Raw genomic sequence first — 84243 nt, forward strand, 5'->3', positions numbered from 1 at the left:
GGCGGACGACGCAGGCAAGCTGGCGGACGAACTCTGCCTGCTATGGCCGGTGTACTGGACCATGGACTTGTCCGACCAGCCGGGCCTGGGCCATATCGGCATTACCGCATTCCATAGCGGCGACACCCTGCGCGATGTGCTGGCGCGTGCCAGCGACAGCCTGACACTGGCCGAAGCCCAGCCGCTGAACAGCTGGGTGCTGGACCAACAGCACGCCCAGGCCTCCAGTCAGGTACAGCCGGACTGGAAACCCCTGCTGGAGGCGGCGTGTGAGGATGATTCGCTGCAGCTGCGCTGGTATCCGGTATGTGACCCGGAACGTCATGTGCTGTGGCACGAAGGCATGCTGTATCGTCCGGCACGCGATGCCCTGCCCGCCATGAGTGCGCTGCGCCTGGTGTCGCAGGCCGCCCGGCTGGGCCTGGTGCACCGGCTGGACATCAATACCCTGCAACTGGCCTTGCAGCATGGCCCCGCCGGCTGCCTGGCGGTGAACATGTCACCGGCTTCCTTGCAGTATCCGGACTTCCTGCCGGCCATCCTGCAGTTGTTGCAGCGCTATCCCGGGCGGCAGATCAACTTTGAATTCCATGAAACCGGTCTGGACGAGCACTGGGAACACTTTGTCGCCTTCAGCCGTGCCATCCGCCCGGCCGGGCATCAGCTGGCGGTGGAGATCCAGGGCCATAATCTGGCACTGGTGGCCCGCACCCACGAGGCCAGCATCAGCTATCTGGTGCTCGACAGCACCCTCACCCAGGGCATCCATGCCGATGAAGGCCGTGCCGCACTCCTGCGCGGCCTGCTGCGCATGGCCGCCCTGATGGGTGTGCAGCTGGAAGCCAAGGGCATCGGCAATGCCGACGATGCCACGGCACTGGTGGAAATGGGCGTGCACTGCCTGACCGGCCCGGCCATTCACTGATACGACATCCTGGCCCCGGCAATCGGCCTGACAAGCCGGATGCATAAAAAAACCGACAGTGTCTGACTGTCGGTTTTTTGTTGGCTGAGCCGTATCAGTCGGTGATCAGCTTGCCGTGGTTCAGCAGGTTCTGGATGATCTGCGTATCCGAGGTATGCCCCAGGCCGCCACCCAGATCTGCCAGCGACACGCCCTTGAGCACGATGTCCACGGTATCGCCAGCCGTGCTGTTGACAAAACCACCCGAGGCGCTGACATGCACCGTGGTATCGCTGCCGCTCTGGCTGAAATGCAGGTAGCTGGTGAGGTTGCCGATGCCGGAGGCGTGGTTTTCCCCTTGCAGCAGGTCTTTCAGGTCCAGCGCCGAGCCACCGCTGGCATGATCGGCCAGATCGAAGTTGCTGATGGTGGTGGTGGTCGCAGCACTGCTGTTGCCATTGGAAGCCAGCGTCCACTTGAAGGTGTCCACACCCACGCCATCGCTCACTGCATGGTCACCGGAACCGAACACGGTTTCCGTCGCCACGGTGGACACATTACCGGCCTTGTCAGTCAGGGTGGCGGTATAAGTGGATACCGTGTTGGCAGCTGCTTGGTGCGCCGTTTCGGTCACACCATTGCTGATGTCAGTACTGGTCAGCACATGGGTAGTGCTGGTGCTCACACCGTTTTCCACCGCTGTAATAGTCAGCGTGTCGTTGGCAACCGCACCGGTACCGGCCAGCGAAACATCCAGTTCCAGCGCATGGCCTTGGGCAGTGGCCACCATATTGTCCACCTTCAGGCCGGTTGCGCCGCCGCCGGAGTTGTCCACCACGAAGGTCAGGGTGTTGTCGCCCACCACAAACAGGCCGCCTACCCCGCTGTCGTTGCTCAGGTCGACATGCTGGATCTGCGTCCACAGCTTGCTGTAGGACAGGCCGGTATCCTGGTCATTCACCAGAATCTTCACGTTGTCATCAGCGGATAGATCGAAGCTAATCAGCACCGTTGCCAGATCGGCCGCGGATGCAATATTGAAGGTGGTCTGATAACGGTAGGTACCATGCAGGTCGGACATGTCGCCAATCCACTGCGACTTGGTGTAGTCATTGGTCACCCAGGACTTGCTCTGGGCATCGGTCTGGCTGACCACCGTGGTGCCACTCAGGTTGGCACCCGCCGGCTTGGACTCCAGCGTGTAGTGGGCATCAGCCTGCCCGGCTGTCTGTGCATTACCGCTGGCATCCAGACCGGTATTGAACAGGCCGGTGATGGCGGCGGTACTGGCGGTGGACGACAGCTGTGCCGCCAACGGAGCCTGGGTGTCCAGGGTGTCGCTGTCGATGCTGTCGCTGGCGGTATTGCCCGCCTTGTCCACCACACTGGCGGTCACGCTGATCTTGCCCTGCTCCAGGCTGGTCAGGTCCAGCGTCAGGTCGCCGGAAGTACTCCAGCTGCCGTCTTTCTGCACGTGAACAATACTGGATACCGAATTGGTGCCGTCCGTGAAGGTGACGTACACCGCCTGGCCCGGTTCCACACCACTGGTGGAGCCGGTGACATTCACCTTACCCGCTTCGTTCTGGTTGAACGTACCGTCGCCGCCACTGCCATCATCCAGAATGGTGATGGTGGCCTGAGTGTCCAGCTTGTCGCTGTGGCTGTCGGTGGCGGTATTGCCTGCCACATCGCTGACTTGCGCCTTCACCGTCACTGCGCCATCGGTCAGCTTGCTCAGGTTGGCTGGCGATACCGACCAGCTGCCATCACTGCCTACCTTGGTGGTGGTGGTGACCACATGACTGGCACTGTCGGTGAAGGTGACGGTGACGGTCTGGCCTGCTTCCACACCACTGGTGGTGCCGCTGACTGCCGCAGTTGCTGCTTCTGTCTGGTTGAATACGCCATCCTTGCCACTGCCATCATTGGCGATGGTGATGCTGGCCGTGGTATCCACCGCGAACGCGGTGCCAAAGCCGGTGGCAGTCGCGCCATTGCTGTCCACCGCCTTGACCAGTGGAATATACACACCGTCGCCCAGGCTGTCGGTGACGCTGACCGACCAGTGGCCGGTGTTGTCAGCGCTGGTGGTGTAGCTGTGGCCGTTCAGGGTCACCGTGATCTGGCTGTTGGCATCTGCCGTGCCGGTGATGACCGGGGTCTTGTCTGCCGTGATGCTGTCGGCGGTATTGCTGCCGGTATCGTTGACGGCATCATGCTGCAGATGGCCGGTGGGGATGACAGGCTGGCTGTAGCTTGCAGATGCCGACGGCGAGATGTTGCCGCTCTTGTCGGAAACTGTTGCTGCCAGGGCGATGGAGGCACCGGCAGCCGGTGCGGCCATGCTCAGCGAAATCACCCCGTTCTGGTAGCTGTAGCTGTTGTGGCTGCCGTCTACCAGCTTGCCATTTTCCAGATGCAGGGTCAGGTCGGTATTGCCACTGCCGGTAAGGTGTACCGAACCACCATTCACCAGTACCGCCTGGTCATTGGCGTTAAGGGTGACCTGTGCGGTAACCGTGCTATCCGGTTGCAGCAGGTTGACGATGTTGTTGCCATTCTGTTCCAGGCTGACTTGCAGCGTGGCCAGCCCGCCCTGATCCCAGTACACGATCTGCATGGTGTGCTGGTTGTTGGCCGTGGCATCCAGATGAACCGTGTACCAGGCCGTTGCCGGAGACTGATTGTTGACCTCTTGCGCCACAACCTTGCCGTCAATCAGCAGCAGGTAGCCATCATCCGCACGCACGGCAATGTTGTAGTTACCGGCAGCCGCAGTGAATACGCCGCCGGTTTCCACGATGGCGCGCGAGGTGGTGCCATAGTTGCCCGACAGCTGCAGGTCGGTGCCGGTGCTGCCATGGCTGTTGGTGATGAAGTCTTGCAAGGCACCGGACGTGCCCAGATTGCTCTTCACCGCCAGCGAGCTGTCCTGCCAGGCCCCGGTACTGGTACCGAAGTTGATGGACTGGGCAATGAAAGTGGCGGTGGGGTTCAGGTTGACCAGATCACCCAGCACGGTAGTCAGGGCATTCTGGCCACTGGCAGGGTTGCTGATGTGCGCATCGTCGATGCCAAAGTAGTTGCTGTAACTGTACGTACCGCTGGCGACAAAGCTGACCTTCGGCGCATCCGGTGCCGTGGTATCCACGGCCAGGGTATGGCTGGCTTCCGGTGCGGGATTACCGGCGGCATCACGCACGTCGGCAGTCACGGTGTAGTTCTTGCCATCTTCCAGCTTGGCCACATCACCCGCCGGCACGGTTGTGCTCCAGTGACCGCCAGTCACATTGGCACTGTAATGGATACCGTTGAGCACCACGTCCACTTTCTGGCCATCTTCGGCACTGGTGCTACCGCTGATGGTCAGCGATTGGGTGTGCTCCTTGGCATTGATGATGTCATCACCAGCCAGTGTGCCGATGGTGAGCGTCGGCGCAACGGTATCCAGGGTGTCGCTGTTGATGCTGTCGCTGGCGGTATTGCCCGCCTTGTCCACCACACTGGCGGTCACGCTGATCTTGCCCTGCTCCAGGTTGGTCAGGTCCAGTGTCAGGTCGCCGGAAGTACTCCAGCTGCCGTCTTTCTGCACGTGAACAATGCTGGTTACCGAGTTGGTGCCATCGGTGAAGGTAACGTACACCGCCTGGCCCGGTTCCACACCACTGGTGGTGCCGGTGACATTCACGGTGCCGGCTTCGGTCTGGTTGAAGATGTGGTCGCCGCCGCTGCCATCATCCAGAATGGTGATGGTGGCGCTGGTATCCACCGACAGCTTGTGGCTGGCTTCCTGTGCCGGATTGCCTGCCTTGTCGCTGACATCGGCGGTGATGGTGTAGCTCTTGCCATCGGCCAGCTTGGCGACGTCAGCCTGTGGCACCGTCACGCTCCAGCTGTTGCCGTTGACAATGGCCTGGTAGTGCGTGCCATTGAGCACCACATCCACAGTCTGGCCGTTCTCGACACCGGTAGTGCTGCCGCTGATGGTCAGGTCTTGCTTTTGCTCGGCGGCATTGATCACATCATCGCCAGCCAGCGTGGTGGCAATGGCGATGGTGGGGGCGTTCAGGTCAAGGCCGTAGGCATGGTCTGCCGTGGCAGTGGTGCTGTTGCCTGCGTCATTGCTGGTGGTGACACTGGCCAGGACGTGGCTGTCCGCTTTCAGGTCGGCGCTGCTGACGGCAATGCTGAAGCCCAGCTTGCCACCGCCCAGGTCGATCACCTCGCCAGTCGCCGGGTTACCGTTTACCGTCAGGGTTACCTTGTCGTGCAGCTGGACGTCACCACCAACCGTACCGGTGATGGTCACGGTGCTGCCACTGACTTCCTTGATGTTCAGCACATTGTCGGCGGTGACCGGGTCAACCGTAATGCTGGCTGCTGGCGCGCCCAGTTTTTCTACCGCACTGTCACTGGCACTGGCCGAGGTGTTGCCATACTGGTCGGCTTGCACCGCGCTGATGCTGATGCTGTTGCCATCACCCGGCAGCGGCACGTTATACAGTTGCAGGCTGCCATTGACATATTCGCCACCGATATCCGGATTGCTACTGTGGACCGCGCCGTTCTTGTCTACGGTCAGGGTGCTGGTGACGCCGTTGTCAACGATGGTCACCGTGGCACTGCCACCGGACTTGATCACCATGTCAGACAGCTGCACCACGGCATCCACCGTGGTGTGGCCTTTGGTTTCGGCCACATTGAGGATGCCGTCATCGTTCTTGTCGGACACAATCAGCACGCTCGGCGCAGCCGGGCCTTCAGTCAGCAGGGTGCCGCTATCGCTGCCCTGGCCGGACTTGTTGCCCACGGCGTCGGTCTGGGTGGCGCTGATGCTGACCGACTCGCCATCTGCCGGGGTGGTCATACTGAGCGTGACCGTGCCGTTTTTGTAGCTGGCGGCTACTGTGCTGTCGGTACCGGTGATGGTGCCATCCGCATGTACCACCAGCGTGGCGGTATGGCCGCCATCGTTGACCACAATGGTGGCGCTGCCGTTCTTGGCCAGGTCGGCAGCATCCAGCTTGACGGTGGCTTCCACCTTGCCGTTGACCAGATCCGGCGTGCTGATGACGCCATTGGGGTCGCTATGTTCGGTAATCGTAACCGTCGGCGCGGCTGGCGCAACGGTATCCAGGGTGTCGCTGTCGATGCTGTCGCTGGCAGGATTGCCTGCCTTGTCGGCCACGCTGGCGGTCACGCTGATCTTGCCCTGCTCCAGGCTGGTCAGGTCCAGTGTCAGGTCGCCGGAAGTGCTCCAGCTGCCGTCTTTCTGCACGAAAACAATGCTGGTTACCGAGTTGGTGCCATCGGTGAAGGTAACGTACACCGCCTGGCCCGGTTCCACACCACTGGTGGTGCCGGTGACATTCACCGTGCCGGCTTCGGTCTGGTTGAAGATGTGGTCGCCGCCGCTGCCATCATCCAGAATGGTGATGGTGGCGCTGGTATCCACAGAAAGCTTGTGGCTGGCTTCCTGTGCCGGATTGCCTGCCTTGTCGCTGACATCGGCGGTGATGGTGTAGCTCTTGCCATCGGCCAGCTTGGCGACGTCAGCCTGTGGCACCGTCACCTTCCAGCTGTTGCCATTGACGTTGGCCTGGTAGTGCACACCATTGAGCACCACATCCACGGTCTGGCCGTTTTCCACACCGGTGGTGCTGCCGCTGATGGTCAGGTCTTGCTTTTGCTCGGCCGCATTGATCACATCATCGCCAGCCAGCGTGGTGGCAATGGCGATGGTGGGGGCGTTCAGGTCAAGGCCGTAGGCATGGTCTGCCGTGGCAGTGGTGCTGTTGCCTGCGTCATTGCTGGTGGTGACACTGGCCAGGACGTGGCTGTCCGCTTTCAGGTCGGCGCTGCTGACGGCAATGCTGAAGCCCAGCTTGCCACCGCCCAGGTCGATCACCTCGCCAGTCGCCGGGTTACCGTTTACCGTCAGGGTTACCTTGTCGTGCAGCTGGACGTCACCACCAACCGTACCGGTGATGGTCACGGTGCTGCCACTGACTTCCTTGATGTTCAGCACATTGTCGGCGGTGACCGGGTCAACCGTAATGCTGGCTGCTGGCGCGCCCAGTTTTTCTACCGCACTGTCACTGGCACTGGCCGAGGTGTTGCCATACTGGTCGGCTTGCACCGCGCTGATGCTGATGCTGTTGCCATCACCCGGCAGCGGCACGTTATACAGTTGCAGGCTGCCATTGACATATTCGCCACCGATATCCGGATTGCTACTGTGGACCGCGCCGTTCTTGTCTACGGTCAGGGTGCTGGTGACGCCGTTGTCAACGATGGTCACCGTGGCACTGCCACCGGACTTGATCACCATGTCAGACAGCTGCACCACGGCATCCACCGTGGTGTGGGCGTTGGTTTCGGCCACAGTGAGGATGCCGTCATCGTTCTTGTCGGACACAATCAGCACGCTCGGCGCAGCCGGGCCTTCAGTCAGCAGGGTGCCGCTATCGCTGCCCTGGCCGGACTTGTTGCCCACGGCGTCGGTCTGGGTGGCGCTGATGCTGACCGACTCGCCATCTGCCGGGGTGGTCATACTGAGCGTGACCGTGCCGTTTTTGTAGCTGGCGGCTACTGTGCTGTCGGTACCGGTGATGGTGCCATCCGCATGTACCACCAGCGTGGCGGTATGGCCGCCATCGTTGACCACAATGGTGGCGCTGCCGTTCTTGGCCAGGTCGGCAGCATCCAGCTTGACGGTGGCTTCCACCTTGCCGTTGACCAGATCCGGCGTGCTGATGACGCCATTGGGGTCGCTATGTTCGGTAATCGTAACCGTCGGCGTGGCCGGCGGGGTGGTGTCGATGATGGCGGTAGCTGTTGCCGTGGCCGTGACACCAGCGGTATTGGTGCTGGTAGCAATCAGGGTATCGGTGCCATCCGGCAGCGGCGAAGTGGGGGTAATGAACCAGTTACCATCGCTGCCCACGACTGCACTGCCAATTACCGCACCGGAGGTATTGGTGACGATGACGGTGAGGCCCGGAATACCGGTGCCATGAATGGTGGGGGTAGCGTCATTGGTGGCACTGATGTTGTCGATGCTGACATTGACCGGTACTGCGGTATTGCTGCTTGCCTGGTTTTGTTCGGTCGGCAGGTTGAAGGCGGCACCACCGGCACCGTCACCCAGCGCACCGCCCAGCGCTTCGCTCACGCGCATCAGGCGGACAAAGCCGTGGCTGCCTTCGTCGGCACCACCGGCACCGTTCAGGCCGGCAGCAGCAGGATCAAGCTGGGCCAAGGGGTCCTGGCCATTTTCCAGTGCGGCCAGCACTTGCTGTGCTTCCGGTGCCAGCTTGGCTACGGCAGCTTCGGTCTTGTCGGTGGTTTGCGGCTGCATGGTTTCGGGGGTCAGCGCCATTTCACGCGGGCCGTCCACATTGAGCAGCTCACCGTCGGCACGCGCCACCGACAGGGTGGCACCGTCCAGCAGCACCACACGCTCACCCGGCTGGATGATGTCGCCGGCCTTGAGGATACGTTCATGCCCTTGGGCATCAATCGCTTTGGCAACGCCGTTGACGGCAACAACCTGACCTTGGACAGCAGTGGTGCTCATGTCTGACTCCTGAAAACGCAATATGCAGTTGGGCCAGATTAATCAGTCATGACGAGAAAATATATTGTACTGAAGGGCAAAATCCTGATTATTTTCAGAAAATTCTTAGCTCAAAAAATAACAAAGCCGCTGCATCAGTTTGATGGAGCGGCTTGGGCGGCAAGGCCGGAGCAGAACTAGTGGCCGGTCAGTTTCAGCAGCAATTGCAGGCGATCTTCCACCTCGAACTTCTGGAATACCGAAGTGAGATGGGCCTTCACCGTGCGTTCGGAGATATCCAGCTGGCGGGCAATGTCCTTGTTGGCACGACCCTCCCGCAGTGCATCCACCACATCTTGCTCGCGCGCCGACAGGCGGCTGCGCCAGTCGGTTTCGGTCCTGGCCGGCAGCTGGCGACCAAAGCGGGCGCACAGTTGCTGCATGATGCTGCGCCCGACCCAGGTACCACCGGACTGCACCGTATCAAATACCTGTTGCAGCAGGTCCGGCGTACTCATGGCGTGGGCATAGGCCGCGGCACCGTATTGCAGCCACTGCATGCCTTCTTCGTCGCTCGGCAAGGAGGACAGGGCCAGTACCCGACAGTGCCGGCAAGCCTGTTGCATGTCCTGCTCGCTGGGGGGGGTGACCGCCAGATCCAGCAATACCAGACTGTCAGCCGCCACTTGGGAGCGGTTGAGCGCGGCCAGGTCCGGCAGCCGCAGGGCGTCTTGCAGCCCCAGACTGTCGGCCCAGCCGTCGGCCAGGGCCGCACTGGCCGTAATCAGAATAACGGGAGCGTTCATCGTTCGGTAAAGGCCTCTGCCTTGGCACGCAACACCGGTTTCAACAGATAGGAAAGAATGCTCTTCTTGCCCGTCATGATGTCCACCTGCGCCACCATGCCGGGAATGATGGGCAGGTGTTTCTCGCCCAATGCGCCCTGACTGGTGCGCACCTTAACAATGTAAAAGGCATTACCCTTGTCGTCGGTCACGGTATCGGCACCGATTTCCTGCAGGCTGCCTTCCATGCCGCCGTAAACGGTGTAGTCGTAGGCGGTAAAGCGCACCATGGCGCGCTGACCGGGGCGCAGGAAGGCGATGTCACGCGGCGACACGCGGGTTTCGATCATCAGCGAATCTTCCAGCGGCACGATTTCCAGGATGTCCTTGCCCGGCTGCACCACGCCGCCAATGGTGTTGACGAACAGGCGCTTGACTTCACCCTTTACCGGCGAACGCACCTCGGAAAGCTTGACCTTGTCGGCCAGTCCGGAGCTACCGGCGGACAGGCTGTTGATCTTGCCCATGGTGTCGGACAATTCGGCGCTGGCCTGATTGCGGAAGTTCAGCTCCACTTCCTGGATCTTGTGGTTGGCTTCGCTGATGGCGGCTTGCAGTTTGGGAATCTGCGCACTGGCCATGTCGCGTTCACCCTGATAGCGCGATACATCACGCTGCAAGCGCAGCAGGTCGACATCCGATACCGCACCGGATTCTTTCAACGGTTTGGTGACCGCCAGCTCGCGCTGGGTCAGCTGGTAGCCTTGCTGCGCCTGGGCCAGCTTGGCACGCACTTCGTTCAGCTCTTGCGAGCGCTGGGTCAGCTCCTGCCGGGCGATGGATACATTGGCATCCAGCTCGCGGCGCTTGGTCTGGTAAAGGTCGGTTTCCTGCCGGGCAATGTCCGCCGCCTGCTGCTCCACTTCCTTGGGCAATTCGAACGGCACGTTATTGGCGATGGCACGCAGCCGCGCCGCCTTGGCCAGCAAGGACAGATACTGGGCCTGGTTCTCGTTCAGCGAAGAAACAAAGCGGGTGTTGTCGATATTCAGCAGCAGCTGGCCTTTTTGCACGACCTGGCCTTCCTTGACCAGAATCTTGGATACCACGCCGCCATCCAGGCTCTGGATATGCTGGTTTTGCGATACCGGCACCACCTTGCCCTCGCCACGCGCCACTTCGTCAATCTGCGCCAGTGCCGCCCACAGCAGTGCCACCAGCAGCAATGCCAGCATGCTCCAGACAAAGATCCGCGGCCGGCCCGGGCTTTGCTCCAGAATGGCCCAGTCACCGTCAGTGGCAAAATCCTGGCGGTCCTGCAAATCGCGCGCCGCCGCCCAGTCCATCAGCTTGTCCCAGTAGGGCGAAGTCCGTCCCTGTCCGCCACGAATCCAGCCTTGCAGGCGTTGTTTCCATGTTTTTTTCATCAGCCTGCCCTCCCCACCTGGCCTTGTTGCAAGGCCTGAATCACGGCGGCCTTGGGTCCGTCAGCCACAATGGCACCGTTGTCGATCACGATCAGGCGGTCGGCCAGATCCAGCAGGGCATTGTGATGGGTCACCATGATCATGGTCTTGCCCACCATTACCTTGGCAAGGGTTTGCTTGATCTGGCCTTCGGTGGTGTGGTCCATATTGCTGGTGGGTTCGTCCATCAGCAGGATGGGCGGCGCATTAAGCAGGGCGCGGGCAATGGTGACGGCCTTGCGCTGGCCCCCGGACAGCGAATCGCCGCGCTCGCCGATCACCATGTCAAAGCCCTGCGGGTGACCGTTGATGAAGTCGGACAGCCCGGCCAGTTCGGCCGCTGCCGCCACGCTGGCGTCGTAGGCATGCGGTGCACCCATGGCGATGTTCTGCCGCAGCGTGCCGTAGAACAGCACCGCATCTTGCGGCACATAGCCGATATGGCGGCGCAGCTCGGCCGGGTCCACCTGGTTGATGTCGATGCCATCCACCCGTATCGAACCTTCGGTCGGCTGGAACAGGCCCAGAATCAGCTTTTGCAGCGTGGACTTGCCGGAGCCTACCCGGCCGATGATGGCCACCCGCTCGCCAGCCTTGATCTTGAACGAGACATTGCGCAGTGCCTGCTGCGGATTATCCGGGTAGCTGAACGACACATTGCGGAACTCGATCTCGCCCTGGAAGCTGGTGCGGTGGAAGAAATTGGCATCCTGCGGCCGCTCCACCGGCATCTTCATGAAGCCATCCAGCGAAGACAGCGAAGTCTTGGCATTGTGATACTGGGTCAGCAAGCCCACCAGCTGGCCAAGCGGTGCCATGGCACGGCCGGACAGCATCACCGCGGCAATCACCCCGCCCTGCGAGGTATTGCCATCCATGATCTGGTACACACCCAGCACCAGCATCACGATGGATACCAGCTGGGTGATGAAACCGGCGAAAGTGTTGGCCGAAGTGGCCAGCAGTTTCAGCCGCGCACCCACCTGAGCCAGAAACAGCGTGCCCTGCTCCCAGCGCCCTTGTTGCTGGCCTTCGGCAGCCAGAATCTTGATGGTTTCCAGCGCGGCCAGGTTTTCCACCAGCTGGGCATTGCGCTGGGCCGAGGCACGCAAGGTGGCCTCGGTCAGCTCTTTCATCTTTTCCTGAATCAGCAGGGCAAACACGATCATCAGCAAGCCGCCTACCAGCACCGGCACGGTCAAGAGCGGGGAAATCCACAGGATCACCAGCAGGAAGATCAGCACGAAAGGCAGGTCGATCAGGGCAGTGATGGAGGCCGAGGCAATGAAATCGCGCACGGTTTCAAAAGCCCGCAGATTGGAGGAAAACGCCCCCACCGAGGCAGGCCGTGCTTCCATGCGGATGCCCAGCACCCGCTCCATGATCAGGCTGGAGAGCGTCACATCCACCCGCTTACTGGCCAGGTCGATCAGATAGGCGCGGGTCATCTTCAGCAAAAAGTCGAACACCAGGGCCAGCAAGCCGCCAATGGCCAGCACCCACAGCGTCTCGGTTGCCATATTCGGCACCACCCGGTCGTACACATTCATAGACACCAGCGGTATCACCAGCGCAAACAGGTTGATCAGCAAGGCGGCAATCATGGCGTCGCGATACAGCGGCAGGCCGCCGTAAACGGTTTGCCAGAACCAGTGACGCGAGCGGATTTCACCCAGCTCCGGCGCACGGCGTTCAAAATTGAAGCGGGGACGGACAAAGATGGCCAGCCCCAGGTATTTGCCGGCCAGTTCATCCAGCGAAATGCTCACTTCGGATTCGGTCAGCTCGGAGAAGCTCACCCGTGCCATACCGCTTTCCGGGTCGATGGCGCGCAGAATGCAGGCTTCTTCGCCATCCAGCAGCAACACGGCGGGCAGCAGCGCGTCGCGCAGCTTGTCCAGCGGTTGACGCACCACGCGGGAGGTCAGACCGATCCGCCGCGCCGACCGTGAAAACATGGACGGATTCAAACGGTTATTGGTGAGTGGAATGCCTGCCACCAGCGATTCGCGCGTGGCATTGATGCCATACGCCCGCGCCAGGGCAAAAAGACAATCCAGCAAGGGGTCCAGATGTGTAGCCTGCGGAGGAATGAAACCATGTTGTCCGGCAGAGGACGGAGAGTGCATGCGCGACCCTTCAGAAGCTTGAATGTGATGAGTCTGAAATACTCGACTCTTCATTAATGACGATATTCTAATCGAAGCTTCAAAGGCGACAAGATGTTAAGATCAGTTAAAATTTTTACTTTAAAATACAAGCAGAATTTTCGCTGTATTTTGCGTATTTGCTTGGGATTAACAAAGAAAAAACAAAACCTGCCAATGGCAGGTTTGGTGTAGCGACTTCCGGCAGGACAATTCAGGCCGGTTTGCGCTTGAAAGTGCGGGCAAAACCCAGCACGCAGCCAAAGAACACCACGCTGATTGCCACTTCCCACAAGGCCAGGGTTTGCGACAGGCCGCTGTCGCCCCAGCTGCGCATGATGCCTTCGGTAAAGAAGGCCAGAATGAACATGCTGGACCACTGGTAGGTATACAGGCGCTCCTTGAGAATGCCCATCAGCGGTGCCAGCAGGATGACAGCCTTGAGCGCAAGAAACGAGCCGCCCGGTCGTACCGGGGCCAGCCACAGCTCCCAGGCCAGGGTCAGCAAAATCAGGGCGACCAGACTGGCAGCCGCGCCGTAGTGAAACAGTTTTCGGTTCATTTTTCCTGACTTCCGACGCTCACGGCACGACCGGGGCGCGCCATGAATACCGCCATGATGATGCCTACTTCGTACAGCAACCACAGCGGTACGGCCAGCATGGTTTGCGACAACACGTCCGGCGGCGTGACCACCGCTGCCACCACGAAGGCACCGACAATCACATAGGGTCGGCCTTCGCGCAGCTTGGCAATCGAAATCACCCCCATGCGCACCAGCACTATCACGATGATGGGCACTTCAAAGGTGACACCAAAGGCGATGAACATGCCCATGACAAACGACAGGTATTTGTCGATGTCGGTCATCATGCTCACCCCGCTGGGTGTCATCATGGAGAAAAAGTGGAATGCCACCGGAAACACCAGGAAATAGGCAAACGCCATCCCCAGCAGGAACAGCAGCACGCTGGCCACCACCAGCGGCAGGATCAGTTTTTTCTCGTGGCTGTACAGCCCCGGCGCGACAAAAGCCCACACCTGGTACAGGGTGTTGGGCAGCGAAATGAGGAAGGCCACCAGCATGGTGAGCTTCATCGGCACGAAGAAAGTGGCCGTCACCTCGGTGGCGATCATGCTGCCGCCATTGGGCAGCGCGTCCAGCAAGGGTTTGGCCAGCAAATGATAGATATCACCAGACCAGTGAAACAGGCCGAGAAACACCAGCATCAGGCCCAGAATGGCGCGTACCAGCCGTGTGCGCAATTCCAGCAGATGGACAAGCAAAGGTTGTTCGTTCATGCGTGAGGATGGGATGGGGTGGAAGTCTGTCCGGACGCTGGCGGCATGTCATCAAACAAGTCCAGCTGGTTTTCGTCGCGTGGCGGGGCTTCCGGCGCGGACTTTTCCTCCACCACGGTGGATACCACGGCGGCAGGTGCCGCCGCTGCCTGCAAATCCAGCCCGCCATGAATGGTGCGGGCGGCCTCTTCCAGCGGTGCCTTGGCCTCGCTGGACAGTTGCTGCAGCTGGGCGGACTGGGCGGCCATTTCCTGCCGTACGCCCTGCACTTCCGCTTCCATCTGCGCCTTGAAACTGCTGGCCGCATCCTGGATATCGTTGCGCAGGCCATCCAGGCCGCTCAGATTGGCCTGCTGATGGATGTCGGCCTTGACGCTGGCAACAAAGCGCTGGGCACGCGCCACCAGCGCACCCAGGGTGCGGGCAACGGTGGGCAGGCGCTCCGGCCCCAGCACCACCAGTGCCACGATGCCGATCAGGAGGATTTCACCAAAGCTGATATCGAACACGATGCGGCCTGTGGTTTATTTCTTGTCGGATTCGTTGTCGATGATGCGGCCGGTTTCGGCAGGCTTGTCGGCCTTTTCGTTCTCGCCCTTCATGCCTTCCTTGAAGCCACGCACGGCGCCACCCAGGTCTTCACCCACGTTTTTCAGTTTTTTGGTGCCAAACACCAGCACCACGATCAACAGCACAATCAGCCAGTGCCAGATACTGAAAGAACCCATTGCAACTTCCTTTCAAAATGATCAGGCGCACCCTTGGCCGGGTACGCCGTTTACACCATCAGCCCTTGTGGCCGAATACATGCACATGCAGGTGGAACACTTCCTGACCACCACCGTGACCGGTATTGATGCCGGTCTTGAAGCCGGCCGCCAGGCCCTGCTCGGCAGCCAGACGCGGCACCAGGCCCATGATGCGGCCCAGCAGCGCTTCGTGTTCCGGGCCGCACTCGGCCAGCGAGGCCACGTGCAGCTTGGGAATGATCAGGAAATGAACCGGAGCCAGCGGACGGATGTCATGGAAAGCCAGCACTTCGTCGTCTTCGTATACCTTGTTGCAGGGAATCTCCCCTGCGGCAATCTTGCAGAAAATGCAGTCGCTCATTGCGTGTTCCTGTCGGGTGTTCAGGCGGGACGGGAGGCTTTTTCGTCGATGCCGGAAATGCCTTCGCGGCGATGCAGCTCCATCAGCACGTCTTCCGGACGCAGGCCATGATAAGCCAGCAGCACCATGGAGTGGAACCACAGGTCGGCTACTTCACGCACCAGATGCAGCTTGTCCTTGTCCTTGGAGGCCATGATGGTTTCTGCCGCCTCTTCTGCCACTTTTTTCAGAATGGCGTCTTCACCCTTGTGAAACAGGGAGGCCACATAGGAGGACTGGGGGCTCGCCTCGCGGCGGGCTTCCAGGGTGTCGGCTACAGTCTTGAGCACATCGAAGGTCATGATGCTTCACCTTTGCATACTGGGAATTCGGCAAGTATAGGCCGATTCACACATCGGCCGTTAGCGCCAGAAGGCGGCTTGCCATTGTAACGGCTGCGCATGGCAGCCGTTTGACACGGCGCAACTCAATGCTTGTGCTGGTAAATGGCGTCCGGGTCTTTGAGTACCGCATCCACGATGGTCCAGCCACCGTTTTCAAAACGGCGGTAGAAACAGCTTTCGCGGCCGGTGTGGCAGGCAATGCCGCCAGCCTGCTGGATTTGCATCACGATCACGTCGCCGTCGCAATCCAGGCGCAGTTCTTGCACGGTTTGCAGATGACCGGACTCCTCGCCTTTTTTCCACAGCTTCTGGCGCGAACGGCTCCAGTAGTGGGCAATGCCGGTGTCGGCCGTCAATTGCAGGCTTTCACGGTTCATCCAGGCCACCATCAGCACGCGGCCGGTGGCACTGTCCTGGGCAATGGCGGTCACCAGGCCCTGGGCATCCCACTTCACTTCGTCCAGCCAGTTGCTCATAGCCGCACCTCGATGCCTGCGTCACGCATGGCTTCCTTGGCCTCGCGCACCGTGTATTCGCTGAAGTGGAAGATGCTGGCAGCCAGCACGGCATCGGCCTTGCCCAGCTTCACCCCATCCACCAGATGCTGCAGATTGCCCACGCCACCGGAGGCAATCACCGGAATGCCGACGCCTTCGGACACGGCACGGGTGAGCGGCAGGTTGAAGCCGATCTTGGTGCCGTCGCGGTCCATGCTGGTGAGCAGGATTTCACCGGCACCGTATTCCTGCATCTTTTGCGCCCATTCCACGGCGTCGATGCCGGTACGGTTGCGCCCGCCATGGGTAAACACTTCCCAGCGGTCGTTTTCCGGGGTGACGGCCTTGGCGTCCACTGCCACCACAATGCACTGGCTGCCGAACTTGGCGGCGGCTTCGCGCACCAGTTCGGGGTTGGTCACCGCAGCGGTATTGATGCTGACCTTGTCGGCACCGGCGTTGAGCAGACGACGGATGTCTTCCACCTTGCGCACGCCACCACCCACGGTCAGCGGGATGAACACCTGTTCGGCCACCGATTCGATCACATGCAGGATCAGGTCGCGGTCGTCAGAGCTGGCGGTAATGTCCAGAAAGGTAAGCTCGTCGGCACCTTGCTCGTTGTAGCGCCGGGCGATTTCCACCGGGTCGCCGGCATCGCGCAGGCCGACAAAGTTGACGCCCTTGACGACGCGACCGGCAGTCACGTCCAGACAGGGAATAATGCGTTTGGCCAGAGTCATGTTCGCAACATAAAAAAAGCTTGGCCGAAACATTTTCGGCCAAGCTGGGGTTTAAGGCAGGATCAGGCCTCGGACAATTCGTCGGCCAGTGTCTGCGCAGCAGCAAAGTCGATGCTGCCTTCGTAGATGGCACGGCCGGTGATGGCACCTTCGATGCCCTCGTCTTCCACAGCGCACAGATTGCGTACGTCGTCGAGGTTGGTCAGGCCGCCGGAGGCAATCACCGGAATGGTCAGTGCCTGGGCCAGCTTGACGGTGGCTTCGATATTGACGCCGTTCATCATGCCGTCACGGCCGATATCGGTGTAGATCACCGAATTGACGCCGTAATCCTGGAAGCGCTTGGCCAGGTCGATCACATTGTGATTGGTGATCTTGGCCCAGCCATCAATGGCCACCATGCCATCCTTGGCATCCAGACCGACAATCACCTGACCGGGGAAGGCATCGCAGGCATCATGCAGGAAGCCGGGGGTTTTCACCGCAGCGGTACCGATGATGACGTAGGACAGGCCCATGTCGAGGTATTTTTCGATGGTGTCCAGGTCGCGGATGCCGCCACCCAGTTGAACCGGCATGTCGTCGCCCACTTCCTGCAGGATGGAGCGGATGACATTCAGGTTCTTGGGTTTGCCGGCAAAGGCACCGTTCAGGTCCACCAGATGCAGGCGTCGTGCGCCCTGGTCTCGCCAGTGAGCGGCCACCTGGACCGGGTCATCGGAAAAGACGGTGGCATCGTCCATGACGCCCTGTTTCAGGCGTACGCATTGACCATCTTTGAGGTCGATAGCGGGTATAAGCAGCATGGTGCTAGATCAACGTAAGTTAAACACTGCCGTCCCATGCCAGGAAGTTCTTCATCATCTGAAGACCGGCACGGTGGCTCTTTTCGGTATGAAACTGCGTCGCAAAGATATTGCCACGCCCGACGATACAGGAAAATCTGTCCGGGTACTCACTTTCCGCCAGCGTCAGCGCTGCATCGGCCGGGGCGAAATGGTAGCTGTGGACAAAATAGAAACGCTCGCCATCTTCTATCCCGGCAAACAGCGGATGGGATGTTGTCTGGTAAACGCGGTTCCAGCCCATGTGCGGCACCTTGAGGCGCTCGCCAGCGGCGTCAGTCAGGTTAGCCGAAAACCGGACCACATTGCCCGGAAACAGGCCAAGTCCGGGGGTATCGCCTTCTTCACTGTGCTGGAAAAGCAACTGTGCACCCACGCAAATGCCAAAAAACGGCTTGGTTTGCGTGGTTTCACGTACTGCCTCGGCCAGGCCGTAGCTGTTGAGCTCGCGCATGCAGTCCGGCATGGCACCCTGACCGGGAAACACAACCTTGTCTGCCTTGACGATGGCTTCCGGGTCGCGGCTGAGGAAAATGTCCGCACCCTGGTCGTTGACTGCCTGGATGGACTTGAGCACTGAGTGCAGATTGCCCATGCCATAGTCGATTACTGCGACTTTCATCTTGCCCCTAACTGTTCGGGTGAAGGTGGGCTGCGGCTCAGGCCGTCAGCGTGCCCTTGGTGGACGGCGTGGCACCGCCCATGCGTTCGTCCACTTCACAGGCCATGCGCAGTGCGCGGCCAAAGGCCTTGAAGATGGTTTCGGCCTGATGGTGGCTGTTTACCCCGCGCAGATTGTCGATATGCAGGGTCACCATGCTGTGGTTGACGAAGCCATGGAAAAACTCGGAGAACAGGTCTACATCGAACTGGCCGATGCTGGCGCGGGTGTATTCCACGTTGTACACCAGACCGGGACGGCCGGAGAGGTCGATCACCACGCGGCTGAGCGCTTCGTCCAGCGGCACGTAGGCATGGCCATAACGGCGAATGCCCTTCTTGTCGCCAATCGCTTTGGCAAATGCCTGACCCAGCGTGATGCCGATGTCTTCCACCGTGTGGTGGGCATCAATGTGCAAATCGCCCTTGGCCACGATGTCCAGGTCGATCAGGCCGTGGCGGGCAATCTGGTCCATCATGTGGTCGAGAAAGGGCACGCCGGTATCGAAATGGCTGCGGCCAGTACCATCCAGGTTCAGGGTGACGGTGATCTGGGTTTCCAGGGTATTGCGGGTAACGGAGGCTGTTCTCATGATTTCAGGCAAAGTAGCCGGCCAGTGCAGCAAGCACGGCCGTGTTTTCATCCGGACTGCCCACGGTCAGCCGCAGACAGTTGTCGAGCAGCGGGTGGCTGCCATGCAAGTTCTTGATCAGGATGCCATTTTTCTTCAGGAAGGCAAACAGTTCTGCGGCATCCGGCACGCGGATGGTGACAAAATTGGCCTGTGAATCAAACGCGGTCAACGCGCTGTACTGACGCAAGGCCTGCAGCAAGCGCTGGCGTTCGTCGCGCAGGGTCTGTGCCTGCTGCATGAACACAGCCAGATGGCGCAGCGCAAAGCGGGCTGCCGCCTGGGTCAGCACATTGATGTTGTAGGGCGGGCGTACCTTGTCCAGCTCGTCTATCCATTCGGCACAGCCTGCGGCATAGCCAAGGCGCAGACCGGCCAGGCCCAGCTTGGACAGGGTGCGCATCACCAGCAGATTGGGGCGGCTACCGGCCAGATCCATCAGGCTGTCGCTGGCAAAGGCCTGGTAGGCCTCATCCACCACCACCAGTCCCGGTGCGGCATCCAGTACGGCCAGAACCTGCTCGCGGCCAAACTGCGGGCCGGTGGGATTATTGGGATAAGACAGGAACACCATCGCCGGTTGATGGGTGGCAATGGCCTCCAGCAAAGCTGGCAGATCCAGGCTGAAATCGGCATTGAGCGGCACCCCGACATACTGCAGGCCGGAGAACAGCGCATTCATGCGGTACATGACGAAGGATGGTTCCAGCGCCAGCATCACCGCGCCGGGGCGCGCCAGTGCCTGGGCAATCAGGGTGATGATTTCGTCCGAACCGTTGCCCAGCAGCACACTGGCGGCTGCCGGTATGTCAAACGCAGCCTTCAGTTCGTCCTTCAGCCCGCCGCCATGCGGATCGGGATAACGGTTGATGGCGACGTCGGCCAGGCATTGCCCCAGTTCGGCGCGCAGTGCAGCTGGCAGCGCGTAGGGGTTTTCCATGGCGTCCAGCTTGATGAGGCCGCTGGCATCAGCCACGTGGTAGGCCTTGATTCCGGCAATTTCCGGACGGACCAGTTGCTTGGCAGTCAATGTCATGATGATGGAGCCGGATCAGTTGTCATCCCAACCGACCGACTGTTTCAGATGTAGCTGTTTCAGGTATGCAAGGGGCGCTGCCGGAACAACGCACAGGCTGGCTATCCTACCGTGTTCGGCTGTTTTGGGCTAGTTGCGCGCCGTGGCCAGCCCGCATGATGGCACGGGAAGCCGACATTTGACGACATTTTCACCGCACACAAAAAAACAGGGCCGGTATCGAGCCGGCCCTGTCTTCAGCTGAAGTGGTTTTCTCAGGATTCCAGCCGCAGCTCGGCAGCACGGGCGTGAGCGGTGAGGCCTTCGCCATGCGCCAGCACGCTGGCGATCTTGCCCAGCTTCTGTGCGCCGGCGGCAGACACGCGAATCAGGCTGGAGCGTTTCTGGAAGTCGTACACGCCCAGCGGGCTGGCAAAGCGTGCGGTGCGGCTGGTGGGCAGCACGTGGTTGGGGCCTGCACAGTAGTCGCCCAGGCTTTCCGAGGTGAAACGGCCCATGAAGATGGCACCGGCATGACGCAGCAGCGGCAGGCTGGCGTCCGGGTCAGCCACCGACAGCTCCAGATGTTCCGGCGCGATGTAATTGGCAATCTCGCAGGCTTCGGCCAGATCGCGCACCTGGATCAGCGCGCCACGGTTGCCCAGGCTGGCTTCGATGATGGCGCGGCGCGGCATGGTGGGCAGCAGCTTTGCAATGCTGGCTTCCACTTCGGCAATGTATTGTGCCGACGGGCACAACAGGATGGCCTGGGCGATTTCGTCGTGCTCGGCCTGGCTGAACAGGTCCATGGCAATCCAGTCGGCCGGGGTGTTGCCATCGCAGATCACCAGGATTTCGGACGGACCGGCCACCATGTCGATGCCCACCACGCCGAACACGCGGCGCTTGGCAGCGGCCACATAGGCATTGCCCGGCCCGGTAATCTTGTCCACCTGCGGGATGGTTTCCGTGCCATAGGCCAGCGCGGCCACGGCCTGGGCACCGCCACAGGTGAATACCTTGTCCACCCCTGCAATGAAGGCAGCGGCCAGCACCAGGTCGTTGCGCTCGCCTTGCGGGGTGGGCACCACCATGATGATTTCGCCCACACCGGCCACCTTGGCCGGCATCGCGTTCATCAATACCGAGCTGGGATAGGCGGCCTTGCCACCGGGCACGTAGATGCCAACGCGGTCCAGAGCGGTGACTTGCTGGCCCAGCAGGGTGCCGTCTTCGTCTTCGTAGCTCCAGGAATGGGCCAGTTGCTTTTCGTGGTAGCGACGGACCCGTTCGGCGGCGGCGCTCAGGGCCTGTTGCACTTCGGCAGGCAGACGCAGCCAGGCGGCTTCCAGTTGCTCGCGCGACAGGGTGAGTTCGGCCATGGAGGCGGCCTGCATGCGGTCGAAGCGATTGGTGTATTCCAGTACTGCAGCATCACCGCGTGCCTTGACGTCATCGCAGATGGCGGCCACGGCGCTGTCCACTGCCGGGTCCTGCGCGGTTTCAAAGGCCAGCAGTGCTTGCAGTTGCTGCTGGAAATCAGCTTGGGTCGAAGACAGTTTCAGCATGGGATTCCGTTTCTGCCTTATGCCGGCACGGCAGAGGCAAAGGCATCCAGCACCGGCTGGATGCGGTCGTATTTGAGCTTGAGCGCGGCCTGGTTCACCACCATGCGCGAGCTGATGTCGATGATGTGTTCCACCGCCACCAGATTGTTGGCGCGCAGCGTACCGCCAGTGGATACCAGATCGACGATGGCATCGGCCAGCCCTACCAGCGGCGCCAGTTCCATCGAGCCGTACAGCTTGATGATGTCCACATGCACGCCCTTGGCGGCAAAGTGTTCGCGGGCAATTTTCGGGTATTTGGTGGCCACTTTCAGGCGTGCGCCCTGGCGCACGGCATTCTGGTAGTCAAAGCCGTTTTCCACCGCCACCATCATCTTGCACTTGGCAATGTTCAGGTCCAGCGGCTGATACAGGCCGTCGCCGCCGTGTTCGATCAGCACGTCGCGACCGGCAATGCCCAGATCGGCTGCGCCGTACTGGACATAGGTGGGGACGTCCGACGCTCTTACAATCACCAGCCGCACATCAGCATGATTGGTGCCGATGATGAGCTTGCGCGAGGATTCCGGATCTTCCGCCGGAACAATGCCGGCAGCGGCCAGCAAGGGCAGGGTTTCTTCAAAGATGCGCCCCTTGGACAGGGCAATGGTCAGGGTCATGATGATAAACAGACAATGGAAATGAAAAATGGGATGACCATCAGCCAACCAGCGCGCGGCGTTCGCGTTCCAGATGGCCGACATAACGCTGCACCAGCGTTTCCGACGACGGGGTCATTTTCAGGAAAGCACAGCCGACACGCACTGCGTCGTTGCCGTTACGCAAACGGGTGGTCAGGTGGTGTCGCACTTCGATGCCAGCCCGCAGGCTGCCAATCGGCCTAAGTTCAAAACTGCAATCCAGATATTGCTGTCCCAGCTCGAAACCCGGCGTTTGCGCAGTGGGCAACCACAGGCTGCAACCACCCAGGCTGATGTCGAACAGCACCAGGTCGAGTGGGCGGTTGGGATAATCGGCAATATGGCAGCTGACCGGATTGCTCACCGGGGTCTGGATGCGGAAAAATTCGCGGCGCTGCAATTTGATGACCTGCTCCGGCAGGTCCACCTCGAAGGCCGGGCCGCTATCGAGCATCACCTTGCGGGCCGCCGTGGTGACAAATTGGGTTTTTACCCCTTCGGGCGAGCAGACAAACACATTGCGCTCGCTGGCCAGCAGCTGATCGTTGGTGACCGGGTCCGCTCCCCAGTCCAGCAGCAGTACGCCACGCTTGGCGTCTACCTCCAGAAAGCGGGTGAGGATGAAGGTTTTGCCCTTGTTGGAAAACACCGTGACCATATGACCCGACTTGGCAATGGACGCCAGATGGTGGACCACCTCAACCGGCGTGGCCAGTGTGTACCTGGACAGATCGGGTTGGGCGTGGTCGCCATGCGGCATGCCGGCGGTATTGTCTTGGCTCACGATGGATGCTTCTTTCCGCAATTTAAAGTTGAATCATTGGCTGAATTCTAGCGTAACAGCTGACGAATATCATGGGTCAGGCTGTCTGCCGGGGTTCCGTAGGCCTCATAAACACGCAATTTGCCGCTCTTGTCGAACAGATAGGAGCCGGCGCTGTGATCCACGGTATAAGAGCCATCGGCTCCGGCAACCTTTTGTGCCACCACCTTGTAAGCCGACTTGACGGCGTCGATCTGCGCCGGCGTGCCGCTCAGGCCGACAAAACGCGGATCAAAGTGCGGCACATAGCCCGCCAGCACCGCACCGGTATCGCGCTCCGGATCAACCGTGACAAACAGCACCTGCACCTTGTCGGCATCTGCGCCCAGCTTCTTCATCACCGTTGCGTATTCCAGCATGGTGGTGGGGCAGACATCGGGGCAATGGGTATAGCCAAAGAACAAGGCAACCACCTTGCCGGCATAGTCGGACAGCTTGCGCGGCTTGCCTTGATGATCGGTCAGACTGAAGTCGCCGCCCAGCTGGGTGCCACTCATGTCGGTACCCTTGAGGTCCAGCTTCACTTCCGCCTTGGGAGCGCAGGCAGCCATGGCCAGCAGCAGGCTGGCAAACATGAAAAATCGCAACAGAAAACGCATCAGGTAACCACTAGCAGACAGATGGAATTGAGCCGGCAGGGCGGCAGGCCCGGCCATGTAACAGCCTGTCAGGATACTGGCGAAGCACCGGTACAGCAAGAAACTCGCCGCAGCAATGCCACGGCTGGCGACTGCTGCATGCCAGCGCCATTCAGTGGGGATGCGGACCAATGCCCTTCCCCAGCCAGGCAGATGGCCGACGGCCTGCCTGTTGCACCATGGCAGACACGTGCCGCGCGGCGCGGGCGTGCAGGCGGCACAGCAGGGTCCACGCAGTAGCCAGCAGCAACATCGCCAACACATGGTGGGCCAGCGCAATGGGCAGCGGGCGCTGCAGCAGGACATTGGCCATGCCCAGCAATAGTTGCAAACCCACCAGCAAACCGAGCAGGCACAGCTGACGACGCAAGGACGGGTAAGACCACAAGCGCCATAGCGTCAGCAGCAGCAGGCCAGACAACAACACAGCGCCCACACGATGCAACCAGTGCACCGCCACCAGCGCAGCCAGGGGCAGCGCCGCACCGTCCGGACCCGCACCCTGCCAGCCCGGCCAGGCTGCCGACAACTGCATGGCGGGCCACCAGTCACCGTTGCAGCGTGGAAACCCCTGGCAGGCCAGCGCGGCCTGATTGGCCGCCATCCAGCCGCCGAGGGCTATCTGCCCGACCAGCACCAGCAGCAGCAAGGCCGCCAGCCGCCAGTGAGACGGTGCCACCGCCTGTGACGGCCAGTAACGCGCGCTGGCCGTGCTGCACAGCAAGGCAAACAGGCACATGCCCAGCAACAGATGGCTGGCGACAATCAGCGGGCGCAATTGCAGGGTCACGGTCAACATGCCCAGCATGGCCTGCAACAGCAGCAAGACCAACAGTCCGCTGGCCGCAAACAGCTGCTGACGGGTGCGCCAGGCCTGCCAGCAATACACCAGCAGCAACAGGCCCAGCCCACCGGCCAGATAGCGATGCGCCATTTCCTTCCACGCCTTGTCCGTGCTCACCGGGCCGTCCGCCTGCAAGCGCATGGCACGGGCAATGTCCTGCGCCGCCTGTGCCGGGGAGAGCTGGCCGAAGCAGCCGGGCCAGTCCGGGCAGCCCAGCCCCGCCTGCGACAAGCGGACATAAGCACCCAGCGGCAACAGGATGCAGGCCAGCACCAACGCCAGCCAGAGCAGCTTTCGCATTGCAGTCTCCTTATTGTCCTGCCGTCGGCAAGATGCTGCCGGGCCAGGCTCACCCCAGTCCGTTATTCACCCGCAACAGCATGGTCAGCTCGCGGATGATGGCGGGCGGGCTGAGCGTGTCGGCATAAAACAGCAGTTGCCGTCCTTGCGGGTCGATCAGGTAAAAGCCGGGGCCATACGCGTTGGCAACTTCGCCGGGCAGTGCCAGCAGGCCATCACCCTGTGCCGGACTGGCCGGCGGCTGATACAACACAACCCGGCGCAAGCGCGGTGCCGCCTCGCCCAGTGCCAGATGAATCTGCCGCATGGCGTGCAAACGCTGCTGGCAAGCCTGTTCACAAGCACCGGCACCCTGCTGCGTCACCAGTACCCACCTTCCCTGTGGCCAGGCTGCATATCGCGCGCTTGCAAAAGCTTGCAAGGGCAGCAAGCGGCCATAGCTTTTGCCTGCCTCAGGCTGCCACCAGTGATAACTGAACCATGCGGCCAGCGGGGGCAGCAGGCATAACAGCAGCATCAGCACCAAGATGCGACGCGCTGTCATGTCCCACTCCGCCGCCAGCGCCATAGCAGGCAAAGCCCCAGCAACAGCCACTGCACGGCATAGGCGAAATGGCGCTGGGCAGATAGCAGTGGCAGTAACGGCCATGGCTGCAGGCCGGACAAGGGCGGCTGGGCGATGAAGACACCAGCATGCCAGTGGCCCGGATAGCGACGTGTCAGTGCCGCCATGTCTACCGCATCGACTTCGCCTGCCGTACCCAGCCGGGCGCCCGGCAAGGTCCAGCGCCCATGCCAGGGCCACCACTGGCCGGGCAACTGCGCCGGCAAGGCCAGATCCGGCAAGGGGCTGTTAGCTGCACGCCAGCCAAGATCGGCCAGAATCAGGCTGCCATCGGCCAGCCGCAGTGGCTGCAGCACACGCTGGCCCGGCATGCCCTCCAAGAGACTGTTGGCCAACAGAATGGGCAGCCCGGCGGCACGGATGCCCTGCAACTGGTAGCGCGCCAGATCTGCCGTTCCGGTCGACGGCAGGATGCGGGCCGGCGGCGCTGCCTGCCGTGTGGCCAGTGCCTGTTCCAGCGCCAATTTGTCCATGCCGCGCTGCCATTGCCACAGCGCCAGTACAAAAGGTAACAACACGCATAACAACAGAAACCCACGACCGCGATTTTTGCCACTAGACTGAATACATGTATTCGCTGTCCGGGCAGTACCGGGGGATTCCGCCATGAAAATCATCATCGTGTTCTTGCTGGCTTGTATCGTGCTGGCTCTGTTCTGGGGGCTGTCCGGCCTGCTGAAGGCGGAATCGGGGTCGCAACGGCTCATCCGCTCGCTGACTTTACGGGTTGGCCTGTCCATCGGCCTGTTCATGCTCTTGCTGCTGGGCGCGCTGTTCGGCTGGTGGCGGCCGCAGCAGGCGGGTTGAGTCCGGCTCATAGGCAATACACCAGCACAAACAGCAACAGCCACACCACATCGACAAAATGCCAGTACCAGGCCGCCGCCTCGAAGGCGAAATGGTGCTGGCGGTCAAAGTGCCCACGACGTACCCGCCGCCACACCACCAGCAAGATCAGGCTACCCAGCAGCACATGCAGGCCATGCAGGCCGGTCAGCAGATAGAAGGTCATGCCGTAGGCCCCGGCCGACAAGGTAAGCCGCCAGGCCGTCCAGGCGTGGTGGTATTCAAAGGCCTGCAACAACAGGAACAAGCCACCCAGGCTGAAAGTACAAAGCAAACCGGCTTGTAGCTGCCGCCGCCGCCCTTGCAGCAGGCCCCAGTGCGCCCAGGTCAGCGTGGCACCCGATGTCAGCAGAATCAGCGTATTGAATGCGGGCAAGCCCCAGGCCTCCATCGCCCGGTAAGCTTGCGTGGCCTGCGGTGCGGTCTGCAAGGGCCAACTGGGGGAAAAATCCGGATACAGCCATTTGTAATCCAGGCCGCCCAGCGTGGGCAGCGCCACCAGCCGCAGCCAGAACAGCACGCCAAAACACGCGGCAAACAGCATGACTTCGGAAAAAATGAACCAGCCCATGCCCCAGCGAAACGACAGGTCCTCCTGCTGCCGGTAACAGCCTTGCTGGTTTTCGCCTATCACGTCACCAAACCAGCCGACCAGCATCCGTAACAGGCATAGCGCGCCGAGCAGTAACAGCCCGCCACTCCACGCCACGGCATTGACGGCCAGCGCAGCACCCAGCCCGAGACAAAACAATGCCAGCGCACCCAGCGCCGGCCAGCGAGACGGTGCCGGCACAAAATACGGCCCGGCCAGCGGTTGTTCCGGATGCTCCATTGCCCTCTCCTCAAGCACCTATCCAGCGTGCCAGCGCCAGCAGCAAGCCAATCAGCATCAGCACCAGCAACAGCGCGGTGATGATCAGCTGCCACGGTCGCAACTGGCTGTCCTCCTGCACCGCCTGGCGCGGGCGGATACCGCAAAAGGCCGCCAGCACGGCCCATACGCTGCGCCAGCCACTCATGGCGCACGCCCCTGCCCCGGTACATCAAAAACACTGTAGGCCAGCGTGATGCTGTCGATGCCGGCGGGCAGTTGGCGGTCGATCAGCAACACCACCGGGAAACGCCTTACCTCGCCCGGCCGGAAGGCTTGCTGGCGAAAACAGAAGCACTCCAGCTTCTTCACGTAAGCGGCCGCTTCGGCCGGCAGATAACGCGGAATGGCCTGCCCCACCACGCTTTGCCCGCTGTTATTGCGCATTTCGTACTGCAACTGGACGAGCTGGCCGGTTTGCACTTGCAGCCGGGATTGCACCGGCCGAACCTGCCAGGGCAGGCCGGGCTGCACCATGGCGTCCAGCTGCAGGGTCACCGGGCGGGCTGGCGGCTGGCTGGTGGTGACATCCGGCAAGGCATCGGCAGCCACCACACGGTTCAGGCCGCTCACCTCGCACAGCACCCGGTACAAGGGCACCAGCAACCAGGCAAAGCCGAACATCAGCAGCACCGCCAGCAGCAGCTTGCGCAGCAATGCCGCATTGGCTATCCGCACCCTGTCCATGCCCGACTCCCGCTAGCCCTGCCCACCTTCACGCATGCTCAGCACCACGCCGTTTTCAGCGGTTTCCAGCTGCGGCGGCGGGTTGAAGCTGTGGTAAGGCGCGGGCGTGGGTATTTGCCACTCCAGGGTGTTGGCCCCTTCCCATGGCTGCTGCGGCGCGGTTTTTCCATGGCGCAGCGAGTACAGGATGTTCACCAGGAAAATCAGCTGGCCCAGGCCAAACATGAAGGCGCCAATACTGGCAATGCGGTTGAAATCGGTAAATTGCAGCGCGTAATCCGGAATGCGGCGCGGCATGCCGGCCAGACCGAGAAAGTGCATGGGAAAGAAGGTGACGTTAAACCACAGCAAGGACCACCAGAAATGCAGCTGGCCCAGCCTTTCCACATACATGCGCCCGGTCATCTTGGGAAACCAGTAATACACGGCGGAAAACAGGCTGAACAAGGCACCGGCCACCAGCACGTAGTGAAAATGCGCCACCACGTAATAGCTGCCATGCAGTTGCACGTCCACCGCCGCCACGCTCAGCGTTACCCCGGATAGGCCGCCGATGGTGAACAACAGGATGAAGCCGATGGCAAACAGCATCGGCGTTTCAAAACTCATGCTGCCTTGCCACATGGTGGCAATCCAGTTGAACACCTTCACCCCGGTGGGCACGGCAATCAGCATGGTGGCGTACATGAAAAACAGCTGCGCCGTGGCGGGCATGCCGGTGACAAACATATGGTGCGCCCACACCATGAAGGACAGCACGCCGATGGAGCTGGTGGCGTACACCATGGAGCTGTAGCCGAACAAGGGCTTGCGGGCGAAGGTGGGTATCACCTGGCTGACAATACCAAAGGCCGGCAAGGCCATGATGTAGACCTCGGGATGGCCGAAAAACCAGAACACATGCTGGTACAGGACAGGGTCGCCCCCGCCGGCAGCATTAAAGAAGTGGCTGCCGAAGTGACGGTCGGTCAGCACCATGGTGACGGCACCGGCCAGCACCGGCATCACCGCGATGATGAGGTAGGCGGTAATCAGGCTGGCCCAGGCAAACATCGGCATATTCATCATGCGCATGCCCGGCGCACGCAGATTGATGATGGTGACCACGATGTTGATGGCCCCCATGATGGAACTGATGCCCAGGATGTGAATGGCAAAAATGGTGAGATCCATGCCCATGCCCAGCTGTACCGACAGCGGCGCATAGAGCGTCCAGCCCGCCGCCGCCGCGCCGCCTGGCACGATGAAGGACAGCAGTAGCAGGGTCATGGCCGGTGGCAGCAGCCAGAAGCTCCAGTTGTTCATGCGGGCAAAGGCCATGTCCGGTGCGCCTATCATCAAGGGCAGCATCCAGTTGGCCAGGCCGGTGAAGGCCGGCATGATGGCGCCGAACACCATGATCAGCCCGTGCAGGGTAGTCAGCTGGTTGAACAGCTCCGGCTGGAAGAATTGCAGACCGGGACTGAACAGCTCGGCACGGATGCACAGCGCCAGCACCCCTCCCACCAGAAACATGCAGAAGGCAAACCACAGGTACATGGAGCCGATGTCCTTGTGATTGGTGGCAAACAGCCAGCGCGCCAGCCCTTGCGGCTTGTGTGCCGGTACCATGCCATGCGCCGTATTGCCTGCCAGATCCATGACCGCCTCCTAACCGCTACTGCCGCGCAGCGCGTGGATTTCCGCAGGCTGTATCACCTGCCCGCTATGATTGCCCCAGGCATTGCGCTCGTAAGTAATGACGGCAGCGATATCGGTATCCGACAACTGCTTGCCCCAGGCCTGCATGGCCGGATTGCGCTGGCTACCAAAAAACACGATGTGCAGATGCGCGGCCTTGTCGCCATTAACCACCGGCGAGCCGTCCAGCGCCGGGAAATTACCGGGAATGCCCTTGCCGCTGGCCTGATGACAGGGCAGGCAGTTCTGGCCGTACACCGTTTCGCCCCGCTGGCGCAGCGCCGCCAGCGTCCATACCCTGGCCGGGTCATCCGCCGCAGCCGCCGCCTGTTTCAGTCTGGCATCGCGCCAGCGTGCATAGTCCTCCGGGCTGCGCGCATCCACCACGATGGGCATAAAGCCGTGGTCTTTGCCGCACAGCTCGGAACACTGCCCGCGATAAATGCCGGGCTTGTCCACCATGAACCAGGCATCGCGCAGAAAACCGGGAATTGCATCCTGCTTCACCCCCAGCTGCGGCACCCACCAGGAATGGATGACATCGTTGGCTGTCAGCAGCAGCCTGACCTTGCGCCCGGTGGGTAGCACCAATGGCTCGTCCACCTCCAGCAGATAATGTTGCGGCCGCGTGGCACCTGCCGCCGTGGCAGCGCGCGGGGTGGACAAATGGCTGACAAAACCGAAATTGTCATCCAGATAGTCGTAACGCCATTTCCACTGATAGCCGGTGATGCGGATGGTCATGTCCTCGCCATGCGTGCTTTTCTGGCTGAGCACGGCACGGGTGGCCGGCCAGGCAATGGCCAGCAGGATCAGCAATGGAATCACTGTCCAGATGATTTCCACCGTGGTGTTTTCTTGAAAGGTTCTGGCGCGGTAAGCGCGCGATTTGCGGTGTCGGACGATGGCAAACAGCATCACGCCCGACACCAGCAGGAAGATAAGCCCGGTCACCCACAGCAGCATGCTGTGCAGGTCGTATTCCAGTCTGGCCAGAGAAGTGGCGGGGGCCTGCAGATTGAAAGCCGCAGTTTCCCCTTGCACGGCGGTGCTGTGGAGGGCAAACCATATGGCGCTGATGCCGCAGAGGCGAAGGCAGGACATGCGTCCCCCTTTTCCGGCCGCAGGATGACTGGCGGCCTGTTCAAACACTGACAACAAAATTCAACAGCTGTTTGCAATGCTAGGTCAGATGAAAATAAAAACAAGAATCTTTCATGTCGCACTGCGGCAGTGATGTAAATTCAAAATGCATGAACTTGTAATTGGGTTACGATGGCAAATAATGATGATTAGTCCGCATCATTTACTGCTAAAACCTGTCAGCCCACATCGCAGACATCCATCATGCCCAATGCCAGTCGTGATCAGTTCAGCGCCAACCCGCATTTTCTTGCCTCCCTGTCCGGCTTGATGGCCCGTCAGCCGATTGTGGTGGAACACACCCTGGCGGCGCAGGACGGCAGCATCCTGCTGCGCAGCGGCATGACCTTGCAGGAAAAACATGTTCAAGCCCTGCCGCAACACCAGCTGCGCACACCACTGGAAGCCAGCCTGGCCTTGCCGCAGTTCGCTGGTCACCGCGTATTGCATGAGCGCTTTCGCCAGCTACTGGAACAACACTGGCTGTTACAGACACTGCTGGAAAAACCGGCACATCGTCATGCCTGCCTTGTCGTACTGGAAGACTTGCCGCTCAATCACGCGCTGCTGGTGCTGTTGGCCATGCTGGAAGAAAAACAGCAACTGGGGCACAGCCTGTTGTGCTGCCTGATCAGCCTGGGACTGGCAATGCGTACAGGCCAACCCAGCGCATTGCTGGAGCAGATTGCACTGGCTGCGCTGTTTCATGACATCGGGGAGCTTTATCAGACACCACGCCAGAGCAAAACCGCCGATGATAGCGAATGGCGGGTGCGCCTGACGCATCCTTTGATCGGCTATCGCCAGATGTTGCAGCTGGGCCAGCATGCGCAGCTGGAAGCCATCGCCCTGGCCATCTTGCAACATCACGAGCGGCTGGATGGCAGTGGCTACCCGCGCCGGGAGAAGGAAAAACAATTGGGTGTGGCCGGCCAGATCATTGCCGTGGCGGACATGGCCACCCAGATGCTGCTGCATCAAACCCATGCCCACCAGCGGCTGGATATCGCGCTACGCATCATTCCGGGGGAGTTTCATCGCCCGTCGGTGTCCTTGCTCAGCCGTCTGCTACGGCAACAGCAGGCCACGCCGGTGGGGAACAAAGCAGGCAATGCCACGGCCGTGCTGCATGACTTGCTCAAGCACATCGGGGAAATCACGCATTTGCTGCTGAATTTGCAGGAAGAAAAACTGGGCAGCAGCGGTGCCGCGGTACTGCAGCGCTGCCTGAGCCAGTTTGATGGCATTCAGCGCTCGCTGTTCAGCACCGGCATGCAAGGCGGCCACCCACTGGCGCAGGAAGACGACCTGCAACTGGAAATCATGCTGGTCTGCCAGGAAGTTGCCTGGCGACTTCGCAATCTGGGACGGGATGTCAGCCTGTCACAGGACAGACTGGGGCCGGATGACAGCATGCTGTTCCAGGATTTGAGCAGCACGCTGCTGGCCAGCCCGCTCAGCCATTGACCGGCGCACCTTCATAGGGAAGTTCCAGCAGCAGCGGTGCGCTGATGGCTGCCTTGAGGGTAGCCAGATTGTCGGCATAGGCCAGTTGTTGCGGCACCACCCGGTTGGCCACCCAGCCGGCCAGCGTCAGGCCGGAAGCCTCAATCGCCCTTACCGTGAGCAAGGCATGGTTGATGCAGCCCAGCCGCATGCCCACCACCAGAATCACCGGCAGTTGCAGCGCCCGTGCCATGTCTTCCATGTACACGCCATCGGCCAATGGGGCCAGCCAGCCACCGGCGGCCTCCACCAGCACGGTGTCCGCCTGACCCGCCAGTTGCCGGTAGTGGCTGACAATACGCTTCAGTGAAATTTCCACCCCGGCTTCGCGCGCGGCGATATGCGGTGATACCGGTGGCAAAAAGCGGTAGGGGTTCATCAGGTCCAGATCCTGCTGTCCGGTTGCCGCCACCAGCCGGGTGACATCGTCATTCTGCCAGCTGCCGTCGGGCAGAATCTCGCAACCGGAAGCCACCGGCTTCATCGCCACCACCCGCTGGCCCTGCGCCTGCCAATGGCGGATCAGCGCGACAGCGGAATGGGTCTTGCCGATTTCGGTATCGGTGCCGGTAATGAAAAATCCCTGAGACATGATGTGCGCGCCTTGCATGAATGAAGCAGGCGCGATGATAACGCGGGACAGCCGGGAGAGTAAGACGGGTGTCAGCCCGCCAGCGCGACAACGCCGACCTCCTGGGTCGGCTGTCTGCCGCACTGGCCTTGTGAGCCGGGGCTGAATGGGAAGCGGCCTTGTGAGCCTGTGGTTTCAATCAAAGGGTGAACTGAAACCTGTTGCCGGATGGCTGCCACCGGGCGGGTCCGGCCTGACGGGAACGGGATGGGGAAAATCCGTCAGACCAGTCCCGGGCTGTGGCAGTTAGCCCGGCTGAAAACAAAATCAAATTCTTAAACGTCGCCTTGTGCCTTCACACGCTCCTGACGGTTGCTCAGCTTGTTCAGTGCGGACAGGTAAGCCTTGGCACTGGCCACAATCACGTCGGTATCAGCACCCTGGCCGTTCACCACTCGGCCATCCTTGGCCAGACGCACGGTGACTTCGCCCTGCGATTCGGTGCCCTTGGTGATGGCGTTTACCGAGTACAGTTCCAGTTCGGCCGCGCTGTTGACCGTGCTTTCGATGGCCTTGAAGGCGGCATCCACCGGGCCGGAGCCGCTGGATTCACAGCGTTTTTCCACGCCGTGTTCGACAAACACGATGGCAGCTTGCGGGGCCTCACCGGTTTCGGTGTTGATCTTCAGCGACACGAACTTGTAGTCCTCCTGCAGGGTGGACACCATTTCGTCCGACACCAGCGCGTGCAGGTCTTCGTCGAAAATTTCGCGTTTGCGGTCGGCAAGGTCCTTGAAGCGGGCGAAAGCGGCGTTCAGTGCTTCTTCGCTGTCCAGCACGATGCCAAGATCGGTCAGCTTGGTCTTGAAGGCATTGCGACCGGACAATTTGCCCAGCGTCAGGCGGTTGGCACTCCAGCCCACGCTTTCGGCGGACATGATTTCGTAGGTTTCGCGATGCTTGAGCACGCCATCCTGATGGATGCCGGACTCATGGGCAAAGGCGTTGGCACCGACAATGGCCTTGTTCGGTTGCACCGGATAGCCGGTGACGGTGGACACCAGCTTGGACGCCGGCACGATCTGGGTGGCATCGACACGGGTTTCCACGGCAAAGATATCCTTGCGGGTACGCACTGCCATGACGATTTCTTCCAGCGCGGCATTACCGGCACGTTCGCCCAGGCCGTTGATGGTGCATTCCACCTGACGGGCACCGCCCAGAACTGCCGCCAGGCTGTTGGCCACCGCCATGCCCAGGTCGTTGTGGCAATGGGCAGACCAGATCACCTTGTCGCCACCCGGCGTCTTGCTGATCAGCTCGCGGAAGAAGGCCTCGGTGGCACGCGGCACGGCGTAGCCCACGGTATCCGGCACGTTCAGCGTGGTAGCACCGGCCTTGATCACTTCGCCAAAGATACGGGCGAGGAAGTCGATGTCCGAACGCAAGGCGTCTTCGGCGGAGAATTCGACATCGTCGGTATATTCACGGGCAATCTGCACGGCTTTCACCGCAGCGGCCACCACTTCATCCGGGCTCATGCGCAGCTTCTTTTCCATATGGATGGGGCTGGTGGCGATGAAAGTGTGGATGCGACCACGCGCAGCAGGCTTGATGGCCTCACCGGCGGCACGCACATCGCGCTCATTGGCGCGGGCCAGGCTACAGACGGTGGAATCCTTGATCACCTCGGCAATGGCGCGGATGGCTTCAGCATCACCCGGGCTGGCAGCGGCAAAGCCGGCCTCGATCACATCGACACCCAGACGTTCCAGCTGACGGGCAATGCGGATCTTTTCTTCCTTGGTCATGGAAGCGCCCGGCGATTGCTCGCCATCACGCAAGGTGGTATCAAAAATGTAAAGACGGTCGCCCATGTCGAATGCTCTCCCTTGTCCCTGTGCTGCTGTCCCGGCTGCGTTCAGGTAATCGTTGAAATCGAATCTCTTGCCCTGGCTGGCGGCTAGTTGTGCCAGTTTGTTCAACTGTGACAGCGGCAGGCTGCCACGTTCTCTCCATTTGTAGATTGCTGCACGGCTGACCGGCTCATCGGGAAACAGCTGACTCAGGCCTTCAGCCACCGCACCGGGGCCGCCCAGGTCTTCGATCAGTCGTTCAATGTCCAATTGCATGTTGTGCTCCTGCAGCAAAGTTTTAACCAATGTATCGATTGGACAATATTTCGTCAAACACGCAGTGCAACATGGGCTGGAAAATCAAAAATCCTGTGTCAAATATGCAAATATTGGACATTAAGTCCAATATTTCATAAAAACTGACTGCCACAGACACCAAAAGCCGTCAGTGTCCGGATTGATCCATCAGAACAATTCAGACAAAAATTGGACAACTCTGTCCAATGCCTTCATCACACCGGGCAATAAAAAACCCCGTTGCGCCAGGCGCCAACGGGGTGATCTGTACAGCCGACAGCAGCTTCAAAGCATCACGGGCTTCGGCTTGCACCAGCGCCAGGCCGCCATCACATAGCCGGACAGCGCATAGCAGACAAAGAAGCCGAACAGCACCAGCGGCGGCTCGGACATCAGCAGCAGCAAAGCCACCACCAGCGCCAACAGCATCACAAACGGTACGCGACGGCGCAGGTGGATTTCCTTGAAGCTCCAGAACTTCACATTGGTCACCATGGTAATGCCGGAAAAGGCGGTAAAGCCCAGCAGAACCCACTTCAAACCCGGCAAGCCGGTATAGTCATAGGCATGGCAGATCCACACCAGGCCAGCCACCAGCGCCGCTGCAGCCGGGCTGGGCAGGCCGGTAAACCAGCGTTTGTCAGTACTGCCTATCATGGTGTTGAAACGGGCCAGCCGCAGTGCTGCGCCGGCACAATGGATGAAAGCCACCATCCAGCCCAGCTTGCCCATGTCCTTGAGCAGCCATTCATAGGCCACCAGTGCCGGTGCCACACCAAAGCTCACCATGTCCGACAGGCTGTCGAACTCGGCACCAAAAGCACTCTGACTATGCGTCAGCCGGGCAACGCGGCCGTCCATCCCGTCCAGGATCATGGCGACAAAAATGGCGACGGCGGCAATCTGGAAGTTCTGGTTCATCGCCTGCACGATGGCGTAGAAACCGGCAAACAGCGCGGCCAGGGTAAAGGAGTTGGGCAGCAGGTAAATACCCTGACGGCGCAGGGATGGCTTGCCCGGAACGGGGTCATGCATCATGAAGTTATCCGTAAGCGAAACAGTCGATACGGCGCTGAACCGGCAAGAATACAAGCCGATGATCAATGCGTCGACGATCTGGATAAATCGGGCGCCGAGGCGCAGAACCGTCTAGTTTAATCCAAGCCGCTGCCAGCAGCAAAACCGGGCCAGAACTCATATCCGGCAGGGCCGTGACAATGAAAAAAGCCGGGTTGCCCCGGCTTTGCACACTGACCGACTTCGAAATCAGTTCTTGGACTGGTCGACCAGTTTGTTCTTGGAAATCCAGGGCATCATGGCGCGCAGTTCGGCACCAACCTTCTCGATCGGGTGATCGGCGGTCAGGCGACGACGGGCAGTCATGCTCGGATAGTTGGTCTTGCCTTCCAGGATGAACATCTTGGCGTATTCGCCGGACTGGATGCGATACAGGGCCTTTTTCATGGCTTCCTTGGTGGCGGAGGTCACCACTTCCGGGCCGGTCACGTACTCGCCATACTCCGCGTTATTGGAGATGGAGTAGTTCATGTTGGCGATGCCGCCTTCGTACATCAGGTCGACGATCAGCTTCAGTTCGTGCAGGCATTCGAAGTAAGCCATTTCCGGAGCGTAACCGGCTTCGGTCAGGGTTTCAAAACCGGCTTTCACCAGTTCTACCGCGCCGCCACACAGTACAGCCTGTTCGCCGAACAGGTCGGTTTCGGTTTCTTCGCGGAAGTTGGTTTCGATCACGCCACCCTTGGTGCCGCCGTTGGCAGCAGCATAGGACAGGGCCACGTCACGGGCCTTGCCGGACTTGTCCTGGTACACAGCGATCAGGGTCGGCACGCCGCCACCCTTCACGTATTCGGAACGCACGGTGTGGCCCGGGCCTTTCGGGGCTACCATGATCACGTCCAGGTCTTCACGCGGAACGATCTGGTTGTAATGCACGTTGAAGCCGTGGGCGAATGCCAGGGCAGCGCCCTTCTTGATGTTCGGGGCGATTTCGTTGCGGTATACGTCCGGCTGCGATTCGTCCGGCAGCAGAATCATCACGACATCAGCCTTCTTCACTGCTTCGGCCACTTCCTTGACCTTGTGACCAGCGGCTTCGGCCTTTTTCCAGGACGCACCGTCCTTGCGCAGACCAACAATCACATCAACGCCAGACTCTTTCAGGTTCTGGGCGTGGGCATGGCCTTGCGAGCCGTAACCGATGATGGCTACTTTTTTACCCTTGATGATGGAAAGATCAGCGTCCTTGTCGTAATACACTTTCATTTGCTTCGTCCCTTGTTATCCGGGCGGCCACCTGCTGTGGCCCGCCGCCAGATGTATAGATATATCAGATTTTCAGAACCCGTTCACCACGGCCAATGCCGGATGCGCCAGTACGGACCGTTTCCAGGATCACTGCGCGGTCAATGGCCTCGATAAAGGCCCCCAGCTTGTCGCTCGTACCAGTCAGCTCGATGGTGTATGTCTTTTCCGTAACATCGATGATGCGACCGCGGAAAATATCCGCCATGCGCTTCATTTCTTCCCGGTCCTTGCCGGTAGCGCGCACCTTGATCAGCATCATCTCGCGTTCGATGTGCTCGGATTCATTGAGGTCTATCACCTTGACCACCTCGATCAGCTTGTTGAGCTGCTTGGTGATCTGCTCGATGACTTCGTCAGAACCATGCGTGACGATCGTCATCCGTGACAGTGTCGCGTCCTCGGTTGTCGACACCGTCAGAGAGTCAATGTTGTAAGCCCGGGCCGAAAACAGGCCCACCACGCGGGACAGTGCGCCCGCTTCGTTTTCCAGCAAGATCGAAAGAATATGTCTCATACCGTCCGCCTCAGCACATATTGCCGTAGTCACGGTTGTTCTCGAAAGGAAGCTGCTGGACATCGCGCATGTGCGGCGGCAAGTCCATCTGGTCCAGGCCCTTGCCGTTCTGGATCATCGGGAACACGTTCTCGGACTGATCAGTACGGAAGTCGAGGAATACCAGGCGCTCCTTCAACGCAGGGCCAAACGCCTCGCGCAAAACCGGTTCCACATCGGACGGGTTTTCAATCTTGAAGCCAACGTGGCCATAAGCCTCGGCTACCTTCACGAAGTCCGGCAACGCGTCCATGTAGGACTCGGAGTACCGGGTTCCGTAGAAGAATTCCTGCCACTGGCGCACCATGCCCAGGTAGCGGTTGTTCAGCGCCACCACCTTGACCGGGGTATGGTATTGCTTGCAGGTGGACAGCTCCTGGATGTTCATCTGGATGGAGCCTTCGCCGGTGATACAGGCGACGGTTGCATCCGGATTGGCCAGTTGCGCGCCCATGGCTGCCGGCAAACCGAAGCCCATGGTACCCAAGCCGCCGGAATTGAGCCACTGCTTTGGATTGTCGAACTTGTAATACTGCGCTGCCCACATCTGATGCTGTCCCACATCAGAGGCGATGATGGCCTTGCCGCCGGTGATCTCGTACAGCTTTTCCACCACGTATTGCGGCTTGATCAGCTCGGTGGACGGGGTGTACAGCAGACAGTTGTGGCCACGCCATTCTTCGATCTGCTTCCACCAGCCAGCCAGATGGCCTGCATCCGGCTTCTGACCGGACTGACGCAGGATGTCCAGCATTTCACGCAGCACGTGCTTGACGTCGCCCACGATGGGTACGTCCACCTTCACGCGCTTGGAAATGGAAGACGGGTCCACATCGATGTGGATGATCTTCTTCGGCTGCGACAGGAAGTGCGAGGGCACGCTGATCACGCGGTCGTCAAAGCGCGCACCGATGGCAATCAGCACGTCACAGTACTGCATCGCCATATTGGCTTCGTAAGTACCGTGCATGCCCAGCATGCCGAGGAATTGCGGATCGGAACCCGGATAGGCACCCAGGCCCATCAGGGTGTTGGTACACGGCAGGCCCAGCGATTTGACCAGCTCGGTGACTTCGGCCGCGGCATTGCCCTGTACGGCACCGCCACCGACATAAATGTACGGACGCTTGGCTTCCAGCAGAAGGTTGATGGCCTTCTTGATCTGTCCCGGATGGCCGCGTGTGGCAGGCACATAGGAACGGATGTGCACGTTTTCCGGGTAGTGGAATTCGGCACTTTGCTGGGTGACATCCTTGGGAATATCCACTACCACGGGGCCGGGACGGCCGCTCTTGGCAATGTAAAAGGCTTTCTTGATGGTGGCTGCCAGGTCGTTGATGTCCTTGACCAGGAAGTTGTGCTTCACACACGGGCGGGTAATGCCCACCATGTCTACTTCCTGGAAGGCGTCCAGACCAATGGCCGGAGTGGCCACCTGACCGGAAATCACCACCATCGGAATGGAGTCCATATAGGCCGTGGCAATGCCGGTAACGGCATTGGTGGCACCCGGACCGGAGGTCACCAGTGCAACGCCCACCTTGTCGCTGGAACGCGAGTAAGCATCAGCCGCGTGCACGGCAGCCTGCTCATGACGTACCAGAACGTGCTTGAATTTGTCCTGCCGGAAGATGGCATCATAAATTTCCAGAACTGCGCCGCCGGGGTAGCCGAACAGAAATTCGACCCCTTCTTCCTGCAGGCAACGGACCAGGATTTCCGCGCCCGATATCTGCATCTTGTGCCTCTTTGTCTTGTCTTGCAGTCAATCTTGGCAATTGACTTGTGTTTCATCCCGTTGTGATGGAAGACCTTAGCGTATCCCTCAAATAATGGTCAAGGCTTTTGTGCAGGTGCAAAAACGCGCTAAGCCACGGTAAAAACAGGGAAATCCCCGGGGTGGTCTTGCCTGCCCGGCTCTGCTACTATCTTCGGCTGGCATCAACCTGAATCCCCTTCCCACATGGCAAGCCGCAAGGAAATGGCCGACTTTCTGCTGTCGGTGGAACGCCGCGCCTACAAGCAAGCCTTTTACGCCGTTCGCAACGACGAAAATGCGCTGGATATCGTGCAGGACGCCATGATGAAGCTGGCGGACCGCTACGCCCACGCACCGGCGGCCGAATTGCCGCTGATCTTCCAGCGTATCCTGCAAAACACCATTCGCGACCATTTCCGCCGGGCCAAGGTCAGGAATTTCTTTGGCACCTTGCTGTCGTCCCTGCTGCCGGTACGTGAGGAAGACGAAACCGCCGACCCGCTGGAAACGCTCAACATCGCCGCGGATGAGGCCAGCAGCAACCCGGAGAAATGGTATGCCCGCAAGGAAGTGGCCCAGCTGATTGACGGCGCGGTGCAACTGCTGCCCACCCGTCAACGCGAGGCCTTTCTGCTGCGTTACTGGGAAGGACTGGATGTTGCCGAGACGGCCAGGGTGATGGGCTGCTCTGAAGGCAGCGTCAAAACCCATTGTTCGCGCGCCACGCATACCCTGGCCGCCATCCTGCAGCAAAAAGGAGTGGTGTTATGAAACCTTCGAACCACCCACTTGGCGGGGAAGAAAAGCTGACCCGCTCCGTCAACCGCATCCTGAATCATCCCGCACAGGACGTGGACCCCAACATCAGACACGGCCTGCAACAAGCGCGTGAACAGGCAATGGCGCGCTTTGACCAGCGCATTGCCCAGCCACCGTCGCTAGGTGAACAACTTGGCCTGTGGGTGCTGCGCCATACCCAGGCACTGCGCCGCAGCGCACTGGCGCTCGGTTTTGCCATGGTAGCCAGCACCGGCGTATGGCTGGCTGAAGGCTTGCTGATGGAAGAAGAAGCCGTTGATGCCGCCATCCTGTCGCACGAACTGCCGCTGGAAGCGTTCATGGACCCGCACTTCACAGGCAATCTCCATGACTAAGCCACGCCATGTCCTGCCACTTGTCTTGCTGGGCAGCCTGCTGGCCATGCCAGTGAGCGCCAGTCCGCTGAACAACCCGCGCTGGGACCAGCTGGATAGCGAACAACAAACCGTGATGGCACCGCTGGCCAGCGAATGGGACCGTTACGCACCGGAAAAAAAGAAAAACCTGCTGGCCATCGTGCCGGAGTACCGCAGTCTGGATGCTGCCGGTAAACTGCGGCTGCAAAGCAAGCTGAAGATCTGGTCGGACCTGACGCTGGAACAACGCCAGCAAATCCGCAACAACTGGAAAACCCTGCAAGGCCTGTCACCGGCCGAGCGGGAAAAAGCCATCCAGCGGCTGAAACAGGCCGCATCCAGACCACAAGCTTCCGGTTAACCTCCTACTCGCTTCCATTTCATGCCTTCATTGTTTCCCGACGCCAGTATTGGCCGCCGACTGTGCAGCCAGTTTTACGAGCTGCTGCTGATTGCCGCCCTGTTGCTTACCGTTTCTGCCGTGATGACCGGCCTGCAAGCCTGGCTGGGACGCTCGCTGCTGCTGGACCTGCTGGCCCAGCTGGCCCTGGCTGGCAGTCTGTTTGGTTATTTCGGCAGCAGCTGGGTCAAGTCCGGCCAGACCGTTGCCATGAAGGCGTGGCGTCTCAAGCTGGTACGCCTGGATGACAATCAACTGGTTGACTGGCGTCAGGCCGGTTTCCGTTATGTCATCGCCCTGTTGCTGTTTGTCGGCATGCCAGCCATCTCCTACCTGGCCTGGTCGCGCAATCTGGGCCATGGCCGCGAAGCCCTGCTGATTTCACTGGCCTGGTGTGCCCTGCCCTACCTGGCAGCCTTTTACGACAAGGAACGCCTGTTCCTGCACGACAGGCTGGCCCGCACCCGCCAGATCACCTTGCCCAAGGCTCCCCACCCGGGCAAAGGCAAGCAAGCGGCCTGAGTCACCGGCCTGTGGCAAGTTTGCCCACAGGCTGCTGATAGATACCCGATCAGGCTGAACGGGCGAATGGCCCGCCTGGCCTGACATGGCAGCCGGGCAGCTGCTGCGGCAGGCTATTCAATCGCCCGTAAATATCTTCAAGAAAAGATACTTCACCGACAACTCATGATACGCTTTGCGCCCGGAACGGAAAGCCACGCCCCTCCCTTACCTGGAAAATCGCAGAATGCATCAACAGCCTGATCAGATCGACCGCATCGTCGCCCTCTGGAATGAAGTACGCCCCGAGCTGGACGCTTCGTCCACCCACGTGATTGGCCGCATCGTGCGGATGGAGTATTTCATTACCCGCCGAGTCCTGCAGGATCTGGCCCGCTACAACCTGAATGTCGGTGAATTTGACGTGCTGGCAGCCTTGCGCCGCCGTGGCGAGCCCTACCAGCTGTCGCCCAATCAGCTGCAAGGCATGGTGCTGATTTCCTCCGGCGCGCTGACCAACCGTATCAACCGCCTGGAAGAAGCCGGCCTGGTCACCCGCTCGCCCGACCCGGAAGACCGCCGCGGCGTGATTGTCACCCTGAGCGCCAAGGGCTTTGCCGTGATCGAAGAAGCCGTGGTCAACCATCTGGCCGCCGAGGCCGAACTGATGGAAAACCTGGATGATGCCGAAAAAGTACAGCTGGCCGGACTGTTGAAGAAACTGCTGCAAACGCAGGAAGACTGAACACCACACCCACTCAATAAAAAAGCCGCCTTATGGCGGCTTTTTTATTTTTGACAACCCCCTCTCGCTTTCTGAAAAGAAAGCGAGGCTCCCTTACAGGGTAAGGGCGGGGGGATAGGGAATAGATGGGAAGGCTGCAGAATCAGTCACTTCATCAAAAGGCCCGGCTTTGCCGGGTCCAGTGAAATCGCACCAAATCACTTGATCAGCAGCCTGAAAGCCGCCTTATGGCGGCTTTTTTATTGCTTACAGGCCAATGATCAGCAGCAGATTGGCGCCGCAGATCAGCATGAACAATAACCAGCCCACCGTCTGCATCAACGGAGACAAGGCAAACGCACCCATGTGCTGACGGCTGGACGTCAAACGCAGCAAGGGCCACATCGCCAGTGGCAATTGCAGGCTGAGTACCACCTGGCTCCACACCAGCATGCGTCCCACCGCACCCTCACCCAGCAGCAATACGCCTAGCAAGGCAGGTAGCAAGGCCAGACCACGGGTAATCAGCCGACGTTGATAACACGGAATGCGGATATGCAGGAAACCATCCATGATTACCTGCCCGGCCACCGTGCCGGTCAGCGTGGAGCTTTGCCCGGACGCCAGCAAGGCAAGGCCAAACAGCAAGGCTGCCGCACCGCCAGCCAGCGGGGTAATCAACTGGTAAGCCTGTTCGATATCGTCCACCACCGGCTGGCCCACCGCATGAAAAGCAGTACCAGCCAGAACCAGAATGGCACCATTCACCAGCATGGCCAGCAGCAGCGACACCACCGTGTCCACCCGACACAGCGCCAGCGTATCACGCAGGCTGTGTTTGCCGCTTTCCACCTTGCGGGTTTGCACCACAGAGGAGTGCAGGTACAGGTTGTGCGGCATGATGGTGGCACCGACAATGCCCAGGCCCAATACCACGGCCTGGTGCAGGTCACCTCCTGGATTGGAAGGCAAGAGGCCACGTGCCACTGCCGGCCAATCCGGCCCCACCATGAACACCTGGATGGCAAAACACAGTGCGATGGTGGCAATCAGCCCCAGCACCACGGCCTCGATCTGCCGGAAACCCTTGCCCTTCATGCCCAGCACGATGACGGTATCAAATGCCGTCAGCACCACCCCCCAGGCCAGCGGGATGCCAAACAACAATTTGAATGCCAGGGCGCAGCCCAGTACCTCGGCCACATCGCAGGCAATAATCGACACTTCTGCGCTCAGCCACTGCACCACCCTGCCGGTGGGCCCGTAATAGGCGCTGCTGGCCTGGGCCAGATCCTGCCCCGTGACCAGGCCAAGCCGGGCAGCCATCAGTTGCAATACCATGGCCACCAGGCTGGACAGCACCACAATCCACAACAGGCCATAGCCAAAGCGAGAACCGGCCTCGATATCGGTCGCCCAGTTGCCCGGGTCCATATACCCCACCGCCACCAGCAAACCGGGGCCGGCAAAACGGCGCAGCCGCTGCCACCAGGGCGCGCGGGCATCAATACGGATGCTGCCTTGTACTTCAGCGGGACAAAACGGAGCGGTTGCCGTGCGGGGGAGGGAAAACATGCAACATCCTCAAGCGAAGAGGAAAGAAAAATGCACGCTATTTGCGTGCAAAGTCTACTGACCTAAAGGCAGGTTACTACCAGCCACTTTGACTGGTATAGGCGCAGTCCATGACCATTGTTTTTTCCAGGCGCCAATCACCAGATTGGGATATTCCGGCCGACCCAGGCTGCCGTTGTAGCGGCCCAGTGCGCGATAGAGATTGCCACGCTCCATGTCCAGATAATGGCGCAGGATGGTGCAGCCATAGCGCAGGTTGAGCGTGAGTTCGAACAGATTGTGCTGCGGGTTGCCAATTTGCCTTACCCAGAAGGGCATCACCTGCATCAGGCCACGGGCACCGGCAGGGGAAATGGCGTATTTGTTGAAACCGCTTTCCACCTGGATCAGGCCCAGCACCATTTGCGGGTCCAGCCCGGCGCGGGTGGCCTCGTATTGAATGGCAGTGAGCAGGTGTTCGCGCATCCAGCTGTCCGGAATACGCTTTTGCAGGCGGCGCGACATCTCGGCCAGCCAGGCCTGGCCTTCCTGCGGGGTGTCAAACACCAGCCGCGGCGCGTTGACATCGGCAATGGTACGGCTCATTGCCGATGCCACATTTGCAGCCAGTGCCTCCTCGCGCTGCGCACCCGCCCATACTGGCGAACAGGCCAGCATGGTGGACAGGGCAAGCAGCGGCAGGAGGATTTTCATCAGGACAGTTTGGCGAGCAGATGTTCCAGAATAGCATCTGCAGCGACGGGCGTTGCCGCAGCATCACGACGCTGCTGGTACTCGACCTTGCCTTCCTTCAGGCCACGATCGCCGATGGTGACACGATGCGGCGCGCCAATCAGCTCCCAGTCGGCAAACATGGCACCCGGGCGTTCGCCACGGTCATCCAGAATCACGTCCACACCCTTGGCCAGCAGACCGGCGTACAGGCTGTCGGCAGCGGCCTTCACTTCGGCGGAGCGATCGTAACCGACCGGGCAGATGGCCACGGCAAACGGGGCGATATTATCCGGCCAGATCATGCCCTTGTCGTCGTGGTTCTGTTCGATGGCGGCACCCAGGATACGGGTAACACCGATGCCGTAGCAGCCCATCTCGAACGGTTTCGGTTTGCCGTCTTCGTCCAGGAAGGTGGCGTTCATGGCGGCGGAGTACTTGGTGCCCAGGTAGAACACATGGCCTACTTCGATGCCGCGCTGGATGGCCAGCACGCCCTTGCCATCCGGGCTGGGGTCGCCTGCCACCACATTGCGGATGTCGGCCACTTCCGGCTCGGCACAGTCACGACCGAAGTTGGCACCGGTGTAGTGCTGGTCATCTTCGTTGGCACCGATGACAAAGTCGGCCATCTTGGCCACGGTGCGGTCGGCAATGATGCGACCCTTGAAGCCGACCGGGCCCAGCGAACCCGGATTGGCACCGAAAGCCTCACGGATGATGGCCGGTGATGCCATGGTCAGCGGCTTCTTGATGCCGGCCACTTTTTCGGCCTTCACTTCGTTCAGTTCGTGGTCGCCGCGCACCAGCATCAGCACGGCTTCGCCTTCGCTGCCTTCCACCACCAGCGCCTTGACGGTGCTCTTGATGTCGATGGACAGGAAATCCACCAGCTCGGCAATGGTTTTTACCTTGGGGGTATGCACCTTGGTCAGCGCAGCGCTGGCGGCCGGGCGCTCACCGGCCGGGGCCACGGCTTCGGCCAGCTCGATATTGGCAGCGTAGTCGGAATCCGGGCAGTAGATGATGGCATCTTCGCCGGTATCGGCAATCACCTGGAATTCGTGCGAGCGGTCACCGCCGATGGCGCCGGTGTCGGCAGCCACGGCACGGTAGGTCAGGCCCATACGGTCAAAAATGCGGCAATAGGCGGCATACATATTGTCGTAGCTCACACCGGCAGCTTCGGCGCTGCGGTCGAAGGAGTAGGCATCCTTCATGGTGAACTCGCGGCCACGCATCACACCAAAGCGCGGACGACGCTCGTCGCGGAACTTGGTCTGGATCTGGTAGAAGTTTTTCGGCAAGGCGCGATAGCTGCGCAGTTCGCTGCGGGCAATGTCGGTGATGACTTCCTCGGCCGTCGGCTGCAGGGCGAAGTCACGCTCGTGGCGGTCCTTGAAGCGCAGCATTTCCTCGCCCATGGTGTCCCAGCGACCAGATTCCTGCCACAGGCCGGCCGGTTGTACCACCGGCAGCGAGACTTCGATGGCACCGGCACGGTTCATTTCTTCGCGCACGATGTTTTCCACCTTGCGCACCACGCGCAGGCCCATCGGCATCCAGGAGTAGATACCGGCAGCAACCTTGCGGATGAAACCGGCACGAATCATCAGCTTCTGGCTGGTGATGTCGGCGTCGGCGGGGGCTTCTTTCAGGGTGGAAATGAAAAACTGCGATGCGCGCATGATGCGTCCTTGGTATTCGGCTAAATAGGGTTGATTGTAGCGTTTTGCACGGCTGGCGGGAAAGCATCCTGACAGCGCAAGCCACCAGCCGCCCCATGCAGACCAATCATGACGACATTGTGGCTTTCCGCCGACAAGCCTGCAGGGAAAGCAACCGGCAATGCAGCATTAGCTTGGCGCTGTCCTGACTCAGTAGTAACCTTCGCGCTCACAGGCCATACTGAATTCCGCAGTGCAACAAGACGGGATGGATGGCGATTGCATGCTTAACCCACAATAGAAGTCACACATAAATCATGCAGGCTCACAATAAACAAGCCATGGCCGGATTGACGCTGGCTGCGCTGGGCGTGGTGTACGGGGATATCGGTACCAGCCCGCTCTATACCCTGCAGCAATGCTTTACCGCCCATAACATGGCGACCAGCCCGGAAAACATTCTTGGCATCTTGTCCTTGATCTTCTGGTCGCTGATCTTCGTGGTATCGATCAAGTACGTCGCCTTCGTGCTGCGGGCCGACAACCATGGCGAAGGCGGCATCATGGCGCTGATGGCGCTGGCCCGGCACTATGTCACCCATGCAGCCCGCTGGAAAATTGTGCTGCTCGGTCTGTTCGGAGCCTCGCTGTTCTACGGTGACGCCATCATCACTCCAGCCATTTCGGTACTGTCCGCTGCTGAAGGTCTGAAAGTACTCAGTCCCAGCATGGGGCCCTACATCTTGCCGCTGGCCGTGGTGGTATTGGTGTTTCTCTTTATTCTGCAACGCTTCGGCACCGCCAGTGTCGGCATGTTGTTCGGCCCGGTGATGACATTCTGGTTCTTCACCATCGGTGTGCTCGGCCTGCTGCAGATTGTGCAAGCCCCTGCGGTACTGGCCGCGATCAACCCCTTGCATGCAATCCGGTTTCTGCTTCAGCACGGTGTTGGTGCCTACCTGACATTGGGTTCTGTGGTACTGGCCTTGACCGGTGCGGAAGCGCTATACGCCGACATGGGGCACTTCGGCAAGAAACCTATCCGCTTGGCTTGGTACGGTCTGGTGCTCCCCGCACTGGTACTCAATTACTTTGGCCAAGGCGCGTTGCTGATGATCAATCCCAAGGCCATTGAAAACCCCTTTTTCATGCTGGCACCGCAATGGGCCCTGCTGCCCTTGATCATCCTGGCCACCCTGGCCACGGTGATTGCCTCGCAGGCGGTGATTTCCGGTGCCTATTCGCTCACCCGCCAGGCCATCCAGCTGGGTTATAGCCCGCGTATGGAGATTTCCCATACCTCCGAGAAAGAAATCGGCCAGATCTACCTGCCCTTCGTCAACTGGGCCTTGCTGGTTGCCGTGCTGGTCGTTGTTCTGACCTTCCAGACTTCCGACAGCCTGGCCTCGGCCTACGGCATTGCCGTCACCGGTACCATGCTGATCACCACCTTGCTCTTCTTCGTGGTGGCACGCGTCAACTGGCGCTGGCCACTGCCGTTGGCCCTGTTCGTCACGGTACTGTTCGGCATCATCGACTTTGCCTTCTTTAGTGCCAACCTGCTCAAGCTGTTCTCCGGCGGCTGGCTGCCACTGGTATTGGGCATGATCATCTTCATGCTGATGACCACCTGGAAGCAGGGTCGCAAGCTGCTGTTCGACCGTCTGCGCGAACAGGCACTGCCGCTGGACAGCTTCATCGAAAACCTGGAAGCCTTCCCGCCCACCCGCGTACAGGGCACGGCGGTGTTCCTCACCAGCACCCTGCATGGTGTGCCGCATGCCCTGCTGCATAACCTCAAGCACAACAAGGTGCTGCACGAGCGCATCGTGCTGATGACGATCCGCACCGAGGACGTGCCTTACATCAATGAGGATTCGCGTCTGGAAGTGGTGCAGCTGTCGCCATCGTTCTGGCGTGTGGTGGCACGTTACGGCTTCAAGGAAGACCCGAGCGTGCTGAACGTACTGTCGCTGTGCGAGCGCGATGGCCTGGCCTTCGAACTGATGGATACGTCCTTCTTCCTGTCGCGCGAAACCATCATTTCCACCGAGCGGCCGGGTATGGCACGCTGGCGCGAACGCCTGTTCGTGTGGATGAGCAAGAACGCACTGCGTGCAACCGACTTCTTCCAGATTCCCACCAACCGTGTGGTGGAACTGGGTGCCCAGGTCGAACTGTAGTCAAGTCACTACATCAAAAGGCAGGCTTTTTAGCCTGCCTTTTTTATTTGCCCAAGCAAAATCACCTGATGTAATCGTTTACAAGCCCAATCCAGCATTCAACTTTTTCTTTATTTATCAGTTATTTATATAAAAAATCAGGTTGCAATCAGGTTTTGATGCAGCCACTTGCAACAAAAATGGCCGCTCCGAAGCAAGCGGCCAAATGATGCAAAACGGATGAAATTTTACTATGTAGTGGCAACACTACGCCGGCAGGTCAATCCGGGCACGGACACGGGCCCAGTCAAAGAAGGGGCCGGGATCGGTCTTGCGCCCCGGAGCAATGTCTTCATGCCCGGTCATTGCCCGTAACGGCAGGTGCTGACGCAAGGTCTCGATCAGCGCCAGCAACATCTGGTACTGGGCATCGGCAAAGGGTTCGAAATCGCAGCCTTCCATCTCAACACCGATGGAAAAATCATTACAGCGCTCGCGGCCCTGCCAGCTGGAGACCCCGGCGTGCCAGGCCCGGGACTGCACCGGGACAAACTGCACCAGCTGGCCACTGCGCCGGATAAAGAAATGGGCCGATACCCGCAGCTGGTGAATGCTGGCGAAAAACGGATCTTCGTCCGGATTCAGGCTGTTGGTGAACAACTGCTCCACGGCCTGACTGCCATAACGGTATGGCGGCAGGCTGATGTTATGAATGACCAGCAGCTCGGGCTGGCCATGTTCGCGAGCATCACAATTGGGCGAGGGAATCTGCCTGGCTTCACGCACCCAGCCGCTGGGTTCAAGATGCAGCACCGGTTGCAAGCGGTTGGCGCAGTACAACATGCGCCACAGCACCAGGCCATCCGGCACTGTCCAGCGTTGTTGCAGAACGAAACCGGCCTTGTGGTACAGGGCAATGGCAGCCTGATTGACCTCTGCAGTATCCACACTGACTTCGTCAGCACCGGCCAGCAGATGATTGAGCAGGCGATAACCCCAGCCTGAGGCAAAGCAGGCCGGGTCCACCACGGTTCGCTCGATATGCCAGCCGCCTTGCTGACGCCTGCTTGCCACCAGCACGCCGCGCAAGGTTTCGCCTTCGAATGCACCGATGACCCGGTCGGAGCAAGCCATCACCTGGGTGATGTCCCGCCACAGCAATGGCAATGCCGGATAATCCAGCCACTTCGCCTCTACCTGATGCGCCTGCAGCTGGATGCGCAATACCTCCGCGGCCAAGGCCGGGTCACTCAGCGTTACATCCTTGACGACAAAGGGAATATCCATTTCCACCTTTCGAATTGCCAATGGCGGCGTGGCCTGCATGAATGTTTCCGTCAGCGGCAGGCCGGGCGCACAATAAGGCATTGTGCCAGCCTGAACGCCGGTAGCCCATTCTGTGTGATGCATTTGAGCAGAATCATGGTTTTTTGCATTGCAGCACGGCACACTCGAACCATTCTCCCAGCTTGAGGCCACCCACCATGCTTACCCTGAATGATATTGGCAACACCAGCAGCGCCAGTTTCGAACAACCACTGGACATGCTACTGGCCTGTCATGACAAGATCCGCCGCTTTTGCGATCAGCTGGACCAGCTACCGGGCTATATCACCGAACATGGCGTCAATGAGGCGGTGAAGAACACCATCGACGGTGTGATCCGTTACTTTGACGTCGCCGGCCCGGCCCACCACATCGACGAGGAGGAGGAGCTGTTCCCCATCCTGCTGGAACGCGTCCCCACGGCCGCCCCGCGCATCGAGCAGCTGGAAGCCGAGCACGGCTATCTGCACTCGTGCTGGAATGCCATCCGCGACGACTTGCGCGCCCTGCGCAATGGCGAACTGGACAGCATCAGCGAAAACGCGGTGGCCGAATTCGTTCGGCAATACCGGGAACATGCAGCTTCCGAAGAGGCCTGGCTGATTCCCACTGCCGCCGCCACGCTGAACGCAGATGAACTGCGCAATGCAGGCTTGCGCATGGCCCAGCGCCGCCAGCAAGCCTGCTGAACAACAGCCGGTGTCGTAAAACAGAAAAGGATGCCATAGGGCATCCTTTTTTGATTTCAACACATCAGCTTCAGGCAGTCAGCTTCAACAAGGCAGCAAAAGCATCTTCGAACAGCTTGAGCCCGTCCTGTTGCAGCTTGTCACCCACGGCCACCAGGTCGATATCGGCCTCGGCCACATCCAGCAGGGTGATCTGTGCCTGCTGCGCATCCTGCGGCAGGGTCAGCGCAGCAACGCCGTGGTCGCGGAAGGCGGCCAGGGTAGCATCCGGCACGGTGTTGACCGTTTCGTCGCCAATCAGGCTTTCCACGTACAACACATCGGAATAAGCCGCATTCTTGGTACCGGTGGAAGCCCACAGCAGGAATTGCGGCCAGGCACCCGCGGCCTTCAGCGCGGCAAACTCGCTGCCATGGAAACGCTGCTGATAGCGGGCATAAGCCACCTTGGACAGCGCAATGGCCGCCTTGCCTTGCAGGGCGGCAGGCAGTTGCGGGTCCAGCAGGCTGTCCACCCGCGACAGGAAGAAGCTGGCCACCGCCTTGATGCCGGTCACCGGCTTGCCGGCAGCCAGTCGTGCGCTCAGACCGTCGATATAGGCATCCCACACGGCTTCCACTTGCGGCAGGCTGAACAGCAGGGTGATGTTGACGTTGATACCCTCGGCGGTCAGTGTCTGGAAAGCGCGAATGCCCGCTGCGGTGGCCGGAATCTTGATCATGGCATTGGGCCGGTCGATGGCGGCCCACAGGCGGCGTGCCGCGTCCAGCGTGCCCGCTTCGTCATGCGACAGGGCCGGGGACACTTCCAGGCTGACATAGCCGTCGTTGCCGGCGCTGCTGCGGTATTGTTCCTGCAGCAAGTCGCATGCGGCCTGGATGTCAGGCACCACCAGTGCTTCGTAGCGTTGTTCGGCATCAAGTCCCGGCTCGGCCTTCAAGCGGCTCAGGTCGGCCTGGTAGCTGGCATCGGTACTGATGGCCTTGTAGAAGATGGCCGGATTGGAAGTCACACCGGCAATGCCGTCTTCTTGCAGCAGACGGGCCAGTTCTCCCGAAGCCAGCAGCTCGCGGGACAGATTGTCCAGCCAGATGCGCTGGCCGAACGGGCGGATGGATTGCAGACGATTCATGTTGTGGTCCGGGGTCGGGAAAGTTGGCGCATAAAGAAGAACATCCTAGCGCGACTGTGCAGGCAGGCCAAGCCCATATTGCAGCGATTTGCTGTCAATTTGCCGGGAAATCAGAAACTAAAACGTCATCAACAAACGGTTTAAGCATGGAAACGAAAGCCTGGTGGGCCGGATGGACCAGGTAGGCATCACGGGCGGCGGCGTCGACAAACTGCACCAGCCAGCCATGGGTAAAGCCGTGTTGCAAACCTTCCGGGCTGACATCCGGGCCACCTCCCAGTGTCAGGATGCCGGGAATCTGCCGGGCCAGACCGGCAAACTGCTGACTGATATTGGCAATATCTGCCACCGTGGTGGCAGGCAGAAAGCGGATCAACACGACATGATGCAGCATGGTCACTCCCGGACTCCATTCAGCCGCTGATTATGCAGCCTTCACCAGGCACTGACCATGCGTGCAAGTACGCAGCCTGCCGGTCAGGCCTGGTTTTCCGGCTGTGCCTCCGGCTCGGCCGAGCGCTCGCGCTGGAAAATCACGCTGAAGGTACTGCCCTTGTCCGGTTCGCTGCGGATATCCAACCGGGCGTTATGTCGTGCCACCACATGCTTGACGATGGCCAGCCCCAGCCCGGTGCCGCCATTGCCGCGCGAGCGGCCACGGTCGACCCGGTAAAAGCGTTCGGTCAGGCGCGGAATGTGCTCACGCGGGATGCCGATACCGCTGTCCTTGACCGAAAAACACAGCCGCTCGCCTTCCGCCTTCCACGACAGCACGATATCGCCGCCTTCCGGCGTGTAACGCACGGCATTGGATACCAGATTGCCAAAGGCGGAATGCAGCTCCTGCGCGCTACCCCACAGCCATTGATTGCAGCCCTTTTCCAGCCGGACATGATGGCGTCCCTGCGACAGGCCTTCGGCCTCCACCATCAGGGTATCCAGCATGTCCTGCATGTTCACTTTCTCCGCCATCACCGCCTTGGGGCTGTTTTCCAGCCGGGACAGGGTCAGCAGGTCCTCCACCAGGCTCTGCATGCGTCGTGACTGCTCCATCATCATGGGCAGGAAGTGGCTGAGGGTGGCCTGGTCCACTTCTTCCATATCGGACAGGGTTTCCAGAAAACCACCGACCACAGTCAGCGGCGTGCGCAATTCGTGCGACACATTGGCGACAAAATCGCGATGCACGGTCTGTACCCGCTCCAACGAGGTGATGTCGCGGCTGAGCAGCAGCTTGCGAGTGGAGTCAAACGGCACCAGTTGCACTGAAATCACCAGTTCACGCGGCTGGGTCAGCTGCAGGACCAGAGGCTGGCTGAAACTGGCATTTTTCATGTAGGCATGAAAACTGGGCTGGCGGATGAGGTTGAGAATCTGGTTGCCCACATCGTGCTTGCGATCCAGATTCAGGTGCTCCATCGCCATCGGGTTGATCCACTCGATGCGATCATTCTCGTCCAGCACCACCACGCCATCCGGCATGGCTTCACCGGCATTGATGAAGCGTTCCAGCACATTGGTGAGCTTGCGCTTGCTTTGCATCTGGCTGCGCATGGTGCGATACAGCGTCATGAACACGGTATGCCAGGCACCAAAGCCATCGGGCACCCGCTCGGCGGTGGGTTGCTCCAGCCAGCGCAGCAACAAGGCGATGTGGTACAGGTGAAAACCCAGCCAAGCCAGCAGGGCGACACCGGCAGCGATCAGACCTTCGATCGGGCCAGAAAATGCCCAGAAGGCAAGGCCGATGAAGAGGATGACAATCAGCCAGACCAGGGTACGCTGCAAGAATTCGCGCAAGTCAGCCTCACTGCTGGGTGGAGAAACGGTAGCCGGTACCACGCACGGTCTGGATCAGGGCATCATGGCCCGTGCTTTCCAGCGAACTGCGCAGGCGGCGGATGTGCACGTCTACCGTGCGTTCTTCAACAAATACATGATCGCCCCACACCTGGTCCAGCAGTTGCGAACGGGAATGCACGCGTTCCGGATGGGTCATGAAAAAGTGCAGCAGGCGGAATTCGGTTGGGCCCAGGTCGATGGTGTCACCATTACCGCTGACGCGATGGGTGATCGGGTCCAGGCGCAGGCCTTGCACCTCGACCGCATCGTCGGTCATCTGCGGAGCGCGGCGGCGCAGCACGGCCTTGATGCGGGCCAGCAATTCACGCGGCGAGAACGGCTTGGTGATGTAGTCGTCAGCGCCGGATTCCAGCCCGGTAATCTTGTCCTGCTCATCGGAACGGGCGGTGAGCATGATGATGGGGATATGCTTGGTGCGCTCATCCGAACGCAGGCGTTTGGCAATATCCACCCCGGACGCACCCGGCAGCATCCAGTCCAGCAGCACCAGATCCGGCAGTGCATTGCGCACCAGGGTCAACGCAGCCTCGGCCGTGCTGGCACGCAAGACGTGATGTCCAGCCTGGTTGAGGTTAAACGCAATCAGTTCCTGAATTGCAGGCTCGTCTTCGACAAGCAGAATATTGGCAGCCATGTATCGGTCCAGTCCCGGTTTGATGATGGCAAGGATAAAAAGCAGCGATTACAGAAATATGACATTTCTTAAATAGTTGCCAAAACTTCTGCAAATCCTGTCATCCAGTGCACCACCACCCTATCTTGCCACGTAGAGCATGCCGTACCGACAAAAAAAAACGGGCCTGCCGCATGGCAGACCCGGAATGGCCTTCGTCAAGAATTTGTTTGTCTGACTTGAGACCAGGGACAAAGAGATCACCAGGACAGTTTCAAACAGGTACAGGGACATGTACCCATCAGCAACGAATCCAGACAAGAACCATCACGGCGGGACAGTGCCGCAACAGCTCCGATAAGGCAGGCATTGTACGGAGCAAGAAGCCATTTCTTAATGTGGAAATATTGGAAATTTCCTGATTTAACCTTGTAAAATGGCTTTTTAACGCCAAAAAACCTTGGATTCCAAACTTGGATAAATTCGACAAAAAAATACTGAGCAGCCTGCACGAAAATGCCCGCATCAGCTTTGCCGAACTGGCCCGACGGGTGAATCTGTCCTCCCCTGCCATTGCCGACCGGGTGGACAAACTGGAGCGGCAGGGGGTGATTACCGGCTACCGGGCGCAGATCGACCCGGCCAAGGTAGGCTTACCCATCCTGTGCATGATTGAACTGACAGTGAAGCATCTGGAGTATTACGTAGTGATTGACCGCATCCGCAGCATGCCCCAGGTACTGGAGTGTGCATCCATCACCGGCACCAGCGGCCTGATGATGAAAGTGGCGGTCGATACCATGCCCAGCCTGCAAACCCTGATTGCCCAGTTGATGCAGTTTGGCGACACCAAAACCTCCATCATCATCGACATGCCGGTCCCGCCGCGCATGCCCCAGTTGCTGGCAGACGACTGAGCAAGGCTGGTACCGGACGCAGCGATAACGCTGTGGGGGCAAGCCTGTCATCAGGATGGCGGAGATGACTCTCGCGGGTGCAGATGCCCGGCCATGGGCAAAAAAATGGCCGAAGAATCATTGATTCTTCGGCCAAGCTCTTGGGAGAGACCATATAGAAGCACATCTACGAACGAAGCACCCAGGCTGTCATCTTCTGACCAATGACCACCGGGTTTACTGCACCGGCTTCTCCCCGGCAGTTCTGACGCTGCCCGGAAGAACGGATTGGCTAAATCGCTTTTGTCAGATTACTTGGCAGCGGCCCAGGCCAGCGAGGTATCCAGCATGCGGTTGGCAAAGCCCCACTCGTTGTCGTACCAGGACAGCACCTTGACTTCACGACCGGCAATCACGCGGGTCAGCGTGGAGTCAAACACGCTGGAAGCCGGGTGGTGCAGGAAGTCACGCGATACCAGCGGCAGGGTGTTGACGGCCAGCACGCCAGCCAGCTTGCCCTTGGCAGCGGTGGTAATCAGCTCATTCACTTCGGCCACCGTAGTGTCACGGCTGGCGGTGAAGGTCAGGTCGACCAGGGAGACATTGCTGACCGGTACACGAACGGCAAAGCCATCCAACTTGCCTTGCAGCTTGGGCAGAACCAGACCTACGGCAGCAGCAGCACCGGTCTTGGTGGGAATCATGGAGACAGCTGCGGAACGGGCGCGACGCAGGTCGGAGTGGTCGGTATCCAGCAGCACCTGGTCGTTGGTGTAGGCATGGATGGTGGTCATCAGGCCACGTTCGATACCGATGGTATCAATCAGCGGCTCAACCAGCGGGGCCAGGCAGTTGGTGGTGCAGGAGGCATTGGACACCACGGTCATGGCGCTGGTCAGCACGTTATCGTTTACGCCGAATACCACGGTGGCGTCGGCATCGTTGGCCGGAGCGGAAATCAGCACGCGCTTGGCACCGGCTTCCAGGTGCAGTGCAGCTTTTTCACGTTTGGTGAAGATGCCGGTACATTCCAGTACCACATCCACGCCCAGTTCTTTCCACGGCAGTTCTGCCGGGTTGCGGATGGAGAGCAGCTTGATCGGCTTGCCGTTCACCACCAGGGCATCGCCTTCCAGCGCGATGGTGCCACCAAACGGGCCATGCACGCTGTCAAAACGGGTGAGGTGTTCGTGCAGTTCCGGCTTGCCCAGGTCATTGATGGCCACGATTTCGATATCGCGGTCAGCAAAACGCTCCTGCCAGGCGCGGACCACCATGCGGCCAATACGACCGTAACCATTAATGGCAACTTTCAACGTCATGATGCATCCTCCTAATTTGATAATGGTGCAGGGTCATCTCGTGCCCTGCGCCATTCAATTTCTGCTCCTTTTGCGCTGTAAGCAAGTGACTACAAAAGTAGTGTGCAGGTTACCAACAAAGCGGTGAAATCCTTGCCAGTCAAGGCTCACCGCCATGTAGTGCAATGCAGGTTTTACACCTGAAGGAAACTGGCAAAGTGAGCAGGGTCTTCCGCCAGCAGCACATGCAGCAAGCTGGAGGAGAAGGTGGTGACACCCCGCGCACCCAGGGCTTGCAACGCGGCGATATCCACCAGCGCGCTGTCAGTCACCTCGATACGCAGGCGGCCACCGGCCACCGCTTGTACACGCTTCACATTAGTCTGCCCGCCCAGTGCTTGCAGCCAGTCTTCACGTTGCATGCTGGCACCTCCTGTCGGATGTGCGCCTGAAACACGGCCAGCCACTACAGGGGAAGCCGGACTGCTGTCAGCCTGTTGCAGTGCAGTGCGGATTTCATCAGAAATCAGATCCGCCTCCGGCCCCAGCACCACTTGCACGCTGCCGGCAGCCGGTTTGATCAGTCCGCGTGAACCCAGTGCCTTGAGTGCGGCTTCATCCACCTTGTCATTGTCGGCCACCTGCAAGCGCAGGCGGGTGGTGCAGGCATCCACCGACTTCAGATTGGCCGCCCCACCCAAGGCACGAATAAACGCATGCCCACGGGAAGAGCCTTCCACCGCCGCCACGGCGACCTGTGGCGCGGCTTCGCGGCCCATGGTTTGCAAGTTGAACTTGCGGATGAAGAAACTGAACAGGCCGTAATAGATGACGAAGTACATCAGGCCCACCGGCAGCAACAGCAGCGGCTTCTGGGCAATGCCGAAGTTAAGCAGGTAATCGAACAGGCCGGCGGAGAAGCCAAAGCCCAGATGCACGCCCAGTGCATACATCAGGGCCATGGCAATGCCGGTGAGTACCGCATGGATGGCATACAGCATGGGAGCCAGGAACATGAAGGCAAACTCGACCGGCTCGGTCACGCCGGTCAGGAAGGCAGTCAGCGCCATGGAAAACAGCACCCCGCCCACGGCGGCCTTGTTCTCCGGCCTGGCCGCCCGGTACATCGCCAGGCAGGCAGCGGGCAGGCCGAACATCATCACCGGGAAAAAACCGCTCATGAACATGCCGGCGGTTTTGTCTCCGGCGAAGAAACGGGTCAGGTCGCCATGCACCAGCTTGCCTGCTGCATCGGTGTAATCGCCCACCTGGAACCACACCATGGTATTGAGAATGTGGTGCAGCCCGGTAACGATGAGCAGGCGGTTGAGCACGCCATAGATGAACAGCCCGATTTCGCCGACGCCGATCAGCCATTTGCCCACTGCATCAATGCCGTTTTGCACCGGCGGCCAAGCGAGGCCCAGCACCACCCCCAGCAGCAGCATGGCAAAACCGGTGGCAATCGGCACAAAGCGACGCCCGCCAAAGAAGGCCAGATAGGTGGGGAGCTTGATGTCCTTGTAACGGTTGTACAGCACTCCGGCAATCAGGCCGGACAATATCCCGGCCAGCACGCCCATGTTGATGGCAAACGGTTTGCCGTCTGCTTCCAGATGTACCAGCGATTTGAACGCTGTATAGGCCAGCAAGGTATCCGGCATGACTTTCAGTACCGCCGTCAGCACCATATAGCCAATGGCACCGGCCAGCCCTGCCGCACCGTTGTTGTCTCGCGCAAAGCCTACTGCCACGCCAATGGCAAAAATCAGTGCCAGATTGCCGAAAATGGCATCCCCGGCTTGCGCCATGACCTTGATGTTGAGCAGGTCCGGCTGCCCCAGCCGCAACAACAAACCGGCCACCGGCAATACCGCAATCGGCAGCATCAGGGCCCGGCCCAGCTGCTGGATGCCTGCAAATCTGTTTTGTGTACTCACCTCAACGCCTCCTTTTGATGTGGAATGGTCAGTTGCCATTCCGTCTTGTCTGCGCGGCGGTCACCAGCAAGGCTTGCTGCGCAGGATAGGGTGTAGCCGTGATCATGCCTGCCTGCTTGGGCGCAGGAGGGCCATCGGACAAGCGGAAAAACCAGGCTGGTGGCCGTTATCGGCCAATGACGCTGTGCAGGCATGGGGGATGGCAGCATGGATGCCGGGCCTGCACGAAAAAGACGGGACAACATCGGACACCTCCTGTCATGTCAGGAGTGGCCGATGGGGTGGCGGGACTCCTGCGGCTCAGTCCATGCCGGTGCCGCCGGGCCTTCTGACGGCCTGGATGGCACCTTGCACGGCGACAAGCCGTAACGGTTTGGCAATGGGCCACCGGGTGGTGGCCGGGTTCAGGGCAGCGCTCAATGCGTTCGGGTGACCTTGGACAAATGACGCGGGGTGTCAGGATTGAGCCCACGTGCTTCGGACAGTTGCGCCGCCATCAGGTAGAAACTCTGGATTGCCAGCAAGGGGTCCAGCGACTCATCGTCAGCCACGCTCAGCGTCAGGTCGCGACTGGCTACCGTGTCCGGTGCGGCAAGCAATACCCGTGCGCCACGACCGCGCATTTCCGCAGCCAGATCGATCAGGCCTTGCTGTTCCGGGCCGCGTGGGGCAAACACCAGCAGCGGATAACCTTCGTCGATCAGGGCCATCGGGCCATGCTTGATTTCGGCACCGGAGAAAGCCTCGGCCTGGATGGCACAGGTTTCCTTGAACTTGAGCGCCGCTTCCAGCGCCACGGCAAAACCCAGCCCGCGCCCCACCACCATGATGCGTTCGGCACCGGCCAGAACAGGAAGGGCTGCGCTCCAGTCCTGACGGCATGCCTGCTGCAGCTGGGCAGGCAGTTGGTCCAGCGCTTGCAACAGACCAGTATCCCCCTGCCAGTGCGCCACCAGTCGGGCTACGGCGGAGAGCGAAGCGATATAGCTCTTGGTGGCGGCCACGCTCTTTTCTTCACCGGCACACAGCGGCAACGACCATTCGCAAGCTGCCGCCAGCGGCGATTCATGCTTGTTGACCAGGGCCACAGTGCGCGCACCGGCAGCGGCCAGGCGGCTCATGGTATCGATCAGGTCCGGGCTCTGGCCGGACTGGGACAGGGCAACTGCCAGCTGGCCCTTTACCGCCAGCGGGGCGTGGTGCAAGGTGACCAGCGACATGGGCAAGGACACCACCGGCACGCCCAGGCGCTGCATGGCCAGGTAAGCAAAATAACTGGCAGCATGGTCCGAGCTGCCACGCGCCACTGTCAGTGCCAGCGTGGGCGGGGTGGTGGCCAGCTCGCGACCCAGCACCGCCAGGCCTTCATCCGCATACATGTGTTGGGCGGCCACGGCATCCGCAGCGGACAGTGCTTCTTCATACATCAGAGACGACAAGGTGTTCCCCTTCCAGATAGACATCCAGCAAATTCAGCTCGGCATCCAGCACCAGCACATCGGCCCATGCCCCGGTCTGCAAACGGCCGCGGTCAGCATGGCCCAGGTAATCGGCCGGGTACAACGACAACCGGTGCGAGGCCTCGGCCAGTGGCAGGCCGATGGACACCAGATTGCGCAAGGCCTGATCCATGGTCAGCGTGCTGCCGGCCAGCGTGCCGTCGGCCAGCCGCACCCCGCCCAGGCATTTGTGCACGGTATGTGAGCCCAGCTTGTATTCACCATCCGGCATGCCGGCTGCGGCAGTGGAGTCGGTCACGCAGTACAGCCGCGGAATGGCGCGCAAGGCGGTGCGGATGGCACCGGGATGCACATGCAGCAAGTCAGGAATCAGCTCGGCGTATTCCGCATGGGCCAGCGCCGCCCCCACCATGCCCGGCTCGCGGTGATGCAGGCCGGTCATGGCATTGAACAAATGGGTAAAGCCGGTGGCACCTTGCTGCAAGGCCTGCACGCCATCCTCATAACTGCCCAGGGTGTGGCCGATTTGCACCCGGATACCGGCATCGCTCAAGGCACGGATGATGTCCATGTGGCCGGGAATTTCCGGGGCCAGTGTCAGCAGCGCAATCGGGGCCAATTGAGCCAGTTTTTCGATTTGCGACAGCACGGCCTGACAGGCATCGTCCGGTTGTGCGCCCAGCTTGCCGGGATTGATATACGGGCCTTCCAGATGCACGCCCAGCAGGCGGGCACTGCCGCTGGCGCGCTGGCGGCAAGACGGCCCCAGTGCTGCCAGTACGTTTTCTATCTCGTCCATGGGGGCGGTCATGGTGGTGGCCAGCATGGCGGTGGTACCGTGGCGGGCATGCAGCCGCGCCACCGATTCGGCCGCCTGGCCACCCTCCATGATGTCCACCCCGCCTCCGCCATGTACATGCAGGTCGATGAAGCCGGGCAGGATGTAGCGTGTCGCCGTGGCGCTGCCCGGCAATTTGCCGTCAAGGGCGGCAATGCGGCCATCCGGCCCGGTTTCCAGCCTGCCATCCCGCCAGCCATCGGCAGTCAGGATGCGGCCCTGCAGTACATGTCGTGTCGTCATCGTCTCAGTTCAGCTACAAAGTCGTAATAATCATTACGGCAATAGGTATCGGTCAGTTCTATCGCCTGGTTATCGGCACTGAAGCCGATGCGGGTGATCAGCAACATCGCCTCGCCCTGCCGGATGCCGGCCAGCGCTGCAATCTCGGCCGAGGCATTCACCGCGCGGATATGCTGCAAGGCGCGCACCACGGCATGACCGGCATTGTCCAGGTAGGCATACAGCGAGTTGCCCACTTTATGTGGCTCGGGCAAAACGGCTACTGGCAATGTGGTCATCTCTATCGCCATCACTACCCCGTCTGCCAGGCGCTGGCGCTTGAGCCGCGCCACCTGGGAGGTGGGAGACAAGCCCAGCTTGATCACCTCGTCATTGCTGGGCGGATGAATGCCGCGCTCCAGCCATACCGAGGAAGGTTCGAAGCCGCGCTGGCGCAATTGCTCGGTAAAACCCACCAGCCGTGACAAGGGCTGTTCCAGTCTTGGTGTGATGAAAGTGCCGGAACCATGTCGGCGCCGGATCAGCCCCTGCTCCAGCAACACGTCCATCGCCTTGCGCGCGGTCACCCGCGAAATGCCCAGCTCTTCGGAGAAGGTGCGTTCGGATGGCAGGGCTTCGTCTGCCTGCCACCAGCCGGCATTGATGGCTTCGGCCAGTTTGCGGGCAAGCTGCAAATACAGCGGCGTGGTGGACTCGCCTTCCGGCTTGAGTGCACTCCATCGGTTTTCCATAAGCGGTCTGCAACTGGTCTGGTTGGTAACACGGCGAATATCGCATTCCTTGCCCTGCAAGACCACACCTGTCATGGCTGCAAAATTAATACCACTTAAATACCACGTCAATACCAATTGCACGATACACCTGCCAAATGACAGAAAGTGACGCGGCCGGAATACAGGAAATACAGAAAACCATGCAGCACAGAGGGCCATGACAAGACTGGTGAGGAAATGAAGAGACCGACAAAGTGGTATTGAAGTGGGTGTTTTCTGCGACTAAAACGTGGATAGCATCGTGAATGTGTCATGACTGGCCAGACAGACAGTCTCAGGCAGCCAGGTGCAGCAGTGTGGCGTAGCACTGGCTGCAGGCCAATTGCCGTAACGTCGCCAGAAAACCACAGTGGAACTGGCGCAATGCAACAGGGGCCGCGAAGGGCCCCTGTCTGGATGAGGACAAAGTCGCGGCGGCGACTTTATTTGCGCCAGCTGATCAGTACCACGCCGGAGAGGATGATCACCATGGCCAGCACTTCCTGCTGACCGACATGCTCACCCAGCAACAGCATGCCCAGCAGGACGGCGATGATGGGATTGACATAGGCATAGCTGGTGGCCGCCGCTGGCGACACGGTTTTCAGCAGATGCAGATAGGCACTGTAGGCCACCATGGAACCGAACACCGACAGGTAGGCAATGGCGGCCCAACCCTGCCACGACGGCATCGCTGTCAGTTGCTCTCCGGTGGCCGCACTGCCCAGCAACAAGGCAATGCCACCGAAAATCATCATCCAGGCACTGCCCATCGGCCCCTTGGGCTGCACAATCACCCGGCTCCAGGCCGAGCCCAGCGCCCAACCGGCGGAGGCGAACAGCAGCCAGAACGCCCCCATCGGGCTGGCGCGCAAGTTGGAACCCAGGTTCAGTACCAGCATGCCCAACATGCCCAGCGCGATGCCTGCCCATTCGCGGCCACGCGCACGCAGGCCGAAACAGAAGCGGCCAAACAGCACGGTGAACAGGGGTACGGTGGCCACCACCAGCGCAGCCACTCCGGACGACACCTGTTTTTCTGCCAGCGTGACAAAACCATTGCCGATGGCTGGCATCAACACGCCCAGAATGGCTGCGCCACGCAATTCCTGCCGGCTGGGCAGACGATGGCCGCGCAGCAGCAGGAAAGCCAGCATCACGCTGCCGGCAAACAGAAAGCGCAGACCGGCCATCATGAACGGCGGCCAGGATTCAATGCCAATGCGGATGAAGAAATAGGTGGAGCCCCAGATCACGTACAGGGCAAAGAAGGCTGACAGCGTCAGCAAGGACAGCGAGGCGGGACGGGCAGACATGGCGGACTCGGGGTGGGTGGTCGTCCACCATGCCTTCGGCCTGCAAAAAACTCAAGCACCGGCAGGGAAAGCTCTGTTCTTGAGCCAGAACAATCCCTGCCTCCGGTGGGGATCAGCGGGTGGCCAGCCGTTGCAGGATGTTGGAAAACTCTTCCATATAGGTATCGAAGCGGGTAGCCAGGCGGTCCACATCGGTGGCAAAGCGGTTATACGCCACCACGGCCGGAATGGCGGCAAACAGGCCGATGGCAGTAGCTACCAACGCTTCGGCAATACCAGGGGCCACGGTGGACAAGGTAGCCTGCCCCACATTACCCAGCCCGATAAAGGCATGCATGATGCCCCACACCGTGCCGAACAGGCCGATATAGGGACTGACCGAACCGACCGTAGCCAGGAAAGAAGTATGGCTGTCCAGCGCATCCAGTTCGCGCTGGGCGGCAGCGCGCATGGCACGGCGCGAACCATCCATGATGTCCGACAGCTCGGCACCCGTACGGCCACGCAGCTTGAGGAATTCGGCAAAACCGGACTGGAAGATGCGTTCCATGCCCACGCTGTCGTTGCGGCGGTTGGCGTCTTCATACAAGCGGTTCAGGTCGGCCCCGCTCCAGAAATTGCGTTCGAACTCGTCGCTGTGGCGACGCGCGGCACGCAATACGGAAATCTTGTTGAAGATCAGCGCCCACGACAGCACCGACACCAAGGCCAGGCCTGCCATGACCAGCTGCACCACCAGGCTGGCATTCATCACCAGGCTGAATATGGAAATCTGCTGCACGTTGTTTCCTTGTCTGAATTAAAACGGCCTAGCGCAATACGCGGCCGCTGGTGAAATCAATGATGGTGGAAGGTTTCCTGCGTTTGCCTATCCGCCCCGGCAGGGTCAGTACCGCGCTGCCAAATGCCATGCGACAAGCCCGTGCAGTCTTTAACGCACGTTGTCCGGCGCGGTTGGCAGAAGTCGACACCAGCGCGCTGCCCACAGCCCGGCACAGGGCGGCGGCTTCGCCATGGGCGGTAATGCGCACGGCAATCTTGTCATGGCGGCCACGCAGGGCCGGTGCCACCTTGCGCGAGGCCGGCAGCAAAAAGGTATAGGGACCGGGCCAGTAGCGGCCAAGTTCCGCCCATTGTGCGGCGGAAAGCGGCTTGACCAGATGACGGATCTGGGCGACGTCGGCGGCAATCACGATCAGGCCCTTGTGATTCGGCCTTGCCTTGATGGCCAGCACCCGCCGGATTGCCCTGACATCCTCCGGCAGGCATCCCAGCCCGAAACAGGATTCGGTGGAATAAGCAATCACCCCGCCCGCGCGCAAACGCGCGCGCGCCTGCATCAGCAGGCCTGCCTTGGGCAGACGGTATGGCGAGGACAAGCAGGAAGACGGCATGCAGGTTGGCAAGGAGTCGAAGCGAAGCTGCCATTGTAGCGGCAGCGCAGCACCAGATGAAACCGCGATCTGCAGTCCGCTCACTCTTTCTGGTTAAGATATTTGGCATTGAGGCGTGCCAGCGTGCCATCACGCTGCATGCTGCGCAGCAACTCGTTCAGCGCCTGGACCTGGCTGTCCGGCATGGCCGGGTTGCAGGCAAGGTAGAGCAAGGTGGTATTGAAGGTAAGCACCGGCTTGAGCTGGCTGACTTTTTCCCGTGCCAGCAGCGAGGCACCCAGATATTTTCCGGTCGCCCAGAAATCAATGCGGCCGGCCAGCAGCTTTCTGACGTTCAATTGGTCGCTATTGGCAAGGTCGACATCAAAACCGCGGTCAATCAGGAATTGAGAAGTCGCATCGCCTGCATAGCCACCTATCTTGAAACGCCGCACATCTTCCAGTGCCAGGATGGCATGGTGGTTATCCGCCCGTGCGTACAACACCCAGGGATTCTCCACCAGCGGACCTATCCATTTGAACTGATGTTCGCGTGCATCGTTACGGGTAGTGGAATACAGGCAGGTATTGGTTTCCAGCACCGTCAGGTTGAAGGCACGGATCCACGGTAGCAGTTCGATGCCATAGCTGGTGCCGGCACGCTTGAACAGCTCCTGCACGATATCGGTAGACAAGCCGCTGATACGCCCCCCACTGCCCATCATGTTGAAGGGGGGGTAATCCTCGGTGAGGATGCGCAGCGGCGGGGCTGCCGTGGCAGCAAGGCTGGCGGTCAATAGTACGCTGGCAAGGAGCAGACGGATGGACATGGCAGCGACTCCCGGATGTCAGCGACATTTGCAGTCTAGTCAAGCCTGTGGGGGCCTGCCATAAAGGTCGGTTTTTTCTGTGTTGCCGCTGCCGGCGGCAAGGCACGCCAGGCACAACAGCGCGAGACCTGGACCGGGCTGCGGAACTGGCGCAGCCAGTAGCTCACCCGGCAGCAGCAACGGCGGGCATGGCGCAACAGGGACTGTGCGCTGCGTGGCAGAGGCGATGGTTGGGGGGCCGATGCAAACATGGAGGACACCTGCTATCCATACGATGGCTGACAAGCAGAATGTAGTGCTCCGTCAGTCAAAATCGCATAGAAATGGCCATGCAGGACATCAAAAACAGATAAAGAAAAACGGCACCCACTGGGTGCCGTTGTCTGCCATGCTGCCAATCCGGCTTACTTGGGGCGATTGATTGCCTTGCTGCCGATATCGCGGCGCAGCTGGCTGCCATCAAAATGGATGGCATCCGCTACCGCATAGGCTTTTTGCTGCGCCATCTTCACACTGTCGCCCAGGCCTACCGCGCACAGCACGCGGCCGCCATTGCTGACTACCTGCTTGCTGTCGTTGAACGCCGTGCCGGCATGGAACACCATGCTGTCTGCGGTTTCCGCCGGCAGGCCGGTGATGACGTCGCCCTTGCGCGGGGCATCCGGGTAGCCGGCGGCAGCCAGCACCACGCCCAGCGCCACGCGGCGGTCCCATTCGGCTTCCACCTGATCCAGCTTGCCGTTGACACCGGCTTCCAGCAGCACGGTGAAGTCCGACTTCAGACGCGCCATGATGGGCTGGGTTTCCGGGTCGCCAAAGCGGCAGTTGAATTCGATGGTGAACGGGTTGCCGTCATGGTCGATCATCAGCCCGGCATACAGGAAGCCGGTGTAGCTGTGGCCGTCCTTTTTCATGCCTTGCACGGTGGGCAGGATGATTTCGCGCATCACGCGGTTATGCACCTGCGGGGTGACCACCGGTGCCGGGCTGTAGGCGCCCATGCCGCCGGTATTGGGGCCCAGGTCGTTGTCAAGCAGGCGCTTGTGGTCCTGGCTGGTGGCCATCGGCAATACGTGGTCGCCATCCACCATCACGATGAAGCTGGCCTCTTCGCCTTGCAGGAAGTCTTCGATCACCACGCGCGCACCGGCGCTGCCCATCTTGTTGCCCACCAGCATGTCGTCGATGGCGGCATGGGCTTCGTCCAGCGTCATTGCCACCACCACGCCCTTGCCCGCAGCCAGGCCGTCAGCCTTGATCACGATGGGCGCGCCCTTGCCATTTACATAGGCATGGGCTTCAGCCGCATCGGTAAAGGTCTGGTAACCGGCCGTCGGAATGCCATGGCGCTGCATGAAGGCCTTGGCAAAATCCTTGGAGCTTTCCAGCTGGGCACAGTACTGGGTGGGGCCGAAGATTTTCAGCCCGGCAGCACGGAAGGCATCCACCACACCGGCAGCCAGCGGGGCTTCCGGGCCGACCACGGTCAGCTGGATGTCTTCACGACGGGCAAACTCGACCAGCGCCTCGTTGCCGCTCAGCTCGACATTGGTGAGATTGGGGTCCAGCGCGGTACCGGCATTGCCAGGTGCCACAAATACCTTGGAGACGCGATTGGACTTGGCAATACGCCACGCCAGTGCGTGTTCGCGGCCACCGGAACCGATTACCAACACTTTCATCTTGCGAGATCCTTCATCGTTAGCGGCAGCATGTGGCTGCCGTCATGGAGCAGCAGGCCCTGTCGGGCTGCGCTCAGAATTGTACATTCAGATTGGCAGGGAACGGATAAATCCCGCTGCCTGCATCGGGAAACAACTGCGCGTGCTGGCTGATTTTCTTGCCGTCGATCAGCCCTTGCCATTGCACATCCAGCGGATAAAAGCGCGCATCAGGGCCTGCCACAGGAAGCCACTGCCAGCGGGCTTGCAGGTCGGTGACTGCAGGGCAGCCATCGCCGCCGGCATCACCACACACGCCCTTGTTGTCGGCCTGTTCGGTCAGATGCCCCATGCTGCGGATATCCGTGGCGGTGGCGTGGAAAAACTCCACCGTACTGGCGGTATAGCCTTGTTGCAGATAGCTGCTGTGCAAGGTCCAGCCCCACTCGTGCGGCCCCAGCTGCACCACACGCGCGCTGGCTGCCATGCCGTTGGTGCCCATTTCCAGCTGCTTTTCCGTTTGCAGCACGTACTGGCCGTTCTGCAATACAAACAGCAGCAGGCGGCTGATGCCGGAGGCGGCAAAGCTGTCCATGCCCTCACCAGCCGAATCCGCCGTATCCGCCACAAAGGTGGTCAGCAACAACTGACGGCCCTGGCCGTCCCGGGCCAGTTGCAGCGGGCCGAAGACTCCGACAAACGGGCCAGCACTGTTACTGGCCTTGGCGTCCAGCTTCCACTGTCCTGGTTTGGCCGCGGTCTGCATGTTTTGCCCACTGCGATACACCGCCAGCGCCTGCTCGGCCAGCCGCTTGAGGTCGGGTGCCTGGGCAAGCGGGGCTGGTGCCGGCGGCGGGGCCGGCGGTTCCAGCCAGTACACCGTGGCAGCCAGGCCGCATATCAGCACAATCAGCAGCATGATCCTGGTGGTCTTGTTCACGGCTTCTCCGGCGGGCGGCAAAGCGGTTGGTGTGCGGCCTCCCCACAATGTGCGTGGAGAGGCCGTGCGCGCTTAGTGGCGGAAATGACGCACGCCGGTCAGCACCATGGCAATGCCATGCTCGTCGGCTGCGGCAAACACTTCTTCGTCGCGCATGGAGCCACCCGGCTGGATGATGGCCTTGATGCCCTGCTCGGCAATCACGTCGATACCGTCGCGGAAGGGGAAGAAGGCGTCACTGGAAGCCACGGCACCTTGCAGGCTCAGGCCGGCATCCTGCGCCTTGCGGGCAGCGATGCGGGTGGAATCCACACGGCTCATCTGGCCGGCGCCGATACCGGCGGTCTGGCCGTTATTGCAGAACACGATGGCGTTGGATTTGACGAACTTGGCCACGCGCCAGGCGAACAGCAGGTCGGACATTTCCTGCGGGGTGGGTTGACGCTTGGTCACCACGCGCAGTTCATCCAGTGCCACATTGCGGATGTCCGGGGTCTGTACCAGCACGCCGCCGCCCACGCGCTTCAGTTCGAAGCGGTTGGCACCGCTTTCCAGCGGGATTTCCAGTACGCGCACATTCTTCTTGGCGGCGATGATGGCCTTGGCTTCTTCAGTGAAGGACGGGGCAATCAGCACTTCCAGGAACTGGCCGGTCACGGCTTCCACGGTTTCGGCATCCACCGGGCGGTTGAAGGCGATGATGCCGCCAAAGGCGCTGGTGGTGTCGGTGGCAAAGGCCAGCTTGTAGGCGCTCAGGGTGTCACCGGCCACGGCCACGCCGCAGGGGTTGGCATGCTTGACGATGACGCAGGCGGTCTGGTCGAAGGTCTTGACCGCTTCCCAGGCGGCGTCGGCGTCAGCGATGTTGTTGTAGGACAGTTCCTTGCCCTGCAGCTGACGGTAGCCGGAGATGGTGCCGGCTGCCGGGTCCAGGTCGCGGTAGAAAGCGGCGGACTGATGCGGGTTTTCACCGTAGCGCATGTCCTGCACCTTGACGAACTGGGCGTTCAGGCGGTTCGGGAAGGCCACGCGTTCCGGCTTGCCGCTCACCACGCCATCGGCCAGGCTGGTCAGGTAGTTGGAGATGGCACCGTCGTAAGCGGCGGTGTGGGTGAAGGCCTTCTTGGCCAGTTCGAAGCGGGTGGTCTTGGCCAGCTTGCCGTCATTGGCCTTCAGTTCGGCAGTCAGTGCAGCGTAGTCGGCAGCATCGGTGACGATGGCAACGTGGGCCCAGTTCTTGGCGGCGGAGCGCACCATGGTGGGGCCGCCGATGTCGATGTTTTCGATGGCGTCTTCCAGCACACAGTCCGGGTTGGCAATGGTGGCTTCAAACGGGTAGAGGTTCACGCACACCAGATCGATGTTGCCGATATCGTATTCGGCCATCTTGGCCACGTGTTCCGGCAGGTCGCGACGGCCCAGAATGCCACCGTGCACTTTGGGATGCAGGGTCTTCACGCGGCCATCCAGCATTTCCGGGAAGCCGGTGTAATCGGACACTTCGGTCACCGGCACGCCATTGTCAGCCAGCAATTTGGCGGTACCGCCGGTCGACAGGATATGCACGCCCAGTGCGGCCAGTTCCTGTGCAAATTCCAGAACACCGGTCTTGTCGGATACGCTGATCAGCGCGCGTTCGATTTTGGTCATGTTTCTCTACCACCTTGGCTAATGAATGAAAAAGCTGTTTTTACTGTGGCCTGATGCCCGCACCAGGCCGTATGCGGCTTGCCCTGCCTTGCCGGCAGACACAAAAAAACCGGCCATCCTGTGTGGGGCATGGCCGGTTTATCTTCATATCAAATCATACGACTTCATTTTTTTACGCAGGGTGTTGCGATTGAGCCCAAGCAGCTCTGCCGCCCGGGTCTGGTTGCCCTGCGTGTGGGTGAGCACCACCTCGATCAGGGGTTTTTCCACACAGGCCAGCACCATATCGTAGATCGAGGCAGGTATTTCGCCGTCCAGATCACGGAAGTATTGTTCCATCGCCAGCCGCACTGACTGGGAAATATGTTCGTTGTTTTGCATGTTTATTGTTCTGTCTTCAACATATGGTGTGAACGCTGTGTACTGCACTGTAGCCCGCCCCCGGGCCTCCTGCTGCTGGCTGCCGGTCAAGCCGTCACCGTCTCTTCGGCCAGCTCGTCCAGGTATTCCAGGTGTTCCGACAAGCTCGCCAGCTGATCGAAATAGCCAGCCACCGCCAGGCGCTGGCTGCCGGTTTCTTCCAGCTGGTACATGGTCTGGCGAAACTCATTGGAGCCCCTCAGCCCCCTGGTGTACCAGGCAATGTGCTTGCGGGCGATGCGACAACCCGAATACTCGCCATAAAACCCGTACAAATCATCCAGATGCTCCAGCAACAGCTGGCGGATTTCCGTCACCGTGGGTGGCGGCAGGCATTCACCCGTTTCCAGGTAATGCTGCATTTCACGGAAAATCCACGGCCGCCCCTGCGCCGCCCGGCCTATCATCACCGCATCGGCACCGGTGTACTGCAATACCTGCTGCGCCTTTTGCGGTGTGTCGATGTCACCATTGGCAATCAGCGGAATACCGATGCTGGCCTTGACCGCGCGGATGGTGTCGTATTCGGCAGCACCGCGATACATGTCTTCACGGGTGCGGCCATGCAGCGCCAGCGCCGCGATGCCGCAGTCCTCGGCCAGCCGTGCAATGCGCAAGGCATTGCGATGCTCGGGGCTCCAGCCGGTACGGGTTTTCAGCGTCACCGGCACATCCACTGCCTTGACCACCGCGTCCAGAATGCGGCCCACCAGTGCTTCATCACGCAACAGGGCCGAACCGGCCGCCACATTGCATACCTTCTTGGCCGGACAACCCATGTTGATGTCGATGATCTGCGCACCCTGCTCCACGTTGATACGTGCGGCCTCCGCCATCTGCTGTGGGTCCGAACCGGCAATCTGCACCGAAATCGGCTCCACTTCGCCAGTGTGGTCGGCCCGGCGCAAGGTCTTGGCCGTCGCCCACAATGACTTGTTGGACGTGATCATTTCCGACACCGCCATGGCTGCGCCCATTTTCTTGCACAGCATGCGAAACGGACGGTCGGTCACACCCGCCATGGGAGCGACGATCAGCCGGTTTTTCAGGGTGTAGGGACCAATGCGCATCAGGTGTTCTGCGGTCAAACAAGCAAAAGGGCGGCCATTGTAATGCTTTTTTTTTAAGCAGTAAAAACCTTTTTGCTTATTTTTTGAGCAAGATCGATAGCGAGAAGAAATGGTACTGACGGGTACTGCGAGTGGGGTGGGGATTGGAAGTCAGCCGATAAGCCGGGTTCTGTCGTTGGACAGTCATTCCTCTAGTACTGCCGTTACCGACAGTCTCAAGCAACCTACCCGGGGACAACGCGAGCCACGTTAACGCCCCCCTATTTGGTCTTGCTCCTGATGGGGTTTAGCCTGCCGTCCGTGTTGCCACGTCCGCGGTGCGCTCTTACCGCACCTTTTCACCCTTACCTGTGCTGACAAGTCAGCCATCGGCGGTTCAGCTCTCTGTTCCACTTTCCGTCGCCTCACGGCGCCCGGCCGTTAGCCGGCATCATGCTCTGCGGAGCCCGGACTTTCCTCCCCGCCACTGCTTGCGCAGCAGCGCGGCGACTGCCTGTCTGACTTCCAACCGGCGATTTTACCTGAAGCAGATCAAAGTTGTGGCACTTTCTTTCCGGCACCCCCATGACATTCATTTATACTGGCCGGCCATTTTTGTGGAATCCGTTTATCAATGCTGCGCAACCAGGCCAGACTGTGGCGTTTGCAGTTATTTGGCACCCTGCTGATCATCTTCTTGCTGGCCATGACCCTGGCCACCTATTTCCTGCTTGCCAGCCGGACGGATTACCATGCGCGCCAACAACAGGTGGAACGCGATGCCTACCAGCATGCACGTGCCTACCTGCAATCGTCGGCAGAGCAGACCAGCCACATCCTGCTGGCCATGCGCAGCCGTGCCCGCGAGGACATGCGCCAACAGCTGCGCGTTCAGGTGGACCAGGCCTACCTGCTGGCCGAGCGCATCTGGGAACATGAACACCAGCGTCTGCCGGCGACCGAGGTAAAGGCGCTGATTGTGACGGCACTGCGCCCACTGCGTTTTTTTGACGGCCGGGGCTATTTTTTCATCGACACCATGGATGGCCGCTGCGTGCTGCTGCCTACGGTGCCGGGCCACGAAGGCAGCTCCTTGCTGGATAACCGCGACGATCAGGGGCATTACATCATGCAAACCCTGATTGCCTCGGTGCGTGGCCCGCAAGCGGCCGGTTTTTCCACTTATCGCTGGTATCTGCCCGGCACCCGGCAAATGGCGGACAAGATTGCCTACGCACGGCACTTTGCTCCTTATGACTGGTTGATCGGCAGTGGCGAATACCTGGCCAATGTGGAGGCAGAACTACAGCAACAGGCCTTGACCCTGCTGGCGGGCAGCCAGCCAAGCGGGGACAAGGACGACCTGATGGTGATTGACGAGCGCGGCGTGCTGCGCCTGTACCTGGCCCAGCCGGACTTGCAGGGCAAGCACTACCAGTCGCTGCCCGAGCCTTTGCGCAGCCGGGCACGCGAAGCCATGCAACTGGGCAGCAAGGGCGGCTTCCTCAGCTACAGCGTGCCGCAACCGGACAAGCAGCAGGCGGTCAGTCATCTGGCTTATGTACACCGCCTGCCGGGCTGGAACTGGACGCTGATCAATGCCATGCATGTGCAGTCGATCCAGGTGGAGAACCAGCAGGCCAGCACCTTGCTGGAAGCCCAGTTGCTGCAGCGGATCAAGGCCACCGTGCTGATGACGTTGCTGGCCATGGGCTGTGCCAGCCTGCTGTACTGGTTTTTCAACCGCTGGATCAACGCGCTGCTGGCACGTTACCAGGATGATTTGCGCCGTAGCCATGCCGAGCTGCAAGCCAATAGCCGCGAGCTGAAGCTCAGCCACTTCATGATCGACCACGCCACCGACATGGTGCTGCTGCAAGACAGCCACGGAACACTGGTGTATGCCAACCGGGCGGCGCGGGATTATCTGGAGCAAGACGAGGCCCATCACCGGCAACTGATGTCCATCCTGTCCACGGCCAGTGATCACGCCCTGCCGCACAGTTTTGAAACCCGGCTGGAAAATGCCGATGGGCACCAGCACCTGGAAGTGACGCTGACCGGCCTTGCCTATCAGGATGAGCATTATCTGTGCGCCACCGCACGCGACATCAGCCAGCGCCACCATGCGGCACGTCAGCAACGCCTGGCGGCGCGGGTGTTCGAATCCAGCAATGAAGCCATCCTGATCACCAGCGCCGACAACCGCATTCTGGCCGTCAACCATGCGTTTACCCAGATTACCGGCTACAGCGAACAGGACGTGCTGGGCCGTACCCCTGCCCTGCTGGCATCCGGCCAGCACAATGCCGATTTTTACCAGCAGATGTGGCACAACCTCAGCCAGCGCGGGCAATGGTCCGGAGAAATCTGGAACCGGCGCAAAAACGGGGAAACCTACCCGGAATGGCTGAATATCAGCGTGCTGACCGACGAACAGGGCAACATCACCCACCATGTCGCCCTGTTCAGCGATATTTCCGAGCGCAAGGCGCATGAGGCACGCATCCAGCATCTGGCCGAATTCGATGCCCTGACCGACCTGCCCAACCGCATTCTCATCCACGACCGCCTGCAACAAGCCATTCGCCAGGCCGAGCGCCTGGCCGGCAAGCTGGCGGTGCTGTTTGTCGACCTGGACCACTTCAAAAACATCAATGACACCCTGGGCCACAACAAGGGTGACGAGTTGCTCAAGCAGGTGGCCAGCCGCCTGTGCGGTGCAGTGCGCGAGCTGGATACGGTGGGCCGCACCGGCGGCGACGAGTTTGTGCTGATTCTGCCGGCCATCAGCCAGCCAGACGAAGCGGCACAGGTGGCAGAACGCATCCTGCGTGCGATGCAAACCCCATTTGATGTGGACGGTGCCTCGCTGGTGGTGGGCTGCAGCATCGGCATCAGCCTGTTGCCCGACGACGGGCAGGATATCCAGACCCTGCTGATGAATGCCGACCTGGCGATGTACCATGCCAAATCCCAGGGCAGGAATACCTTCCGCTTCTACACACGGGAAATGAACAGCCAGGTGGCCGAGCGCTTGCAGCTGGAGAACCGTCTGCGCCATGCACTGGAGCAAAATGAGCTGTTCCTGCTGTTCCAGCCGCAATACGACATCAACAGCCATGCCCTGATCGGCTGCGAAGCACTGGTGCGCTGGCAGCACCCGACCGATGGCCTGATCATGCCCTCCCGTTTCATTCCGATTGCCGAAGACAGTGGCCTGATCGTCCAGCTGGGACGCTGGGTAATGCATGAGGCCTGCCAGCAAATGGCCAGGTGGCAGGCACAAGGCCTGCCCCTGCCCAAGATGGCGGTGAATGTGTCGGCACGACAGCTGGGCCGTTCCGACTTTATTGACGACGTCCGTACAGCCTTGCAGGCCAGCGGGCTGCCCGGCCATTACCTGGAAATCGAGGTAACCGAAAGCACGCTGATGGAAGATGCCGACCTGGCCGCCCGCCAGCTGTCCATCCTCAAGGCCATGGGCGTGCGGTTGTCGGTGGATGATTTCGGTACCGGTTATTCCAGCCTGGCCTACCTGAAACGGTTTGCACCGGACACCATCAAGATTGACCGTTCCTTTGTCTGCGAATTACCCGGCGACAGCGAAGACGCCGCAATCGTATCTGCCATCATCCACCTGGCACGGGCGCTGGGCATGAACACGCTGGCCGAAGGCGTGGAAACCGACGCCCAGCACCAGTATTTGCGCAAGCTGGGCTGCGGTGGCGTACAAGGCTATCTGCTGGGACGGCCACAAACAGCCAGCAAGCTGGAAAGTCAGTTCGACGCGACCGTGTGATGAGCTGCTGGCTCGACCGCAGCCAGTTCTGCCGCGCCGGGACGTGGAATCAGCAAGGACACCAGCCATGCCAGCATAAGAACCACCAGCCCCAGCAGCATGCCGCCAGCCGGGCTGGTCTGATAGGCCATGGCCGGCAGCATGGCAAAGCTCAACCCGGCTCCCAGATTGAAAGCCCCGGCATTCAGGCCCGGCAGCAAGCCCGGTGCATCGGCCGGTGACAGCACCACACCCAGCCCGTTGAGAATGATGTTGGCAGTGCCGGCATAAGCCACCCCCGCTAGCACGGTGGCAGCCACCATCCACCACAGGCTGGACAAGCCGTAAAGCAGCATCAACACGATGGCCAGCATGCTGCCCGCCAGCCCCAGGCGCAGTACCCGGCCATAACCCAGCCGCGGCGCCAGCTGGCCGGCCCAGGGCCCTACCAGCCAGCCGATCAGCGCATAGGGGGTCAACAACAGCCAGGCTGCCTGTTCTGCCGTCAGGCCATGGCCAGCCGTCCCTTGAGCGTGAGACATGACCAGGCCATTGATGATGGCAAATACCCCGGTCATGGTGAGCACCGTGGTGAGCAGCAAGGCCCACACCCGGCGCTGGCACAGCAAGCTCAGGGCCAGCAAAGGTTGCGGGCTGCGCTTTTCCTGATACAGAAACAGCAGCAAACCCAGCACCCCGGCCAGCGCCGTCCCCAGTACACCCGGCCAGCCGCTATCGGCAGCCACCAGCTGCAATGCCCACAGCCAGCAGCCCAGTGTCAGGACCAGAGCAGCCACCCCCGGCCAGTCCATGCGCGACCGTGGCGATGGCCGCGATTCCGGTGCCAGCCAGGCCACCAGCAGGCAGGCCAGCGCCGCCACCACAGCGATACACCAGAACACTGCACGGAAGCCGTACTGGGTGGCCAGCCAGCCGCCGGCAATGGCATCGATGCCGGCAATACCACCGTTCACGGCCGTTATCACGCCCATCAGCAGCCCGTAGCGCCTTGGTTCACTTACCTCGTGGTACAGCATCAACAGACATACCGGCACCACCGGACCGGACACCCCCTGCACCAGCCGCGCCAGCTGCAACACGGTGATGGAGGGTGCCAACGCAGCCAGCACACTGCCGGCCAGCATCACCAGCAGCATGCCCAGCAACACGCGCCGTCGGCCCAGCATGTCGCCCAGCCGGGGCAGGAACAGGGAAAACAGCGCGGCAGCGGTAAAGAATGCAGTTTGCGACAAGCCCACTGCAGCCTCGCTGGCGCGCAGCTGCTGGGCCATGGTGACCAGCACGGGGCTGAGCATGCTGGCATTAAGCTGGAATGCCACACAGGCTGCCAGCAGTGCAGTCATCAGACTGGCAACCGGAACATGAGACTGGCCGGCATTCATTGGCCACCCTCCCCGATATGCCACAAGGACGTTTCCACCATCTGCCAGAACATCGCATGGTCCAGCTGCACCGCAACCTGGGTATGGCAGTCCGGCGGAGGTGGAGCGCGGAAATCCGCCACCGTCATGCCCAGCGTCAGCGCACCTTGCAGCTCCACATCCAGCGGCACCTTGCGTACCGTCATCACCTGCGGGTCGATCACATAAGCCACCGCGCAGGGGTCGTGTACCGGGGGCCAGGCAAAACCCTGCTCCCGGCGGTAGGTCTCGCCAAAGAACAACAACAGCTCCTGCACGAAGCGGGCCGGACGGGTTGCCAGGGCGGCAATGCGTGCCTGGACTTCAGACGTAGCCAATGCCTGGTGGGTGAGGTCCAGCCCCACCATGGTAAGCGGCCAGGGTGTGTTGAATACGATATGGGCAGCTTCCGGGTCGATCTTGATATTGAATTCGGCCACCGCACTCCAGTTGCCGGTGTGATAGCCGCCGCCCATCAGCACCACTTCCCGCACCCGCCCGGCAATGCGCGGCTCCTTGCGCACGGCCAGTGCGATATTGGTCAGCGCGCCGGTTGGCACCAGGGTAATTTCGCCCGGAGGATGCGCCATGATCAGTTCAATGATCAGGTCCACTGCATGCCGGGGGTCTGCCTGTCGTGTCGGGGGCGGCAGCACCGGGCCGTCCATGCCGCTGTCACCATGAATGGAAGGCGCGATTTCGCGAGGCCTTACCAGCGGACGATCACATCCGGCTGCGATGGGAACATGGATACCGGCGATCTCGGCCACCGCCAGTGCATTGCGCGTCACCTTTTCCAGCGTCTGGTTGCCGGCCATCGTGGTGATGGCCAACAGGTCGATGGCCGGGCTGCCATGGGCCAGCAGGATGGCAATGGCGTCGTCGTGACCCGGATCGCAATCGAGAATGATTTTTTGGGGCATGGGAGGTCCTTGCTTGCTCGGACGATGAAACCGGGAGCAATCGCCCGGTTCCATGGCGGAATTCAACGGGAGGTATCGGCCGCGACGTCGTCCTTGGCCAGCCAGTACTCCACCAGGTGAACCCAGAAGCTGGCAGCCAGCGGCAGGGCTTCGTCATTGAAGTCATAGCCGGGGTTATGCACCATGCAGCTGCCTTCACCATCGCCATTACCGACAATGAAGTAGCAGCCTGGTACCTGTTCCAGCCAATAGGCGAAATCCTCGCTGCCGGTGAGCGGCGGCAGGTCTTCCAGCACATTGACTGCCCCCAGGCACTCGCGTGCCAGCAGACTGGCCTGGTGGGTGATGATGTCGTCGTTGATCAGCACCGGATAACCATGCTCAAAAATGACTTCTGCGTGCGCGCCGTAAGCGGCCGCATGCTGCTCGGCCAGCTGGCGAATGCGCAGATGCAGCAGCTCGCGGATGTCTGGCTTCAAGGCGCGTACTGTCAGGCGCAACTCGGCACTGGCGGGAATGACATTGGCCGCGTCGCCGGCCAGCAAGGCACCGACTGTCACCACCGCGGTATCCAGCGGTGACACATTGCGCGACACGATGGTTTGCAGTGCCATCACCAGTGCTGCGGCCACCACCACGGGGTCGATGGCGCGCTGTGGCATGGCACCGTGCCCGCCGGTGCCATGCAAGCGGATGGTGATGGTATCGGTGGAGGCCATGAAGGCCCCGGCCCGAAAACCCAGCTTGCCCAGCGGGATGCCCGGCATGTTGTGCAGGGCAAAAATGGCATCGCAGGGAAAGCGCTGGAACAGGCCTTCATCCAGCATGCGCTTGGCACCCGAGCCGCCATGCCCTTCTTCGGCCGGCTGGAAAAACAGGTGCAAGGTACCGGCAAAACGACGGCTGCGTGCCAGCTCGCAGGCGGCCGCCAGCAGGATGGCGGTATGCCCGTCATGACCACAGGCATGCATCTTGCCGTCTATCCGGCTGGCCCAGGGCTGCGTACCGGTTTCCTGTATGGGCAGGGCATCCATGTCGGCGCGCAAACCGATACTCGGGCCCTTGCCGCACTGCAAGGAGGCCACCACACCGGTGCCACCGATACCGTGATGCACCTCATACCCCCAGGCCTGCAGCTTTTCGCTGACCAGCCGGCTGGTATTGAACTCTTCGAAACCCAATTCGGGGTGGGCATGCAGCTGTCGCCGCAAGCTGATCATTTCATCGGCAATGTGCTGGATACCCGGCAGGATGGGGCTGTACATGATGGGAGGTCTCCGCGAGTGCTGGGAAGGAAGTGCAGAGACTGAAAGAAAAGCGGGGTATTGCGATACCGGAAGAAAGGGCAGTTTCAATCAAGCCGGCCAGGACGGCCCTGGCCGGACGGGGTGCAAACGGAAAATCCTCGCTGCGTATCAGTCAAATCGCAGGGTATAGCGCGACTCCACCGAGGCATTGGTACCGGCACGCAACACCATGGACCAGTTCTTGCTGAGTTGATACATCACTTTGACGGCCTGGTCGGCACTGGTCACGCCATATTCGTAACCCAGATACAGCTCACGCGTGAGCTGACGGCCAATTGTGACCACCTGCTCGGCCGGGCTGACCGTACCATTAGCCAGGGTCCGTTCCTTGCGGCTGGCCATGCCCAGTTCATCGAACAGGCCAACATGGTCGTTGATGGACCCGGCCAGCATCAGGCCAGCCGATGCTGCCAGCGCGGAATCATCCCGATCGCCACTGGCGGCATGCCCCAGTACCAGCCAGGCCAGCTTGTCCTTTTCTGACATGGATTCATCCGCCACCAGCCGGATGCGCGGCGCGGCGACGCTGCCGGACACCTCCACCCCTGCGCCCACCGGGGACAAATGGCGCTTGGCCACCACATTGAGCACCGGATTATCCAGCGGGCCGACAAAGCTGATGATGCCTTGTTCGATATCCAGATCCTGGCCATAGGCCTTGTAGCGCCCCTTCACCACCCGGACCTGACCGCGCGCACCAGGCGGCAAGCCGGGACTGGCGGTGACCTTGACCACCCCGGTCAGTTCGACATCCAGCCCCTGGCCGACAAAGCGGAAGCGGTCTCCCAGATCCAGATCCAGCGCCACGGTCAGCGGCAGGCTGGCAAATGCCGATGGTTCGGCTGGCTTGCGGCCCTTGACGATCACATCATCGCTGAGTGTAGGCGCACCGCCCTTGGGCAGGTCGATCCGGCCCTGATCCGCCCGGATACGGCCGGTCAGGGCTATCTTGTGTTCCACCATGCTCAGTTCGGCGTTGCCGGACACCACCAGTTTGCGGCTGGGTTTGTCGAACACGCTGAATTTGTTGAGTGCCACGCGTACCACGGCATCCGGCCCGGCATCGCGCAAGTCCAGGCTGCCACTGGCCACCACATCGCCCTGACCACTGGCAAAGCGCAATTTGTCCAGCACCAGGCTGCGGCCATTCAGATGGGCCTGCAACACGCCATCACCCAGATGGATACCGGTACGGTGGTCCGCCAGCATCAGCTTGCTGCCCTGGATATTGCCCTGCCCTTGCAACTGACCCAGGGGACCGGTCAGGGCCAGGTTGGCAGACAGCTGGCCACCCAGTTCCAGCGCGGGTGAAGACAGTTGTGCCAGTGCGGCCAGCGATGGCAGCGACACGCTGACATTGGCAGCCAGCGGCGTGCGCATATCAATATTACCGCCATTCCACGGCAGGCTGCCCTTGCCGGACAGCTGGGCATACTGGCTGTCGATATTGGTGTCAAAACGCAGGCTGCCGCCATCCAGCCGCGCGTTGAGCTGCGCAGCCTTCAAGCCCAGTGGCGCGGGCCGCCCGGCTTCGGCAGGCAGGCGGATGTCACCGGACACCCGTTTGAGCCACAGCTCGCCTTGCGGCTGTTTGCCATTGAGATTCAGGGACCAGGCACTGTCCAGCACCAGGTTCTGTTCCACCGGCAGGGACAAGAGCGGTGCCAGCTCGGTCAGATGCAGGCCTTCGGCATGGCCGCGGGTGGTGAGAATGCCGTTACTGCGCTCCAGTCCGGCCAGCGACAGGCTGCCACCCAGCAAGCGGAAGCGTGCTGCACCCAGCCGTACGCGCGCAGCCCCGGCCTCGACCGCCAGCGGCGATTGCAGGCTGAGGCCCGGTTTGCCGGCAAGCTCCAGCCGCTCCAGCATGCCCTGCCATTGCCCGCTGTTGGCCGGCAAGCCACCACTGGCCGCCAGTTGCAACTGATAGGCTTGCCCGGCCAGTCGCAGTCGACCATCCAGTTGCAACTGGTGACGGGTACGGGTGCCATTGCCCTGCGCGCGCAGTTGTTCGGCACTGAAGCTGCCCGCCTGCAGCTTGTCCGCAGCCAGTTGCAGGCGGAAGGGGCTGCCCGCATCGGCCTTGATATCGCCATCCAGACTGAGGCTTTGTACTGACAGATCCCCAGGCAGGTGCAAGCGCTCGGCGCGCAGGCTGGTACTGAGCAGCGGTGCCCTGGGTGTTCCGCTCAACTCCGCCTGCCCCTTGATGGTGCCGGAAAAACCCCGGCCCAGCAGGGAGAGATTGGGAGCGTCAATCAGCAGCTTGAGCTTGTCCCCGGCCACGCCATAAGCGCCACTGGCTTGCAGCCGGTTACTGGCCAGGGTGAGGTCGGCCAGCAGCTGATGCAGGCGCTGGCCTTGCCAGTCAGCACTGAGCTGGCCGGACAAGGGGGCGCCGGACAGGCGGCTGGGAGAAAACTTCAAGGCGATCTTGCCAGAGAGCGGCTGGGCCAGCTGGCCACTGGCCTTGATGGCGGCGTTCAGCTCGCCCACCGGCAAGCCTGCTTGCAAGCGGGACGGGTCGGCCTTTTGCAACTGTCCTTCCAGTTGGTAAAGCTGCTTGCCCTCCAGACCCAGCTTGCCGGATGCCTGCAGTTTGCCGGCACCTGCGGTCAGCGCCAGTTGGCGCAGCATCAGGGTTCTGCCTGTGGCGTCCTGTTCGAAACCCAGCGCGGTTTCCAGCTGCAGGCTCTTGCCATACAGGCTGGCCCGGATGTCCGGCCCGGCCAGTGGCCCGACAACACGCGCGGTACCCTTGATGATGTCATCCGGCGCAGTCGCATACAGGGTTTTCAGGCTGATATTGTGCAGCAGCGCCACCATGTCTAGCGAGCCTGGCTCCACCTTGCCGGTGAGGTTCAGCTGCCCCTCACCCAGCTGGGCCATCAGCTTGTCCAGGTACAGTACCTTGTCATCGGCACGGAACTCGCCCACCAGCAGCGACATGGGTAGCTGGTTGGCAGAAACCGGGCCGGGCTGGCTGTTCAGCAGCGACAGGCCGCCCTTGATGCGCGAGCCGCCATCCGGCTCGGCATGTACGGCAAAACCCAGCCGCGCCTTGGGCCAGGCCGGGAACAGCGACTGGGGATTGATGCCGCCCACCCGCACATCCAGCCGGCCAAAGCGGTTGTAGGGATTGAGGGCAAACGGCCGCAGCACACCATGCGCTTCTACCAGCATGCCTTTGCCACTGCCGGTGCCATCCACTTGCAAGGCCAGCAGCTGGCCGCTCAATTGCAGCCGGGCCTGCACCGGAATCTGCTCCAGCTCGCCCTGGGCGCTGAGTTGGCCCTGGGTGGCAAATGGCGTGCTGTCGGCGATGGACAGACTGGCGCTGGTGCTGCCCCATGGTGTTTGCAATTGTGCCAGCTGTAGTTGGTGCTGCTGGTTCTGGTAGGCATAGCTGGCCTGCAAGCCATACAGCCGGACATCGGCCGGCAGCAGGGTGAGGCTGGCCAGTTGCAGGCGTTCCACCCGGATATCCAGCGGCAGGGACAGGGAGGTGGGTGCACCGGCAGGTGGCGTTGCCGGAGCCGGACGGCTGTTCACCCGGACATGACCGATATCAAGCAGCTGTACTTGCAGGCGGCGCTGCCACAAGTCCGATGCTTGCCATTGCAGTTGCAGGCGGTCGATGTCGACATCCTGGTAGCGTGCGCGCCAGCGGATATCATGCAGGGTAAAACCGGACCACAGGCTGCCTTCGCTACGGGCAATGCTCAATTGCTGCTGGCTCAGTGCCGGCAGTTGCTGGCAAAGCCAGCTCAGGCCCTGTGCGCTGCCACCCAGCCAGCCCAGCGCCGCACACAGCGCAAGCAGCACCAGCAGACAGAGCAGACGGCCCCAGCGGCGGCGTGGCGGTTTTGGCTGAGGTGGCTGGCTGGCCGGTGGCGGTGCGAGCTGGTCTGGCAATGGAGTGTCCTGCATCAGAATGCCAATCCCAGGCTCATGTTCCAGCGCAACTTACCGTCCTTTTCTGCCTTGGCAATATCCAGAGAAAGTGGCGCTACCGGGCTCATCCAGCGCAAACCAACACCATTGGCGTGTTCCAGCTTGAAACTTTGCCAGCTTTGCGCGGCATTACCGGCATCATGGAACAGCGCCAGCGCCCAGTCCTTTGCCACCGGAATCTGGTATTCCAGCGTGGCAGTCGCCACGACACGGCCCCCGACCACCGCGCCATCCGGCCCTGGCAGACCCAGGCTCTGGTAATCATAACCGCGCACGCTATTGGAGCCACCGGCACGGAACAGCTGGGAGGACGGCACTTCATCGCTGTCCTTGGCCCATACCTGCCCCACCTCCAGCCGGGTCAGCAGCGTGCCGTACTTGGGCCAGGGGCTCCAGTAGCTGACGCCGCGGGCATAGCCACGCACAAAGCTGGTGGTAGACAGCAATCCGCCCAGCGTACTGGACAAGGAAGTATCCAGCAGGGTGCCGGAGCGGGGGCGCAAGGTGTCGTCCACATCGCGCCGCGTCCAGCCGAACACACCAAGCAAGGCCCGGGTATTGTTGCTGGGCGTGTTGCCGATGGTTTCCTTTTCCTGGATGAACTCCACACCGAAGCGGGCGTTGATTTTTTCGTGGCTGCGAATGCGCCAGGCACCGGCATCAATCGAGGTGGTTTTCACCCCCTGGATATCGGTTTCCTTGAATGTGGATGTAATGGAGTGCGAGTAATTGTCCGCCTGACGCGGGAAACCCAGGCCCAGGCTGAGATTGCGGTCGCTTTTTTTCCAGTCCAGCAAGGCCGAGCCGGTCCAGCCTTTGCCAAACAGATTGTAGTAGTCGTAACCGATACGGACACCCGGCCCGTCTTCCGAATCATAAGTGAGGCCCAATTCCAGCTTTTGCTTGGGGAATTCGGTCAGGCTCACCTCGACCGGCACTTCGTTATCGCTGATGCGGCCCATATCGGCACTGACCACTACGCCGGAATATTGCGGGGCCTGCTCCAGCGCCGACTGGTAATCCAGCAATTTCTTTTGCTGGTAAGGGTCGCCCTGGCGGAAGTCGGCAAGGCCGGTGGCCACATTCAGCGGGTAGCGCTTGTTACCGCTGATATGAGTCGGGCCAAAACGGATCAGCGGGCCGCTGTCCAGTTCCACCAGCAACTGGGCGCGATGCGTCTGCGGGTCTATATCGGCCTGACTCCTGGCGATTTTTGCCAGCGGGAAGCGATCGACGGTAAGCAGGCGCAGGATGGCTCGTTTGCTGCTGCTCCAGTCGTCCTGCCGGTAGGGTGCCGCAATGGGTAGCGACCAGGCTTCCAGCACGGCAGCCAGCCGTTGGCGGTAGTCGGCTTGCTGGCGGATGTCACCATTCAGTTGCAGGGTGACATCATCGATGATGACCGGTTCGCCCGGTTCCACCTTGATGACATAGTGATGCTCGCCCTGCTCCTCCACCCGGACAACGGCGCTGAAATAGCCTTCGGTCTCCAGCAGTGCCTGTGCCGCTGCTGGCGTTTCCTTGATGATGGCCTGCAACTGGAAGTCGTCCAGGTCCGGGTCGTTGCGGGCGGAAACCAGTTCCAGATGATCATTCAACAGGCTGCTCAGGGCCGACGGGGCATCCACGCTGACGGTGTAATCCACCTTGGCCCAGGCTGGTGCGGCACACAGCGTCAGGGCAAGGGCGGATGACAAGGCAAGGAGGGAGGTTCGTGGCAGCATGTCGGCATTCATCTGGAATCCGACTGATGGTAGCGAAACTGGTTCAGTCTGGCGAGGGCTGTTGGCATACCGGATGGATGGCGTTGCCAAAAAAAAGGGCGGAATGATCCGCCACAAGACTGAGAGAGATAAGACACGACCCGCCAGGGGCGGGCCGGGACTGCAGGCAGCCTGCCCGGCCTTGCGGCCGGACTGGCAGCTTACTTCTTGCGCTGCGGCGGCAGGTCCGTGCAGCTACCTTCGAATACTTCGGCAGCCATGCCGATGGATTCGCCCATGGTGGGGTGCGGGTGAATGGTCTTGG

General features: G+C 60.6%; 73 protein-coding genes, 1 other RNA gene and 1 pseudogene. 12 read left to right on the forward strand and 63 right to left on the reverse strand.

Annotated elements, in window-relative coordinates:
* Positions 1 to 925 (forward strand): EAL domain-containing protein (locus JHD62_RS05300; protein ID WP_199102059.1); only part of this gene is annotated, 925 nt, incomplete at its 5' end.
* A 94-nt stretch (positions 926 to 1019) separates the two neighbouring features.
* Here JHD62_RS05300 and JHD62_RS05305 read toward each other — a convergent pair.
* The 23 genes from JHD62_RS05305 to JHD62_RS05415 form a co-directional block, all read right to left on the reverse strand.
* Positions 1020 to 8486 (reverse strand): retention module-containing protein, encoded by a 7467-nt coding sequence (locus tag JHD62_RS05305; protein WP_199102060.1) that lies wholly within the window; start codon positions 8484 to 8486, stop codon positions 1020 to 1022.
* 176 nt (positions 8487 to 8662) lie between these two features.
* On the reverse strand, positions 8663 to 9271 hold the full coding sequence (locus tag JHD62_RS05310; protein WP_199102061.1) for a response regulator transcription factor: 609 nt from the start codon (positions 9269 to 9271) through the stop codon (positions 8663 to 8665).
* Positions 9268 to 10677, reverse strand: coding sequence for an HlyD family type I secretion periplasmic adaptor subunit (locus tag JHD62_RS05315; RefSeq protein WP_199102062.1), 1410 nt, complete (start codon positions 10675 to 10677; stop codon positions 9268 to 9270). The genes JHD62_RS05310 and JHD62_RS05315 overlap by 4 nt, the downstream gene beginning before the upstream one ends.
* Entirely contained in the window at positions 10677 to 12845 is a 2169-nt protein-coding gene (locus tag JHD62_RS05320) for a type I secretion system permease/ATPase (protein ID WP_199102063.1), read from the reverse strand. Before JHD62_RS05320 ends, JHD62_RS05315 begins: the two co-directional genes overlap by 1 nt.
* A gap of 232 nt (positions 12846 to 13077) precedes the next feature.
* The gene (locus JHD62_RS05325; protein ID WP_045845759.1) at positions 13078 to 13425 is read right to left on the reverse strand and encodes a DUF2069 domain-containing protein; all 348 of its coding nucleotides are present in this window, start codon (positions 13423 to 13425) and stop codon (positions 13078 to 13080) included.
* Positions 13422 to 14165, reverse strand: coding sequence for a twin-arginine translocase subunit TatC (gene tatC / locus JHD62_RS05330; protein ID WP_199102064.1), 744 nt, complete (start codon positions 14163 to 14165; stop codon positions 13422 to 13424). The genes JHD62_RS05325 and tatC overlap by 4 nt, the downstream gene beginning before the upstream one ends.
* A complete protein-coding gene (gene tatB, locus JHD62_RS05335; protein ID WP_199102065.1) occupies positions 14162 to 14674 on the reverse strand; it encodes a Sec-independent protein translocase protein TatB in 513 nt (170 codons plus the stop codon). The genes tatC and tatB overlap by 4 nt, the downstream gene beginning before the upstream one ends.
* Before the next feature lie 15 nt (positions 14675 to 14689).
* Complete coding sequence (tatA, locus tag JHD62_RS05340) at positions 14690 to 14893, reverse strand: Sec-independent protein translocase subunit TatA (RefSeq protein ID WP_045845762.1); 204 nt, start codon at positions 14891 to 14893, stop codon at positions 14690 to 14692.
* A gap of 58 nt (positions 14894 to 14951) precedes the next feature.
* The gene (locus JHD62_RS05345) at positions 14952 to 15275 is read right to left on the reverse strand and encodes a histidine triad nucleotide-binding protein (RefSeq protein WP_045845763.1); all 324 of its coding nucleotides are present in this window, start codon (positions 15273 to 15275) and stop codon (positions 14952 to 14954) included.
* A gap of 20 nt (positions 15276 to 15295) precedes the next feature.
* Positions 15296 to 15616 (reverse strand): phosphoribosyl-ATP diphosphatase, encoded by a 321-nt coding sequence (locus tag JHD62_RS05350; RefSeq protein ID WP_199102066.1) that lies wholly within the window; start codon positions 15614 to 15616, stop codon positions 15296 to 15298.
* Between the two features lie 125 nt (positions 15617 to 15741).
* Positions 15742 to 16134: a phosphoribosyl-AMP cyclohydrolase gene (gene hisI, locus JHD62_RS05355; protein WP_199102067.1), complete on the reverse strand. Its 393-nt coding sequence runs from the start codon at positions 16132 to 16134 to the stop codon at positions 15742 to 15744.
* Positions 16131 to 16898, reverse strand: coding sequence for an imidazole glycerol phosphate synthase subunit HisF (gene hisF, locus JHD62_RS05360; protein WP_045845852.1), 768 nt, complete (start codon positions 16896 to 16898; stop codon positions 16131 to 16133). The genes hisI and hisF overlap by 4 nt, the downstream gene beginning before the upstream one ends.
* A 62-nt stretch (positions 16899 to 16960) precedes the next feature.
* Positions 16961 to 17704, reverse strand: coding sequence for a 1-(5-phosphoribosyl)-5-[(5-phosphoribosylamino)methylideneamino]imidazole-4-carboxamide isomerase (gene hisA / locus JHD62_RS05365; RefSeq protein WP_045845766.1), 744 nt, complete (start codon positions 17702 to 17704; stop codon positions 16961 to 16963).
* Positions 17705 to 17723: 19 nt separating this feature from the next.
* Positions 17724 to 18365 carry an imidazole glycerol phosphate synthase subunit HisH gene (gene hisH, locus JHD62_RS05370; protein ID WP_045845853.1) on the reverse strand — a complete coding sequence of 214 codons (642 nt, stop codon included), beginning with the start codon at positions 18363 to 18365 and terminating at the stop codon, positions 17724 to 17726.
* Between the two features lie 37 nt (positions 18366 to 18402).
* Positions 18403 to 18996: an imidazoleglycerol-phosphate dehydratase HisB gene (gene hisB, locus JHD62_RS05375; RefSeq protein ID WP_045845854.1), complete on the reverse strand. Its 594-nt coding sequence runs from the start codon at positions 18994 to 18996 to the stop codon at positions 18403 to 18405.
* Positions 18997 to 19000: 4 nt separating this feature from the next.
* Positions 19001 to 20071, reverse strand: a complete 1071-nt coding sequence (hisC, locus tag JHD62_RS05380) for a histidinol-phosphate transaminase (protein ID WP_199102068.1) — start codon at positions 20069 to 20071, stop codon at positions 19001 to 19003.
* 254 nt (positions 20072 to 20325) lie between these two features.
* Positions 20326 to 21618 carry a histidinol dehydrogenase gene (gene hisD, locus JHD62_RS05385; RefSeq protein WP_199102069.1) on the reverse strand — a complete coding sequence of 431 codons (1293 nt, stop codon included), beginning with the start codon at positions 21616 to 21618 and terminating at the stop codon, positions 20326 to 20328.
* Between the two features lie 17 nt (positions 21619 to 21635).
* On the reverse strand, positions 21636 to 22277 hold the full coding sequence (gene hisG, locus JHD62_RS05390) for an ATP phosphoribosyltransferase (protein WP_045845855.1): 642 nt from the start codon (positions 22275 to 22277) through the stop codon (positions 21636 to 21638).
* Between the two features lie 40 nt (positions 22278 to 22317).
* On the reverse strand, positions 22318 to 23082 hold the full coding sequence (locus JHD62_RS05395; protein WP_370541031.1) for a flagellar brake protein: 765 nt from the start codon (positions 23080 to 23082) through the stop codon (positions 22318 to 22320).
* A gap of 47 nt (positions 23083 to 23129) precedes the next feature.
* Complete coding sequence (locus tag JHD62_RS05400) at positions 23130 to 23777, reverse strand: SCO family protein (RefSeq protein ID WP_233160654.1); 648 nt, start codon at positions 23775 to 23777, stop codon at positions 23130 to 23132.
* Between the two features lie 94 nt (positions 23778 to 23871).
* Positions 23872 to 24903: a heme A synthase gene (locus JHD62_RS05405; protein WP_233160656.1), complete on the reverse strand. Its 1032-nt coding sequence runs from the start codon at positions 24901 to 24903 to the stop codon at positions 23872 to 23874.
* A gap of 49 nt (positions 24904 to 24952) precedes the next feature.
* Entirely contained in the window at positions 24953 to 25447 is a 495-nt protein-coding gene (locus JHD62_RS05410) for a hypothetical protein (RefSeq protein ID WP_199102070.1), read from the reverse strand.
* Entirely contained in the window at positions 25444 to 26046 is a 603-nt protein-coding gene (locus JHD62_RS05415; protein WP_370541032.1) for an SURF1 family protein, read from the reverse strand. The genes JHD62_RS05410 and JHD62_RS05415 overlap by 4 nt, the downstream gene beginning before the upstream one ends.
* An 88-nt stretch (positions 26047 to 26134) precedes the next feature.
* Here JHD62_RS05415 and JHD62_RS05420 point away from each other — a divergent pair, with 88 nt between their 5' ends.
* Positions 26135 to 26335 (forward strand): DUF2909 domain-containing protein, encoded by a 201-nt coding sequence (locus tag JHD62_RS05420; protein ID WP_045845771.1) that lies wholly within the window; start codon positions 26135 to 26137, stop codon positions 26333 to 26335.
* A gap of 7 nt (positions 26336 to 26342) precedes the next feature.
* Here JHD62_RS05420 and JHD62_RS05425 read toward each other — a convergent pair whose 3' ends face one another.
* Genes JHD62_RS05425 through coxB form a run of 5 tightly spaced genes read right to left on the reverse strand, consistent with a single transcriptional unit; the run spans position 26343 to position 30716 of the window.
* Positions 26343 to 27206, reverse strand: a complete 864-nt coding sequence (locus tag JHD62_RS05425) for a cytochrome c oxidase subunit 3 (protein WP_199102072.1) — start codon at positions 27204 to 27206, stop codon at positions 26343 to 26345.
* Positions 27207 to 27216: 10 nt separating this feature from the next.
* Entirely contained in the window at positions 27217 to 27393 is a 177-nt protein-coding gene (locus JHD62_RS05430; RefSeq protein WP_199102073.1) for a DUF2970 domain-containing protein, read from the reverse strand.
* Entirely contained in the window at positions 27390 to 27932 is a 543-nt protein-coding gene (locus JHD62_RS05435) for a cytochrome c oxidase assembly protein (RefSeq protein ID WP_199102074.1), read from the reverse strand. Before JHD62_RS05435 ends, JHD62_RS05430 begins: the two co-directional genes overlap by 4 nt.
* 12 nt (positions 27933 to 27944) lie before the next feature.
* Positions 27945 to 29573, reverse strand: a complete 1629-nt coding sequence (gene ctaD / locus JHD62_RS05440) for a cytochrome c oxidase subunit I (RefSeq protein ID WP_199102075.1) — start codon at positions 29571 to 29573, stop codon at positions 27945 to 27947.
* Between the two features lie 9 nt (positions 29574 to 29582).
* Positions 29583 to 30716: a cytochrome c oxidase subunit II gene (coxB, locus tag JHD62_RS05445; protein WP_199102076.1), complete on the reverse strand. Its 1134-nt coding sequence runs from the start codon at positions 30714 to 30716 to the stop codon at positions 29583 to 29585.
* 243 nt (positions 30717 to 30959) lie between these two features.
* On the opposite strand from coxB, the gene JHD62_RS05450 reads away from it, so the two are divergent.
* A complete protein-coding gene (locus tag JHD62_RS05450) occupies positions 30960 to 32222 on the forward strand; it encodes an HD-GYP domain-containing protein (protein WP_199102077.1) in 1263 nt (420 codons plus the stop codon).
* Here JHD62_RS05450 and bioD read toward each other — a convergent pair.
* The 6 genes from bioD to ilvB form a co-directional block, all read right to left on the reverse strand.
* A complete protein-coding gene (gene bioD / locus JHD62_RS05455) occupies positions 32212 to 32853 on the reverse strand; it encodes a dethiobiotin synthase (protein ID WP_199102078.1) in 642 nt (213 codons plus the stop codon). The genes JHD62_RS05450 and bioD overlap by 11 nt on opposite strands.
* Positions 32854 to 33167: 314 nt before the next feature.
* Positions 33168 to 34964, reverse strand: coding sequence for a 2-isopropylmalate synthase (locus tag JHD62_RS05460; RefSeq protein ID WP_045845775.1), 1797 nt, complete (start codon positions 34962 to 34964; stop codon positions 33168 to 33170).
* Between the two features lie 306 nt (positions 34965 to 35270).
* On the reverse strand, positions 35271 to 36020 hold the full coding sequence (gene pssA, locus JHD62_RS05465) for a CDP-diacylglycerol--serine O-phosphatidyltransferase (RefSeq protein ID WP_370541034.1): 750 nt from the start codon (positions 36018 to 36020) through the stop codon (positions 35271 to 35273).
* A gap of 231 nt (positions 36021 to 36251) precedes the next feature.
* Positions 36252 to 37268 (reverse strand): ketol-acid reductoisomerase, encoded by a 1017-nt coding sequence (ilvC, locus tag JHD62_RS05470; RefSeq protein ID WP_045845777.1) that lies wholly within the window; start codon positions 37266 to 37268, stop codon positions 36252 to 36254.
* Between the two features lie 64 nt (positions 37269 to 37332).
* Positions 37333 to 37824: an acetolactate synthase small subunit gene (gene ilvN, locus JHD62_RS05475; RefSeq protein ID WP_045845778.1), complete on the reverse strand. Its 492-nt coding sequence runs from the start codon at positions 37822 to 37824 to the stop codon at positions 37333 to 37335.
* 10 nt (positions 37825 to 37834) lie between these two features.
* Complete coding sequence (gene ilvB, locus JHD62_RS05480; RefSeq protein ID WP_045845779.1) at positions 37835 to 39601, reverse strand: biosynthetic-type acetolactate synthase large subunit; 1767 nt, start codon at positions 39599 to 39601, stop codon at positions 37835 to 37837.
* A 225-nt stretch (positions 39602 to 39826) separates the two neighbouring features.
* On the opposite strand from ilvB, the gene JHD62_RS05485 reads away from it, so the two are divergent.
* From JHD62_RS05485 to JHD62_RS05505, 5 genes are all read left to right on the forward strand, one after another.
* The gene (locus JHD62_RS05485) at positions 39827 to 40393 is read left to right on the forward strand and encodes an RNA polymerase sigma factor (RefSeq protein ID WP_199102079.1); all 567 of its coding nucleotides are present in this window, start codon (positions 39827 to 39829) and stop codon (positions 40391 to 40393) included.
* The gene (locus tag JHD62_RS05490) at positions 40390 to 40776 is read left to right on the forward strand and encodes a DUF3619 family protein (protein WP_199102080.1); all 387 of its coding nucleotides are present in this window, start codon (positions 40390 to 40392) and stop codon (positions 40774 to 40776) included. The genes JHD62_RS05485 and JHD62_RS05490 overlap by 4 nt, the downstream gene beginning before the upstream one ends.
* Positions 40769 to 41158, forward strand: coding sequence for a DUF3106 domain-containing protein (locus JHD62_RS05495; RefSeq protein ID WP_199102081.1), 390 nt, complete (start codon positions 40769 to 40771; stop codon positions 41156 to 41158). Before JHD62_RS05490 ends, JHD62_RS05495 begins: the two co-directional genes overlap by 8 nt.
* A 21-nt stretch (positions 41159 to 41179) precedes the next feature.
* Entirely contained in the window at positions 41180 to 41719 is a 540-nt protein-coding gene (locus JHD62_RS05500; RefSeq protein WP_199102082.1) for an RDD family protein, read from the forward strand.
* Between the two features lie 226 nt (positions 41720 to 41945).
* Positions 41946 to 42443 (forward strand): MarR family winged helix-turn-helix transcriptional regulator, encoded by a 498-nt coding sequence (locus JHD62_RS05505; protein ID WP_199102083.1) that lies wholly within the window; start codon positions 41946 to 41948, stop codon positions 42441 to 42443.
* A 246-nt stretch (positions 42444 to 42689) separates the two neighbouring features.
* On the opposite strand, the gene JHD62_RS05510 is transcribed toward JHD62_RS05505, so the two are convergent.
* The 3 genes from JHD62_RS05510 to JHD62_RS05520 are packed head-to-tail and all read right to left on the reverse strand — an operon-like array spanning position 42690 to position 46396.
* Complete coding sequence (locus tag JHD62_RS05510) at positions 42690 to 43997, reverse strand: Nramp family divalent metal transporter (RefSeq protein ID WP_199102084.1); 1308 nt, start codon at positions 43995 to 43997, stop codon at positions 42690 to 42692.
* Positions 43998 to 44051: 54 nt separating this feature from the next.
* The gene (locus tag JHD62_RS05515; RefSeq protein ID WP_199102085.1) at positions 44052 to 44690 is read right to left on the reverse strand and encodes a lytic transglycosylase domain-containing protein; all 639 of its coding nucleotides are present in this window, start codon (positions 44688 to 44690) and stop codon (positions 44052 to 44054) included.
* On the reverse strand, positions 44690 to 46396 hold the full coding sequence (locus JHD62_RS05520) for a proline--tRNA ligase (RefSeq protein WP_199102086.1): 1707 nt from the start codon (positions 46394 to 46396) through the stop codon (positions 44690 to 44692). The genes JHD62_RS05515 and JHD62_RS05520 overlap by 1 nt, the downstream gene beginning before the upstream one ends.
* A gap of 296 nt (positions 46397 to 46692) precedes the next feature.
* Between JHD62_RS05520 and kup the strand changes: the two genes are divergently transcribed.
* The gene (gene kup, locus JHD62_RS05525; RefSeq protein ID WP_199102087.1) at positions 46693 to 48558 is read left to right on the forward strand and encodes a low affinity potassium transporter Kup; all 1866 of its coding nucleotides are present in this window, start codon (positions 46693 to 46695) and stop codon (positions 48556 to 48558) included.
* A 246-nt stretch (positions 48559 to 48804) separates the two neighbouring features.
* Here the strand turns inward: kup and ampD are convergent, their stop codons facing one another.
* Together ampD and JHD62_RS22830 are read right to left on the reverse strand one after the other, a co-directional pair.
* Positions 48805 to 49380 (reverse strand): 1,6-anhydro-N-acetylmuramyl-L-alanine amidase AmpD, encoded by a 576-nt coding sequence (ampD, locus tag JHD62_RS22495; protein WP_233160661.1) that lies wholly within the window; start codon positions 49378 to 49380, stop codon positions 48805 to 48807.
* 9 nt (positions 49381 to 49389) lie between these two features.
* Positions 49390 to 49947, reverse strand: a pseudogene (locus tag JHD62_RS22830) (GNAT family N-acetyltransferase); the annotation flags it as partial.
* Positions 49948 to 50021: 74 nt separating this feature from the next.
* Here JHD62_RS22830 and JHD62_RS05535 point away from each other — a divergent pair.
* Positions 50022 to 50552 carry a hemerythrin domain-containing protein gene (locus JHD62_RS05535; protein WP_062790049.1) on the forward strand — a complete coding sequence of 177 codons (531 nt, stop codon included), beginning with the start codon at positions 50022 to 50024 and terminating at the stop codon, positions 50550 to 50552.
* Between the two features lie 70 nt (positions 50553 to 50622).
* Here the strand turns inward: JHD62_RS05535 and tal are convergent, their stop codons facing one another.
* From tal to phoB, 4 genes are all read right to left on the reverse strand, one after another.
* Positions 50623 to 51684: a transaldolase gene (tal, locus tag JHD62_RS05540; protein ID WP_199102088.1), complete on the reverse strand. Its 1062-nt coding sequence runs from the start codon at positions 51682 to 51684 to the stop codon at positions 50623 to 50625.
* A gap of 94 nt (positions 51685 to 51778) precedes the next feature.
* A complete protein-coding gene (locus tag JHD62_RS05545; protein ID WP_199102089.1) occupies positions 51779 to 52078 on the reverse strand; it encodes a Dabb family protein in 300 nt (99 codons plus the stop codon).
* An 83-nt stretch (positions 52079 to 52161) separates the two neighbouring features.
* Complete coding sequence (gene phoR, locus JHD62_RS05550; RefSeq protein ID WP_045845791.1) at positions 52162 to 53484, reverse strand: phosphate regulon sensor histidine kinase PhoR; 1323 nt, start codon at positions 53482 to 53484, stop codon at positions 52162 to 52164.
* Between the two features lie 7 nt (positions 53485 to 53491).
* The gene (gene phoB, locus JHD62_RS05555) at positions 53492 to 54181 is read right to left on the reverse strand and encodes a phosphate regulon transcriptional regulator PhoB (protein ID WP_045845792.1); all 690 of its coding nucleotides are present in this window, start codon (positions 54179 to 54181) and stop codon (positions 53492 to 53494) included.
* Positions 54182 to 54633: 452 nt separating this feature from the next.
* Here phoB and JHD62_RS05560 point away from each other — a divergent pair, with 452 nt between their 5' ends.
* Complete coding sequence (locus tag JHD62_RS05560) at positions 54634 to 55077, forward strand: Lrp/AsnC family transcriptional regulator (RefSeq protein ID WP_062790046.1); 444 nt, start codon at positions 54634 to 54636, stop codon at positions 55075 to 55077.
* A 290-nt stretch (positions 55078 to 55367) separates the two neighbouring features.
* On the opposite strand, the gene gap is transcribed toward JHD62_RS05560, so the two are convergent.
* From gap to rnpB, 15 genes are all read right to left on the reverse strand, one after another.
* Positions 55368 to 56378 (reverse strand): type I glyceraldehyde-3-phosphate dehydrogenase, encoded by a 1011-nt coding sequence (gap, locus tag JHD62_RS05565; RefSeq protein ID WP_199102090.1) that lies wholly within the window; start codon positions 56376 to 56378, stop codon positions 55368 to 55370.
* 173 nt (positions 56379 to 56551) lie between these two features.
* Positions 56552 to 58297 (reverse strand): N-acetylglucosamine-specific PTS transporter subunit IIBC, encoded by a 1746-nt coding sequence (gene nagE, locus JHD62_RS05570; protein WP_370541033.1) that lies wholly within the window; start codon positions 58295 to 58297, stop codon positions 56552 to 56554.
* A 416-nt stretch (positions 58298 to 58713) separates the two neighbouring features.
* The gene (locus JHD62_RS05575; RefSeq protein ID WP_233160657.1) at positions 58714 to 59736 is read right to left on the reverse strand and encodes an SIS domain-containing protein; all 1023 of its coding nucleotides are present in this window, start codon (positions 59734 to 59736) and stop codon (positions 58714 to 58716) included.
* On the reverse strand, positions 59717 to 60838 hold the full coding sequence (gene nagA, locus JHD62_RS05580) for an N-acetylglucosamine-6-phosphate deacetylase (RefSeq protein ID WP_199102092.1): 1122 nt from the start codon (positions 60836 to 60838) through the stop codon (positions 59717 to 59719). Before nagA ends, JHD62_RS05575 begins: the two co-directional genes overlap by 20 nt.
* Positions 60835 to 61569, reverse strand: coding sequence for a GntR family transcriptional regulator (locus JHD62_RS05585; protein ID WP_199102093.1), 735 nt, complete (start codon positions 61567 to 61569; stop codon positions 60835 to 60837). The genes nagA and JHD62_RS05585 overlap by 4 nt, the downstream gene beginning before the upstream one ends.
* A gap of 464 nt (positions 61570 to 62033) precedes the next feature.
* Positions 62034 to 62906, reverse strand: a complete 873-nt coding sequence (gene yedA / locus JHD62_RS05590; RefSeq protein ID WP_199102094.1) for a drug/metabolite exporter YedA — start codon at positions 62904 to 62906, stop codon at positions 62034 to 62036.
* A gap of 112 nt (positions 62907 to 63018) precedes the next feature.
* On the reverse strand, positions 63019 to 63678 hold the full coding sequence (gene tolQ / locus JHD62_RS05595; protein ID WP_370302998.1) for a protein TolQ: 660 nt from the start codon (positions 63676 to 63678) through the stop codon (positions 63019 to 63021).
* Between the two features lie 37 nt (positions 63679 to 63715).
* Positions 63716 to 64300 carry an L-threonylcarbamoyladenylate synthase gene (locus tag JHD62_RS05600; protein WP_199102095.1) on the reverse strand — a complete coding sequence of 195 codons (585 nt, stop codon included), beginning with the start codon at positions 64298 to 64300 and terminating at the stop codon, positions 63716 to 63718.
* Positions 64301 to 64380: 80 nt separating this feature from the next.
* Positions 64381 to 65109 (reverse strand): ABC transporter substrate-binding protein, encoded by a 729-nt coding sequence (locus JHD62_RS05605; protein ID WP_199102096.1) that lies wholly within the window; start codon positions 65107 to 65109, stop codon positions 64381 to 64383.
* 404 nt (positions 65110 to 65513) lie between these two features.
* On the reverse strand, positions 65514 to 66791 hold the full coding sequence (gene purD / locus JHD62_RS05610; protein WP_199102097.1) for a phosphoribosylamine--glycine ligase: 1278 nt from the start codon (positions 66789 to 66791) through the stop codon (positions 65514 to 65516).
* 73 nt (positions 66792 to 66864) lie between these two features.
* Positions 66865 to 67710: a hypothetical protein gene (locus JHD62_RS05615; protein ID WP_199102098.1), complete on the reverse strand. Its 846-nt coding sequence runs from the start codon at positions 67708 to 67710 to the stop codon at positions 66865 to 66867.
* A gap of 72 nt (positions 67711 to 67782) precedes the next feature.
* Positions 67783 to 69360: a bifunctional phosphoribosylaminoimidazolecarboxamide formyltransferase/IMP cyclohydrolase gene (purH, locus tag JHD62_RS05620; RefSeq protein ID WP_199102099.1), complete on the reverse strand. Its 1578-nt coding sequence runs from the start codon at positions 69358 to 69360 to the stop codon at positions 67783 to 67785.
* 144 nt (positions 69361 to 69504) lie between these two features.
* The gene (locus JHD62_RS05625) at positions 69505 to 69741 is read right to left on the reverse strand and encodes a helix-turn-helix domain-containing protein (RefSeq protein WP_045845804.1); all 237 of its coding nucleotides are present in this window, start codon (positions 69739 to 69741) and stop codon (positions 69505 to 69507) included.
* 86 nt (positions 69742 to 69827) lie between these two features.
* Positions 69828 to 70850, reverse strand: coding sequence for a tRNA dihydrouridine synthase DusB (dusB, locus tag JHD62_RS05630; RefSeq protein ID WP_199102100.1), 1023 nt, complete (start codon positions 70848 to 70850; stop codon positions 69828 to 69830).
* Positions 70851 to 70992: 142 nt separating this feature from the next.
* Positions 70993 to 71355: RNase P RNA component class A (gene rnpB, locus JHD62_RS05635), an RNA gene on the reverse strand.
* A gap of 108 nt (positions 71356 to 71463) precedes the next feature.
* On the opposite strand from rnpB, the gene JHD62_RS05640 reads away from it, so the two are divergent.
* On the forward strand, positions 71464 to 74631 hold the full coding sequence (locus JHD62_RS05640) for an EAL domain-containing protein (protein WP_199102101.1): 3168 nt from the start codon (positions 71464 to 71466) through the stop codon (positions 74629 to 74631).
* On the opposite strand, the gene JHD62_RS05645 is transcribed toward JHD62_RS05640, so the two are convergent.
* From JHD62_RS05645 to JHD62_RS05665, 5 genes are all read right to left on the reverse strand, one after another.
* On the reverse strand, positions 74610 to 75974 hold the full coding sequence (locus JHD62_RS05645) for an MFS transporter (protein ID WP_199102102.1): 1365 nt from the start codon (positions 75972 to 75974) through the stop codon (positions 74610 to 74612). The genes JHD62_RS05640 and JHD62_RS05645 overlap by 22 nt on opposite strands.
* Before the next feature lie 35 nt (positions 75975 to 76009).
* The gene (locus tag JHD62_RS05650) at positions 76010 to 76954 is read right to left on the reverse strand and encodes a nucleoside hydrolase (protein WP_199102103.1); all 945 of its coding nucleotides are present in this window, start codon (positions 76952 to 76954) and stop codon (positions 76010 to 76012) included.
* A 62-nt stretch (positions 76955 to 77016) separates the two neighbouring features.
* Entirely contained in the window at positions 77017 to 78219 is a 1203-nt protein-coding gene (locus JHD62_RS05655; RefSeq protein ID WP_199102104.1) for a M20 aminoacylase family protein, read from the reverse strand.
* 150 nt (positions 78220 to 78369) lie between these two features.
* Positions 78370 to 82176 carry a translocation/assembly module TamB domain-containing protein gene (locus JHD62_RS05660; protein WP_199102105.1) on the reverse strand — a complete coding sequence of 1269 codons (3807 nt, stop codon included), beginning with the start codon at positions 82174 to 82176 and terminating at the stop codon, positions 78370 to 78372.
* Between the two features lie 14 nt (positions 82177 to 82190).
* Entirely contained in the window at positions 82191 to 83939 is a 1749-nt protein-coding gene (locus JHD62_RS05665) for an autotransporter assembly complex family protein (RefSeq protein ID WP_233160658.1), read from the reverse strand.
* Positions 83940 to 84243 lie beyond the last annotated feature (304 nt).

Source organism: Aquitalea sp. ASV11, assembly GCF_016429185.1.
Taxonomy (GTDB): domain Bacteria; phylum Pseudomonadota; class Gammaproteobacteria; order Burkholderiales; family Chromobacteriaceae; genus Aquitalea; species Aquitalea pelogenes.

Coding starts and splice junctions, on each gene's coding strand:
- JHD62_RS05305 (WP_199102060.1), bottom strand. CDS start 8,486: ATGAGCACCACTGCTGTCCAAGGTCAGGTTGTTGCCGTCAACGGCGTT.
- JHD62_RS05310 (WP_199102061.1), bottom strand. CDS start 9,271: ATGAACGCTCCCGTTATTCTGATTACGGCCAGTGCGGCCCTGGCCGAC.
- JHD62_RS05315 (WP_199102062.1), bottom strand. CDS start 10,677: ATGAAAAAAACATGGAAACAACGCCTGCAAGGCTGGATTCGTGGCGGA.
- JHD62_RS05320 (WP_199102063.1), bottom strand. CDS start 12,845: ATGCACTCTCCGTCCTCTGCCGGACAACATGGTTTCATTCCTCCGCAG.
- JHD62_RS05325 (WP_045845759.1), bottom strand. CDS start 13,425: ATGAACCGAAAACTGTTTCACTACGGCGCGGCTGCCAGTCTGGTCGCC.
- tatC (WP_199102064.1), bottom strand. CDS start 14,165: ATGAACGAACAACCTTTGCTTGTCCATCTGCTGGAATTGCGCACACGG.
- tatA (WP_045845762.1), bottom strand. CDS start 14,893: ATGGGTTCTTTCAGTATCTGGCACTGGCTGATTGTGCTGTTGATCGTG.
- JHD62_RS05345 (WP_045845763.1), bottom strand. CDS start 15,275: ATGAGCGACTGCATTTTCTGCAAGATTGCCGCAGGGGAGATTCCCTGC.
- JHD62_RS05350 (WP_199102066.1), bottom strand. CDS start 15,616: ATGACCTTCGATGTGCTCAAGACTGTAGCCGACACCCTGGAAGCCCGC.
- hisI (WP_199102067.1), bottom strand. CDS start 16,134: ATGAGCAACTGGCTGGACGAAGTGAAGTGGGATGCCCAGGGCCTGGTG.
- hisF (WP_045845852.1), bottom strand. CDS start 16,898: ATGACTCTGGCCAAACGCATTATTCCCTGTCTGGACGTGACTGCCGGT.
- hisA (WP_045845766.1), bottom strand. CDS start 17,704: ATGCTGCTTATACCCGCTATCGACCTCAAAGATGGTCAATGCGTACGC.
- hisH (WP_045845853.1), bottom strand. CDS start 18,365: ATGAAAGTCGCAGTAATCGACTATGGCATGGGCAATCTGCACTCAGTG.
- hisB (WP_045845854.1), bottom strand. CDS start 18,996: ATGAGAACAGCCTCCGTTACCCGCAATACCCTGGAAACCCAGATCACC.
- hisC (WP_199102068.1), bottom strand. CDS start 20,071: ATGACATTGACTGCCAAGCAACTGGTCCGTCCGGAAATTGCCGGAATC.
- hisD (WP_199102069.1), bottom strand. CDS start 21,618: ATGCTGAAACTGTCTTCGACCCAAGCTGATTTCCAGCAGCAACTGCAA.
- hisG (WP_045845855.1), bottom strand. CDS start 22,277: ATGACCCTGACCATTGCCCTGTCCAAGGGGCGCATCTTTGAAGAAACC.
- JHD62_RS05400 (WP_233160654.1), bottom strand. CDS start 23,777: ATGGCCGGGCCTGCCGCCCTGCCGGCTCAATTCCATCTGTCTGCTAGT.
- JHD62_RS05405 (WP_233160656.1), bottom strand. CDS start 24,903: ATGCGAAAGCTGCTCTGGCTGGCGTTGGTGCTGGCCTGCATCCTGTTG.
- JHD62_RS05410 (WP_199102070.1), bottom strand. CDS start 25,447: ATGACAGCGCGTCGCATCTTGGTGCTGATGCTGCTGTTATGCCTGCTG.
- JHD62_RS05420 (WP_045845771.1), top strand. CDS start 26,135: ATGAAAATCATCATCGTGTTCTTGCTGGCTTGTATCGTGCTGGCTCTG.
- JHD62_RS05425 (WP_199102072.1), bottom strand. CDS start 27,206: ATGGAGCATCCGGAACAACCGCTGGCCGGGCCGTATTTTGTGCCGGCA.
- JHD62_RS05430 (WP_199102073.1), bottom strand. CDS start 27,393: ATGAGTGGCTGGCGCAGCGTATGGGCCGTGCTGGCGGCCTTTTGCGGT.
- JHD62_RS05435 (WP_199102074.1), bottom strand. CDS start 27,932: ATGGACAGGGTGCGGATAGCCAATGCGGCATTGCTGCGCAAGCTGCTG.
- ctaD (WP_199102075.1), bottom strand. CDS start 29,573: ATGGATCTGGCAGGCAATACGGCGCATGGCATGGTACCGGCACACAAG.
- coxB (WP_199102076.1), bottom strand. CDS start 30,716: ATGTCCTGCCTTCGCCTCTGCGGCATCAGCGCCATATGGTTTGCCCTC.
- JHD62_RS05450 (WP_199102077.1), top strand. CDS start 30,960: ATGCCCAATGCCAGTCGTGATCAGTTCAGCGCCAACCCGCATTTTCTT.
- bioD (WP_199102078.1), bottom strand. CDS start 32,853: ATGTCTCAGGGATTTTTCATTACCGGCACCGATACCGAAATCGGCAAG.
- JHD62_RS05460 (WP_045845775.1), bottom strand. CDS start 34,964: ATGCAATTGGACATTGAACGACTGATCGAAGACCTGGGCGGCCCCGGT.
- pssA (WP_370541034.1), bottom strand. CDS start 36,020: ATGCATGACCCCGTTCCGGGCAAGCCATCCCTGCGCCGTCAGGGTATT.
- ilvC (WP_045845777.1), bottom strand. CDS start 37,268: ATGAAAGTGTATTACGACAAGGACGCTGATCTTTCCATCATCAAGGGT.
- ilvN (WP_045845778.1), bottom strand. CDS start 37,824: ATGAGACATATTCTTTCGATCTTGCTGGAAAACGAAGCGGGCGCACTG.
- ilvB (WP_045845779.1), bottom strand. CDS start 39,601: ATGCAGATATCGGGCGCGGAAATCCTGGTCCGTTGCCTGCAGGAAGAA.
- JHD62_RS05485 (WP_199102079.1), top strand. CDS start 39,827: ATGGCAAGCCGCAAGGAAATGGCCGACTTTCTGCTGTCGGTGGAACGC.
- JHD62_RS05490 (WP_199102080.1), top strand. CDS start 40,390: ATGAAACCTTCGAACCACCCACTTGGCGGGGAAGAAAAGCTGACCCGC.
- JHD62_RS05495 (WP_199102081.1), top strand. CDS start 40,769: ATGACTAAGCCACGCCATGTCCTGCCACTTGTCTTGCTGGGCAGCCTG.
- JHD62_RS05500 (WP_199102082.1), top strand. CDS start 41,180: ATGCCTTCATTGTTTCCCGACGCCAGTATTGGCCGCCGACTGTGCAGC.
- JHD62_RS05505 (WP_199102083.1), top strand. CDS start 41,946: ATGCATCAACAGCCTGATCAGATCGACCGCATCGTCGCCCTCTGGAAT.
- JHD62_RS05510 (WP_199102084.1), bottom strand. CDS start 43,997: ATGTTTTCCCTCCCCCGCACGGCAACCGCTCCGTTTTGTCCCGCTGAA.
- JHD62_RS05515 (WP_199102085.1), bottom strand. CDS start 44,690: ATGAAAATCCTCCTGCCGCTGCTTGCCCTGTCCACCATGCTGGCCTGT.
- JHD62_RS05520 (WP_199102086.1), bottom strand. CDS start 46,396: ATGCGCGCATCGCAGTTTTTCATTTCCACCCTGAAAGAAGCCCCCGCC.
- kup (WP_199102087.1), top strand. CDS start 46,693: ATGCAGGCTCACAATAAACAAGCCATGGCCGGATTGACGCTGGCTGCG.
- ampD (WP_233160661.1), bottom strand. CDS start 49,380: ATGTTGTACTGCGCCAACCGCTTGCAACCGGTGCTGCATCTTGAACCC.
- JHD62_RS05535 (WP_062790049.1), top strand. CDS start 50,022: ATGCTTACCCTGAATGATATTGGCAACACCAGCAGCGCCAGTTTCGAA.
- tal (WP_199102088.1), bottom strand. CDS start 51,684: ATGAATCGTCTGCAATCCATCCGCCCGTTCGGCCAGCGCATCTGGCTG.
- JHD62_RS05545 (WP_199102089.1), bottom strand. CDS start 52,078: ATGCTGCATCATGTCGTGTTGATCCGCTTTCTGCCTGCCACCACGGTG.
- phoB (WP_045845792.1), bottom strand. CDS start 54,181: ATGGCTGCCAATATTCTGCTTGTCGAAGACGAGCCTGCAATTCAGGAA.
- gap (WP_199102090.1), bottom strand. CDS start 56,378: ATGACGTTGAAAGTTGCCATTAATGGTTACGGTCGTATTGGCCGCATG.
- nagA (WP_199102092.1), bottom strand. CDS start 60,838: ATGACGACACGACATGTACTGCAGGGCCGCATCCTGACTGCCGATGGC.
- JHD62_RS05585 (WP_199102093.1), bottom strand. CDS start 61,569: ATGGAAAACCGATGGAGTGCACTCAAGCCGGAAGGCGAGTCCACCACG.
- yedA (WP_199102094.1), bottom strand. CDS start 62,906: ATGTCTGCCCGTCCCGCCTCGCTGTCCTTGCTGACGCTGTCAGCCTTC.
- JHD62_RS05600 (WP_199102095.1), bottom strand. CDS start 64,300: ATGCCGTCTTCCTGCTTGTCCTCGCCATACCGTCTGCCCAAGGCAGGC.
- JHD62_RS05605 (WP_199102096.1), bottom strand. CDS start 65,109: ATGTCCATCCGTCTGCTCCTTGCCAGCGTACTATTGACCGCCAGCCTT.
- purD (WP_199102097.1), bottom strand. CDS start 66,791: ATGAAAGTGTTGGTAATCGGTTCCGGTGGCCGCGAACACGCACTGGCG.
- purH (WP_199102099.1), bottom strand. CDS start 69,360: ATGACCAAAATCGAACGCGCGCTGATCAGCGTATCCGACAAGACCGGT.
- JHD62_RS05625 (WP_045845804.1), bottom strand. CDS start 69,741: ATGCAAAACAACGAACATATTTCCCAGTCAGTGCGGCTGGCGATGGAA.
- dusB (WP_199102100.1), bottom strand. CDS start 70,850: ATGCGCATTGGTCCCTACACCCTGAAAAACCGGCTGATCGTCGCTCCC.
- JHD62_RS05640 (WP_199102101.1), top strand. CDS start 71,464: ATGCTGCGCAACCAGGCCAGACTGTGGCGTTTGCAGTTATTTGGCACC.
- JHD62_RS05645 (WP_199102102.1), bottom strand. CDS start 75,974: ATGACTGCACTGCTGGCAGCCTGTGTGGCATTCCAGCTTAATGCCAGC.
- JHD62_RS05650 (WP_199102103.1), bottom strand. CDS start 76,954: ATGCCCCAAAAAATCATTCTCGATTGCGATCCGGGTCACGACGACGCC.
- JHD62_RS05655 (WP_199102104.1), bottom strand. CDS start 78,219: ATGTACAGCCCCATCCTGCCGGGTATCCAGCACATTGCCGATGAAATG.
- JHD62_RS05665 (WP_233160658.1), bottom strand. CDS start 83,939: ATGCTGCCACGAACCTCCCTCCTTGCCTTGTCATCCGCCCTTGCCCTG.